108 protein-coding genes and 1 pseudogene (1 of these 109 running past the window's edge) are annotated in these 113,582 nt (G+C 69.4%); 56 read left to right on the forward strand and 53 right to left on the reverse strand.

Features of this window, described 5'->3' with window-relative positions; translation table 11 throughout:
- Nucleotides 1–239 precede the first annotated feature (239 nt).
- Nucleotides 240–728: a DUF5946 family protein gene (locus Q9G87_RS46105; RefSeq protein ID WP_305922994.1), complete on the forward strand. Its 489-nt coding sequence runs from the start codon at nt 240–242 to the stop codon at nt 726–728.
- 114 nt (nt 729–842) lie between these two features.
- Here Q9G87_RS46105 and Q9G87_RS46110 read toward each other — a convergent pair whose 3' ends face one another.
- From Q9G87_RS46110 to Q9G87_RS46120, 3 genes are all read right to left on the reverse strand, one after another.
- Nucleotides 843–1,340: a DUF402 domain-containing protein gene (locus tag Q9G87_RS46110; protein WP_305922995.1), complete on the reverse strand. Its 498-nt coding sequence runs from the start codon at nt 1,338–1,340 to the stop codon at nt 843–845.
- Nucleotides 1,341–1,422: 82 nt separating this feature from the next.
- Nucleotides 1,423–2,064: a response regulator gene (locus Q9G87_RS46115; protein WP_305922996.1), complete on the reverse strand. Its 642-nt coding sequence runs from the start codon at nt 2,062–2,064 to the stop codon at nt 1,423–1,425.
- Nucleotides 2,061–3,332 (reverse strand): sensor histidine kinase, encoded by a 1,272-nt coding sequence (locus tag Q9G87_RS46120; protein WP_305922997.1) that lies wholly within the window; start codon nt 3,330–3,332, stop codon nt 2,061–2,063. The genes Q9G87_RS46115 and Q9G87_RS46120 overlap by 4 nt, the downstream gene beginning before the upstream one ends.
- A 346-nt stretch (nt 3,333–3,678) precedes the next feature.
- Between Q9G87_RS46120 and Q9G87_RS46125 the strand changes: the two genes are divergently transcribed.
- From Q9G87_RS46125 to Q9G87_RS46140, 4 genes and pseudogenes are all read left to right on the forward strand, one after another.
- A complete protein-coding gene (locus Q9G87_RS46125) occupies nt 3,679–5,295 on the forward strand; it encodes a transposase (protein ID WP_305922998.1) in 1,617 nt (538 codons plus the stop codon).
- Between the two features lie 112 nt (nt 5,296–5,407).
- Nucleotides 5,408–6,124: pseudogene (locus Q9G87_RS46130) on the forward strand (ABC transporter ATP-binding protein); the annotation flags it as partial.
- A complete protein-coding gene (locus Q9G87_RS46135) occupies nt 6,124–6,888 on the forward strand; it encodes an ABC transporter permease (RefSeq protein WP_305923000.1) in 765 nt (254 codons plus the stop codon). The pseudogene Q9G87_RS46130 and the gene Q9G87_RS46135, both read left to right, overlap by 1 nt.
- A 142-nt stretch (nt 6,889–7,030) precedes the next feature.
- Nucleotides 7,031–7,804, forward strand: a complete 774-nt coding sequence (locus Q9G87_RS46140; protein ID WP_305923001.1) for an ABC transporter permease subunit — start codon at nt 7,031–7,033, stop codon at nt 7,802–7,804.
- Nucleotides 7,805–7,919: 115 nt separating this feature from the next.
- On the opposite strand, the gene Q9G87_RS46145 is transcribed toward Q9G87_RS46140, so the two are convergent.
- The 3 genes from Q9G87_RS46145 to Q9G87_RS46155 form a co-directional block, all read right to left on the reverse strand.
- Nucleotides 7,920–9,605 carry a ribonuclease J gene (locus Q9G87_RS46145; protein WP_305923002.1) on the reverse strand — a complete coding sequence of 562 codons (1,686 nt, stop codon included), beginning with the start codon at nt 9,603–9,605 and terminating at the stop codon, nt 7,920–7,922.
- 54 nt (nt 9,606–9,659) lie between these two features.
- On the reverse strand, nt 9,660–10,577 hold the full coding sequence (dapA, locus tag Q9G87_RS46150; protein ID WP_305923003.1) for a 4-hydroxy-tetrahydrodipicolinate synthase: 918 nt from the start codon (nt 10,575–10,577) through the stop codon (nt 9,660–9,662).
- A 113-nt stretch (nt 10,578–10,690) separates the two neighbouring features.
- Complete coding sequence (locus Q9G87_RS46155) at nt 10,691–11,137, reverse strand: GNAT family N-acetyltransferase (protein ID WP_305923004.1); 447 nt, start codon at nt 11,135–11,137, stop codon at nt 10,691–10,693.
- Nucleotides 11,138–11,523: 386 nt separating this feature from the next.
- Here Q9G87_RS46155 and Q9G87_RS46160 point away from each other — a divergent pair, with 386 nt between their 5' ends.
- From Q9G87_RS46160 to Q9G87_RS46175, 4 genes are all read left to right on the forward strand, one after another.
- Entirely contained in the window at nt 11,524–12,240 is a 717-nt protein-coding gene (locus Q9G87_RS46160) for a GntR family transcriptional regulator (protein WP_305923005.1), read from the forward strand.
- A gap of 359 nt (nt 12,241–12,599) precedes the next feature.
- Nucleotides 12,600–13,256: a JAB domain-containing protein gene (locus tag Q9G87_RS46165; RefSeq protein ID WP_305923006.1), complete on the forward strand. Its 657-nt coding sequence runs from the start codon at nt 12,600–12,602 to the stop codon at nt 13,254–13,256.
- Between the two features lie 1,121 nt (nt 13,257–14,377).
- Nucleotides 14,378–14,884 carry a GntR family transcriptional regulator gene (locus Q9G87_RS46170; RefSeq protein WP_305923007.1) on the forward strand — a complete coding sequence of 169 codons (507 nt, stop codon included), beginning with the start codon at nt 14,378–14,380 and terminating at the stop codon, nt 14,882–14,884.
- A 41-nt stretch (nt 14,885–14,925) separates the two neighbouring features.
- Entirely contained in the window at nt 14,926–15,405 is a 480-nt protein-coding gene (locus Q9G87_RS46175; protein ID WP_305923008.1) for a GntR family transcriptional regulator, read from the forward strand.
- A 70-nt stretch (nt 15,406–15,475) separates the two neighbouring features.
- Here the strand turns inward: Q9G87_RS46175 and Q9G87_RS46180 are convergent, their stop codons facing one another.
- Nucleotides 15,476–16,498, reverse strand: coding sequence for a hypothetical protein (locus tag Q9G87_RS46180; protein WP_305923009.1), 1,023 nt, complete (start codon nt 16,496–16,498; stop codon nt 15,476–15,478).
- A gap of 46 nt (nt 16,499–16,544) precedes the next feature.
- Nucleotides 16,545–17,444 carry a DMT family transporter gene (locus Q9G87_RS46185; protein WP_305923010.1) on the reverse strand — a complete coding sequence of 300 codons (900 nt, stop codon included), beginning with the start codon at nt 17,442–17,444 and terminating at the stop codon, nt 16,545–16,547.
- Nucleotides 17,445–17,535: 91 nt separating this feature from the next.
- Between Q9G87_RS46185 and Q9G87_RS46190 the strand changes: the two genes are divergently transcribed.
- The 9 genes from Q9G87_RS46190 to Q9G87_RS46230 all read left to right on the forward strand — a co-directional run bounded on the left by Q9G87_RS46190 (nt 17,536) and on the right by Q9G87_RS46230 (nt 28,300).
- Nucleotides 17,536–18,939: an aminotransferase-like domain-containing protein gene (locus tag Q9G87_RS46190; RefSeq protein WP_305923011.1), complete on the forward strand. Its 1,404-nt coding sequence runs from the start codon at nt 17,536–17,538 to the stop codon at nt 18,937–18,939.
- Between the two features lie 104 nt (nt 18,940–19,043).
- A complete protein-coding gene (locus tag Q9G87_RS46195) occupies nt 19,044–19,559 on the forward strand; it encodes a CGNR zinc finger domain-containing protein (protein WP_305923012.1) in 516 nt (171 codons plus the stop codon).
- 44 nt (nt 19,560–19,603) lie between these two features.
- Nucleotides 19,604–20,212: a GNAT family N-acetyltransferase gene (locus Q9G87_RS46200; protein ID WP_305923013.1), complete on the forward strand. Its 609-nt coding sequence runs from the start codon at nt 19,604–19,606 to the stop codon at nt 20,210–20,212.
- On the forward strand, nt 20,212–21,087 hold the full coding sequence (locus Q9G87_RS46205; protein WP_305923014.1) for a 1,4-dihydroxy-2-naphthoate polyprenyltransferase: 876 nt from the start codon (nt 20,212–20,214) through the stop codon (nt 21,085–21,087). The genes Q9G87_RS46200 and Q9G87_RS46205 overlap by 1 nt, the downstream gene beginning before the upstream one ends.
- A 190-nt stretch (nt 21,088–21,277) precedes the next feature.
- Complete coding sequence (locus Q9G87_RS46210) at nt 21,278–21,976, forward strand: GAF and ANTAR domain-containing protein (protein WP_305923015.1); 699 nt, start codon at nt 21,278–21,280, stop codon at nt 21,974–21,976.
- A 100-nt stretch (nt 21,977–22,076) separates the two neighbouring features.
- A complete protein-coding gene (locus tag Q9G87_RS46215) occupies nt 22,077–23,309 on the forward strand; it encodes a KAP family P-loop NTPase fold protein (RefSeq protein ID WP_305923150.1) in 1,233 nt (410 codons plus the stop codon).
- Between the two features lie 3 nt (nt 23,310–23,312).
- The gene (locus Q9G87_RS46220) at nt 23,313–24,284 is read left to right on the forward strand and encodes a hypothetical protein (RefSeq protein ID WP_305923016.1); all 972 of its coding nucleotides are present in this window, start codon (nt 23,313–23,315) and stop codon (nt 24,282–24,284) included.
- Nucleotides 24,277–26,997: a hypothetical protein gene (locus Q9G87_RS46225; RefSeq protein WP_305923017.1), complete on the forward strand. Its 2,721-nt coding sequence runs from the start codon at nt 24,277–24,279 to the stop codon at nt 26,995–26,997. Before Q9G87_RS46220 ends, Q9G87_RS46225 begins: the two co-directional genes overlap by 8 nt.
- Before the next feature lie 70 nt (nt 26,998–27,067).
- On the forward strand, nt 27,068–28,300 hold the full coding sequence (locus Q9G87_RS46230) for an FxsB family cyclophane-forming radical SAM/SPASM peptide maturase (RefSeq protein ID WP_305923018.1): 1,233 nt from the start codon (nt 27,068–27,070) through the stop codon (nt 28,298–28,300).
- 51 nt (nt 28,301–28,351) lie between these two features.
- Here Q9G87_RS46230 and fxsT read toward each other — a convergent pair whose 3' ends face one another.
- Complete coding sequence (gene fxsT, locus Q9G87_RS46235) at nt 28,352–30,865, reverse strand: FxSxx-COOH system tetratricopeptide repeat protein (protein ID WP_305923019.1); 2,514 nt, start codon at nt 30,863–30,865, stop codon at nt 28,352–28,354.
- A 165-nt stretch (nt 30,866–31,030) separates the two neighbouring features.
- On the opposite strand from fxsT, the gene Q9G87_RS46240 reads away from it, so the two are divergent.
- Complete coding sequence (locus Q9G87_RS46240) at nt 31,031–31,189, forward strand: hypothetical protein (RefSeq protein WP_305923020.1); 159 nt, start codon at nt 31,031–31,033, stop codon at nt 31,187–31,189.
- Nucleotides 31,190–31,344: 155 nt separating this feature from the next.
- On the forward strand, nt 31,345–33,378 hold the full coding sequence (locus Q9G87_RS46245; protein WP_305923021.1) for a tetratricopeptide repeat protein: 2,034 nt from the start codon (nt 31,345–31,347) through the stop codon (nt 33,376–33,378).
- Here Q9G87_RS46245 and Q9G87_RS46250 read toward each other — a convergent pair.
- The 7 genes from Q9G87_RS46250 to Q9G87_RS46280 form a co-directional block, all read right to left on the reverse strand.
- Nucleotides 33,358–34,749 carry an MFS transporter gene (locus Q9G87_RS46250; protein WP_305923022.1) on the reverse strand — a complete coding sequence of 464 codons (1,392 nt, stop codon included), beginning with the start codon at nt 34,747–34,749 and terminating at the stop codon, nt 33,358–33,360. The genes Q9G87_RS46245 and Q9G87_RS46250 overlap by 21 nt on opposite strands.
- A gap of 294 nt (nt 34,750–35,043) precedes the next feature.
- Nucleotides 35,044–35,529 (reverse strand): GNAT family N-acetyltransferase, encoded by a 486-nt coding sequence (locus tag Q9G87_RS46255; protein ID WP_305923023.1) that lies wholly within the window; start codon nt 35,527–35,529, stop codon nt 35,044–35,046.
- A 184-nt stretch (nt 35,530–35,713) separates the two neighbouring features.
- The gene (gene dapB / locus Q9G87_RS46260) at nt 35,714–36,451 is read right to left on the reverse strand and encodes a 4-hydroxy-tetrahydrodipicolinate reductase (RefSeq protein ID WP_305923024.1); all 738 of its coding nucleotides are present in this window, start codon (nt 36,449–36,451) and stop codon (nt 35,714–35,716) included.
- Nucleotides 36,452–37,036: 585 nt separating this feature from the next.
- A complete protein-coding gene (locus Q9G87_RS46265; RefSeq protein ID WP_305923025.1) occupies nt 37,037–38,347 on the reverse strand; it encodes a M16 family metallopeptidase in 1,311 nt (436 codons plus the stop codon).
- Nucleotides 38,344–40,683 carry a polyribonucleotide nucleotidyltransferase gene (locus Q9G87_RS46270; protein ID WP_305923026.1) on the reverse strand — a complete coding sequence of 780 codons (2,340 nt, stop codon included), beginning with the start codon at nt 40,681–40,683 and terminating at the stop codon, nt 38,344–38,346. The genes Q9G87_RS46265 and Q9G87_RS46270 overlap by 4 nt, the downstream gene beginning before the upstream one ends.
- A 318-nt stretch (nt 40,684–41,001) precedes the next feature.
- A complete protein-coding gene (rpsO, locus tag Q9G87_RS46275; RefSeq protein WP_127930725.1) occupies nt 41,002–41,271 on the reverse strand; it encodes a 30S ribosomal protein S15 in 270 nt (89 codons plus the stop codon).
- Between the two features lie 159 nt (nt 41,272–41,430).
- Complete coding sequence (locus tag Q9G87_RS46280; protein WP_305923027.1) at nt 41,431–42,357, reverse strand: bifunctional riboflavin kinase/FAD synthetase; 927 nt, start codon at nt 42,355–42,357, stop codon at nt 41,431–41,433.
- 82 nt (nt 42,358–42,439) lie between these two features.
- On the opposite strand from Q9G87_RS46280, the gene Q9G87_RS46285 reads away from it, so the two are divergent.
- On the forward strand, nt 42,440–43,459 hold the full coding sequence (locus Q9G87_RS46285; protein ID WP_305923028.1) for a TRM11 family SAM-dependent methyltransferase: 1,020 nt from the start codon (nt 42,440–42,442) through the stop codon (nt 43,457–43,459).
- 200 nt (nt 43,460–43,659) lie between these two features.
- Here Q9G87_RS46285 and truB read toward each other — a convergent pair whose 3' ends face one another.
- The 8 genes from truB to rimP all read right to left on the reverse strand — a co-directional run bounded on the left by truB (nt 43,660) and on the right by rimP (nt 51,639).
- Nucleotides 43,660–44,532, reverse strand: coding sequence for a tRNA pseudouridine(55) synthase TruB (gene truB / locus Q9G87_RS46290; RefSeq protein WP_305923029.1), 873 nt, complete (start codon nt 44,530–44,532; stop codon nt 43,660–43,662).
- A 52-nt stretch (nt 44,533–44,584) separates the two neighbouring features.
- Nucleotides 44,585–45,625 carry a DHH family phosphoesterase gene (locus tag Q9G87_RS46295; protein WP_305923030.1) on the reverse strand — a complete coding sequence of 347 codons (1,041 nt, stop codon included), beginning with the start codon at nt 45,623–45,625 and terminating at the stop codon, nt 44,585–44,587.
- A complete protein-coding gene (rbfA, locus tag Q9G87_RS46300; protein WP_305923031.1) occupies nt 45,622–46,068 on the reverse strand; it encodes a 30S ribosome-binding factor RbfA in 447 nt (148 codons plus the stop codon). Before rbfA ends, Q9G87_RS46295 begins: the two co-directional genes overlap by 4 nt.
- A gap of 39 nt (nt 46,069–46,107) precedes the next feature.
- On the reverse strand, nt 46,108–46,404 hold the full coding sequence (locus Q9G87_RS46305; protein ID WP_127930718.1) for a DUF503 domain-containing protein: 297 nt from the start codon (nt 46,402–46,404) through the stop codon (nt 46,108–46,110).
- 120 nt (nt 46,405–46,524) lie between these two features.
- Nucleotides 46,525–49,728: a translation initiation factor IF-2 gene (gene infB / locus Q9G87_RS46310; RefSeq protein WP_305923032.1), complete on the reverse strand. Its 3,204-nt coding sequence runs from the start codon at nt 49,726–49,728 to the stop codon at nt 46,525–46,527.
- Nucleotides 49,729–49,853: 125 nt separating this feature from the next.
- Nucleotides 49,854–50,153, reverse strand: a complete 300-nt coding sequence (locus Q9G87_RS46315; RefSeq protein ID WP_305923033.1) for a YlxR family protein — start codon at nt 50,151–50,153, stop codon at nt 49,854–49,856.
- Complete coding sequence (nusA, locus tag Q9G87_RS46320; RefSeq protein ID WP_305923034.1) at nt 50,137–51,141, reverse strand: transcription termination factor NusA; 1,005 nt, start codon at nt 51,139–51,141, stop codon at nt 50,137–50,139. Before nusA ends, Q9G87_RS46315 begins: the two co-directional genes overlap by 17 nt.
- A 12-nt stretch (nt 51,142–51,153) precedes the next feature.
- Nucleotides 51,154–51,639, reverse strand: a complete 486-nt coding sequence (gene rimP / locus Q9G87_RS46325; RefSeq protein ID WP_305923035.1) for a ribosome maturation factor RimP — start codon at nt 51,637–51,639, stop codon at nt 51,154–51,156.
- Between the two features lie 220 nt (nt 51,640–51,859).
- Here rimP and Q9G87_RS46330 point away from each other — a divergent pair, with 220 nt between their 5' ends.
- Together Q9G87_RS46330 and Q9G87_RS46335 are read left to right on the forward strand one after the other, a co-directional pair.
- Nucleotides 51,860–52,345 carry a hypothetical protein gene (locus Q9G87_RS46330; protein WP_305923036.1) on the forward strand — a complete coding sequence of 162 codons (486 nt, stop codon included), beginning with the start codon at nt 51,860–51,862 and terminating at the stop codon, nt 52,343–52,345.
- On the forward strand, nt 52,342–52,797 hold the full coding sequence (locus tag Q9G87_RS46335) for a ferritin-like domain-containing protein (protein ID WP_305923037.1): 456 nt from the start codon (nt 52,342–52,344) through the stop codon (nt 52,795–52,797). The genes Q9G87_RS46330 and Q9G87_RS46335 overlap by 4 nt, the downstream gene beginning before the upstream one ends.
- Nucleotides 52,798–52,938: 141 nt before the next feature.
- Here the strand turns inward: Q9G87_RS46335 and Q9G87_RS46340 are convergent, their stop codons facing one another.
- Nucleotides 52,939–54,681 (reverse strand): proline--tRNA ligase, encoded by a 1,743-nt coding sequence (locus tag Q9G87_RS46340; RefSeq protein WP_305923038.1) that lies wholly within the window; start codon nt 54,679–54,681, stop codon nt 52,939–52,941.
- Nucleotides 54,682–54,772: 91 nt separating this feature from the next.
- The gene (locus tag Q9G87_RS46345) at nt 54,773–55,444 is read right to left on the reverse strand and encodes a hypothetical protein (RefSeq protein WP_305923039.1); all 672 of its coding nucleotides are present in this window, start codon (nt 55,442–55,444) and stop codon (nt 54,773–54,775) included.
- Between the two features lie 133 nt (nt 55,445–55,577).
- Here Q9G87_RS46345 and Q9G87_RS46350 point away from each other — a divergent pair, with 133 nt between their 5' ends.
- The gene (locus tag Q9G87_RS46350) at nt 55,578–56,522 is read left to right on the forward strand and encodes an acyl-CoA dehydrogenase family protein (RefSeq protein ID WP_305923040.1); all 945 of its coding nucleotides are present in this window, start codon (nt 55,578–55,580) and stop codon (nt 56,520–56,522) included.
- 23 nt (nt 56,523–56,545) lie between these two features.
- On the opposite strand, the gene Q9G87_RS46355 is transcribed toward Q9G87_RS46350, so the two are convergent.
- Complete coding sequence (locus Q9G87_RS46355) at nt 56,546–57,031, reverse strand: hypothetical protein (protein ID WP_305923041.1); 486 nt, start codon at nt 57,029–57,031, stop codon at nt 56,546–56,548.
- A gap of 94 nt (nt 57,032–57,125) precedes the next feature.
- Between Q9G87_RS46355 and Q9G87_RS46360 the strand changes: the two genes are divergently transcribed.
- Genes Q9G87_RS46360 through Q9G87_RS46385 form a run of 6 tightly spaced genes read left to right on the forward strand, consistent with a single transcriptional unit; the run spans nt 57,126 to nt 64,486 of the window.
- The gene (locus Q9G87_RS46360; RefSeq protein WP_305923042.1) at nt 57,126–58,193 is read left to right on the forward strand and encodes an LLM class flavin-dependent oxidoreductase; all 1,068 of its coding nucleotides are present in this window, start codon (nt 57,126–57,128) and stop codon (nt 58,191–58,193) included.
- Nucleotides 58,193–59,254: a hypothetical protein gene (locus Q9G87_RS46365; RefSeq protein ID WP_305923043.1), complete on the forward strand. Its 1,062-nt coding sequence runs from the start codon at nt 58,193–58,195 to the stop codon at nt 59,252–59,254. The genes Q9G87_RS46360 and Q9G87_RS46365 overlap by 1 nt, the downstream gene beginning before the upstream one ends.
- 9 nt (nt 59,255–59,263) lie before the next feature.
- Nucleotides 59,264–60,808: an AMP-binding protein gene (locus Q9G87_RS46370; RefSeq protein WP_305923044.1), complete on the forward strand. Its 1,545-nt coding sequence runs from the start codon at nt 59,264–59,266 to the stop codon at nt 60,806–60,808.
- A 33-nt stretch (nt 60,809–60,841) separates the two neighbouring features.
- On the forward strand, nt 60,842–62,014 hold the full coding sequence (locus tag Q9G87_RS46375) for a class I adenylate-forming enzyme family protein (RefSeq protein ID WP_305923045.1): 1,173 nt from the start codon (nt 60,842–60,844) through the stop codon (nt 62,012–62,014).
- An 8-nt stretch (nt 62,015–62,022) separates the two neighbouring features.
- Nucleotides 62,023–63,327, forward strand: a complete 1,305-nt coding sequence (locus Q9G87_RS46380; RefSeq protein WP_305923046.1) for an FAD-dependent oxidoreductase — start codon at nt 62,023–62,025, stop codon at nt 63,325–63,327.
- Entirely contained in the window at nt 63,320–64,486 is a 1,167-nt protein-coding gene (locus Q9G87_RS46385; RefSeq protein ID WP_305923047.1) for a DUF6986 family protein, read from the forward strand. The genes Q9G87_RS46380 and Q9G87_RS46385 overlap by 8 nt, the downstream gene beginning before the upstream one ends.
- A 1-nt stretch (nt 64,487) precedes the next feature.
- On the opposite strand, the gene Q9G87_RS46390 is transcribed toward Q9G87_RS46385, so the two are convergent.
- From Q9G87_RS46390 to Q9G87_RS46410, 5 genes are all read right to left on the reverse strand, one after another.
- The gene (locus Q9G87_RS46390; RefSeq protein ID WP_305923048.1) at nt 64,488–65,168 is read right to left on the reverse strand and encodes a copper homeostasis protein CutC; all 681 of its coding nucleotides are present in this window, start codon (nt 65,166–65,168) and stop codon (nt 64,488–64,490) included.
- Between the two features lie 291 nt (nt 65,169–65,459).
- The gene (locus Q9G87_RS46395; protein ID WP_305923049.1) at nt 65,460–66,062 is read right to left on the reverse strand and encodes a GNAT family N-acetyltransferase; all 603 of its coding nucleotides are present in this window, start codon (nt 66,060–66,062) and stop codon (nt 65,460–65,462) included.
- Nucleotides 66,063–66,261: 199 nt separating this feature from the next.
- Nucleotides 66,262–66,999: a GntR family transcriptional regulator gene (locus tag Q9G87_RS46400; RefSeq protein ID WP_305923050.1), complete on the reverse strand. Its 738-nt coding sequence runs from the start codon at nt 66,997–66,999 to the stop codon at nt 66,262–66,264.
- Between the two features lie 857 nt (nt 67,000–67,856).
- Nucleotides 67,857–68,288 (reverse strand): Zn-ribbon domain-containing OB-fold protein, encoded by a 432-nt coding sequence (locus Q9G87_RS46405; protein WP_305923051.1) that lies wholly within the window; start codon nt 68,286–68,288, stop codon nt 67,857–67,859.
- Nucleotides 68,288–69,457, reverse strand: a complete 1,170-nt coding sequence (locus tag Q9G87_RS46410; RefSeq protein WP_305923052.1) for a thiolase C-terminal domain-containing protein — start codon at nt 69,455–69,457, stop codon at nt 68,288–68,290. The genes Q9G87_RS46405 and Q9G87_RS46410 overlap by 1 nt, the downstream gene beginning before the upstream one ends.
- Before the next feature lie 269 nt (nt 69,458–69,726).
- Here Q9G87_RS46410 and Q9G87_RS46415 point away from each other — a divergent pair, with 269 nt between their 5' ends.
- The 5 genes from Q9G87_RS46415 (at nt 69,727) to Q9G87_RS46435 (ending at nt 74,750) form a co-directional block, all read left to right on the forward strand.
- Entirely contained in the window at nt 69,727–70,248 is a 522-nt protein-coding gene (locus Q9G87_RS46415) for a flavin reductase family protein (RefSeq protein WP_305923151.1), read from the forward strand.
- Nucleotides 70,235–71,377: an acyl-CoA dehydrogenase family protein gene (locus tag Q9G87_RS46420; protein ID WP_305923053.1), complete on the forward strand. Its 1,143-nt coding sequence runs from the start codon at nt 70,235–70,237 to the stop codon at nt 71,375–71,377. The genes Q9G87_RS46415 and Q9G87_RS46420 overlap by 14 nt, the downstream gene beginning before the upstream one ends.
- Nucleotides 71,378–71,387: 10 nt before the next feature.
- Complete coding sequence (locus Q9G87_RS46425; RefSeq protein WP_305923054.1) at nt 71,388–72,161, forward strand: SDR family oxidoreductase; 774 nt, start codon at nt 71,388–71,390, stop codon at nt 72,159–72,161.
- A 63-nt stretch (nt 72,162–72,224) separates the two neighbouring features.
- Complete coding sequence (locus Q9G87_RS46430) at nt 72,225–73,520, forward strand: DUF2252 domain-containing protein (RefSeq protein ID WP_305923055.1); 1,296 nt, start codon at nt 72,225–72,227, stop codon at nt 73,518–73,520.
- Between the two features lie 27 nt (nt 73,521–73,547).
- Nucleotides 73,548–74,750, forward strand: coding sequence for an ATP-grasp domain-containing protein (locus tag Q9G87_RS46435; RefSeq protein WP_305923056.1), 1,203 nt, complete (start codon nt 73,548–73,550; stop codon nt 74,748–74,750).
- 63 nt (nt 74,751–74,813) lie between these two features.
- Here Q9G87_RS46435 and Q9G87_RS46440 read toward each other — a convergent pair whose 3' ends face one another.
- Nucleotides 74,814–75,074 (reverse strand): hypothetical protein, encoded by a 261-nt coding sequence (locus Q9G87_RS46440; protein ID WP_305923057.1) that lies wholly within the window; start codon nt 75,072–75,074, stop codon nt 74,814–74,816.
- Between the two features lie 16 nt (nt 75,075–75,090).
- Nucleotides 75,091–75,375: a hypothetical protein gene (locus Q9G87_RS46445; protein ID WP_305923058.1), complete on the reverse strand. Its 285-nt coding sequence runs from the start codon at nt 75,373–75,375 to the stop codon at nt 75,091–75,093.
- Nucleotides 75,376–75,542: 167 nt separating this feature from the next.
- Here Q9G87_RS46445 and Q9G87_RS46450 point away from each other — a divergent pair, with 167 nt between their 5' ends.
- From Q9G87_RS46450 to Q9G87_RS46465, 4 genes are all read left to right on the forward strand, one after another.
- Nucleotides 75,543–76,193, forward strand: a complete 651-nt coding sequence (locus Q9G87_RS46450) for an NIPSNAP family protein (RefSeq protein WP_305923059.1) — start codon at nt 75,543–75,545, stop codon at nt 76,191–76,193.
- A gap of 131 nt (nt 76,194–76,324) precedes the next feature.
- Complete coding sequence (locus tag Q9G87_RS46455) at nt 76,325–76,528, forward strand: hypothetical protein (RefSeq protein ID WP_305923060.1); 204 nt, start codon at nt 76,325–76,327, stop codon at nt 76,526–76,528.
- Nucleotides 76,529–76,572: 44 nt separating this feature from the next.
- Entirely contained in the window at nt 76,573–77,697 is a 1,125-nt protein-coding gene (locus Q9G87_RS46460; protein WP_305923061.1) for a chymotrypsin family serine protease, read from the forward strand.
- 46 nt (nt 77,698–77,743) lie between these two features.
- A complete protein-coding gene (locus Q9G87_RS46465) occupies nt 77,744–78,172 on the forward strand; it encodes a hypothetical protein (protein WP_305923062.1) in 429 nt (142 codons plus the stop codon).
- Here the strand turns inward: Q9G87_RS46465 and Q9G87_RS46470 are convergent.
- Nucleotides 78,162–78,896 carry an SDR family oxidoreductase gene (locus Q9G87_RS46470; RefSeq protein WP_305923063.1) on the reverse strand — a complete coding sequence of 245 codons (735 nt, stop codon included), beginning with the start codon at nt 78,894–78,896 and terminating at the stop codon, nt 78,162–78,164. The two genes, Q9G87_RS46465 and Q9G87_RS46470, sit on opposite strands and share 11 nt — an antisense overlap.
- A 45-nt stretch (nt 78,897–78,941) precedes the next feature.
- On the opposite strand from Q9G87_RS46470, the gene Q9G87_RS46475 reads away from it, so the two are divergent.
- Genes Q9G87_RS46475 through Q9G87_RS46490 form a run of 4 tightly spaced genes read left to right on the forward strand, consistent with a single transcriptional unit; the run spans nt 78,942 to nt 82,195 of the window.
- On the forward strand, nt 78,942–79,670 hold the full coding sequence (locus Q9G87_RS46475; protein WP_305923064.1) for an enoyl-CoA hydratase family protein: 729 nt from the start codon (nt 78,942–78,944) through the stop codon (nt 79,668–79,670).
- 23 nt (nt 79,671–79,693) lie between these two features.
- Nucleotides 79,694–80,461, forward strand: a complete 768-nt coding sequence (locus Q9G87_RS46480) for a CoA transferase subunit A (RefSeq protein ID WP_305923152.1) — start codon at nt 79,694–79,696, stop codon at nt 80,459–80,461.
- Nucleotides 80,445–81,167: a CoA-transferase subunit beta gene (locus Q9G87_RS46485; protein WP_305923065.1), complete on the forward strand. Its 723-nt coding sequence runs from the start codon at nt 80,445–80,447 to the stop codon at nt 81,165–81,167. Before Q9G87_RS46480 ends, Q9G87_RS46485 begins: the two co-directional genes overlap by 17 nt.
- Nucleotides 81,164–82,195, forward strand: coding sequence for an NAD(P)H-dependent flavin oxidoreductase (locus Q9G87_RS46490; RefSeq protein WP_305923066.1), 1,032 nt, complete (start codon nt 81,164–81,166; stop codon nt 82,193–82,195). Before Q9G87_RS46485 ends, Q9G87_RS46490 begins: the two co-directional genes overlap by 4 nt.
- A gap of 207 nt (nt 82,196–82,402) precedes the next feature.
- Here Q9G87_RS46490 and Q9G87_RS46495 read toward each other — a convergent pair whose 3' ends face one another.
- Genes Q9G87_RS46495 through Q9G87_RS46510 form a run of 4 tightly spaced genes read right to left on the reverse strand, consistent with a single transcriptional unit; the run spans nt 82,403 to nt 87,121 of the window.
- A complete protein-coding gene (locus Q9G87_RS46495) occupies nt 82,403–83,074 on the reverse strand; it encodes a pentapeptide repeat-containing protein (protein ID WP_305923067.1) in 672 nt (223 codons plus the stop codon).
- Between the two features lie 4 nt (nt 83,075–83,078).
- Complete coding sequence (locus tag Q9G87_RS46500) at nt 83,079–84,563, reverse strand: glycoside hydrolase family 3 protein (RefSeq protein WP_305923068.1); 1,485 nt, start codon at nt 84,561–84,563, stop codon at nt 83,079–83,081.
- Nucleotides 84,564–84,588: 25 nt separating this feature from the next.
- A complete protein-coding gene (locus Q9G87_RS46505) occupies nt 84,589–85,953 on the reverse strand; it encodes an alkaline phosphatase D family protein (RefSeq protein ID WP_305923069.1) in 1,365 nt (454 codons plus the stop codon).
- Nucleotides 85,954–85,957: 4 nt separating this feature from the next.
- A complete protein-coding gene (locus Q9G87_RS46510; protein WP_305923070.1) occupies nt 85,958–87,121 on the reverse strand; it encodes an acetyl-CoA C-acetyltransferase in 1,164 nt (387 codons plus the stop codon).
- Between the two features lie 97 nt (nt 87,122–87,218).
- On the opposite strand from Q9G87_RS46510, the gene Q9G87_RS46515 reads away from it, so the two are divergent.
- Nucleotides 87,219–87,887, forward strand: a complete 669-nt coding sequence (locus Q9G87_RS46515) for a TetR/AcrR family transcriptional regulator (RefSeq protein WP_305923071.1) — start codon at nt 87,219–87,221, stop codon at nt 87,885–87,887.
- Complete coding sequence (locus tag Q9G87_RS46520) at nt 87,884–88,564, forward strand: DNA alkylation repair protein (RefSeq protein WP_305923072.1); 681 nt, start codon at nt 87,884–87,886, stop codon at nt 88,562–88,564. The genes Q9G87_RS46515 and Q9G87_RS46520 overlap by 4 nt, the downstream gene beginning before the upstream one ends.
- Here the strand turns inward: Q9G87_RS46520 and Q9G87_RS46525 are convergent.
- Nucleotides 88,557–89,405: a LysR family transcriptional regulator gene (locus Q9G87_RS46525; RefSeq protein WP_305923073.1), complete on the reverse strand. Its 849-nt coding sequence runs from the start codon at nt 89,403–89,405 to the stop codon at nt 88,557–88,559. The two genes, Q9G87_RS46520 and Q9G87_RS46525, sit on opposite strands and share 8 nt — an antisense overlap.
- Nucleotides 89,406–89,484: 79 nt before the next feature.
- On the opposite strand from Q9G87_RS46525, the gene metE reads away from it, so the two are divergent.
- Entirely contained in the window at nt 89,485–91,632 is a 2,148-nt protein-coding gene (gene metE / locus Q9G87_RS46530; protein WP_305923074.1) for a 5-methyltetrahydropteroyltriglutamate--homocysteine S-methyltransferase, read from the forward strand.
- On the opposite strand, the gene Q9G87_RS46535 is transcribed toward metE, so the two are convergent.
- The 6 genes from Q9G87_RS46535 to Q9G87_RS46560 form a co-directional block, all read right to left on the reverse strand.
- Entirely contained in the window at nt 91,623–92,174 is a 552-nt protein-coding gene (locus Q9G87_RS46535) for a GNAT family N-acetyltransferase (RefSeq protein WP_305923075.1), read from the reverse strand. The two genes, metE and Q9G87_RS46535, sit on opposite strands and share 10 nt — an antisense overlap.
- Nucleotides 92,175–92,572: 398 nt before the next feature.
- Nucleotides 92,573–93,490 (reverse strand): carbohydrate ABC transporter permease, encoded by a 918-nt coding sequence (locus Q9G87_RS46540; RefSeq protein WP_305923076.1) that lies wholly within the window; start codon nt 93,488–93,490, stop codon nt 92,573–92,575.
- Entirely contained in the window at nt 93,490–94,401 is a 912-nt protein-coding gene (locus Q9G87_RS46545) for a carbohydrate ABC transporter permease (RefSeq protein ID WP_305923077.1), read from the reverse strand. Before Q9G87_RS46545 ends, Q9G87_RS46540 begins: the two co-directional genes overlap by 1 nt.
- On the reverse strand, nt 94,401–95,813 hold the full coding sequence (gene ngcE, locus Q9G87_RS46550) for an N-acetylglucosamine/diacetylchitobiose ABC transporter substrate-binding protein (protein WP_305923078.1): 1,413 nt from the start codon (nt 95,811–95,813) through the stop codon (nt 94,401–94,403). The genes Q9G87_RS46545 and ngcE overlap by 1 nt, the downstream gene beginning before the upstream one ends.
- A gap of 19 nt (nt 95,814–95,832) precedes the next feature.
- Nucleotides 95,833–96,567, reverse strand: a complete 735-nt coding sequence (locus tag Q9G87_RS46555) for an SIS domain-containing protein (RefSeq protein ID WP_305923079.1) — start codon at nt 96,565–96,567, stop codon at nt 95,833–95,835.
- Nucleotides 96,568–97,443: a MurR/RpiR family transcriptional regulator gene (locus tag Q9G87_RS46560; RefSeq protein WP_305923080.1), complete on the reverse strand. Its 876-nt coding sequence runs from the start codon at nt 97,441–97,443 to the stop codon at nt 96,568–96,570. It lies immediately after the preceding gene.
- Nucleotides 97,444–97,516: 73 nt separating this feature from the next.
- Between Q9G87_RS46560 and Q9G87_RS46565 the strand changes: the two genes are divergently transcribed.
- A complete protein-coding gene (locus Q9G87_RS46565; RefSeq protein WP_305923081.1) occupies nt 97,517–98,605 on the forward strand; it encodes an N-acetylglucosamine kinase in 1,089 nt (362 codons plus the stop codon).
- 242 nt (nt 98,606–98,847) lie between these two features.
- Here Q9G87_RS46565 and Q9G87_RS46570 read toward each other — a convergent pair whose 3' ends face one another.
- The 3 genes from Q9G87_RS46570 to Q9G87_RS46580 all read right to left on the reverse strand — a co-directional run bounded on the left by Q9G87_RS46570 (nt 98,848) and on the right by Q9G87_RS46580 (nt 101,895).
- Entirely contained in the window at nt 98,848–99,393 is a 546-nt protein-coding gene (locus Q9G87_RS46570) for a hypothetical protein (protein WP_305923082.1), read from the reverse strand.
- A 155-nt stretch (nt 99,394–99,548) separates the two neighbouring features.
- Nucleotides 99,549–100,667: an SGNH/GDSL hydrolase family protein gene (locus tag Q9G87_RS46575; RefSeq protein ID WP_305923083.1), complete on the reverse strand. Its 1,119-nt coding sequence runs from the start codon at nt 100,665–100,667 to the stop codon at nt 99,549–99,551.
- A gap of 154 nt (nt 100,668–100,821) precedes the next feature.
- Entirely contained in the window at nt 100,822–101,895 is a 1,074-nt protein-coding gene (locus Q9G87_RS46580; protein WP_305923084.1) for a thiolase C-terminal domain-containing protein, read from the reverse strand.
- A 138-nt stretch (nt 101,896–102,033) separates the two neighbouring features.
- Between Q9G87_RS46580 and Q9G87_RS46585 the strand changes: the two genes are divergently transcribed.
- Together Q9G87_RS46585 and Q9G87_RS46590 are read left to right on the forward strand one after the other, a co-directional pair.
- Nucleotides 102,034–102,882, forward strand: a complete 849-nt coding sequence (locus Q9G87_RS46585) for a LysR family transcriptional regulator (protein WP_305923085.1) — start codon at nt 102,034–102,036, stop codon at nt 102,880–102,882.
- 15 nt (nt 102,883–102,897) lie between these two features.
- The gene (locus tag Q9G87_RS46590; protein ID WP_305923086.1) at nt 102,898–103,515 is read left to right on the forward strand and encodes a MerR family transcriptional regulator; all 618 of its coding nucleotides are present in this window, start codon (nt 102,898–102,900) and stop codon (nt 103,513–103,515) included.
- Between the two features lies 1 nt (nt 103,516).
- Here the strand turns inward: Q9G87_RS46590 and Q9G87_RS46595 are convergent, their stop codons facing one another.
- Nucleotides 103,517–104,404: a hypothetical protein gene (locus Q9G87_RS46595; protein WP_305923087.1), complete on the reverse strand. Its 888-nt coding sequence runs from the start codon at nt 104,402–104,404 to the stop codon at nt 103,517–103,519.
- Between the two features lie 74 nt (nt 104,405–104,478).
- Between Q9G87_RS46595 and Q9G87_RS46600 the strand changes: the two genes are divergently transcribed.
- A complete protein-coding gene (locus Q9G87_RS46600; RefSeq protein ID WP_305923088.1) occupies nt 104,479–104,892 on the forward strand; it encodes a TIGR03668 family PPOX class F420-dependent oxidoreductase in 414 nt (137 codons plus the stop codon).
- On the opposite strand, the gene Q9G87_RS46605 is transcribed toward Q9G87_RS46600, so the two are convergent.
- Entirely contained in the window at nt 104,882–105,556 is a 675-nt protein-coding gene (locus Q9G87_RS46605) for a ThuA domain-containing protein (RefSeq protein WP_305923089.1), read from the reverse strand. The genes Q9G87_RS46600 and Q9G87_RS46605 overlap by 11 nt on opposite strands.
- 60 nt (nt 105,557–105,616) lie before the next feature.
- Here Q9G87_RS46605 and Q9G87_RS46610 point away from each other — a divergent pair, with 60 nt between their 5' ends.
- Nucleotides 105,617–106,474, forward strand: a complete 858-nt coding sequence (locus Q9G87_RS46610) for an RNA polymerase sigma-70 factor (protein WP_305923090.1) — start codon at nt 105,617–105,619, stop codon at nt 106,472–106,474.
- 25 nt (nt 106,475–106,499) lie between these two features.
- The gene (locus tag Q9G87_RS46615; protein ID WP_305923091.1) at nt 106,500–107,261 is read left to right on the forward strand and encodes an SDR family oxidoreductase; all 762 of its coding nucleotides are present in this window, start codon (nt 106,500–106,502) and stop codon (nt 107,259–107,261) included.
- Here the strand turns inward: Q9G87_RS46615 and Q9G87_RS46620 are convergent.
- The gene (locus tag Q9G87_RS46620; RefSeq protein WP_305923092.1) at nt 107,251–107,823 is read right to left on the reverse strand and encodes a TetR/AcrR family transcriptional regulator; all 573 of its coding nucleotides are present in this window, start codon (nt 107,821–107,823) and stop codon (nt 107,251–107,253) included. The genes Q9G87_RS46615 and Q9G87_RS46620 overlap by 11 nt on opposite strands.
- Before the next feature lie 84 nt (nt 107,824–107,907).
- Here Q9G87_RS46620 and Q9G87_RS46625 point away from each other — a divergent pair, with 84 nt between their 5' ends.
- From Q9G87_RS46625 to Q9G87_RS46635, 3 genes are all read left to right on the forward strand, one after another.
- A complete protein-coding gene (locus tag Q9G87_RS46625) occupies nt 107,908–109,557 on the forward strand; it encodes an FAD-dependent oxidoreductase (RefSeq protein ID WP_305923093.1) in 1,650 nt (549 codons plus the stop codon).
- Complete coding sequence (locus tag Q9G87_RS46630) at nt 109,554–110,987, forward strand: ATP-binding protein (RefSeq protein ID WP_305923094.1); 1,434 nt, start codon at nt 109,554–109,556, stop codon at nt 110,985–110,987. Before Q9G87_RS46625 ends, Q9G87_RS46630 begins: the two co-directional genes overlap by 4 nt.
- A 213-nt stretch (nt 110,988–111,200) precedes the next feature.
- Complete coding sequence (locus Q9G87_RS46635; RefSeq protein WP_305923153.1) at nt 111,201–112,295, forward strand: M20 family metallopeptidase; 1,095 nt, start codon at nt 111,201–111,203, stop codon at nt 112,293–112,295.
- A 27-nt stretch (nt 112,296–112,322) separates the two neighbouring features.
- Here the strand turns inward: Q9G87_RS46635 and Q9G87_RS46640 are convergent, their stop codons facing one another.
- Nucleotides 112,323–113,357 carry an ROK family transcriptional regulator gene (locus tag Q9G87_RS46640; RefSeq protein WP_305923095.1) on the reverse strand — a complete coding sequence of 345 codons (1,035 nt, stop codon included), beginning with the start codon at nt 113,355–113,357 and terminating at the stop codon, nt 112,323–112,325.
- A 73-nt stretch (nt 113,358–113,430) separates the two neighbouring features.
- On the opposite strand from Q9G87_RS46640, the gene Q9G87_RS46645 reads away from it, so the two are divergent.
- Nucleotides 113,431–113,582, forward strand: partial view of an MFS transporter gene (locus Q9G87_RS46645; protein WP_305923096.1) — the start only. 883 nt of this gene lie beyond the right edge of the window; only the first 152 of its 1,035 coding nucleotides appear in the window; its start codon is at nt 113,431–113,433; its stop codon lies beyond the right edge, outside the window.

Here is a 113,582-nt window from a genome sequence, read left to right on the forward strand (position 1 = left end):
CGGCCCAGGACGTCCACCCGGGATCCCCAATCGCCGGCCCGCACCCCGCTACGACGTTGGCAAGACCGTCAAACGCGGCCGCACTCTCGCAGCCCTACAACAATCCGGAGGATAAAGAACAAGCTAAGAGCTGCTGACAGCGGGATTTGGTGTCGGGTTTGAGTCAGGAGACCCCCGGGTCAACAGTCCGACAGAAATGCCGTCGACAAGGCTGTTGCCGACCACCTACGTTGCAGGCTATGACAGACAGCCCCAGCACGGGTCAGTGCGACTGCGGTGCGACTGCCGGTCCGCTGGGCGAGTGCGTGGACTACTACCACGCAATCCTGGCGGAAGAGCAGGCCGATCCTCAGATGTACAGGTGGCACGCGCCCGTCGTCTGCGCATATCTCCTGCAGCATCCTTCCAGAGCCCACGAGAAGTACCTCGACAGTCAGTTCCGCCTGCTACAGCTCTACGTGGACAAGGGCATTGACGCGCTGCTCCGCGTGGCGGCTCATCAGGTGGCGCGAAACAAGCACAGGGCACGGTCGAGCTACGACATGGCACCCTTGGCGGAGTATGCGCCGCTCCCGCAGAATGGATCCCCCGGACCCTTCCGCGCCACCTTCTGCGGGTTGCCGTTCAGGGACAGTAGCTTCGTGTCTGACGGGCATCCGGCATATGGCCGCCGCATAGAAATCATCGCCGAAGCGACTGTGGAATCCTGGAGAACCCTCCAGGCTTGATGCTCGACCCCGCATTTCTGCGATCGGAGGCCCGTTCCCGTTCACAGGCACATCACGCAAAGATGACTTGCCAGACCGTCCTTGGACCCCGGTCAAACCCTTTGCCAGCCGGCTCTAGGACGCCATCGCGAGCCACTCCAGATGAGCGCCCCCGAACGGCCCTTTCCGCTCCCCGACCGCATCGAGCAACCACCGCGCGCTCACCTCCGCCTGCGCGATCAACTCAGGCGGATAGCCCAGCGACACCTGATGCTCGGCGAACTCGTCCTCGTCATCGACGAACAGCCGCCCATCCTGCGTCCGAATGACATCGAGGTCGAGATCGAGCATGGTCACCTCGCCGTCCCTCCACTCCGGAACGGTGGTGACATCGACGTAGATCTCACTCCAATGCGGCTGCGAGTAGAACGCCGCCGTCCACCAGGCATCCCTGGGAAACAATATGACCGCGGCCACCTCCCAAGTGACCGGCGGAGCCTCCCCCTTGCGAGCCAAGGTCCCACTGGGCACAAGCGCCCAAACCCCGTGCTCGTCCTCGCCAAGAAGCCGACCTGGATGATTCCAGTGCAACGCCCCACCGTACTTCCGATACACGATCCGCACGTCACTCACAGAAGGAATTTATCCACCTCGAACGCCCCGCAAGCCCTCTAATGATCGACGACATCAGCACCGGGGATCCGCTCCAACCGCCTCAACCCGCAGTCGAAACCAGCCCACTCTCATAAGCGGCAATGACGAGTTGCGCCCGATCCCGCGCCTCCAGCTTGGCCAGCAACCGGGTGATATGCGTCTTCACCGTGGCCATGCCGACCTGAAGATGATCGGCGATCTCGTGATTCGACAACCCCCGCGCGATCAGCGTCAACACCTCCCGCTCCCGCTCGGTCACCCCCTCCAGTCCCTTGACCCGCGGCACGCCAGGAGTCCGCGCGAACTGCTCGATCAGCCTGCGCGTCACCGTGGGCGCCAGCAACGCCTCCCCACCCGCGACCACCCGAATGGCCGCCAGCAGATCGGCCGGCGGCGTGTCCTTCAGCAAGAACCCACTTGCCCCGGCCCGCAACGCATCGTAGACATAGGCATCCAGGTCGAACATGGTCACCACGAGAACGCGGGAGACGTCCTTGATCCGCCGAGTGGCCTCGATCCCATCCATCTCCGGCATGCGCACGTCCATGAGCACCACGTCGGGACGCTGCTCCATCGCCACGGACACGGCCTCCACCCCAGTAGCGGCCTCGCCCACGACAACCAGACCGGGCTCGGAGTCCACGAGCACCCTGAAACTCCCCCGGAGCAACGCCTGATCGTCGGCGATGACCACCCGGATCACGCGGCCTCCCGGTATGGCAGCCGGGCAAAGACCCGGAACCCACGCCCAGGAAGCCTCCCGGCCTCGAACGTCCCGCCGTACACCATGACCCGCTCCCGCATCCCGATCAGCCCATGCCCATCCCCGTCCGCCGCCGGCAACGTACGCCGCCCAGGCCCGTCATCGATCACCTCGATCCGCACATCCCTCCCGTCGGCGACAACGGACACCCGGCAACGAGCAGGCGAGGCATGCTTGACCACATTGGTGAGCGCCTCCTGCACAATCCGATAAACCGCCAGCTCCACCCCCTCAGGCAACCGCGCCCTCCCAGAAACCGCAGACCCCGGCGCCCTGCCACCGTCGCGCCCACCCACTCCTCTCCCATCCCCGGCCGGTCCGCTGCCATCGTCTTCCATCCGAAGCTCGAACTGCACTTCCACCCCCGCAGACCGAGTCCGCTGCACCAAGCCCTCCAGCCCTTCAACTCCCGGCGCGGGCCCCAGCTCGGGCACCTCAGCAGACCTGAGCACACCCAGCAGATGCCGCATTTCGACCAACGCGCTCCTGCTGGCGGTCTCGATCACCCGCAGAGCGTCGTGCGCCTCCTCCGGCCTGGTCGCCATCACGTGGTTGGCCACGCCGGCCTTGACCGCGATCAACCCGACGCTGTGGGTGACGACGTCGTGAAGCTCCCGGGCCATGCGTAACCGCTCCTCCGTCACCGCCTGCGCCGCCAGCCGCTCGGCGTCGCGCGCGGCGAACAGCCTCCGTTCGTGCACAGCCCGCCCGATTGTCCAAGCGCTGCCCAGCGCCGCGATTCCCATGAGCGGCTCGTCGAGGTGCAGCATCCACTCCGGTGCGTGCTGCCGCGGCGTGCCCGCCACGGCGAGTCCCACGATGGTGAGCAGGCTCAACGTCCCTATGGCGGATACAGGGAGCAACGTGCCGGAACGCTTGGTCAGAGCGACCACATAGAGGGCGTACGCAGGTGCGAAATAAGCCAACCCGACGGCGCCGACAAGGCCGGCGAAGATCGCGAGCACCAGCGTGAGGAGAAAGACGGACAGCGGCCACAGCCTCCGTGCAGCCAGCGGTAACCCCAGCGCGAAGGGGAGAGCGATCCTCATCCAGGGCGGCAGCGCCATCGCGTTGGCCGTCGACGTGAAGAGCACGAAGGCCGTCACCAGCCCCGCCACCAGATCGAGCAGGATCAGCTGGCTGCGGCTCAGGCGCCTGGCGAAGAAGGGGTAGGAGCTGCTGGGGTTTGAGTGTGCATAAGGGTGCATGAAGTGCCTTGAGTTGCGTTGACAGGATGGGGTGCAGACGTGACGGCATGCACGCGGGTATGGGTAGTCCTCATCGGTAAAGCGGTGGTGTATCAGAGCAGCCTGACGGTTCCGGCCTGCCCGTTCGGTCTGTGGATGAGTCTGCCGATGATATCGCGCGTATGTTCTACCCGACAGTGTCAACTCTCGGTATCCTTACAGTCACGCAATGTGAAAGTCCTGAGAGGCGGGTGCAGGTCATGCGGGCATGCCGGTTCGGCGGTGATCCGCAGGCGCTGACCGTGTGGTGCGCCCGCTGGTCGGCCGCCCACCGAGCGTGCCGGCGTCGAGCGGGAGGGTTCCGCGCATGACGGAAGTGCGCGCGATCGAGGCGCCGTTCGTCGCCGGCGGTCCGTCCGGGGTTGCCGTCCGCGACCGGCTCAAGAACCTCACGGCCGAGGACGAGCAGGTGCTGCGCCTGGTCGGCGCGCACCTGGGCGCGCTGGCCTCGGGCGATCTGAAGACGCGCTGCGCTGATGGGCTGGCGCACGACCACCAGACGTGGGCGGCGCGCAAACGCGAGCTGACCGCGCTGTCGTCGGCGCGCTGGGCCGGGGCCATCACCAAGGCCAGCCACGATCAGTGGGCGCTGGCCCGGCGTTGCCAGGCCGCGCACATCGCCGACCTGCAAGCCGCGATCGCCACCATCCGGCACCGGCTGTCGCTTCCCGTGGGTGAGAAGGGAACGCGGAAGGCTCCGGGCGGATACCGCTCGGCGCAGGAGTGGCACGCCAAGTCCCGCCGCCTGCGCGTGCTGACCGACCGGCTGCGGCGCGAGCGGGCCGACCAGCAGGCCGGGATCGTACACATCGTGCGGGGCGGCAAACGCCTGGCCCGCACCCGGCACCACCTGGACGCCGCCGGCCTGACCGAGACCGAATGGCTGCAGAAATGGCAGGCCGCACGCTGGTTCCTGGCCGCGGACGGCGAGTCCGGCAAGCGGTACGGCAACGAGACCATCCGCATCACCCCCGACGGCGAGGTGTCGATCCGGCTGCCCACCCCACTGGCACACCTGGCCAACGCCCCCCACGGCCGCTACACCCTGACCACCCGGGTGACCTTCGCGCACCGGGGCACCGAATGGCGGGACCGGATCGAAGCCAACCGGGCCGTGGCCTACCGCATCCACCTGGACCCCGATCGAGGACGCTGGTACATCACTGCCTCCTGGCAGACCCCACCGGCCCCTACTGTGCCGATGTCGGCCGCGCTCGTCCACGGCGTGATCGCCGTGGACACCAACGCCGACCACCTGGCCGCCTGGCGCCTCGATGTCCACGGCAATCCCATCGGCAACCCCCGCCACTTCCCCTACGACCTGACCGGGAACGCCGACTACCGCGACGCCCAGGTCCGCCACGCCCTGACCCGGCTGCTGCACTGGGCCCAAACCTGCGGCGTGAAAGCCATCGCCATCGAAGACCTCGACTTCGCCGCCGAGAAAACCCGGGAGAAACACGGCCGCCACAAACGCTTCCGCCAGCTCATCTCCGGCATGCCCACCGGCAAGCTCCGCGCCCGGCTCACCGCGATGGCCGACGCCAGCGGCATCGCCATCATCGCCACCGACCCGGCCTACACCTCCAAATGGGGCGCCCAGCACTGGCAGGCCCCACTGACCAGCAAAAAACGTGCGACCACCCGCCACGACGCAGCCGCCGTGGCAATCGGCAGACGCGCCCTCGGGCACCCGATCCGGCGACGGACGGCACCGCCCCCTGCTCACCAGAGCGATGAACAGGGGCATCGGACCGCCCAGGCCCGAACGGGCACCCGCGGGCGTGAGGAACCCCGCCCCCGCATCCCCGGACCACGGACACGATCCGCGCCGCCCGGATACGGCCAGAACGCGGGCGACCAGAACGCTCAACACCGTTCGGAGCGCTCGGCTGAGCATGTGCAACTCATGCTCAGTCCTTAGGAACGGTGGGTCTCGTCCACGCATGTCCTCCGCTCGTCAGCCCACGGTTTGACCTAGAAGTTCGAACCGTGGTCCGACGCGCGGACGGCCCTCCGCACCGCATCCTGACGACGTGATCGAACTCAAGAATGTCACCAAACGCTACGGCGACTCGCTCGCCGTGGACGACCTGTCGTTCAAGGTCGAGCCCGGCCACGTCACCGGCTTCCTCGGCCCCAACGGCGCGGGCAAGTCCACCACGATGCGTCTGATCCTCGGCCTCGACGCCCCGACGTCCGGCCAGGCACTGGTCAACGGTCGCCGCTACACATCGCTCAGCAGGCCGATGCACGAGGTCGGCGCGCTGCTGGACGCCGGCGCCGTCCACGGCGGCAGGAGTGCCTACAACCACCTGGCCTGCCTGGCCCGCACCAACGACATCAGCGCCACACGCGTGGCCGAAGTGCTCGAGCAGGTCGGCCTCTCAGGCGTGGCACGCAAGCGCATAGGCGGCTTTTCCCTGGGGATGAAGCAACGGCTCGGCATCGCCGCCGCATTACTCGGCGACCCCGGCGTGCTCATGTTCGACGAGCCCGTCAACGGCCTGGACCCTGACGGAGTGCGCTGGATCCGCGACCTCATGCGTTCCCTTGCCGCAGATGGCCGCACGATCCTCCTCTCCAGCCACTTGATGAGCGAGATGGCCCTCACCGCCGAACGCATCGTCATCATTGGCCGAGGCAAGCTGATCGCCGAGGCCACCGTCGCGGAGTTGACCGCCCGCTACCCGTCCCTGGAAGACGCCTACATGGCCCTCACCGCCGACAGCGTGCAATACGGAGTAAGCCGATGAAGGCGGTCCTTTCTTCCGAATGGCTGAAGCTGCGCTCCGTGACCTCCACCTACCAGGCAATGGGCACAGCAGCCCTCACGGTGGCCCTCGGCGTGGCGTGGACGTTCTATGTGAGCGGCCTCGCCGACGAGCGCGGTTCACTACGGGCGGCAGCGCCGGAAGAGGGTTTCCTCCCACTCGTCCAGATCAGCCTCGCGGTCCTGGGAGTGCTCGCGATCACGAACGAATACGCGAGCGGCATGATCCGCACCAGCCTCATCACCGTCCCGAAGCGGGGCACGTTACTCCTCGCCAAGGCCGGCATCGTGGGCCTGGCCACATTCGCGGCCGCGAACGCCATCCTTCTGGTCACCTACTCAGCGAGCCGGCTGATCGCGAACGGCCGCCACCTGGGCTTCAACGACACGCCTTTCGCCGACGACCTGCCCAAACTGCTCGCGTCGGGCTTGTCGGTGACCGCTCTGGCCCTGGTGGGCCTCGGCCTCGGCGCCGCCATCCGCTCGACGGCGGGGGCGATCGTGTCGGTCGTGGCGCTGCTGTTCGTCCTGCCTGGCGTCGTCAACTACCTCCCACCGCCGTGGAACACCCGCGTGGCGACGCTGCTCCTGCCCAACCTCGTGCCCCAGATAGCGGACGAACGCCTGTCCACCCGCCTCGGCGACGGATTCCTGCCTCCCTGGGCGGCACTCGCCGTCCTGGTCGCCTATCCGATCGTCGCTCTCGCCATCGGCTCCTACCTGCTTGCTCGGAGAGACGCTTGATCACGCCCGTCAACGGCAGCCCCCTCCCGCTTCCCCACCGCAAGGCCCACGAGGCGCCCCACCCCGTTGCAGTCGATAGGGCCGCAGCCGGCCAACCTGCGGCGGGACGCATGGCCTTTCCGTCCGCTGGAAGGACCCCTGCATGAGCGTCCTCACTGCGGAATGGCTGAAGGTACGCTCGGTCCGCTCAACATACTTGATCATCGGCCTCAGCCTCGGCGCCATCTTCCTCGGCCTTGCACTCGCGGTGATGGCCGCCGGCATGTACGACAGCGCTCCCCCGGACAAACGGCCCAGCGCCCGGATCGCCGATTTGGAAGAGGTCGTGGTGATCGTGCCCCAGTTGTGCATGGGCATCCTCGGCGCCCTCGCCATAACGTCGGAATACGTCACCGGCTTGATCAGGATGAGCCTGACCGTCGTCCCCCGCCGCTGGCCCCTGCTCGCCGCCAAGGCCGCGGTCGTGGGCACGCTGGGCGCCGTCGTCGGCCCAGCGGCGGTGTTCGGAACCTACCTCGCCTCCCGATGGGTGCTCGGCGACCGTTTCTCAGGCGCCTACGCCACCTCGTTCCTGGACAAGCTTCCGCTCCTGACCGCCACGAGCCTCACCGTGCCCGCATTCGCCCTGCTCGGCCTGGGGCTCGGCGTCATCCTGCGGTCCGCCGCAGGCGCGATTACGGTCATCGTCGGGCTCGTCTACGTCGTACCGATCATCGTCGGTAACCTCCCGGAGCCGTGGAGCGAGCGCCTCGGCTCGATCATGATCGGAGCGCTTCCCCGCCAGATCACCGGCGACGGCAACGCCTCGGTGTACGGCTCGCTCCTGTCGCCGGCTGCTTCCGCCGCGGTGCTGATCGCCTACGCGGCACTCCCCCTGTTGGCCGCCACCTGGCTGCTACGCCGGAGAGATGCCTGAAAGGCTGTGCTGGTTCAGGACATCCGAAACCCAGGGCGGCCATTCCATCGGTGGCGAGCCTTCCGTTGGTGCGGCAGACGGAAACGTCTGCCGCACCATCAGGAAGTCAGGAGCCTCAGACCTCGACCACCACGGGGATGATCATCGGCCGTCGCCGGTAGGTGTCGCTCACCCAGCGCCCGACCGTACGCCGGACCACCCGGCGGATCTCCTGAATGTCGATCACACCGTCCGCGGCCTTCTCCTCGAGGGCCCGCTGGATCTGCGGAATGAACTCCTCGAACTGCATGGGATCGATACCGGACCCGCGAGCATGGATCTCGGGCCCTGCAGTGAGCTTGCCCGTGTTCGAGTCGACCACGACCACGACGGAGATGAACCCCTCGTCGCCCAGGATCCTGCGATCCTTCAGCGAGGTGTCGGTGATCTCTCCCACGGAGGTGCCGTCTACGTAGACGTACCCCGCGTGCACCGCGCCGACGATCTTCGCCCTGCCGTCGACCAGGTCCACCACGACGCCGTCCTCGGCGATCACGATGTGATCGTCGGGGACGCCGGTGAGGGCGGCCAGCTTGGCGTGGGCGCGCAGGTGCCGCCACTCGCCGTGCACGGGCATGAAGTTCGACGGGCGGGTCAGGTTGAGGACGTAGAGGAGCTCGCCCGCGGCCGCGTGACCAGAGACGTGCACCTTGGCGTTGCCCTTGTGGACCACCCGGGCGCCCCACCTGGTCAGCCCGTTGATCACCTTGTTGACCGCGGTCTCGTTCCCCGGGACCAGGGACGAGGCCATCAGCACGGTGTCGCCCTGGGCGATGCGGATCGGATGATCGCGGTTGGCCATCCTGGACAGCGCCGCCATCGGCTCGCCCTGCGAGCCGGTGCAGATCAGCACCACGTCCTGCGGTGGCCATTCCTCGATGTCGCGGGAGTCGACGATCAGCTCCGGCGGCACCTTGAGATAGCCGAGGTCGCGGGCCACGCCCATGTTGCGCACCATGGATCGGCCGACCAGCGCGACCTTGCGGCGGTGCTTGGCGGCGGCGTCCATGACCTGCTGGATGCGGTGGACGTGCGAGGCGAAGCTGGCCACGATGACCCGCTGCTCGGAGGTGCGGATCACCTCGTCGATGACCGGCGCGATCTCCCGCTCGCTGGTGACGAACCCCGGCACCTCGGCGTTGGTGGAGTCGGACATCAGCAGGTCGACGCCCTCGGTGCCGAGCCTGGCGAAGCCGCCGAGGTCGGTGAGGCGTCCGTCGCTCGGGAGCTGATCCATGCGGAAGTCGCCGGTGTGCAGGACGATACCCGCCGGCGTTCTGATCGCCACGGCCAGCGCGTCGGGGATCGAGTGGTTGACCGCGAGGAACTCGCAGTCGAAAGGCCCGAAGGCGTGCCGTTCGCCCTCGACGACCTCGTGTTTGGTCGGCTGGATCCGGTGCTCGGTGAGCTTGGCCTCGATCAGGGCCAGCGTGAGCCTGGATCCGATGAGCGGGATGTCGCGCCGCAAGCGCAGCAGATACGGCACCGCCCCGATGTGGTCCTCGTGGGCGTGCGTCAGCACCACGGCCTCGACGTCGTCGAGCCGATCCCTGATGTATTCGAAGTCGGGCAGGATGAGGTCGACGCCCGGCTGTTCGGGGTCGGGGAACAACACCCCGCAGTCGACGATCAGCAAGCGGCCGTCGTATTCGAAGACGGCCATGTTTCTGCCGATCTCCCCCAATCCGCCGAGCGCGACGATGCGCAGGCCGCCATCAGGCAGCGGTGGCGGAGGGCCAAGCTCAGGATGCGGGTGGCTCATGCTTGGCCCCCATGGTCAAATCGTGTGCTCAAAACTCCCGGTTCCTCCCCGTTCCTATGCGTCTGTCAACTTCACCCCGCCGGCTACCAGGCAAGCACGCAGCTCGGCGATTTGCTTCTCTGTGGCGTCCACGAGCGGCAGCCGTACCGGACCGACCGGTACGCCGACCATGCTCAGCGCCGCCTTTGCCATGATCGCGCCCCCAGCGCGTAGCATGATCCCGTCGACCACCGGGGTCACCTGGCCGTGAATCGCGAGGGCCTGGGCGACGTCGCCGTTCTTGTGCAGGCGAATCATGCGTGCCAGCTCGGCTCCCACCACGTGCCCGACGACGCTGACGAACCCGGCCGCGCCGAGCGAGAGCCAGGCGAGGTTGAGCAGGTCATCACCGGAGTAGAAGGCGAGGTTTGTAGCCGTCATCACCTGGCTCCCGGCGAACAGGTCACCCTTGGCATCCTTCACGGCCACAATACGCTCATGCTGCGCGAGCCTGATCAGGGTCTCGGTCTTGATCGGTACGCCGCTCCGCCCCGGAATGTCGTACAGCATCACGGGAAGCTCGGTCGCGTCGGCGACAGCGGAGAAGTGCCGGTACAACCCCTCCTGTGGGGGCTTGTTGTAATACGGCGTCACCACCAGCAGCCCGTGTGCCCCGGCACGCGCCGCCTGCTTCGCAAGCTCGACGCTGTGGCGGGTGTCGTTGGTGCCCGCGCCGGCCACCACGGTCGCGCGATCGCCGACCGCGTCGAGGACGGCGCTGACGATGCGCTGCTTCTCCTCGTCGGAGGTGGTGGGCGACTCACCGGTCGTCCCGTTCACGATCAAACCGTCGTTATGCTGCTCATCCACCAGATAGATGGCAAGGCGGCGCACAGCGACGTAATCGACCTCGCCGTCGGGGGTGAACGGCGTGACCATCGCGGTCAGCATGCGGCCGAAGGGTGCGTCCGTGGTTCCAGTTGGCGATGCCATAGTGCGAACGCTACCTGGATTCGGAAATCCATTGGACGCCGCCACCCCGCTTTGCCTGCCTGGAGCCGCTCTTCGACCGCTTTCGCCCGGCATTTTCGCCGGCCGACGGCACCCTAGCCGGGCAGTTCGATCTGGTACCTGATGAAGCCCCGGTTCTCGCTCACTCTGTCGTACAGGCGGCGGGCCGTGCTGTTCGACTCATGCGTGTTCCAGTACACGCGTGAGCAGCCGCGCTCCCGCGCCCACCCGGTCACGGCTTCGATCAACGCCCGTCCCACACCCCTGCCGCGCACGTCCCGCGCGGTGAACAGATCCTGCAGGTAGCAGACGTCGGTGTCGGGGGCCGACGTATTGCCATGAGTGAGGAAATGCGCGATCCCGACAAGCCCCCCATCCAGCCTCGCCCCGAGGGCATGCAGCCGGGTGTCCGCCTGGAACTCCGCCCATGCCCGGTCGTACATCTTGTCCGGCTCGCTCCGCTCATAGAAGTCGATGTACGCGCGGAACAGGCGCTCCCAGGCATCCCGATCGGATGGAAGGAGTTTGCCGATAGTGATCATTAGGCCTCCCCAGGAAGGGCGTACGGCTGGAACAAGACGCCACAACCTAGGAGAGAACGGCCCTCCGCACTACGGCCACTCTGCGGCGATCCGGGCCGACCACTTGCCCGCCGCACCGCCGAACCAGCCCAAGCCACCGCCGGCCCTCGGGCACCGGCCGGTCAAGGGGCGGTCATTGGAAGAGGTCGCCGATATGTGCTCGGGGGTACACACATCGACGACCTCTACCGGAGAATCGGCGCCCCTTACATCTGCGTTACAGGGTTTCTCCGATAATTTTCCGCCATGGCAAAGTTGGGGCTCCAACAGTCATCGATGACGGTCGGTTACCTGCCGAATACGGCAACATGGGGCAACGCCTCACACGAACCCCCAGGGATGGACTAGTGGCCACCTCAGATCCCGTCTACCTGCGTGTCGTCGAAGACATCCGGCGACAGATAACCGACGGCAGCCTTCCCCCAGGCGCGCCCATTCCCTCGCGCGCTCAGCTGACCCGCAAGTATCAGGTCGGCGAGACCGCCGCCCGTCACGCGCTGCGCGTGCTGGCGGGCGAAGGCCTCATCATCGGCCGCGTCGGGTCGGGCCATTACGTCAGGGAACGCCCCGACCTGACATCACTGCGCCGATGGCGTTACCTCGATCACCCCGCCCCGTTCGCGGCCGACCTGCAGTCACAGGGCAGGCGCGTGACCTGGGACTGGCACAGCGAGCCGATCGACGCGGGCCCCGACATCGCCAGACGGCTCCGCCTCCAGGAGTCGACCCCGCTCACCAAAACCCGCTACGTCTTCCGCGCCGACGGCAGACCCCTCCAGCTCGCCACCTCCTACGAGCCGCTGGAGTTCGCCCCCCATTCGGACGAGGAACGGCGGAGCCTGGTCGCCAGGATGTACGCGCACGGCGTAAAGATCACCGAGATCGTCGAGAGCGTGCACACCCGCGTGCCCCGCCCGGGCGAGAGTGACGCGCTGGACCTGGCGGCGGGCGTTCACGTGCTGCACGTCGAACGCACCCACTGGGCGGGCGATCGCCCCGTGGAGACGAGCGACATCGTCATCCCGGGCGACCGTTTCCGGGTCACATACAGCATGCCCATTTAGAACGGAAGGCTCCGGGCAGGCCCGCCTCCCGCCCGGAGCCTCCGCTTGGCCTGCCTCGACCGACCGCCGACACCGCACCGGCGAAATCCATCCCCGTCCGTTTCGGGAATCGGCGCCCGGTCATCATCCACATCCCACCGAAGGCCAATCGTCACGTCAGCGGCGAAGGTACAATCCTCGCTCTCGAACATGGTCGCCCAGCACCTGGAGTCGCGCCCCGCCTCAGGCGGACTGGCCGCCGCCCTCATCTCCGAGGCCGGCAACTCTTCCTCCTGACTGGGCCGGCTACCCCATATACAACGAACGCGCAGGTCAGAGATTGTCGGTGCGCGTTGATACAACGGTCGCGGAGGTTGCCGATGCGACTCAAAGACCTGTCCAAACACGACCGGCCCCGCGAACGGCTCATGTCCAACGGCGCGACCGCCCTGGCCGACCGCGAGCTGCTGGCCGTGATTCTCGGCTCGGGATTCCGTGGTTCGAGCGCCCTGGACCTGGCCACCCAGGTGATCGACCACTGCGGAGACCTGGACGGGCTCGGCCGTTCCGACCCCCATCGGCTGCTGACCGTGCCAGGCGTCGGCCCGGCCAAGGCCGCGAGAGTGGCCGCGGCCTTCCATCTCGCGCGCCGTGCGAAGGACTGGCCCGAGCGAGAGCGCATCACCAGCACCACCGACCTGGCCAACCACTGCGCTCCGCTCCTGCACGGCCATACCCAGGAGCGCCTCGTCATGGTGGTGTGCGACACCGGCGGCCGCATACTGAAACGCTCGGTCGTCACCGAGGGTGGCGCCGACCACACGGCGCTGCCGATCCGAGAGATGATCACAGAGGTGCTCACCACGGGCGGCGCGATCTTCGGCCTCGCCCACAACCACCCGAGCGGCTCCCTCGACCCGAGCGCCGCCGACCTCGAGGCGACATCCCGCCTCATCGAGGCCGCGGAAACAGTCGGCCTGCGACTCCTCGACCACCTGATCATCACAGACGCCGCCTGGAGACGGATCCCCATCTAAACCCATTCCACCCACCCACCGACCATCAAAGGGAATGATCCCGTGCATAGCGCCGAACAACAGTTTTCCAAGCGCAGGCCATGAGAACCTAATGGCGCGGGTAGGCCGATACGGACGTCAGCCGGCCATTACTCGTCGTGGCGTGGTCCTGTGCCTCCTGGCAGGCGCGGGGCCAGGTCCACGCTTCCGCGCCAACCCCAGGCGGGGCGCATCTCGGTCGCGTCGGCGGTTCCCTTTGACCGGGGCGCTTCGCCTTGGGTTGCGCGAAAGTGCACAGCGCGTGAGGAACAGCGGCTTCACGCGCTTTGGCAGGGGTGCCCATATGCGGCAAATCTGCGCAGTTGCCCCAATCCGGGCCCCCTGCCACACCTCTTGTCTATGCCGCTTGCCCATAATTCGGATGAAATCCCCGGATAGCAGCAAATAACTTGGGCGATCAGTCATGTTTTGCCGCGCGGAACGCTCTTAGGATGTCAGGACACCGACGTTGACAGGATCCATGCGCGTTCTCGCCCGTGGCCGCATCTATAGGTCGTTACGCCGGCAGGCGCGGCGCTCCTGGATGACGCCTGCCGGGAACAGACAGGCCTGGCCCGAAGAACCTGTCCTCTTGAACGGGCACGGCATAAAGGCCATGGACCCGCGAATCATGACTTTGTGAAGCGCCCTTAGATCCCTTGATCACGAAAGCCATGCATCCCGGCTCGACGGCAGCAGGAGAGCCGGGAACTCGCGTCACCAGGCCAATCCCTCCATCAGCTTGGTCCACATGATCAATGCTTTGGCGTACCGAAATGGCTCGCTCTCGTTCACCAGCACCCTTGCGCCAAGCCGTTGCGTCCTACGGATGAAGAGCAGACCCCCTGCCTGGCACAGCTCGTAGAACGTGGGCTGACAGTCGCACGTGTACGCCCGGACACGTACGCGGTCGACAGTCGATTGAACAGGGGCCCACCTCAGCACCGTGTGGTTGGGGCGCGGCTCCGGCACGTGAACGCCGAGACAGGAGTCATCACTTGGCGGCGGAAGAAGTTCAGCCATGTAGGGAGCATACGTCTGCTTGTCTTCTTCTGTCTATCTAGCAAGAGGACTCTGTCTACACGGGCCGGAGGATATGAGGCATGTTGTACCTCTTGGCCTATGTTGCCTATGTGCTCGACTACGACGGTGACACCCACATCTACCTTCAGATCGCCGAAATCCTTCGGCGCCGAGTCTCTGGGCTGTCGTCCGGACACCCCGTGCCGAGCGAGGCGGACATCCAGCAGGAATTCGGGGTCGCCAGGACCACCGCCAGACGTGCGATTCACGTACTGCGCGAGGAAGGGCTCGTCTACACCGTTCAGGGCGAAGGCGCCTTCGTCGGCACACCCGACGAAGCCCCTCGCAAGAAGCGAAAAGTGCCGCTCTACCAGCAAATCGCGACAGACATCGCCGAGCAGATCAAGGTGGGAGAGTACCTACCACGACGACCTATACCGGGAGAGTCCGCGCTAGTGCAGCAGTACGACGTTGCGCGGGAAACAGTACGGCGCGCTATGTCACTCTTGCGCGAGCAAGGGTGGATCTACACCGTTGCACAGCGCGGCAGCTACGTCTCCCCCAAGGAGTCGTGGCCCCAGGCGTGACTTTACTCGCCTGCTTGTATCGAGACGTCTACGATATGAGCATGCTCGACCGCCACGGGCCCGTCCCGCTCTACATGCAGGTCGCCGAGATCATCGAGGAACAGATCGCCAGCGGGATGTTGCCCGCAGGAGAGGCCGTTCCAAGCGAGGCGGCTATGGAGGCCGAATACGGCATAGCAAGGACGACCGCGCGAAGGGTGGCACGAGAGCTCCGCCAGCGTCAGCTCGTCCATACCGTTCAAAGCGAGGGCACATTCGTCGGTCCTCTCGGCGTGCCCCGCATGAAGGAGACGAGAGCTGTGTACGTGGGCATCGCGAACGACATCGTTGCTCGGATCAAACGCGGTGAGCTCCGACCGAATCGGGCAATACCCAGCGAGAAGACGCTGATGCAGCGGCACGGCGTCGCCAAGGTCACGGCGCGGAAGGCTGTCGCGCACCTGCGGGAGCAGGGATGGGTCTTCACAGTGCCCTACCGCGGCACCTACGTATCCGATCCAGGGGACTGGCCCAGCGAATAGCCGAGCGCGCCGGGCGTGCCGGATTCGAGGACGCGGAGTCCGTCCATGCGAGGCCACAGGGCGCCCGATCCTAGAAGACCGGGATGATCTCTTCCGGATCGATGAACTCGACCGGCACGCCTTCCAGGTCCAGCTCAGGAATGGCGGGGAAGGCGATCCCCCAGCGTTCCACGATGGCGCGGATCTTGGCCATGGCGACGCGCCAGTTCTCGGCCTGTTCCTCATACGACAACACCCCCAGCCCAGCGTCTCTGGCGTGGTTCATGAGGACGCGGTGGTTGGGGAGGAAGTAGGGCGGGAGTTCCCAGAAGCCTTCCGGGGGCTCCCAGAGGATCATGCTGAGGAAGACGAAGCCGGCTCTGAGCTGGCGGGTGATGAGGGTGCGGATCTCGTCCGTGAGACCCGGCCATTCGTTTTCCAGAATGGTCATGCAGATCTGCAGGTGGCGGGACTCGTCGCGGCCGATGCGGTGGAACATCTCGCTGAAGACCGGGTGCTGGGTGCCTGACGCCATGCCCCTGAACAGCGTGGAGGCGGCCATCTCGCCCATCATGAAACTGGTGAAGAGCACCGGGAGCGAGTATTTGCCCACGGCCGCGGTATAGCCGTTCCAGTAGCGGCCGCCGTTGTGGTAGAGCCAGCCGATGTTGTTGTGGGCGGCTGATTCGAGATCGTCCGACGGGGTCCAGTCGAGCGGGCCGCCCGGCCAGAGTTTGGCGATGGTGCGCTGGCAGCACTCCTCGTGGTTCATCTCATCGCGGGTGATGGAGAAGAAGCACTTCCTGACCGGATCCTCTTCATGTTTCTCGAAGGCCTGGATCGTGGCGCGGGCGAAGACGGCCGGTCCCGAGGCGTCGAAGTTGGCCAGGACCGCGAACCAGTACATGATCCCGAGGCGCTGCTCCCGGGTGAAGTCCTCCGCGTTCAGGCCGTCCCAGGGAAGGTCGGCCGGATTCCAGACCATGCGCTTGGACTTCTCGTAGATGGCGGCGAGCTTCTCCGTCTCGACGCGCCATTCCATGGGATAGATGTTGGGCTGCGGGATTTCCGGCGCTGGCCAGAAGCCGCCCTCCGGGATCGTGAGGTCCGCCATGTTGTGACACCTCCTCCCCCAATCCTGCGGGGCAGCGTCACGGCTTTCAAGTACGGGCGCGCTGGGTGATGGCCACGCAGACGAGCACCGCCAGCGCCGCGGCCACGGTGACCAGGCCGAATCTCTCGCCCATGAGGAACCAGGCCCAGACGAGGGTCAGGAGGGGCTGGGTGAGCTGGGTCTGGCCGGCTCTGGCGATGCCGCCCTTGGCCAGGCCCGCGTACCAGGGGAAGAAGCCCAGGAACATGGAGATGGCCGCCACGTACGCGAAACCGGCGATGGCGTGGGGCGTGAAGGTGGTGGCGGTGGTCAGGGCCAGCACGATGGTGATCGGGGCCGTCAGGGGGAGGGAAAGGACGACGGCGTAGGAGATCACCTGCCAGCCCGGCTGCCGGCGGGACAGGCGGCCGCCTTCGGTGTAGCCGACCGCGGCCGAGATCAGGGCGCAGAGCAGCAGCAGGTCAGGCCAGGATGCGCTGCCCTGGTGCTGGGTGAAGGTGAACGTGGTGATGGCGATGGCGCCGGCCGAGCAGGCCGCCCAGAAGAGAGGGCGGGGGCGCTCGCCTGCTCTGAGCACGGCGCAGACGGCCGTGGCGGCGGGGAGGAGTGCTATGACCACGGCGGCGTGCGCGGTGCTCGCACCCAGCGCCAGGGCCAGGCCGCTGAAGACAGGGAAGCCGAACACCACCCCGAGCGAGATCAGGGCGTAGGACGGCCAGAGAGGCCTCGGGGGGAGGAGGGGCTTACCCATGACTTTCAGGCAGGCCAGAGCCAGCAGGCCGGCGATCGCGGCCCGGCCGATCGCGACCAGCCAGGGGTCGAAGCCTTCCATGGCGAAGACGGTCGCGGGGAAGGAGCCGGAGAAGGCAAGGACACCGAGGAAGGCCAGGGCCGTGCCTTGGCGGTGGCGGGGCTTGTGATGGCGGCGGATGTCGCCATACAGCACGTCCCCTTCGTGCTCAACATCATGACCGTTGTGAGAGCTATGGGGCGGGACCGCTACTCCCTCAGAGACAGTAGCGCTATTCTTATCTCTCATGAGCAACGATAGCAGTATCGCCCAGATCGCCGCGATACTGCGTGACGAGGCCGCCCGGCTCGGCCCCGGCGCACGACTCCCGTCCAGCCGGGAGATCATGCGCAGGCACAACGTCAGCCCCGTCACCGTCTCGCGCGCCATCGGCCAGCTGGCGGCCGAGGGCAGGGTCGTCACGAAGCCGGGCAGCGGCGCCTTCGTCGCGCAGCGGCACCAGGTCGGGAAGGGGCAGGACACCGCCGACCTGTCCTGGCAGACGGTCGCGCTCGGGGACCGGGTGGTCGACGACGGTCCGGTCGCGGAGTTGCTGGCGTCGGTCCCCGAGGGAGTGGTGCCGCTGACCGGTGGCTATCTGCATCCCGGACTGCGGCCCGACAAGCAGCTGGGGGCCGCGGCGGCGCGGGCGGTGCGGCGGCCGGACGCCTGGGCCAAGCCGCCCCTGACGGGACTCCCCGAGCTGCGGCGGTGGTTCGCGGCCCAGACGGGCGGCGACGTGACCGCGGCCGACGCGTTGATCGTCAGCGGCGGTCAGGCGGCGCTGACACACGCGTTCAGGGCCCTGGCGGCCCCCGGCACGCCGGTGCTGGTCGAGACCCCCACCTACCCCGGCGCGCTGGCGGCGGCCAAGGCGGCCGGGCTGCGCGCGACGGCCGTACCCATGGACAGGGATGGCGTACGGCCGGAGCTGCTGGCCGAGGCGTTCGCCGTCACCGGCGCGCGGGTGTTCTTCTGCCAGCCCACGCTGCACAACCCGACCGGCGCCACCCTGCCCCTCGAACGCAGGGAGCAAGTGCTGCAGGTGGCAAGGGCGGCCGGGGCGTTCGTGGTCGAGGACGACTATGCCCGCTACCTGACCGAGCACGCGCCTGCGTCGCTGGCGTCCATGGATCAGCACGGGACCGTCGTCAACGTGGGCTCGCTGACGAAGATCCTGTCGCCGAGCATGCGGGTGGCCGCGGTGATCGCTCGCGGACCGGCCGCGCGCCGGCTGCGGGCCAGCCAGCTCGTGGAGTCGTTCTTCGTGGCGCGGCCGCTGCAGGAGACGGCGCTGGAGTTCGTCGGGTCACCGGTCTGGCGGCGGCACCTGACGGCCGTGCACGCCGAGATCCGGACGCGGCGCGACGCGCTCGCGGCGGCGCTCGCCGCACGCATGCCCGAGGCGGAGCTCCACCTGCTGCCGATCGGCGGGATGCACCTGTGGGTACGCCTGCCGGCCGAGGTCGACGAGAACGCATTCGTCGAGGCCGCCCGGAGGAACGGTGTGCTGGTGAGCCCGGGCAGGATGTACTACCCGTCCGAGCCGCCGGGGCCGCGGATCAGGGTGACGCACATCGCGGCCACCCATCTGCCGGAGCTGCACGAAGGAGTACGCCGCCTCGCCCAGGCCCTGGCGCAGGTCCGATGACCGTCCTGGCGCAGGTCCGATGCCCTAGTGCCTGAGCCGGGCCGTGGACGACCCACCCGGGGCGCCGACCAGTTCTTGATCACAGTGCCAGTAGAGTGGCGGGCATGTCGTTCTCCGCGGAGCTCATCCGAGACTTCGTGAACACCTACGACGTCGAATCCGACACCGACGACCTCTCCTCCCCCGCCGATCTGGCCCTCTGGCTGCGCGAACGCGACCTCATAGCCCCCCGCGACCGCGCCACCGACGACGACCTCCACACCGCGCACACCCTCCGCGAGGCCCTCAGGGCGGCTCTCAGGCGGGAACGAGCCGACTTCCCCGACCTCCCGCTTCAGGTGAGCGCCCAGGCGAACGGCGCCCCGGAGCTGGTGCCGGCACGGAGCGGCGTACCCGGGGGTTTGGCCAGGATCGCGGCCGCCACAGTGGGGGCGGGGTGGGACCGGCTCAAGGTGTGCGCGGAGGGAACCTGTCAGTGGGCGTTCATCGACTCTTCGAAGAACCGTTCCCGCTCGTGGTGTTCTATGCGGGTATGCGGCAACCGCACCAAGACACGCGCTTACCGGGCGAGGAAGCGGGGTTCGCGTCGTCTCCCAGTGTCAAACACCGATACGGTGTAACTCGTGCCTTGTGGCACGTACGGCAGGCGAAGGAGCGGGCCGAGATGGCAGACGTAGGCGTTCGGGCGGCCCGGCGCGAGGATGTGCTCCAGGTGGCGAATTGCCAGATTCGCGCCTGGCGCTACGGCTATCGGGACTTCCTCCCCGAGGGGCCGCTTGAGCAGATGACCGGCCCGGCAGCGGAGAAGATGTGGCTGCGGCAGTGGGACGAGGCGATCGTCGCCCCTCCCACCCCCATGCATCGCGTGCTGGTGGCGGTGGAGACCATCCTCGACACCGAGGGTTTCCCGGCGCTCGGCGCGGGCGGCAGCGCCGCCCTGGTCACCCCTCGCGGCGGCGAGCGCGTGGTGGGCCTGGCCTCCCACGCCCCCGCCGAGGATCCCGACCTCGACCCCAGCGTGGTGGCCGAGATGCTGACGCTGCTGGTCGATCCCGACTTCGTCCGCAGGGGCCACGGCAGCCGCCTGCTCAACGCCACCGTCGACTACCTGCGCGACGACGGTTTCCGGCAGATCGTCACCTGGGTGTTCGCCGACAACCACCCGGTGCTCGGCTTCCTCGAGTCGGCCGGCTGGGGCGAGGACATGGCCGAACGCGTCCTGGACATGGGCCGCCCGATCAGGATGGTCCGGCTCACGACGGATATCAGCTGATGGCCACTCCCGCACAGTGGATCGCCGGCGCACGCCCGCGCACGCTCCCCAACGCCATCGTCCCGGTCATGGTGGGCACCGGCGTGGCGATCGGCGAGGGCGGCTTCGTGTGGTGGCGGGCGCTCCTGGCGCTGTTCGTGGCCCTTTCGCTGCAGATCGGCGTCAACTACGCCAATGACTACAGCGATGGCATCCGCGGCACCGACGATCAGCGGGTCGGCCCGATGCGGCTGGTGGGCTCGCGCGCGGCCACGCCCCGGGAGGTGCTGATCGCGGCGCTGGGCTGCTTCGCTGTCGCGGCGGTGCTGGGGCTGGTCCTGGTGCTGGTCACGCAGGCCTGGTGGGTGCTGCTGGTGGGCGCGGCGGCGATCGCGGCCGCCTGGTTCTACACCGGCGGCAAACGCCCGTACGGCTACCGCGGCCTGGGCGAGCTGGCCGTGTTCGTGTTCTTCGGCATCGTGCCCGTGGTCGGGACCGCGTATGTCCAGACAGAGTCGCTGAGCTGGGCCGCGCTCCTCGCCTCGATCCCGGTGGGACTGCTGTCGTGCTCCATGCTCGTCGTGAACAACCTGCGTGACGTGGGGACCGACGGGCAGGCCGGCAAACGCACGCTGGCGGTCGTGCTGGGGGCCGAGCGCACCCGGGCGCTGTACGTGGTGTGCCAGGTGGTGCCGTTCGTGGTGGCGCTGGCGATGGTGCCGATCACGCCGTGGGCCGCGCTCGTGCTGCTGGCCGCGCCGCTGGCGATCACCCCGATCAGGACGGTGCTGAGCAAGGCCGTGGGTCCTGCGCTGATCGCGGTCCTGCAGCAGACGGGCAAGCTGCAGATGGCGTACGGCCTGCTGTTCGCCGTGGGACTCGCGATCATCTTCTGACGAGCGGCCCCCGATCTTCTGACGAGCGCCCCGATCTCCCGACGAACGCGTGCCTCCCGGCGAGCGCCGCGGAACGGCATGAGGCGTTAGCGTAGGAACCCCTTACTGGGGCAGTCTTTTAGTCCAGTGGTCCGGAGAAAGTGACCCGCCGTCGCACCTAGCGCGAGGGATCTAATTGAACCGGCCAAGCGTGCCCACGGACATCGAGGAATTCGAACGGGCACTCGCCGAGTGCGTCAGCATCGCCACCCGCGCGATGCCCGACTCCCCGATGGTCAGTATCGCGCTGCCCGCCGAGCAAGGCCTGCGTACCGTCGCCTGCTCGCACGAGCGTGCCGAGGTGCTCGATGAGCTGCAGTCGGCCGCCGGTCAGGGGCCCTGCCTCGACGCGCTGGACACCGGAGAGCCGGTGACGGCCACGGACCTGGGCGCGGACTCCCGCTGGCGCCGGTTCGCGGCCGAGTCCGGCCTGCTCAGCCTGCACTCGGAGCCGCTGAAATCGGAGGGCAGGCTGCTGGGCGTGCTCACCCTGTATTCCGGCCGGTGCGGCGGCTTCAGCGAGGAGACCTGGGTCGCCGTACGCGTGACCGCCGGCCATATCGGCGTGTTGTTCCGCGCGGCGGCCGACGTGGCCCGGTTGCGGGAGGTCGCCGCGCAGCTCAAGGAGGCGCTCATCACCCGCGCGATCATCGACCAGGCCCTCGGCATCGTCATGGCGCAGCGCCGGTGCACCTCCCACCAGGCGTTCGAGGTGCTCCGGCACGTCTCCCAGGACAAGAACGTCAAGCTGCACCAGGTCGCGGCCACGATCGTGGAGAAGGTGACCGGAGAGCCCCCGCAACACTCCCGTTTCGAGGACCCGCCACCGCGCAAGGCGGACCGGGCGTAATCAGCGCCGGCACGTGTTATCACAGTTCGATAACCGCAGGTTTTCTGGGCCCCGGAGGATGCATCCTCTTCCTCAAGGGGGGACGATGCCCGATATCGCAATGCTCTCTGACGCGCCGGTCAATTGGCACGGAGATCTGCTCCAGTTTCGCCGGTACGTCGACCCGCTCGTTTCGGTCATTACCAATCCCCGTACGCAGACGCCGTTTACCATCGGTGTTTACGGCGCCTGGGGCAGCGGGAAATCTACCTTGCTGAAAATGGTGGACGAGCGACTCCTGGACCGGCACGGCGACGAGTTCGTCCGCGTGCATTTCAACCCCTGGGTGCACCGCCGCGAGCCGCAGATGCTGCTCCCCCTCCTGAACGCCCTGCACACCGAGCTCAACGAGGACCCCAAGCGCCGCTTCGCCGACACTGCCAAGCGGATCGGCGCGATCATGCTCAATCTGGCCGCCGACGAGATGCTCAAGAAGATCAACCTGGGCTCGGCGAGCGTGGAGAAGATCGGCAAGCTGGCCCAGCAGTATGCCGAGATGCGCGGCCAGGTCGACAGCCAGACCGGCCGGCTGCGTACGCTCCTGCAAAAAGAGGCCGACCGCCTGGCCGAAAAAGGCAGAAAAATCATCTTCTTCATCGACGACCTCGACCGATGCGAGCCCGACCAGATCATCGACGTGCTGGAGTCGATCAAGCTCTTCCTGGACATCGAGCACGTCTTCGTGCTGATCGCCCTGGCCAAGGACGTGGTGGACCGGGGCGTGTCGATCAAGTATCAGCCGTTCGGCTTCACCGCCACGGACCGCCTGGGCGACGAATATCTGGACAAGATGATCCAGCTCCCCCTGCACCTTTACCCGCTCGGCCCCGCCGAGGTCGGCCGCTTCATCGTGGACTCCGAGCCTGGGGAGCTGGCCGGCGCGCACGTGAAGACGCTGGAGAAGATCCTCTCTGCCAACCCACGCAAGATCAAACGCGTGCTCAACCTGCTGCGCGTGACCGAGGCCATCATCGCGGGCACCCCCGGCCTGGCCGGCCTGGACAAGGGCCTGGTCATCCGCCTGGTGGTGCTGCGTGTGCAGACCCCGGAGCTGTTCGCGGACGTCGTGCGCACGCCCGCCCTGCTCGTGGCGCTCGAGTTGATCTACCAGAACAAGCTGGTGCACCGCCTGCCGGAGTTCAACGTGCGGTTCAAGCGGCAGGCCGATCGCATGATGCACCTGGTGGGCAGGCATTACAACGCTCAGGACTTCCTGGCGCCGCTGTTCTCCGACTCCGACTTCGAGGCGTTCGAGGACGAGCTGCCCGTCTACCTGACCATGATCGGCGGGTGAGCGATGCACGTCACCGACGCCCGCTACGAGCTGTACGGGCTGCCGTCGGGCAACCCCTACGCCAGCCGCCCCCTGGACCCCCTCGGCTGCGAGGACGACCGCCACCGCCTGCTCGACCTCGAGGGCTTCGTCAGGCTCGCCGCCATCGACGCGACCGTGGAACGCGCCGCCGCCACGGACACACCGGCCTTCTTCCTCATCACCGGCATGGGCAACAGCGGCCGCACCTCCCTGGCGAACCACGTCATGTACCGCTACCAGAGCGCCAGGACCGCCCATCTGCCCCTCTTCAGGCTGGTCAGGCACTACGCGGAGCGCGGCGAGATGACGCACGACGCCTACCGGACCCTGCGCTCCACCCTGCTCTCGCTACGCGCCAAGATGCGCGCCAACAAGATCGATGTTCCGCCCGCGCTGGCCGAGATGTTCGCGGACTTGAGCAAGCGGCCGCGTGCGCAGGCCATGGACGACTACGAGCTCCAGGAGATCGCCGACTACGCCGCCTCTGTCTTCGCCGCGCACGACATGGGCTTCGGCATCCGCTACGAGGGCGTGGCGACCAAGGAGCTCATCACCCAGGCCACCAGGGTGTTCGAGAACGCAGGCACGGTCGTCGTGTTCACCGTCGACAACTATCGGCACGCGACCGCCGTACAGCTCACGAGGGCGGACCGGCAGGAGTTCGCCAGGCGCGGGCACATCACCGATCTGAGCCCGCTGTCCCCCGCCCAAATCGCGGCGCTCGCCCACCACCGGTGGACCGGTCACCCGCCCTGCCCCTTCGACTCCGATGGCGTGTGCGAAGCCTTCCAGGAGCATTCCTGCACCATCGGCCAGGCCCTGCGCCACCTGCACAGACTGCTCGACACCCGGCTGCGCCAGTACGACGGCGACGTGCCGTGGCCGACCGACGGCCTGCGTATCCATGAGAGCTGGCTCCGGCTCAACCTGCGCAGAGGAGGCTTCCATGGCTGAACACCTCGCCCGCAATCCTTTCCCGGCCCGCGGCACGGTCAGCGCCGAGGAGACGGTCCTGCCGGACGTCCTGCGCGAGTGGGCGGATCGTACGCCGACCGCGCCGCTGCCCGGCGTACGCGAGGCCGAGCGCCTGGCCGAGGAGTACGTACAGGGCTTCCAGGACGAGGCCACCAGCCACGGCGGCCTCGGCTGCCTGTACGGCGCCCACGGCGCGGGCAAGACGCACGCGGCCCGCCGCATGATGGCCAGGATCGCCCTGCTGGAGCCGGAAGCGGTCCAGCTGTACGTGCGCTTCCAGGACGACGATTTGGTCGCCGCCTACCGCCGTCTGGTGCCCCAGCTGTCCCAAGGCCTGCTCACGGACCTGGTCGTGCGCTACCTCGGCACGCTCGCCGGCGACCAGGCCGCCAACGCGGGCGTGCCGGCCGATCGGGGCAGGCTCATGTCCGCGCTCGACACCGAGCCGACAAGGGTGTTCGACCTGTTCGACGCCCACCTGATCGAGGCGGGCCGGGTGCTGGAGGCACAGGCCAGGGAGATCGCCGCGGTGACCGGTGACGGGCGGCGATTCCAGCGGGCGCTGTCGTTCCTGATCCGCCCCGAGTTCTCCGACGCCGCCTACGACTGGTTGTGCGGCCGGCCGATCGACCTCGACGCCGCCAGGGCGCTCGGAGTCGGCGAGCAGATCGACGATCCCCAGACCTGCCGCTACGGCCTGCAACTGCTGGCCACGCTGGTGACCCGCGGCGGCCGGCCGTTCGTGCTGGTCTTCGACCAGTGCGAGAAGTTCCTGCTCGAGGACGGGGTCCCGGTGCCGGCGAACCTCGGGCTGCAGCAGAGCCTGGCCGAGGTGGTCCCACGGGCCGGCGGGCTGCTGCTCCTGGTGGCGAGCGAGGCCGGCTGGCAGGCCATGCCGCAGGACCTGCACCAGCGCATCGGCCCCGGCGCCGTCCACATGATGCCGCTCGTGCCCGACGACGCCCGGCTCGTGCTGCGGGTCTACCTCGACGCCGTACGCCGGACACCCCGCGAGGACATCAGGCCGATCACGGAAGCCGGCCTGCGCGAGCTGCTGCGCCACAGCGGCGGCAACGTCCGGCTGCTGCTCCAGCTGGCCTGGGCGAGCTTCGAGGCGGCGGCCGCGGGGGCGGAGATCAACGCGGACGTGGTCGGGACCGCCGCGCTCCGCTACCGGCGCGCCCCCGGGCTGCCGGAGCTGGCCATGCTCGTGGAGTCGAAGCTGCTGGCGGCCGGGCTCGACGCCGAGCGCGTCCCCGGCAAGGACGCCTCGACGACGTTCCGGCTGCCCGGGCCGCCCAAGCCGCAGGTCGTGATCAAGCTGAGCGAGGCGGTCTTCTTCGACGACGAGGTGTCCAACGCCGCCGACATGGTGGCGCCGGGCGGGGACATCACGTCCGCCTACACGGCCCTCCTGGTCACCGGGTACGTCAGCCCCCCGGTCCTGACCGCCCTGCGCCGCGTGGTGCACGCGGTGCTGGTCGCCGACGGCTCCCCGGCGTTCTCCCGCGAGCTGGACGAGCTCGTGGCCCGGGCCGCGTCCGTGCTGGCGGCCAAGGACCGGCCCGCGTCGGATCCGGCGTTGCTGAGCGAGACGTTGCGGGAGCTCAGGGCGTATCTGGAGGAGCTGGGGTCGCAGCGGCGCGGCGAGTCCGCGGCGCTCGGCCGCAACCTCGGCGACGTGGGCCGGCCGCCCGAGCCCAGGGCGTCGGGGTGGCCGTCCAGGCGCGCGGAGCTGATCCACCGTATCGCCGAGGTCAGGGCATCGCGGGCCGCGACGGACTGGGACGACTTCCGCAAGGCCCGCGCGCGCGTGGTGCGGGAGTGGAAGACGCGGGTCGTGCTGGTGATCTGCGCCGCCGTCGCGGCCGTGCTGCTGCTCATGCTGAGTGCTTCACTCGGCGGAACATCCCCATCCGCCCAGCTGGTCGCCGGCGCCGTTCTCGCGGTGCTGGCCGGTGGCGTCCCCGCGACGCTGCTGGCCAGGTCGTGGGTGTTCCGGCCAGGCGTGTCGCTCGACGCCCGTGCCGACCTCGACCAGCTCGGCCGCGACCTGCGCCCGCACGCCCGATCCCGCGCCGCCGACCCCGCGATCCGGTACGCCCACGCCTGCCAGGAGGACCCGGACGCCGGATACCGCGCGCTGGCGAACGCCATCCTGGTGGAGCCGCTGGCGCTCGTGCGGCAGGCCATCGGCCGCCGCCTGGCGATGACCGAGCGTTCCCCCTCCGAGTGCGTGGAGGAGGTGCTGCGGGGCCTTCGTGAGCGGATTCCCGAGGTGCAGCTGCTCCTCGCGCGCAGGCAGCAGCACACGGATCCAGAGAGACCACCGCGCACGCTCAGGGACCTGCGGCCGGAGCTGCGCATTCTCGTGGCGCTGGCCAACCCGGACCGGCTGGAGCTGGCCGCCGGCGCGCCGTCCAAACAGCCCGCCGAGCTGGTGCTGGCCGCGCTCGGCGTGCGGGGGCCGAATCATCCTCTGGCGCGGGCGTACCGGGGCGGGGTGGCGCAGCTCGCTCCGGGTGAGATCCCGCCGAACGAGCTCAGAGCGGCCGCCCGCCTGCTGTCCCCGCTCGAACCGGACGGGCTGGGCGCCAACGACTGGCTCCCCGTTGTTCCCGAAATCGACGAACTTTACCTACATTTCGAGGAATTGCTGTATTACCAAGAGGAAATTCGCTCTTATCGATAGAAATCTTGACTCACCGGCGAAATCGTGAGAAATAAAGACCGGGGGGTATCACGACGCTAAGAGGTAGCCGTTGTTACCAAGCTCTGAACCGAAGCCCCTGCGCACCGGGGGGTTCCCCGACTTTATCGACGTCGACGCGTTGCTGGCGGAGGGCTGGAGGCCGTTCGCCTTCCAGCAGTTCATCCTGAAGGTCCACAGCCGCTGCGACCTCGCCTGCCGCCATTGCTACGTCTACGAGATGGCGGACCAGAGCTGGCGCGAGCAGCCGCGCAGGATGTCCGACGCCATCGCCGACCGCGCGGTCGAGCGCATCGCCGAGCACGCCTCCAGCCACGACCTGGCCGAGATCGACGTCATCCTGCACGGCGGCGAGCCGCTGCTGGCGGGCCCTGAGCTCATCTCCCGCGTGGTCTGCGGTGTGCGCGGCGCGGTGGGTACGGGCACAAAGGTCAACGTCCACATCCAGACCAACGGCGTCCGGCTCGACGAGGCGTACCTGCAGCTGTTCGAGTCCTTGGAGATCCGCGTCGGCGTGAGCCTGGACGGGTACGCCGAGGCCCAGGACAGGCACCGTCTCTTCGCCGACGGACGCGGCAGCCACGCCCTGGTCAGCGAGTCCCTCCGGCGGTTGACCGCGGGGACGTACCACCACCTGTTCAGCGGCATTCTGTGCACGATCGACGTGCGCAACGATCCCGTGCGCACGTACCAGGCGCTGCTGGACTACGACCCACCGGCGATCGACTTCCTGCTGCCGCATGGCAATTGGGCCGCGCCGCCACCGTTCCGAGAGCCGGACTCCCTCGCGACGCCGTACGCCGACTGGCTGATCCAGATCTTCGACATCTGGTACGACAGTCCGGTCCTGCAGACCGAGGTCCGTCTGTTCAGGGAGATCATGCGGCTGCTGATGGGCAGTCACTCGCGCGCGGAAGCCGTCGGGCTGTCCCCCGTGCGCATGGTCGTGATCGAAACCGATGGCAGCATCGAGCAGTCCGACATCCTCAAGAGCACCTACCACGGCGCTCCCGAGACCCGGCTGCACGTGCTGCGCGACTCCCTGGACAGCGCGCTGCTGCACCCGGCGATCGTCGCCCGGCAGATAGGTGAGCTGGCTCTCTCCCCCACCTGCCGCCGCTGCGACCTCGTCTCCACCTGCGGCGGCGGCCAGTACGCCCATCGCTACAGCCCGGCCGCCGGCTTCGCCGAGCCGTCGATCTACTGTGCCGACCTGTACCGGCTGATCAGCTACATCAGCGCACGATGCGAGCGAGATGTGGCGCGGCTGCGAGGAACGAGATAAGGGATCCGCGCCACACACGATCGACGCCGCGTGTTGATCAGCGGCGGCACCTTAAATGGGCGGCGGGTCGAAGTCGCAGTTGAGCCGCTCGCCGGCGAGCAGTGCGAGGGCCTCGGGATGCTCGCGCCCCATGACCGCCTCGAAGCGCTGAGTCGTCTCTCCGAACAGACGCTTGGCCTCCTCCTCCGCCCCCGTCGCCTGCAGGTCCAGGCACAGGTTGGCCGCGCACACGAGGCCGAGGTAGTGGTCGGGGGTGAAGGACGTCCGGATCCGCCGGAGGGTCTCCTCGCCCAGGGCGCGGGCCTCATCGTGCCTGCCCAGCGCGGCCAGGTCGTTCTGCAGATTGATGGCGCAGCTCAGGACATAGTCGTGGTCGGGGCCGACTCGGTCGCTGAGCCGGGTCAGAATGCTCGCGTCCATGTCCTGTGCGAGCGCCGGGTCTCCGCTCAGCCGTAGAAGCAGTGCCAGGTCGATTCTGGCCGCGTAGGTGAACGGATGCTCGTCGCCGAACACATCGGGGTAGTGCTCGACCGCGGGCTTGGCCATGTCCAGCGCCTCTTCGAGATCGCCGTTCGCGCGCAGCGCATTGGCCAGGCCCAGTGCGGCCGCCATCGTGCTGGCGTGCCCGTCTCCGTAGAGCCGCTGCAGCCGGGTGTGGGTGTCTGTCATGAGCTGGAGAGCGTCCGCCAGCCGGCCGCTGCGGCGCAGGGAGATCGCGAAGTCCTTGGCGGCCAGGAGGGTGTTGGGGTGGTCGTCTCCCAGTTGCGCGACGCCGTAGGTGTAGGCCTCTTCGGCCATGTCGGTCGCCACCTGGAACTGGCCGCTCAGGCGCACGGCTCGGCTCATGTTGATCCACGTCAGCAACAAGGCGCGTCTGCCGATGCCCTCCGCGCTGCTCTGGTGCAGGAAGATGTCCCGGAGGATCTCGCGAGCCTGGTCGTATTTGCTCGTCACGGTGTAGTCGAGCGCCAGGTTGTAGCGGGCTCGCTGGGTCAGCTGGTGCGTGTCGCCGTGCAGGCGCTTGTAGATCTCCGCGGCTTCGGCGTCGAGTTGCCGCGCCGCGGAGAAGTCGCCCCGGGCGCGCAGTGCCGCGGCGTAGCCGGTCTGGGCCCACAACGTTTCCGAGTGCTCGGGACCGAGAGAGTCCCGCATCTGCTCGAAGGTCTCCGCGAAGAGTCGCTCGGCGTCGGCGTACGTGGCCAGCTCCAGGTAGGTGTTGCTCAGGTGGACCTGGGCGGCCAGCACGTCCTTGTGCTGGGCGCCACTTGCCTGCGACCACCTGTCGATGTACTCGTTGAGCAGCGTCTGCGCCTGCCGGTAGCTGCCGCGCACGTACATGTAGCGCACGAGGTCGAGGGCGAAACTGCGCACCTCCGACACCTTGCAGTCGACCAGGCCCGACGGCTCCAGGTGGGCGGCGAGTTCCTCGAAACGCGCCCAATTGGTCGTGTCGTCCGGGTCAGCCGGCGCGGTGCCCGACATCAGCAGGTGGACCTCGTGACGGAGCTCGGCGCGGTCCTTCTCGGGGGTCTCGTCGCGAAGCAGCGCCTGGTTGAGCCGGTGGACCTGGAGGGTGCGGGTGGTCGGCTCGACCTTGACCAGGGCCAGGCGTTCCAGGTGGCTGAGCGCGTTGGTGAGCTCGATCGGGTCGGACAGGATGGGCGCGAGCCGCGGGCCGACGACTCGGTTGCCGCGGCGGAAGACGTCACGCGGGATGGGCTCGGGGCCGAAGAAGGCGCAGCAGCGCAGCACCTCCACGGCCGCGGGGACGCGGTCCTGGAGCTGGGAGACCGACAGCTGCCATGCCGCGGTCATGGACTGGGGGTAGGTCGGGGCCTTCTCCAGGCTGAGCAACTTGCTCGTCTGCTCATCGAGCAATGAGAGGTATTCCTCCACCGACATCAGCGTCCTGGCCAGCAGAGCGGCGGCCTGCTCCAGCGCGAGCGGCAGGTCACCGAGCTTGTCGGCCAGCTGGTCGGCCTCCTCCGAGCTGATCGCGTCGCCCAGGCGCTTGCGGAGGAACGCCACGCTCTCCTCTCTCCTGAAGACGTCCACCTGGATCGTCGGCTCGTGGTCGCTCCAGCGCGAGTTGCGCGAGGTGATGAGGACGTGACCGGGGCCTCTCGGAATGAAGTCCTTGATGTACTCGGGATCCTCGGCGTTGTCGAAGATCACCAGCCAGCTCCGGTGGGGCGATCCGCTCTCCAGCGCACGCAGGACCGCCTGGGTGGCTTGCTCCACGCCGGTGCTGGTCGCGGGCGGCAGTCCGAGGATCGGCGCCATCCCCGCCAGCACCGACGGGACGAGCAGCGGCTGGTCCGCGGAGACCCACCAGACCAGGTCGTAGTGGGCGCGGTATTGCCAGGCGTACTCGATCGCCAGCTGGGTCTTGCCGACGCCACCCAGGCCTTGCAGCGCCTGGGGCTGCGCCACGACGGCGGTCACGGTGTTGATGCTCTTCCTGAGCGCCGTGAGAAGATCCTTGCGGCCGGTGAAGTTGGGATTGCGCTTGGGGACACGTTCCCAGATCTTCGGCCCCTGCGATGGCACGGTATTTTCAGCCACGTCGGTCCTCCGCTGCACGCCCGAAGAGGTAAGGCACCCGTAGGACCCCCATCCTAGAGGTTGATTAGTCGCCCTGTTTATCACAGAATGCTAAATAGAAACGTGTTCGAAAAAGCGCCTGCTTGTCGTCCGATATTCGGGTGACCGGAAATGGATGGAGTGCACATGCGTGACGGGCACCACGGGCCGAGCCCGCTGATCGACATCAGCGGTGTTCCCTTGCACGAGATGCGTACGATGGAGAGCGCCGCACTTCGAGCGGTGCTGGCTTCGTGCCTGGCCGACGACCACGAGCGGGTCGGAGGCTTCAGCAACTCCATCTGAGGGAGGCTTGTCACATACGCCGGCGAGCGGTGAGCTGAAGGCATGTCTCAAAAGCACCTTTTCTCCCCGGGTAGGTGTGCTGATCGCAGCGTGCATGGGAAAATGTCGCCCGGAGAATTGCGACTGCGGGTGGGATCAGCATGGCGACTTCCGGCATGAACGCACACCAAGCTTCCCAGGGGCCGTATCAATGCTTACGCCCCTTTCACCGGGAGGACCGCCACCGATTCTTCGGACGTGACGAGGAGTCCCGGGAATTACGCGACCTGTGGCGGTCGCAGCGGCTGACCGTGCTTTACGGCTCCTCCGGGGTCGGCAAGACCTCGCTGCTCCAGGCGGGCGTCATACCGATGCTCGGCGCGCACACGGCCGATGTGCTGCCCCTTGGCCAGGTCTCCTATGGCTCGGCCTTTCCCCGGGCCGCGCTCCCGCCACACAATCCGTACGTTCTCGCTCTGCTGATGTCGTGGTCTCCGCAGATGCCGCCCAATCGGCTGGCGGGCATGAGCATCCCCGCCTACCTCCGCGCCCGGCCGGCCAAACGCGACGCCTTCGGCGACCGTGTTCCCCGGCTGGTGGCCATCGACCAGGCCGAGGAGCTTTTCACCGGCGACCGGCAGCACCGGCTCTACCGGGACTGGTTCTTCGGCCAACTCGCCGAGGCGCTACGCGCGGACGACGACCTGCGGCTGCTGCTGTCCATCCGCGTCGATCGGCTCATGGACCTCCTCCCGTACGAATGGGAGCTCGCCGCAGCCGACCGGAGGAGTGCCTCGGACGAGCGGGACGACGAGGACATCGATGCGGAACGCTTCCCCCTGGAGGCGCTGAGCTTCGACGGCGCCCTGGAGGCCGTGCAGAAGCCGCTCCAGGGCACCGGCCGGGTGTTCGCCGCGGACACGGCCGAGCAGCTCGTGCGCGATCTCATCAAGGTCAGGGCACGCACGAGCAGCCGGAAGCAGGCGCAGGAAGTGGAGCCGGTCCAGCTGCAAGTGGTCTGCGAGGCCCTGTGGAGATCTCTACCGCCGGAAACCACCGAGATCACCAAGGCCCATGTGCACGATCACGTCGACACGGCGCTGTCCGAGCACTACGACAAGGAGATCAGGGAGATCGCCTCCGAGCGGTTCGACGGAGACGAGCGCAGGCTGCGGTCGTGGCTGCGGCTGACGTTCGCCGACCGGCAGCCCGTACGCCGGAGCGCGATCAGGACCAAGGGCATCGGCAATACCCTGGTCGCCCTGCTGGTGAAGCGGCATCTACTCAGGGCCGACCAGCGCATGGGCGAGGGGTCGTACGAGCTGGCCTACGACCGGCTGCTCCAGCCCGCCCCATTGGCCGACCGGCCGACCGGCCACTCTTCGGCCCGCCGGACGCCAGAGGACTTCCTCCATGGGGCCGAGATCGCTCTGCGCGAAGGTGACCTCCTCCTGGCGGCCACGCTCGGCGAGAAGGCACTGGGCCGGTCACAGGAGCGTGATCTGTCGCTACGCGCGCGGATCGAATCATTGCTCGGCAACGTGGCGCACGAGGGCGGCGATCTCGACAGAGCCATCGAGCACTACAGCTCGGCCGCCAAAGGTTTCGAGACGGCGGGCGCGGCCGCCGCCGTCGGCCCTCTGCTGACCGCCATCGGGAGGTTGCGGCTGGCCCAGGGCTCTCCCGCCACGGCGGTGCGCGAGCTGTACGCCGCGATGGTACGCGTTCCCGCGGACCTCACGATCCAGACGGAACTGGCCTTGGCGCTCTGGCACGGCGGTCATCCTGACGCGGCGATAGGCGTGCTCAACGGCGTGCTGGACAGGGAAGGCGACAACACCGACGCCCTGCTCATCCGCGGCCAGATCCTGGCCGGCATGGGAAAGGCCCAAGCCGCGCTACGCGATCTCGATCGCGCCAAACCGTTGCGGTGGCCGTTCGCCAAGGTCGCACACGCACTCGCGCTCGCTCAGAGCGACAGCGTGATGCAGGCGCAGCAGGAAATGATCGAGGCGCTGGCGGAGACGGCCGACAACGACCCAGCCGTGGCGCATGGCCCACTGTTGCTGTACGCGGCGCGGGTGGAGAAGCTCGCGGGCAAGACCACGTCGGCGGCGGATCTGGCCAGGCGCGCGATCTCGGCGAAGGCGCCCGCGTTGCCCGGCCACTTGGTCAACCACGCGAGGGAGCTAGCCGTCAGCGCCGGGTGACGTCGCCAGGTCCTGGAAGAAGCACAAGCCGCCGCTCAAGCCGCTCAGGCCGCTCAGCTTCTTCGGCAGATCGGGACTCGGCAGGCCGGGCGGCAGGAGCGGGGTCAGTCTCGCACGTGCCGGCTTCCAGCTGGTCAACGCCGCCGCGAGCAGCATGAGCAGGCACAGGGCCCAGGAGCCGCCCGTAACTCCGCCCCAGGTCACCATGAGGCCGCCCAAAGGCGCGGCCAGGCAGAGCGCACCGTAGGAGGACAGCCTCGAGACGCCGATGACACGGGCCAGCGTCCCCGGATCGATCGTGTGAATCTCCACGGACCTGATCGCCACATTGCTCAACGCCCCGCCGATCCCCGTGCAGAGAAGGGCAGCGGCGAAAAAGTATGACGGCAGCCCGAGCTCTGCGCCCACCGCCGCCAGGGTCAGCCCCACGACCCAGATCCACATGTGCAGCCGCAGCACCCGACGTACGGGGGGCAGGAGGAGGGCCAGAACCGAACCCACCACGCCACCGACGCCGCCGGCCGCGAGCACGATCCCGATCTTGAGCGAGGACATGCCCTCCGATCCGGCGACGAAGATCATGATCAGCGTGTTCACGATCAGGTTGGTGAAGGTGATCACCACAATGGAACTTCCGAGGAAGGGCTGCCGGGTGAGCTCGTGAAATCCCTTGGATAGATCCCGCAACCGCGAAGGCCGGGCCGAACGTTTCACGGTGTCGCGCCCCCACCCGAAGAACAGACCGCAGGAGAGGGCGAAGAGCACAGCATTGACTATGAAAGGGACGTAGCGCCCGACCCCGAAGAGGTAGCCGCCCAGCGGCCTGCCGGCGATGGAGGCGAGATGGCTCGCACCTTCGCTCTTGGCCAGCGCCTGGTGCATCATGACGGGCTGCACGATGGACGGCAGCAGAGCCGCCTCCGCCAAGGTGTAGAGGACCCACAACGTCCCCTCCGCCGCCGCCGCCAAGAGAAGATGCGTGAGGGACGGGCCTCCGGACGGCATGACCGCGAGCACGGAGACCACGCTCACCATGCGCCCGAACTCCGCGCAGAGAATGACGCGGCGGGGGGAGATCACGTCGACGAGAAGCCCGCCCGGAATGTAGAAGAGGAGAATGGGAATCGTCAGAGCGAACCCGGCCCAGCCCGCGGCTGTGGGCGAACCGGTCTGCACCAGGGCAAGGAGGGGATAGGCGACACCCAGTGTCCGTGTGCCGACCGTGGAAATAGCCGAACCCGCCCACACAAGGGCAAATCTGGCCCTTTTCGGCACGGACGGCGTCGAACCGCCGTGCACCCGATCAACCGGTTTGTCCACGCCCCCTACCTTTTCGGGCCCGACCTTTCGGTCAAGAGCGAGGTCGAGCATGATACAACCCGCCTCTTTGCTGGGGGGGATAGGACTGCTTACCAGATCTTTCCGGTCGCGACCCGTCGAAGTATAGGGGACCAGACCTGAGACTACCCACCTGGCGCCCGTTTAGGACCGCCGCTATCTGATGCGTAGGTGAAACTTAATACGCCGCATGATCAGCCGAATGAATAAAAACCGTAATCAGACAAAACAGACCTAGCAGATCACCACTGGCCATGGTCTGATCTCAATGCGACATCACGCGGCGATCGACCTCTAATGTCAGACTTTGCCCTACTAAGTCGTGATTTAGCGGCGCATGGCGCGGCTCATCACCACGCGCGGGGCGACCTCGATGCCCAGCTCCCGCTCGTGCTCCACCAGCGCCCGCAGCTCCGGCCCCCACTCCTCCTCGGGGAGCACGGTGAAGCCGTGGCGCGCGTACCAGGGCGCGTTCCACGGCACGTCCCGATACGTCGTCAACGTCACGTGCGGCGCGCCGGCCGCCCCCGCATGGTCGATCACCGCGGCCACCAGCCGCCCGCCGATGCCCTTGCGCATGTGGTCAGGATGGACCGCCAACTGGTCGAGATGCAGGTTGCCGTCCACCCAGCCGACCAGCGCGAACCCGGCCGGCGGCGCCCCCTCGACCAGGACCGTTCCGGGGTCGTCCACTTCCTCGATCATGGTGGTCCCGGGCGGAAACGTGATGCCCACCTGCTCGAACAGCCGATCCGCGGCCAGCTCGATCGTCACCAGCCCGGCCAGCTCGCCGGCCACCGCCCATCGCACCATGCCGACACGATCTCATGTTTCGGGCGGATCTCGCCGCTCGTATTAGTGTTGATGATCGTAGGCCCGGCTGTGCGGAGCCGGGGCCCTCTCCTCACGACGTGCCCACGACCCGCCAGGTGGTGGGCACGCCGTGCAGCCGGGTCAGAGCCACCACAGAGCCACCTCAGCGCAGCGCGGCGCCTCGTCAGAGGTCGAGCAGTGGTTCCAGGCCCACGGTGAGGCCGGGCAGCTCGCGCACCCTGCGCACGCCCAGCAGCACGCCGGGCGTGAACGCCGACCTGCTCATCGTGTCGTGCCTGATCGTGAGGATCTCGCCGTCGCCGCCCAGCAGCACCTCCTGGTGGGCGATGAGCCCGGACAGGCGTACCGAGTGCACATGCACCCCACCCACGTCGGCGCCGCGGGCGCCGTCCAGCGCGGTGCTGGTCGCGTCGGGCATCGGGGCCGAGCCGGCCTTGGCCCGCGCCTCGGCCACCAACTGCGCGGTGCGGGTGGCGGTGCCGGAGGGGGCGTCGGCCTTGTTGGGGTGGTGCAGCTCAATGATCTCGACGGATTCGAAGTGACGCGCCGCCTGCTGCGCGAAGTGCATCATGAGCACGGCCGCGATGCCGAAGTTGGGGGCGATCAGGCAGTTGGTGCCCGGGGAGTCCGCCAGCCACCCGCGTATGGTCGCCAGCCGGCCCTCGTCGAAACCGGTCGTGCCCACCACCGGATGCACGCCGTGCGCGATGGCCCATTCGAGGTTGCCCATGACCACGTCGGGGTGGGTGAAGTCGACCACCACCTCCGCGCCCTCCAGGCCCTCGATGGAGTCGTCCTTGTCGAGCGCGGCCACCAGCTCCATGTCGGTTGCCGCCTCGACTGCCTTGCACACCTCGGATCCCACGCGGCCGCGGGCGCCGAGCACACCTACCTTGATCACACGCCCAACCCTATCCCAAGCAGAAACGCGCCCATCAGACCACCGCCCTCGCGCGTGCTTCCCACCCGGGCCGCCACCGCCTTACGCACTACGTCGCGTTACGTTACTTCGCATTACGTCGCTCACGTCCCTCATGTCGCTCAGGTCGCGTTACGTCGCTCACGTCTACGTCGCTCAGGTCGCATGGCGTCGCATCGCGTCGCTCAGGGCGTCGCATCGCCTCGTGTCACGTCACGCCGCTCATGTCGCTCACGTCGCGTTACGTCGCTCACGTTACGTCGCTTACGTCGCTCACGTCCCTCATGTCGCTCAGGTCGCATCGCATCGCGCCACATCGCGTCGCATCGCGCCGCTCAGGTCGCATCGCATCGCATCGCATCGCATCGCATCGCATCGCGTCACGTCACGCCACGCCACGTCAGGCGCGCATGTTCACCTGAGGGCACTCCCGTCAGGGAGACCGCTGGTAAGGGCTGGACCCGCGCACCCTGCTCAGGGACGGAAGGCGGACCGCAGCACGCGGCCCGCCCGAGGTGGAGTGTGGCGGCGAGCCGCTGCCTGCGGCCCGCCGCGATGACGGCCGGGTCAGCGGACGGCGTCGGTGAAGTCCTTGTCGCCGTACGGGCCGATCACGGCGAGCGTGAGCGGCCGATTGAGCACGTCCCTGGCGATCTCGGAGATCTCGTCAGGAGTGACGGCCTCGATGCGGGACAGCACCTCGTCCACCGACATGAGCTCCTCGTAGACCAGCTCGTTCTTGCCGATGCGCGACATGCGCGAGCCCGTGTCCTCCAGGCCGAGCACGAGCCCGCCGCGCATCTGCCCCTTGCCACGCATGATCTCGTCGGCGCTGAGCCCTTGGTCCACCACCCTGATCAGCTCGTCCCGGCAGATCTTCAGCACGTCGTCGATCTTCGACGGCAGGCATCCGACGTAGATGCCGAACTGACCGGTGTCGGCGTACGCCGAGGTGTAGCTGTAGGCGGAGTAGGCCAGGCCGCGCTTCTCCCTGATCTCCTGGAAGAGCCTGGACGACATGCCGCCGCCCAGCGCCGCGTTCAGCACGCCCAGCGCGAACCTGCGATCGTCGGTACGGGACAGGCCGGTCGTGCCGAGCACGAGGTTGGCCTGCTCGGTGGGCCGGTCGAGCACCCTGACGCCGGAGCGCGAGCCGGCGCCCGGGCCGCTGGTGCGCGGCGCGGCGAACTCGGCGGGGCCGCTCAGCGCGCCCGCCCGCTCGTACGCCCTGGTGACGAGCTCGACGACCTCCTCGTGCCGTATGTTGCCCGCCACCGACACCACCGTCCGGCGGGGCCGGTAGTAGCGGTGGTAGTACTCGGCGATCCGGTCGCGCCCGAGCGCGTTGATCGACTCGACCGTGCCCAGGATGGGCCGGCCGATCGGCGAGTCACCGTAGAGCTCGGCGGCGAACTGCTCGTGCACCACGTCCGAGGGGTCGTCGTCGTGCATGGCGATCTCCTCGAGGATCACGCCACGCTCGGACTCGACGTCCTCGTCGGTCACCAGCGAGCTGGTCACCACGTCGGCGAGCACGTCGACCGCGATCGGCAGGTCCTCGTCGAGCACGCGAGCGTAGTAGCAGGTGTATTCCTTGGCGGTGAAGGCGTTGATCTCACCGCCGATGCCCTCGATGGAGGCGGAGATCTCCATGGCGTCGCGCGTCGGAGTGCCCTTGAACAGCAGGTGTTCGAGGAAGTGGGTGGCCCCCATGTGCTCGGGGGCCTCGTCACGCGAGCCGATGCCGACCCACATGCCGACCGCGACGCTGCGCACGGTCGGCATGGTCTCGGTCACCACGCGCAGCCCACCCGGAAGGACGGTGCGCCTTACCACCCCGGCTCCGTCCTTGCCGGGGTGCAGCGTGGTAGTGCTCACGTGTTCCGGTCGTCCCCCTCGCCGCCGCCGTTGCTACTGCGGGTGCGGACGCGCGTGCGGGTGCGGCGGGGCCGCTCGGACTTGTCCTCGGCCGGCGCGGCGGCCTCCTCGGGCTCCGTGGTCTCGTCATCGCCCGCGGGGGCCTTCGCCTCCTTCTCGGCGGCCTCCTTCTCGATGACCTCGACCGGCACCAGCGAGAGCTTGCCGCGACCGTCGATCTCGGCGATCTCGACCTGGATCTTCTCGCCGACGCTCATCACGTCCTCGACGTTCTCGATGCGCTTGCCGCCGTGCAGCTTGCGGATCTGCGAGACGTGCAGCAGGCCGTCCTTGCCCGGCATGAGCGAGATGAACGCGCCGAAGGCGGCGATCTTGACGACCGTGCCCAGGTAGCGCTCGCCGACCTCCGGCATGTGCGGGTTGGCGATGGCGTTGATCGCCGACCGCGCGGCCTCGGCGGACGGGCCGTCGGTGGCGCCGATGTAGATCGTGCCGTCGTCCTCGATGGTGATCTCGGCGCCCGTGTCGTCCTGGATCTGGTTGATCATCTTGCCCTTCGGGCCGATGACCTCGCCGATCTTGTCGACCGGGACCTTGATGGTGATGATGCGCGGCGCGGTCGGGTTCATCTCCGCCGGGGAGGCGATCGCCTCCTGCATCACGTCGAGAATCGCCAGGCGGGCGCCCTTGGCCTGCTTGAGCGCGGCGGCCAGCACGGAGGCCGGGATGCCGTCGAGCTTGGTGTCGAGCTGCAGGGCGGTGATGACGTCCTTGGTGCCGGCGACCTTGAAGTCCATGTCGCCCATGGCGTCCTCGGCGCCGAGGATGTCGGTCAGCGTGACGTACGTGTCGCCCTCGCCGATCAGGCCCATCGCGATGCCCGCGACCATCTCCTTGAGCGGCACGCCGGCGTCGAGCAGCGCCATCGTGGACGCGCACACCGAGCCCATCGAGGTGGAGCCGTTGGAGCCGAGCGCCTCGGAGACCTGGCGGATGGCGTACGGGAACTCCTCGCGCGTGGGCAGCACCGGGATCAGCGCCCGCTCGGCCAGCGCGCCGTGGCCGATCTCGCGCCGCTTGGGCGAGCCCACCCGGCCGGTCTCGCCGGTGGAGTAGGGCGGGAAGTTGTAGTTGTGCATGTAACGCTTGGTCCGCTCAGGGTTGAGCGTGTCGATGTTCTGCTCCATGCGCAGCATGTTGAGCGTCGTGATGCCCATGATCTGGGTCTCGCCACGCTCGAACAACGCCGAGCCGTGCACCCGCGGCACCACGTGGACCTCGGCCGACAACGCGCGGATGTCCTTGGTGCCGCGGCCGTCGATGCGCACGCCCTCCTTGACGACCCGCTCACGCATGAGCTTCTTCATCACGGAGCGGAACGCGGCGCTGATCTCCTTCTCGCGCCCCTCGAACTCGGGCAGGAGCTTCTCGGCGGCCAGCGCCTTGATCTTCTCCAGCTCGTTCTCGCGCTCCTGCTTGCCGGCGATGGTCAGCGCGGCGGCCAGCTCGTTCTTCACCGCGTACTCGACCGCGGCGTAGGCGTCCTCCTGGTATTCCAGGAAGACCGGGTATTCGGCCGTCTCCTTCGCGGCGACCTGCGCGATGCGCGACTGCGCCTCGCACAGCACCTTGATGAAGGGCTTGGAGGCCTCCAGACCCTGCGCGACGGTCTCCTCGGTGGGCGCGACCGCGCCCTCGGCGACCAGCTTGAGCGTGTCCCTGGTGGACTCGGCCTCGACCATCATGATCGCGACATCGCCGTCGTCGAGCACGCGGCCCGCCACGACCATGTCGAACGTGGCCGACTCCAGCTCGTGGTGCGTCGGGAACGCCACCCACTGGCCCTCGATCAGCGCCACCCGCACGCCGCCGATCGGGCCGGAGAACGGCAGGCCCGCCAGCTGCGTCGACAGGGACGCGGCATTGATGGCGACCACGTCGTAGAGGTGGTCGGGGTTGAGGGCCATGATGGTGGCCACAACCTGGATCTCGTTGCGCAGGCCCTTGACGAACGACGGGCGCAGCGGCCGGTCGATCAGGCGACAGGTGAGGATGGCGTCCTCGGAGGGACGACCCTCGCGGCGGAAGAACGAGCCGGGGATGCGCCCGGCGGCGTACATTCGCTCCTCGACGTCCACCGTCAGCGGGAAGAAGTCGAACTGATCCTTCGGAGTCTTCGACGCGGTGGTCGCCGAGAGCACCATCGTGTCGTTGTCGAGATAGGCGACGGCGGAACCCGCCGCCTGGCGCGCGAGCCGTCCGGTCTCGAACCGGATCGTGCGCGTGCCGAATGAGCCGTTGTCTATGACGGCTTCAGCAGTGTGGACACCCTCCACGGGGGACCTCCTTGTGGTCGGTCTCCCGCGCCCTTTTCTCACCGGCACCCTCGTTAGGTGCAGCGCCGGTCTTCGATCGAAGCGCCCGGTTGAATGTCACAGTCAGACCTGCTGTCACTGCTACCGGAAGCCACTACCGAGGACCGGCCCGCAGGCGTCGCGGGTCGCATGGTGCTGAGCGGACGCGGGGGCTGTGTGTCTCGGAATCTTCAGTTGTACGTCAGGCGGCGGGACCATTTCACGTCGCCACGCGCCCGAGCTCATATGAGCCTCTACCCATATGGAGAAGGGAGCGGCGCGGTGCCGCTCCCTTCCATGTTATCGGCGCAGGCCGAGCCGCTCGATGAGCGAACGGTAGCGCTGGATGTCGACCTTCTGCAGGTACTTCAGCAGGCGGCGCCGGCGACCGACGAGCAGAAGCAGGCCACGACGGCTGTGGTGGTCGTGCTTGTGCGTCTTCAGGTGCTCAGTGAGCTCGCTGATGCGCTTGCTCAGCAGAGCGATCTGCACCTCGGGCGACCCGGTGTCACCCTCAGTCGTGGCGTATTCGCCGATGATGGACTTCTTGGCAGCGGTGTCGAGGGACACGGCTCTCCTTCTATCTACGGGCACGCGCTAATGTCACGAATGCGCGAACGACCGTGCGTGCCTACAGTCGCCGCATGAAGGCCGTCATGGGCAGCGCGCAGCGCCGCCGTTACAGAGCCGACATGCAAGACTACCACCTAGGGCCGGGTGCTCGGGTGTTCAGCTTGTGAGGCGCCGAGTGGCGGCGACGTCGGCATGGATCTGCTCGATCAGCGCGTCGATCGACTCAAAGCGGGTGTTGCCGCGCAGGCGGGCGGCAAAGTCCACCGCCACGTGCACCCCGTAGAGCTCCAGGTCGTCCCGGTCCAGCGCGTACGCCTCCACCGTCCGCGGCACCCCCTCGAACGTCGGATTCGTGCCGACCGAAATCGCCGCCGGCCACCGCTCCCCCGCGTACAGGGCGGGCAGGTTGGCCACGGGCACGCACTCCAGCCAGCCCGCGTAAACCCCGTCGGCGGGAATCGCGGTGTGCTGCCGCGTCTCCACGTTCGCGGTCGGGAAGCCGAGCTGGCGCCCTCGCTGATAGCCGCGGACGACCACGCCTTCCACCCGGTGCGGCCGCCCGAGCGCCGCCGCCGCGCCCACGACGTCCCCGGCCACGATGAGCTCGCGAACGCCGGTGGACGAGACGCCGCCGAGCCTGGGCACGACCTCCACCTCGAAGTCGTACTTATCGCCCAGCGTCCGCAATGTCTCGACGTCGCCGCTCGCACCCTGGCCGAACACGAAATCCTCTCCCACCACCACGACCGCGGCCCGCTCCCGTTCGGCCAGCACCGATTGCGCGAAGTCGGCCGGACTGGTCCGCGACACCTCGAGCGTGAACTCCACCACGTCGATCTCGTCCACCCCCAGCCCGGCCAGCAGTTCGGCCCTGCGCCTGGGGCTCGTGAGCCGCTGCGGATGCGACCCGGGTCGCACGACCTCATCGGGATGCGGCTCGAACGTGACGGCGACCGCAGGCAGCCCCCGCTCCCCGGCGACGGCGACGGCCCGCTCGACAACCCGCTGGTGCCCGCGGTGGACCCCGTCGTACACACCGATGGTGACGACAGACCTTCCCGAACCCTGCACGCTAGGCCCCATTCGCTTGTGGCGGATCAATCCCCCACAAGCCTGCCACGCGCGTCACGGTTCCCCGCAACCGAGGGGGATAGGATCGAGCATCATGCCTCGATACGCGCTTCTGATTCTGCCTGCCTTCAACCGGGTCTACGGGGAGAGCTCCGTCCGGCTGACGAAGAGCGAGCTGGCGGTCTTCGGCGCGCGGGCCCTTCAGTGCGAGGTGCTGGACAGCGCGGAGACCGCCATCGGCGGCGTGCCGTACGTGACGTTCGAGACGGCTGAGCCGCTCACCCAGCCGGACATTTCGCTTTTGTCAAACCTTTCCTCGGTTTACGCAATTTTTGGCATCGAGGGCGAGCTGCTCAGACCGCTCCTGATGCAGTCGCTCGACCGGCTGAGCAGCGACCTGATCACGATCCAGAAGTACGCGGGCAAGACCAACGAGCACTTCACCAAACTGCTGCTCAACGTCACCGCGTTGGCCGGGGACAAGGGGCTGGGCGAGCGGCTGTCGGTGTTCGACCCGCTGTGCGGCCGGGGCACGACGCTCAACCAGGCCCTCATGTACGGCTACGACGCTTACGGCATCGACGTCGACGGCAAGGACTTCGAGGCCTACTCCGGCTTCATCAAGACCTGGCTCCGCAACAAGCGGCTCAAGCACACCGCCGAGACCGTGCCGGTGCGCCGCGAGCGGGCCCTGGTCGGGCGGCGGCTGAACGTCACGTTCGGGCTGTCGAAGGAGGCGGTCAAGGCGGGCGACGTGCAGCACCTGGCCATGGTCAACGCCGACACCCACAAGAGCCGCGAGTTCTTCAAGCCCCGCTCGTTCGACGTCCTGGTGACCGACGCCCCCTATGGGGTCCAGCACGGCAGCAAGGGCGGCTCCGGCCTGTCCCGCAGCCCTCTGGAGCTGTTGCGCCAGGCGGTGCCCGTGTGGGCCGAACTGCTGCGTCCTGGCGGCGCCATGGGCATCGCCTGGAACACCTACGGCGGCAAGAGCTCCGACCTGGCGGAGATCCTCACCGCGGCCGGTCTCCAGGTGATGGACTACCCCGACTTCGAGCATTGGGTGGACCAGGCGATCGTCCGCGACATCATCGTCGCCCGCAAACCCGCCTGAGCGCCGCAAACCCGCCTAAGCGCCGGCGGACTCGCCGACCGTCCGGCACCGCCGCCACACGGCACGGCACCATCGGCACGGCCACGTCAGCACGGACGCCCGCGCATGCGCGGCCGTCGAGCCGCCGCACGCACACGCCACCGACCGGCGGCGGTCGTCGCTCACGGCGCGACGCCGCGCGATCCGTCCGGCAAATCGGCTCAGCCGGCGAAGACGGCGAGGGGCTTGGCGGTTTTGCCCTGCTCCTCGACCAGCGCGAGCAACTCCCCCTCCGGCCCGAACACGCCGATCGGCCCTTTCCCGAGACCGGTCGCGGGCAGCCGCCCGCCGTGCGCGACGACGCGGGCCTCCTCGGCCGTCACGTCCCTGCGCGGGAACGCCGCCGCCACCGCCTCCGCGATCGGCAGGATCACGCATTCCTCGGCAAGCTGCTCGATGCTCCTGGCCAGCGACAGGTCATAGGGCCCCACGCGGGTACGCCGCAGCCGCGTCAGATGCCCCCCGACCCCGAGCGAAGCACCCAGGTCGCGGGCCAGCGAGCGGATGTAGGTGCCGCTGGAGCAGGTCACGACCGCGTCCACGTCCACCACGTCGTCGTGGACCCTGATGTCCAGCACGTCGAACCCCCGCACGGTGACGGGCCTGGCCGACAGCTCGACCGCCTCGCCTGCCCGGGCCATCTTGTAGGCCCGCTGCCCGTTCACCTTGATGGCGCTGACCTGGGGCGGGATCTGCATGATCTCCCCGGTCAGCGCGGCGACGCCCTTGTGGATCTCGGCCGCCGTCACGCCGGCCGCCGAGGCGATGGCGATCACCTCGCCCTCGGCGTCGTCGGTGTTCGTGCTGACGCCGAGCCTGATTGTGGTCTCGTAGACCTTCTCGGTCAGCATCAGGTGCCCGAGCAGCCTGGTCGCCTTCTCCACGCCGATCACGAGCACGCCCGTCGCCATCGGGTCGAGCGTGCCGGCGTGCCCCACGCGGCGGGTGCCGGCGATGCGCCGCATCTTGGCCACCACGTCGTGGGACGTCCAATCGGCCGGCTTGTCGACGATGATCAGACCGCTCTCGGCCATCAAGCCATCCCCTGCCCTCGTCCGAACGCCATTCCGCCTGGTCCGGCTGCCCTCACGCCATCCCCAGCTCGCGCTTGAAGGCGGCCATGGTCTCCTCCACGGTGGCGTGCGAGGTGTAGCCGGCCGCGTTGTGGTGCCCGCCGCCGCCCAGCGCCGCGCACGCGGCGGCCACGTCGGCGGTGCCCTTGGACCTGGTGGACACCTGCCAGGCGCCCTGGTCGTCCTCCTTGAGCACGACCGCCACCTCGGCCTCGTCGGTGCGCCGCACGATGTCGATGATGCCCTCGAGCTCGGCGTACGGCAGCCCGTACGCGGCCCGGTCCACCCGCGTCACGTACGTCCACACCAGCCCGCCCTCCAGCATCACCCGGTCCAGCGCGGCCGACAGCACCTTGAGATAGCCGAACGGCGAGCGGTCCCACAGCTCGCGAGCGATCTCGTCGGTACGCAGCCCCGTCGCCACGAGCCTGGCCGCCATCTGGTGCACGGCAGGCGTGGTCGAGGAGTGGCGGAAGGAGCCGGTGTCGGTCACGAGGCCCGCGTACAGGCACGTGGCGATGTCCCGGTCGAGTCGCCCGCCCAGCCGGTAGATGAGCTGTTCGGCCAGCATCGCGGTGGCGGCGGCCTTGGGGTCGATGAGCGCGAGCGTGCCGAATCCGGCGTTGGACGGGTGGTGGTCCACCACGATGACCTCGCGCGCCCTGGCGGTGTTGTCGCTGAGCGGCCCCAGCCGTTCGAACGTCGAGGAGTCGAACGAGATCACCAGCTCCGGCGCGGCGGGGAACTCCTCCGGCGGCACCAGCATCTCCTGCCCGGGCAGGAACCGCAGCAGCCGCGGCACCTCGAACGGCCGGTCGCCGAACGACGCCGCGACGCGCTTGCCCATCGACCGCAGCACGAAGGCCACGGCCAGCATCGAGCCGAGCGCGTCACCGTCGGGCGTCACGTGGCAGACCAGGGCGACCTCGTCGGCCTGGTCGATCAGGTGCAGCGCCCGGTTCCAGGCGCTCTCCGGTATCGTGCCGCCGCCGACGCCGTTGCGGGACTCAAGGCGTGCCGGCCGGTCGGCCCGGTCTCTGACGTCGGGCGTCACGCCGGCTCGTCCTCGGCCTCGCCCTCGTCGGGCTTCCGGTAAGGATCCGCGTCGCCCGCGTACGCCGCCTCCTTGGCCTGGCGCGCCACCTCGGCGTCCCGCGCCCGGGCGGCGTTGATGAGGTCGTCGAGGTGGCGGGCGCTGTCGGGCAGCGGGTCGTGCTTGAAGGTGAGCGTCGGGGCGAAGCGCACGCCGGTCTGGCGGCCGACTTCGGAGCGGAGGATCCCCTTGGCGCTCTCTAGGGCGGCCGCGCTGTCGGCGCGCTCGGCCTCGGAGCCGAACACCGTGTAGAAGACCGTCGCCTCCCGCAGGTCAGCGGTGACGCGCGTGTCGGTCACGGTGACGAAGCCCAGGCGCGGATCCTTGATCCGGCGCTCCAGCATCTCAGCGACGATCTGCTGGATGCGGTCGGCGAGCTTGCGCGCTCGTGCGGCATCCACCATGTTCGCTCCCCCTCACGCACGACCTGGCCGTGCTGTCGTTCAATCTTCGTCGGTGTAGAGCCGCTGCCTGGCCGACAGCAGCTCGATCTCAGGGCGGAAGGCCACCATCCGCTCGCAGGCGTCCATCACCTCTTTGCAGTTGCCCGCGGAGGCGGAGATCACCGCGACGCCGATCTCAGCCCTGCGATGCAGGTCGAGATGGCCGGTCTCGGCCACCGCGATGCTGGGATAACGTCGCTGCAGCTCGGCGATCAGAGGCCGGACGGCAGAGCGCTTCTGCTTCAGCGAACGCACGTCGCCGAGCAGGATGTCCAGGGTCAGAGCACCCACATACATCGTTGGCTACCACCGCTTGGCCTGGTGTGGTGAACGCACGGGCGGCCTGCTGCGGTGGGGACCAGGCCAGGACGTGCGAGAGGCGCCCGGCGGATGTCCCGCCGGGCGCCATGCCGCGTGTCAGTCTCGCGGCTTCTCCCGCATCTCGAAGGTTTCGATGGTGTCGCCTTCCTTGATGTCGTTGTAGCCGACACCGATGCCGCACTCGAAGCCCTCGCGGACCTCGGTGACATCGTCCTTCTCCCGCCGCAGCGAGGAGACGGTGAGGTTGTCGGACACGACGACGCCTTCGCGGATGAGGCGCGCCTTGCTGTTGCGCACGATCCTGCCCGAGCGGACCACCGAACCGGCGATGTTGCCGATCTTCGGCACCTTGAAGATCGCGCGGATCTCCGCAGTGCCCAGCTGGACCTCTTCGTACTCGGGCTTGAGCATGCCCTTGAGCGCCGCTTCGATTTCCTCGATCGCCTGGTAGATGACCGAGTAGTAGCGGATGTCGACGCCCTCGCGCTCGGCCAGGTCGCGCGCCCGAGGCTCGGGGCGGACGTTGAAGCCGATGATGACCGCGTTGTCGTCGGCGACGGCCAGGTTGACGTCGTACTCGGTGATCGCGCCGACCGCGCGGTGCAGGACACGGAGCCTGACCTCGTCGCCGACATCGATCTTGAGCAGGGCGTCTTCCAGGGCCTCCACCGAACCGGACACGTCACCCTTGATGATGAGCTTGAGCTCGTCGACGCGGCCCTTCTCGAGGTCGCTGAACAGCTCCTCGAGGGTGCGGCGGCGGCTCGACTTCGCCATGTCGGCGCTGCGCTTGCGCGCCGCGCGCTGCTGGGCGATCTGGCGGGCCATCCGGTCGTCGGTGACGACGATGAAGTTGTCACCGGCGCTCGGCACGGCCGTCAGACCCATCACCAGGACCGGACGCGACGGCGTGGCCTCTTCGACCGCGTCGCCGTTGTCGTCGAGCATCGCGCGGACGCGGCCGAAGGCCTCGCCACACACGATCGAGTCGCCGACCCGGAGCGTGCCGCGCTGGACCAGGACGGTCGCGACGGGGCCACGGCCCTTGTCGAGGTGCGCCTCGATCGCGATGCCCTGGGCGTCCATCGTCGGGTTGGCCCGCAGGTCAAGCTCGGCGTCGGCGGTGAGCAGGATGGACTCGAGGAGCGCCTCGATTCCGGTGCCGTTCTTCGCCGAGATGTCGGCGAACAGCGTGGAACCGCCGAATTCCTCGGCCACCAGACCGTATTCGGTGAGCTGGGCCCGCACCTTGTTGGGGTCCGCGCCCTCCTTGTCGATCTTGTTGACCGCGACCACGATCGGCACGTCGGCCGCCTGGGCGTGGTTGAGCGCCTCGATCGTCTGCGGCTTCACACCGTCGTCGGCCGCGACCACCAGCACCGCGATGTCGGTGGACTTGGCGCCTCGGGCACGCATGGCGGTGAACGCCTCGTGACCCGGGGTGTCGATGAAGGTGATCCTCCGGTCTTCGCCCTCGTGGTCGGCGGACACCTGGTAAGCGCCGATGTGCTGGGTGATGCCACCCGCCTCGCGCGCCACCACATTGGTCTTGCGGATGGCGTCGAGCAGCTTGGTCTTACCGTGGTCGACGTGACCCATGACGGTCACGACCGGCGGACGCGCGGCCAGGTCGGCCTCGTCGCCCTCGTCCTCGCCGAACTCGATGTCGAAGGCCTCGAGAAGCTCGCGGTCCTCCTCCTCCGGGCTGACGACCTGGATGTTGTAGTCCAGCTCGGCGCCGAGCAGCTGCAGCGTCTCCTCGTTGACCGACTGAGTCGCGGTCACCATCTCGCCGAGGTGCAGCATGATCTGCACGAGCGCGGCGGGGTTGGCGCCGATGCGGTCGGCGAAGTCGGACAGCGACGCACCGCGCGGCAGGCGGATCGTCGCGCCGTTGCCGCGAGCGACCTGCACGCCGCCGATCGCCGGCGCCGACATGTTGTCGAACTCCTGGCGCCTCTGGCGCTTGGACTTGCGGCCACGAGCGGGACGCCCGCCGGGACGCCCGAAGGCTCCCGCGGTGCCGCCGCCACGGCCACGACCGCCGGGGCCGGGACGGCCACCGAAGCCGCCACCGCCACCGGGACCGCCGGTGCCGGTGCGCGGACCGGCACCAGTGCCGGCGCCACCGGGACGACCGGCGAAGCCGCCGGGACGACCGCCACCGCCGCCGCCCCCACCGGGACGACCGCCGCCGCCGCCCCCACCGGGACGACCGCCGCCACCGCCGCCCCCACCGGGACGACCGCCGCCACCGCCGCCGCCACCCGGACCGCTGGGACGGCCCTGAGGCATCATCATCGGGTTAGGACGCGGACCACCGGGACGGGGACCCCCCGCACCGGGACCCGGACGCGGACCGCCGGCAGGCGGACCGGGACGCGGCCCAGGAGTGGGCCTGTCGCCGCCACGACCCTGCGGCGGACGCGGCATCGCGCCGTCACGACCGTCACGCGGCGGACCGTCGCGACGCTCGCGCTGGCCGGGGCCGCCGCCGTCGCGCTGACCACCGGGCCGCGGCGGCCGGGCCTGACCCATGCCGCTGGCCGTCGACGAGAACGGATTGTTGCCAGGACGCGGGCCACGCGGACCCGGCTTCGGCCCTGGACCAGGGCGCGGACCGCCGCCACCGGCGGGCGCGCCGGGACGCGGAGCGCCACCGTCGCGCTGACCACCGGGACGCGGAGCGCCGCCCTCGCGCTGACCACCGGGACGCGGCGCCTGCGCCGAGCCGCCGCCACCGGGACCACCCGGACGAGGGCTCGGGCCGGGCTTGGGACCCGGGCGAGCGCCCGGGACCGGACGCGGACCAGGAGTCGGCCGAGCGGGCGCACCGGAGCTCCCGCTCTCGAATCGCGCCTGCGGAGCCTGGGGCGTCTCACCACGCGCGGCTTCCGGCTGCTGCTGCGGCTGGTGCGGCATGGGCACCGGCGGGCGCGGCTCAGCGCCGCCCGCGGGACCCGGACGCGGGGCGGGACCAGGCCTGGGACCAGGACCCGGAGCCGGAGCCGGACGCGGAGGACTTGGAACCGGCGCCTGTGGGGCGCCGTTGCCGGCCTGGCTGTCCGCCGGCCGGGGAGCAGCCCTTGGCGGCTGCGGTTTGTTGGACGGCTGTCCGCCGCCCCTAGAGGGCCCACCCTTAGATGCGCCCAGAGCTTCGGTGAGCCTGCGGACCACCGGCGCTTCGATGGTCGAGGACGCCGAACGGACGAACTCTCCCATCTCTTGGAGCTTGGCCATGACGACCTTGCTCTCTACGCCGAACTCCTTAGCGAGCTCGTATACCCGGACCTTCGCCACTGCACTCCCTTACTCGGCCCGGGAGGCTGGCTGTGCCGTCCGGACCGTCGCTACCTTGACGTCTTCATCGCCGCGTGCTCATCAGGCGCTCATAGCAATCTGACTCCGCCCATCAACTCGGCGTCCTACATGACATTTCGTGGTTCTCCCTCCAGGTGTGCCCGCACACTCGAGACGTCGAGCGGTCCCGGCACGCGAAACGCGCGTGGAAACGCCCGGCGCCGCTCGGCGAGCTCCAGACAGCTCAAGGACGGATGCAGCGACGCACCCCGGCCAGGAAGCCGTCCTCGCAGGTCAGGGACCACATGGTCCTCGACCTTCACCAGGCGGAGCAGCTCGGACTTAGCCGTGCGAACCCTGCAGCCCACACAGGTGCGCTGTGGGCCCGCTTGGCCACCATATTCCAGCTTACCGTGTTGACGCATCTACGGAACCGGCGGCATCTTCCGCTTGGGTGTCGGGCCGGATGTCGATCCGCCATCCCGTGAGCCGTGCGGCAAGCCGGGCATTTTGCCCCTCTTTCCCGATGGCCAGCGACAGCTGGTAGTCGGGCACCGTCACTCTCGCGACACGCCCCTCCAAATCGAGAACCTCGACGTGAGAAACGCGTGCGGGCGACAGGGCATTCCCGACGAACTCCGCCGGATCCTCCGACCAGTCGATGATGTCGATCTTCTCGCCGTGAAGCTCCGTCATCACGTTGCGCACGCGCGAGCCCATCGGCCCGATGCACGCGCCCTTGGCGTTGACGCCGGGCTTGCGCGACCTGACGGCGATCTTCGTACGGTGCCCGGCCTCACGCGCCACCGCGGCGATCTCCACGGTGCCGTCGGCGATCTCCGGGACCTCCAGCGCGAACAGCTTCTTCACCAGCCCGGGATGCGTGCGCGACAAGGTGATCGAGGGGCCCTTGTGGCCCTTCTTCACCTGCACCACGTAGGCGCGGATGCGCTCGCCGTGCACGTATTCCTCGCCGGGGACCTGCTCGGCGTGCGGCAGCACGGCCTCGACCTTGCCCAGGTCGACCAGCACCACGCGGGGGTCCTTGCCCTGCTGGATGACGCCGGAGACCAGCTCGCCCTCCCGGCTGGCGAACTCACCGAAGTTGATCTCGTCTTCGGCGTCGCGCAGCTGCTGCAGGATGACCTGCTTGGCGGTGGTGGCGGCGATCCTGCTGAAGTTGTTGGGTGTGTCGTCGAACTCTCTGACGACGTCGCCCTCCTCGTCGAGCTCGGCCGCCCAGATGGTCACGTGACCGCTGCCCCTGTCGAGCTCGGCACGCGCCTTGGAGGCCGCGCCCTCGGTCCGGAAGTATGCGATCAGCAGCGCGTCCTCGATCGCCTTGACCACCAGGTCGAAGGAGATGTCCTTTTCACGTTCCAGGCTGCGCAGGACGCTCATGTCGATGTCCACGGCGGCTCCCCCTTAGCCTTCGTCGCCGTCGACGTCGTCGATCCGGCGGAACTCCACCTGCACCCGTCCCCGGGCCAGGTCTTCGTAATCAAGCCGGCGTGCGGCGCCCGCGATGTCGAGGTCGACGCCGCTCTCGTCCGTCGCCGTGATCCGGCCCTCCACCACGGTGCCGTCTCGCATCTCGGCCTTCACCAGGCGTTTGGCAGCACGCCGCCAGTGGCGCGGCTCGGTGAGAGGGCGGTCGACACCCGGCGAGGAGACCTCCAGCGTGTAAGCCGCCTGGCCCATCGCGTCGTCGTCGTCCAACGCCGCGGAGACGGCCTGGCTCACGTCGGCCACGTCGTCGAGGCTCACGCCGCCGTCGCGATCGACGATCACGCGCAGCAGCCGTCTCTTGCCTGCCTGGGTGACCGTGATGTCCTCCAGGTCGAGACCCTCCGCGCTGACCACGGGCTCCAGGAGCTTTATCAGGTGGTCGCGGGGTGATGCGCTGCCCATATCGACCTCCCCTATTGTCATGTCTCAGCCGGGCGGACCTCGCCTCTGGCTCTCCGCCGCCTGGCCGCACAGCCAGCGACGACAGTTGACACCCTATCTGTATGAGGGCACGAAAAGAGCGCCACTCGTCTCGGCCGAATGGCGAGCGTCACCGACAGCGATCGCGGGCAGGAGCCCGTACGATGCTATCCGGGTCCCGTAATACTGGAGGTTCCTGTCCGTGCGTCCGCGTCACCTCTCCCGGCGGGTCTTGCTGGCGGGCGGAGCGGCCGCTCTCACCGCCTGCAACGCCTCCGGCCCGCCGCAGCCACCCGCCCAGGCCCCGGACTCCCCCGAGACGCTCCTGCTGAAAGACCTAATCGCCGAGAAAGAGCGGACGATCGCCCTCTATTCCTCCCTGATCGCGGGAGGGGCGCAGAAGCTGGTTCCCTTCAGGGACCGCCACCAGGCCCATCTGGACGAGCTGCGCAAGCACGTCAAGGCCACCGCCTCGGCCCCTGCGAGGTTGTCCGCCTCGGGCTCCGCGACGCCGTCCGCCAGCGCCACGCCGAAGACGTCGCTGTCGCGGCTGCGCGACCTCGAGCGCAAGGCCGCGGCGCTGCGGGCCCGCCAGCTCGCGAGCGTCTCGCCCGGGATGGCCCAGCTCATCGCCAGCATCGGCGCCTGCGAGGCCGCCCACGCCGCCGCCCTGCCGAGGTCCCTGTGAGCGCCGCCGACGTCGAGAAGTTGCGCAAGGCGCTGGCCGCCGAGCACGCGGCGCTGTTCGCGTACGGGCTGCTGGGGGCGCGGACGTCCGGGTCGCTGCGGGACAGGATGAGCGCGGCGTTCGACGCCCACCGGGCGCGCCGCGACCAGCTGCGGGGGTTCATCACGACGCGCGGCGGCCGGCCCATCGAGCCCGACGCGTCCTATGCGCTGCCGTTCTTCCCCTCCAACGCCACGCTGGCGGCCAAGCTGGCCGCGCACCTGGAGAGCGGTGTCACGGCCGCCTATCTGGAGCTGGCGGCCGCGCAGGATGTGTCGCTGCGCCGCTACGCCGCGCTGGCCATGCAGGAGGCGGTCACCCGGGCCTACTCCTTCCGGCCCGCCCAGCCGTCCGCGTTCCCCGGCATGCCGATCGCAGCGGCCCCTTCGCCCACGCCGACCCCCTCCGGCTGAATGTCACCGCACCACACCTCGCCAACGCGGGGTGGGCGGCGCGGAAGGCACGACGGCCGGAGGACATGACGGCGCCGGGTCGGCGAGACGCCGTGCGGAGCGAGCCCGTGCCGCGGCAAGGGCTCGCTCAGGGCAGGGGTGTCAGGCGATGGCGGCGGTGACGCGGTCGGCGGCCTCGGCCAGTGGGATCTCCGACCTCTCGCCCGAAACCCGGTCGCGCAGCTCGACCAGGCCCTGCGACAGCCCGCGCCCGACCACCACGATGGTCGGCATGCCCAGGAGCTCGGCGTCCTTGAACTTGACGCCAGGCGACACCTGCGGCCGGTCGTCCACCAGGACGCGGACACCGCGCGAGGCCAGCTCGCCGGCCAGCTCGAGCGCCGCCTCCACCTGGTTTTCCTTGCCGGTGCCGACGATGTGCACGTCGGCGGGCGCGACCTCACGGGGCCACACCAGGCCAAGCGGGTCGTGGGCCTGCTCGGCGATGACCGCCACGGCACGCGAGACGCCGATGCCGTAGGAGCCCATCGTGATGCGGATGGGCTTGCCGTCGGGGCCGAGCGCGTCGAGGCCGGCGGCGTCGGCGTATTTGCGGCCGAGTTGGAAGATGTGGCCGATCTCGATGCCCCGGTCGATGGACAGCTCCGCGCCGCAGCGAGGGCAGGGGTCGCCGGCGCGCACCTCGGCGGCCTCGATCGTGCCGTCTGGGGTGAAGTCGCGGCCTGCGACCACGTTGGCGGCGTGCTTGCCCGGCTCGTTGGCGCCGGTCACCCACGAGCTGCCGGTGACCACGCGCGGGTCGACGAGATAACGGATGCCCAGCTCACGCAGGACCTGCGGCCCGATGTAGCCGCGGACGAGCCCGGGGTGCTTGGCGAAGTCGGCGGCCTCGAAGATGGCGGGCTCGCCGGGCGCCAGCACCGCCTCCAGGCGCTTGAAGTCCACCTCGCGGTCGCCGGGCACGCCGATGATCAGTGTCTCGATCTTGTCCGAGCCCGGCGTCGTGACCTTGACGACGACGTTCTTCAAGGTTTCGGCGGCGCTGATGGACAGGCCGTGGTGCTCGTTGACGTAGGAGACGAGGGTCTCGATGGTCGGGGTGTCCGGAGTGTCCATGACCCGCAGGGCCGGCGTGTCCTCGTAGGAGCGGGCGGCCGGGGCGGGCGTGGTGACGGCCTCGGCGTTGGCCGCGTATCCACAGGAATGGCAGGCCACGAACGTGTCCTCGCCGGTCGGCGTGGGCGCGAGGAACTCCTCCGAGGCCGACCCGCCCATGGCGCCCGACTGCGCGAACACGATCTTGTAGCGGATGCCGAGCCGGTCGAAGGTCCGGATGTAGGCCTCGCGGTGCTGCTCGTAGGAGCGCTTGAGCCCGTCGTCGTCGAGGTCGAAGGAGTAGGAGTCCTTCATGAGGAACTCGCGGCCCCGCAGGATGCCGGCCCGCGGCCGCGCCTCGTCGCGGTATTTCGTCTGGATCTGGTAAAGGGTGACCGGATAGTCCTTGTAGGAGGAGTATTCGCCCTTGACCATGTCGGTGAAGAGCTCCTCGTGCGTGGGCCCGAGGAGGTAGTCGGCGCCCTTGCGGTCCTGGAGCCTGAACAGCGTGTCGCCGTATTCGGTCCAGCGGCCGGTGGCCTCGTAGTATTCGCGGGGCAGCAGGGCGGGGAAGAGCACCTCCTGGGCGCCCATCCGGTTCATCTCCTCGCGGACGATCCTGGTGACGTTTTCCAGCACCAGCTTGCCGAGGGGCAGCCAGGAGTAGATGCCGGGCGCCACGCGGCGGACGTAGCCGGCGCGGACCAGGAGCTTGTGGCTCGGCACTTCCGCGTCTGCCGGGTCGTCCCGCAGGGTGCGAAGAAACAACGACGACATGCGCAGCAACACGGCTACTCCTTGTTCGAACCTCGATGGAGGCTTACAGGCTATCGAGTCGGGGCAGCCGCTCGCTCGGTGTTAAACCTCCGCCCCAGCGTCGTCAGATCGCCAAGGGTATCCAGCCGGCGACGAAGGCGGCCAAGCAGACCGTGAACACGGCGGCGAAGACCGCCGACAGGGCGAGCGCGCGGACCCGGGCGCGGGCGTTCCTGCGCAAGACGAACACCAGCGCGACCGACAGCAGCCCGATGACCAGCGCGGGCAGCGGCCAGAACGACTGCCCGCCGTCGATGAAGCCGGGCGTCGCCCGGTCCACCACGTCCGCGATCAGCACCGCGCCGACCGCGCCTGCCGCCAGGTCGCCCCAGACGTCGTCCCTGCGGGTGACGTACGCCAGCAGGCCCAGGCCGACCAGGAGGGCGAGCATCCAGTTGAGCCCGGCGGCGCTGCCGCCGATGACGTCGAAGGCCACAACGCCGCCGAGCGCCCCGGCTCCCAAGGCGGCGACCAGCGTGGACACGGCCGCCAGGAACGTGGTCAGCAACGCCCATCCGAACCCCGACGCGGTGACCCCGACGACCAAGGACAGGGCGAGGTACGCGTACGGCTCGTAGACGTGGCCGAGCCATTCGGGTCCGCGGCCGGAGATGAGCATGCCGATGAGGCCGATCAGCAACCCTCCCGAGAAGGCCGCGACCAGATGACGTTCGATGCAGCGCAGCCGACGGTCGTATTCGGCGAAGTCGGCGTACTCGATGGCGGTGTTGTTCATCTCCATTCCCTGGTCAAACCCTCCCCTGGCGACTTATAGGGATGACCGGGCTCAGATTATGCGACCGTACAGAAAAGGCAAATTTCGGTCATTACTTTACCAGGACAAGCAATCGCTTGGTTAGCATGTGTCCGTGTCGCTTCCCGATGAGCTCCGCGCCGTTGTCCGCGACTACCTCGCCGGCCGTCCCGGCGCGTCCTGGCCGGAGTTCGCGCGGGATGTGGGCGTAGCGGGGCTGATCGTGGCCGAGGAGCACGGGGGCGCGGGATGCGGGCCGGCCGAAATGGCCGCCGTGGCGGAGGAGCTGGGCCGGGTCCTGTCGCCGCATCCGTTCCTGCAGTCGGCGGTGATGGCCGTCGCGGCGGCCGCCGGGTGCGGGGCGTCCGACCTGCTGGAGGCGCTGGCCGAAGGGGCCGCGACCGCGACCGTGGTGCTGCCGGGTGACGGCGAGCTGCGGCTGGAGGGGGAGCTGCTCACGGGGACGGTGCCGTACGCGCTGGAGGGTGAGCTGGTGCTGCTCTACGTCGACGGGCTGCTGGTCGAGGCCGTGCCCACGCGGCGGGAGCCGTACCCGACGATGGACGAGAGCCGGCCGTTGGCGCGGCTGGTCTTCGACGGCGTGCCGGTACGGCGGCTCGGCGACGGCTCGGCGTGGACCCGCGTGCGGGACCTGGGCATCGCGGCGCTGGCCGCCGAACAGGTGGGCGGGGCGCAACGCTGCCTGGAGATGGCGGTCGAGCACGCCAAGCGGCGGCACCAGTTCGGGCGGCCGATCGGGTCGTTTCAGGCGATCAAGCACAAGCTCGCCGACGTGCTGCTGCTCGTGGAGTCGGCCAGGTCGGCGGCCTCGGCGGCGGCGCGGGACGGGGTGTTCGCGGCGATCGCGGGGTCGTACTGCACGGAGGCCTACCTGACGGCGGCGGGCGAGAACATCCAGGTCCACGGCGGGATCGGGATCACGTGGGAGCATCCGGCGCACCGCTACCTCAAGCGGGCCACGTCCGACGCGCAGCTCTTCTGCCCGCCCCAGGCCCACCGCGCCCGGCTGGCGGCGCACGTCTTCGGGCCACCCGCCTGATCCCGGCCACCGGCCTGAGCGGGTCAGCCGCCCAGGAGTTCCTCCCAAGGGTGGCGGGTGTTGGTGCGGCGGGTCGTGTCGAGGGCCTCGGCCAGGCGCCAGAAGCCCGGCCGGGAGCGTACGGTGGCCCGGCCCATCGGGTCGATCGCGCGCAACTCGAACAGCACGCCCATCACGTCGAGCACGGCCGAGCCGCCGCTGCCCGGACCCACCTCGGTGACGAGCGAGCCCTCGTAGTCGGGGTACCGCACCTGCTCGGCCAGGAGTAAGGCCACCTCCGACGCGTACGGCCCGTCGCGCCACTCGATGTGCCAGCTGTGATCGGACCCCCGCCACCAGGTCAGGTCGCGGCACGACTCGATAAAGTCCGCCTCGCTCGCCAGAGCGGCCATCACCCGGCCGAACGCCTCGTACCGGCGGGCACTCGTGAGCGAGAGGCCGTCGTCGCCGTGATCGAGGACCGCCGCGTCCTTCGGCCGCCTCAGCGCGTGCTTTCGCTTCACAGGCATCCACTCTGATCGCGCCCGCGCCCTTCCCGCAAGTGTTCGCTGCTGATACGCTCTACCAAGCGAGCGCTTGGTTTCCTACTGTGCCGGAGGCGCGATGACGTCCCTACGGATCAGCCTGGGGTACGAACTGGAGGTCCGCGGGCGCACCCGCGAAGTCGAGCAACAGGCGTTCCACAACGTGGTCGACCAGGTCGTTCTGGGCGACCGCCTGGGCTTCGACACCGCCTGGTTCGTCGAGCATCACTTCACCAGGGGCTTCTCCCACTCCTCCGCCCCCGACCTGGTCCTGGCCGCCATCTCCCAGCGGACCGAGCGCATTCACCTCGGGCTCGGGGTGGTGCTGCTGCCGTTCCAGTCCCCGATCCGCACGGCCGAGCGCGTCGCCACGCTGGATGTGCTGAGCGGCGGCCGGGTGGAGTTCGGGACCGGGCGCGGGGCCTCGCCGCTGGAGTACCAGGCGTTCCAGCGGCCGTTCGAGAAGTCCCGTCAGATCTGGGAGGACACGCTGGAGGCCACGCTGGCCATCTGGCGGGCCGACGGCGAGCCGATCAGCCGGTCGAACGAGTTCTTCGAGATCCCCGACGTGGCCGTCTACCCGCGGCCGGTCCAGGAGCCCCATCCGCCGGTGTGGGTGGCGTCCACCTCGCTGGAGGGGTATCTGGCGGCGGCCAAGCACGGATACAACCTGCTCGGCATGACGATGCTCAAGGGCATCGACGACGTCGCCGCCGACATCGCGAAATATCGGGAATGTCTTGCCGAGCATGGCTTCGACCCGTCGAGCCGCCGCGTCGCCCTCATGATCCCCTGGTTCGTCGCGCCCACGCGGGACGAGGCCAACGCCACGGCCGCCGACGCCGTCCTGTGGTACATCCGCCGCCAGGTCAACCTCGTCACCCCGCCCGACTACTACGACGCCCGCCACGCCACGCACCGCGTGCTCGGCCAGCTCGCGGCCGGGCTGCCGCCCGATGAGGCCATGGCCACGCTGCGGGAGCACCTGATGGTGGTGGTCGACGACGTGGAGGGCTCGCGCAAGGCCCTGGCCAGGATCGCCGAGGCCGGCGCCACGGATCTCATCATCCAGGCCCAGGTCGGCGGGCTGGCGCACGAGCGGGTGTGCGAGTCGATGACGCTGTTCATGACCGAGGTGGTGCGCTGATGGCCCGCTGGCTGACCCGCGACGATCTCGGGGCCGGCGCGCGTGCCGCCGAAGGGCTCCTGCTCGTCTCCCCCGACGCCTCGAGCGTCTTCCCGCTGAGCCAGGACGACCGCGCGGCCGCCGCCGGGCTGACCGCGGCGGCGCTGCGGGCGGCCGGGGTCGGTGAGCGGGACCGGGTCGCGGTGGCGCTCGCCGAACCCGCGGGCGCGCTGTGGAGCGCCGCCGCGGCCGACGTGGCGCAGGCCGCCGCCGACGTGGGGCCGCGCGGGCGGATGCGGCTGCACCACGCGCTGTCCGCGCTGCGCGCCACCACGCTGGTGGCCACCCCGACGGGCGCGATGGACTTGCTGGCCCGCCTGCACCTGGAGTTCCTCCTGGACCCGCTGGACCTCGGGCTCAGGAACATCGTGCTGACCGGCGAGATCGCCTCCAAACGGACGATCGGCCACCTGGCGGGCGAGTTCGGGGCGAGGGTCACCGAGGTGTACGCCAGCCCCTTCGGCGGCACGCCCCTGGCCTGGCGGGAGGCCGAGGAGGACCCGCTCACGCCGCTCGCGGACGGCATGCTCGACCTGGCCGCCCTGGCCAAGGACGAGGCCCCCGCCCCTGGGACCGCGCTGGCCGAGCTGGTCGTCACCCCGCACGGGCACTCCACGCTCGGCGACGCGGTGCTCCGCACCGGGCAGGTGGCCAGCCCCGGCGGCGCGGGCATCCCCGCGCCGGCCCACACCGTGGGCGAGCACGTGCTGGTCAGGGGCGTGTGGCTGGCGCTGCCCCGGATCGAGAAGGCCCTGTCGAAGATCGATGGCGTGGCCGGCTGGGACCTCGCGATCAGCCGGCAGGGGACGCTGGACGCGGCCGTCCTCACCGTGACGTTCAACCGGGAGAGCCTGGTCGGCAACCCCATGTGGCGCTCGCGGATCCAGCAGGCCGTTCAGGCGCTGACCCCCGTGTCGATCAGCGTGGAGATCGCCCAGGAGGTCTCCGACACACCCCGCCCCGGCACGGTGAACGACCTGCGCGGCCACCACCTCGGCCGGGATCGCGCTCTCATCACCTGAGGGGGACCGATGACGCCGGACTGGGGGACGCTCCCCCGCATGCTGCGCGATCAGGCGGCGCACCACCCCGACGCCACGGTGATCGCCGAGGGCGGCACCCGGGTGACGCTGCCGGAGCTGCGGGCGAAGGCCACCGAGATCGCCCGCGGCCTCATCGCCCTCGGCGTCGAGCCCGGCGACCGGGTGGCGATGTGGGGGCTGAACTCGGCGTACTGGGTGGCGCACGCGTTCGGGATCTGGGACTCGGGAGCGGTCATCGTGCCGCTGTCGTCACGGTTCAAGGGCATCGAGGCTGCCCAGCTCATCGAGAAGACCGGCGCGAAGGTGCTGATCATCGGCGAGGGGCCCACGGCGGTCCCGCTCGCCGAATTGCTCCCGCCGCTGCCCGGCCTGCGCCACACGATCGTCCCCCCGGCGTCGGAGTTACGCGCCCTCGCCGCGCGGGTCTCCGCGCGGGAGGCCGAGGACCGGGCGCTCGCCGTCGGTCCCGGAGACCTGTGCGAGATCATGTCCACGTCGGGCACCACGGGCACGCCCAAAGGCGTCATGCTGGACCATGCCCAGGTCCTGCGCGGCTACTGGGACTGGTCGGAGATCGTCACCCTGAACGAGGACGACCGGTATCCGGTCATCGCCCCGTTCAGCCACGGCTTCGGGCTCAACGCCGGGCTCATCGCCTGTGTCATGCGGCGGGCCACGATGGTGCCGATCCCGATCTTCACCCCGGACGCTCTCATGTCACTCATCTCGGCCGAGCGCGTCACCATCCTGGCCGGGCCGCCCACGTTGTTCCACCGGATCCTCGACGAGCTGGACCGCGGCCCGTGGGACGTGTCGTCGCTGCGCGTGGCCATCTGCGGGGCCGCCGCCGTGCCGGCGACGCTGATCACCCGGCTGGTCGAACGGGTCGGCCTGGAGCGGATGATCAACGCGTACGGGCTGATGGAAGGCACGGTCGTCTCCATGACCAGGGCCGGCGACCCCATCGACGTCGTCGCCAACACCACGGGCAGGCCCGTGCCCGGCATCGAGGTCAAGATCGTCGATGACGACGGCAAGGAGGTCGCGACCGGCGAGCGCGGCGAGATCCTCCAGCGCGGGTACGGCGTGATGCGGGGCTACTGGAACGAGCCCGCGCGGACGGCCGAGGCCGTGGACGCCGGCGGCTGGCTGCACACGGGGGACGTCGGCGTGCTGGACGAGCAGGGCAACCTCGCGATCGTCGACCGCAAGAAGGAGCTCTACATCGTCAACGGCTTCAACGTCTCGCCCGCCGAGGTGGAGTCGCTCCTGCTGCGTGAGGGGTCGCTCGCCCAGGCCGCGGTCGTCGGCGTGCCCGACCCGGCCTCCGGCGAGGCCGGTGTGGCGTACGTGGTCCCGCGGCCCGGCGCGAGCGTCGACCCCGGTGGCCTGATCGCGTGGGCGCGGGCCAACATGTCCAACTACAAGGTCCCCAAGCGGGTCGTCGTGGTCGACGCCCTGCCGGTCAACGTCAACGGCAAGATCGATAAGCTGGCTCTCCGTGATCGGGCGAAGCAGGCGCCGGGCGAGTAGGTTGGAAGTGCGCCCACTGCCCCAGGAGCTGCCATGTTGCGCCTGCTGGCCGGGGCGGCCGCACGTACGTTCGGGGCGCGCGCGGCCGTCGTCACCGGCGCCACGACGCTGACCTTCGCCGACCTCGACCGGTTCTCCGATCAGGTGGCCGCCGGCCTCGCCCATCGCGGCGCCCGCGTCGGCGACGTCGTGGCCCTGGCGCTCCCCGACGGGCCCGAGTTCGTGATCTGCTACGTCGCCGCCGCGAAGATCGGGGCGGTGACCGCGGGCATCGGGACCGATCGTGTGGAGCTGCTGACCATGCTGGATCCGGCCATCGTCATCACCGTTCCGCGGGTGCCGCCGCCGCTTGCCGGGCTCGACGTGGTGACGCTGCCCGCCGAGCGCGGCGAGCGCGGACGGGACCCCTACGACCCGGCTCGGCTCGGCGGGCTGTGCCGGGCGGAGCCGCCCCCGCCGCCGTTGCCGCCCGACCCCGGCCGTCCGGTGGTGATCACGTTCACCTCGGGGCGGACCGGGCCGCCCAAGGCCGTGTTGTTCGGCAACCGCCAGCTCGAGGCGATCCGCGCCCACGGGGCCGGTGATCGATGGGCCACCGGTGAGGACGCCCGGCTGGTGCCGCATCCGCTCGGGCGGCTCGGGTTCGCCACCCGGCTGCCGATATTCCTCCAGACCGGGCGGACCTGCCACGTCCTGCCCGCGTGGAGCGAGGACGCCGCGATGCGGGTGCTGCGCGAGCACCGGATCGGCGTGTTGCAGGGCAGCCCGGTCCAGCTCTCGCGCATCCTGGCCTGCGGCGGGGATCTGCCCGACCTGACCCTCATCCTGTCCAGCGGCGCGCCCGCCCCGCCCGAACTGATCAGGGAGCTGCGCGACAGGTACGGCGTGCCGGTCTGCAACCGGTACATCTGCACCGAGGCCGGGCTCGGGCTCGGCACGCGGCCCGACGACCCGCCCGAGGACGCGGAGGTGAGCGTCGGCAGGCCGCGCGGCGGGGTGGACGTGTCCATCCGGGACGAGGACGGCCGTCTGCTGCCTCATGACGCGCACGGTGAGGTGCTTCTCCGCTCGGACGCGGTCATGAGCGGCTACGTTGGCAACAGCACCGGGCAAACGGTTTTCGCCAAGGACGGGTTCGTGCGCACGGGCGACCGGGGATACATCGATCGCACCGGCCGGTTGCATCTGGTAGGACGCGTGTCTTAGGAGGCGGCGTGGCGTTGCGTGTGGCGGTCATCGGGTCGGGCCCCGCCGGGATCTACACGGCCGAGGCACTGGTCAAGCAGTCCGCGGAGGCCGTGCGGGTCGACGTGCTCGAACGGCTGCCGACCCCGTACGGGCTGGTCCGGTATGGCGTCGCGCCCGACCACACGTCGATCAAGTCGATCGCCAACTACCTGCGGAAGGTGCTGGAGCTGCCGGAGGTCCGCTTCCTCGGCGGCGTCACGCTCGGCCCGCACGTGTCCGTGGAGGACCTGCTCGGCCGCTACGACGCGGTGGTCTACTGCACGGGGGCGATGGTCGACAGGAAGCTCGGCATCCCCGGCGAGGACCTGCCGGGGAGCGTGGCGGCGACCGACTTCGTCAACTGGTACTGCGGGCACCCCGACGTCGACCCCGGCATGTTCACGCTCGACACCTCCGAGATCGCGGTGATCGGGGTCGGGAACGTGGCCGTGGACGTCGTCCGCGTCCTGGCCAAGACCGCCGACGAGCTGCGCTCCACCGACGTGCCGCACGACGTGCTCCAGCGCCTGTCGGAAAGCCAGGTGAAGGCCATTCACATGGTGGGCCGGCGGGGCCCCGAGCACGCCAAGTTCACCCTCAAGGAGCTGCGCGAGCTGGGCGATCTGGCCAACGCCGACGTCTGCGTACGCCCGGACGAGGCCGTGGTGCTCGGCGGCGACTTCCCGCGCCAGGTCCAGGGCAACATCAAGGTTCTGCAGTCGTGGGCCGCGCGCGAGCCCGTCGGCCGGGCGCGCCGCCTCGACGTGCGGTTCTGGCTGCGGCCCGTGGAGATCCTCGGCACCGAGCGGGTGGAGGGGCTCAAGCTCGAACGCACCCGGCTGTCGGAGGAGGGCCGCGTGGTGGGCACGGGCGAGTTCGAGACACTGCCGGTCGGGATGGTGTTGCGGTCGGTCGGCTACCAGAGCGTGCCGCTGCCCGGGGTGCCGTTCTCCGAGCAGACCATGACCGTCCCGAACGAGGCCGGGCGGGTACGCGACCGCGAATACGTGGCAGGCTGGCTCAAACGCGGGCCCACAGGAGTGATCGGCACCAACAAGTCCGACGCCGCCGAGACGGTCCGTACACTGCTTGCCGATCTGGAAGGGCGCGAACGTGTTGATGACGGCGAGTCGATCGACGTGCTGCTGGCGGAGCGGGGGATACGACCGGTGACCTACCAGGAGTGGCTGGCGATCGAGGCGGCCGAAGCCGAGCTGGCCAGGTCGCTCGGCCGCGGCGAGCGGGTAAAGCTCGTCGGGCTGGAGGCCATGCTCCGGGCGTGCCGTGTCTGACGAGCGTACGAGTGCGGGTGCGGTGCCACCCGGATTCACGGAGGTCTACCGGGCTCAGCAGGCCCGGTTCCCGATGCCGGAGCCGGGGTGGCAGCCGGTCCACACGGTCTACGTGCCCGCCGACCGGTTCTCCGCCCGCACGGTAGCCGACTGGCGCGATCAGGCGTTGTCCCTGGTCAAGGCGCATCTGGGCGGCCCTGACGAGCTGGCGGAAGTGTTCGGCGTGCCCGGGCGGCTCGCCGCCTCTGTACAGGAGCTGGTCCTGCGTAAGCTCGCGCACGAGCCGATCGAGGACCTGCGCGTCGACTTCGAGGACGGCTACGGCGTGCGGCCCGACCCGGTCGAGGACGGGCACGTGGAGCAGGCCGCCGAGGCGGTGGCCGCGCTGCACGCCGCCGGGGCGTTGCCGCGGCGGTGGGGGCCGCGGGTGAAGTCGTTCGCGGACGGGGATCCCGGGCGGTCGGTGCGCACGCTCCGCGGGTTCGTCACGGGGGTGGTCGCGCGGGCCGGGGAGTTGCCCGCCGGGTTCACGGTGACGTTCCCGAAGGTGCTGATGGAGGAATACCTGTCGCAGTTCGCGGGCGTGCTGGAGCAGTTGGAGGCCGAGGCCGGCGGGCCGCTCCGGTTCGAGATGCAGGTGGAGGCTCCGCAAACGCTGCCGTTCCTGCGTGCCGAACTGGCCGAGTCGCTGGGCGGGCGGCTGGCGGCGGCGCATTTCGGCGTGTTCGACTACACGGCCGCGCTCGGGCTGCCGCCGCACGAGCAGCGGCTGGACCATCCGGCGTGCGACCACGCCCGGCACGTCATGCAGACCGCGTTCGCCGGCACGGGCGTGGAGTTGTCCGACGGCTCGCTCGCCGCCTCGCCCGCCTCCGACCGCGCGGCCGACGTGCACGCGTTGTGGCGACGGCACGCGGAGCTCGTACGGCACTCGCTGCGGCACGGCTTCTACCAGGGCTGGGACATGCACCCGTCGCACCTGGTGAGCCGGTTCGCCACCCTCTACGCCTTCCACCTGGCCAACTACGACTCCTACCGGGAGCGGGTGAGCGCGTGGGAGGAGCAGCGGGACGCGGGCGGCGGTGTCATGGACGAGCCCGCCACGATCCGCACCCTCGCCGCCGCCCTCCGGCGCGCCGATGCCGCCCTGCCCGAGTAGGTCAGTCGCGTTCGACCATCGCCCGCCATTGGCGTACCAGGCGCCACTCGACCGGGTCCGACCAACTGGCCCGGACCGCGGATCCCACGTGGAAGGCCCGGACGCCGTAGTCGAGCAGCACGGGCACGTGTGCCGGCCGCAGGCCGCCACCGGCCAGGATGATCGAGCCGTCACCCGCCTCGGCCCGGGCCTTTAACACCGGCAGGCCGTCACCGACGCCGGTGGGTGATCCGGACGTGAGCACGGTGGCGAGGTTGGGCAGCAGGCGCACGGCGCGCCAGGACGCCTGGACGTCTGCCGCGTGATCGACGGCTCGGTGGAAGGTCCACGGCAGGGGGGACACGGCGTGGATCAGCGCTTCGGTGGCCGCGAGATCGACGGCTCCCGCGCTGTCGAGAAATCCGAACACGAACCCTGCCGCCCCGGCCTGCGCCAGCGCCTTGGCGTCGCGACCCAGCCGCGTCAAGACGTCGGGGTCGGCGGCGAAGTTGGCGTCGCAGCGGAGCATCACCATCTGGGGAAGCGGGCATTCCGCGGCGATCGCGGCCACCGTCTCCGGGGAGGGGGTCAGCCCGTCGGCCGCCATGTCGGCGACGACCTCCAGCCGGTCGGCTCCGCCCTGTTCGGCGGCCACGGCGTCGCGCACGTTGAGCGCGATCACCTCGAGCAGGGATCCGGTCATGCAGGAGAGGCTATATGGTGCTCTGCACCTTTCCGCCGCGAAAACCCCAAAGGCGCCACCCCCCTCCGCGGGGCGTCGATAGGGAGAGCGCCTGGCGCGGGCTGAGGCCCTTCGAGCGGAGCGTCCGGCGACCGCAGGCGCCTGGCTATGGCCACCGACGAGCTCGCCTCTGGGACCGGCTGAGGGCGCTTGAGGGTGGGTGCGACCGAGCGGCGGACGGGCAGGCCAAGAAGCGGCGGGCAGGCAAAAGGGGGCCCGGCCTCCCGATGGAGGCCGGGCCCAGTTGGAGGGTTAGGCGGTGATCAGTTCCGCGATGGTCAGGTCGCGGAAGGCCGTCGTGGAAAGGTCCTCCGAGGGGCGCTGGAAGAGGGCGCCGGAGGAGCGATGGGGCAGGTCAACCGTGCGGACGTGGCGGAAGCCGCGGGCACGGTAGTACGACTGCAGGCGGGGGTTCGCCTTGGCGCAGTCGAGCCGGAGCCACGGCAACCCCGAGGCGAACGCCGAGGCGCCGGCCCAGTCGAGGAGCGCGTCGCCGAGGCCGCTGCCGGACCACGGCCGGGCCACGGCCAGCTTGTGGATGTAGAGCGCGGCACCGGGGTCGTCGCCCGGAGCCCAGAACTCCGGGTCGGCGTGGTCGTCGAGGGCTATGGTGGCGACCGGCGGCGCCGACTCGTCGGGGTCGAGGTATCGAAGCTCGTCGTCGAGTACGAACAGCACCCGCTCCTCAATGAGCGGCTCGATCCGCTCGGGGCCGAACCCGTTGCGGGGCCACTGGCGCACCCCTTGCGCATACAGCCACTCGGCGGTGTCCGCCAGCAGCGTGAGCACGCCGGGAAGGTCCGCAGGTTCCGCCCGGCGGAGCGCGAGCGGATGAAGCAGGGTGTTTGTGTGCATAAGACAACTCCCGTTGCGTTGGGTTCCTACACGAGCGCACAGCGTAATGGCGCGATGTCGCGTAGGGGCGAAATGGGGCCTTAACCCGATATACATGGATAAATGGCGATTTGGGGGAGTATGCACGACTCCCCCAGGCCAGCGAGGCGGCTATTTCTCGCTGCACCCGGCCGGCGGGATCACCCCTTCATCCGAGCCCTCAACGGCTATCGAGCTCGTATCTGATCAAATGTTTGTCGGCGGGCAGCACCGACACAGCGACACGCACGGGCATGTCGGCCCCGTCGAAACCAACTCGGACATACACCATGACTGGCGTGCCGAGCTCGAGCTGGAGGCGCTCGGCCTCCTCTTGGTTGGGCATGCGGGCCCAGATGTCGTCGACGACGCGCACCTGCGCATGACCCAATTCCTCCAGCACCCGGTTCGCCCCTCGCGCGATGTCTCCGGGCCTGGCGATCTCGGAATCGGCAACCAGATCACGTGGGAAGTAGGAATCGTTGGTGTTGTACGGCTGGCCGTCCACGAACCGCAGACGGCGTCTCACCACCGCCAATTCCCCATCCGCCAACTCCAGCCTGCTGGCGATCTCCTCGACCGGAGACACGGTCAGCACCTCGATGTACTGGCTTGGCGCACGGCCTTCCTGTGCCACGGCGTAGGCGAAAGCCTCGCGCAGCTCCCCACGGGGTTGCTTCTCCAGCTCACGTTGGGGATAGATGAGCAGCGGCCGCCGGTCTCTGACCACGGTCCCGCGCCGCGGCGTGCGCGTGACGAGCCCTTCATTGACGAGCTCTCCGAGGGCCAGCCGTACGGTGTTTCTGCTCACCCCATGGTCTTCCATGAGCTGCGCCTCGGTCGGCAGCTGTGCCCCGGGGCCGAGGACACCCGAGTAGATGGCGCGACGCAATTCCGCAGCCACCTGCTGATACAGCACCGACCTTGCCACTTTCACCCCTTTTGTTCCAACAATTTAGACGATCTGGTTCTAGCAGGCCACAACCCCTTGACCGAACCGCCTCCAGCGGCCCATCATCCATTCGTTGGTACAAATCCATCTAAAGGCCGGTGAGGGGGTGAAGGCCAGTGTTGCCGGTCCGCACGGGTACGCCGTACCTGCCCTGGCATAACCCTGGTGAAGCAACACGTTTACTGCGTTACGCGTTGACGCGCCAGGGGTTCACCCACACCTACCAGAGCAATCGGCATGGCACGCCCATGCAATCGGTGTCGACAGAGCTGACCGTGCGGTGCAATGACGGATCCTTTGTCTGGAACGAGGAGGGTGGCGCCCCCGTCACGCACCCCATTGATGACCCGGTTGGTGCAGCTCAACGCATCGCCGCACGTTACCGGCAGCAGGAGCTTTCACACTCCCCCATCGACTCCGTGTGCGATCACACGGCCTAGGACTCCATCCCTCGCCGGAGTCCTGGCGCCGCCGCTCACGGGGCAGGAAGCGCGTCCTGGCGGGTCCCCCACGCCCGCCAGGGCGCGCTTTCCTCCGAGGGACCAGCCGATGGATCTCTTCCTTCTTCCGCCCGCCCGGCGGCCCTCGCGGCCGCGGCCCGGCGAGCACGAACGTCTGGACGGCAGGCATGATCGTCAGCCATGGCCGCGTGGCCACGCCGGTCACCCAGTCCATTCCGCTCACGTCCGCCGCCAAGATCCAGCCGTCCGCGTTGACGTCTACTGCCTCATCATCAACCCTCGGAGCCCGAACTGGGGGCCGCTTCGCCATGGTGGGACTGATGGGGTTCGTGGGTACGAATCCATTTCCCGGACCAAGGTCGACTAGCGGAAGGATGTGCGCTGGTGTGGATGAGGATCCAGGCTCCCGGCCGGCGTCCAGTTCACCAGCGTCAGGGTCTCGTCGATCCGGTCGTAGGACGCCCGCACCCGCTCGCCCGGCTCGGGGGGCCGCTCCCCGTGCCAGTTCCCGTACACCAGGCATCCCGGCACCGCCGCCAGCCGCACCATTACGACCACGTAGGGCTGCCGCGCGCCTGGCACGAACGCCTGGTGGTTCACGATCCAGCTCTCGACCCGCCCCTCGGGCTCCACTTGCTGCCAGTGCCACGCCTCGCTCCGGCACGCCGGGCAGAACGCCCTGGCCGGGAAGCGCGTCGTCTCGCAGATGTCGCATCGCTGCACGGCGAACTCGTGCCTGGCGATCCGCTCCCACCACTCCCGCGAGTCCCGGTCGGGCTCGGGCCGATAAGCCATCACGACCTCCTGAGGATCAGCGCGGAGGTCGCCGGCAGGATGTAGCCGGGCTGGGCCGTGGACAGCGCCACCTCGGCGCCCGGCACCTGGCGGTCGCCCGCGTCGCCCCTGAGCTGGGACACCGCCTCCGCGATGTGGTTGACGCCGTGGACGTAGCCCTCCGACAGGAAACCCCCGTGGGTGTTGACCGGCAGCGGGCCGTCCAGGGCCGTGGCGCCCGAGGCCACGTACGGGCCGCCCTCGCCCTTGGCGCAGAACCCGTAGTCCTCCAGCTGGACGATCACCGAGTACGTGAAGCAGTCGTAGATCTCGGCCACGTCGACGTCCTCAGGGCCGAGCCCGGCCTGCGTGTACAGGCGCGGGGCCAGGGTGGCGGCCGCGGTCACGGTCGGGTCGGCGTCAGGAGCCGACAGGTGGGACGTGCCGCCGCCCCACGCCGCGGCCGAGATCAGCACCGGCGGGCGGCGCAGCGAGCGGGCGCGTTCCGCCGTGGTGACGACCACGGCGCAGGCCCCGTCGGTCTCCAGGCAGCAGTCCAGGAGGCGAAAGGGCTCGGCGATCCACCGGCTGGCCAGGTAGTCGTCCAGCGTGATCGGCGTACGCATGAGCGCCCGCGGGTTCTTGGCCGCGTTGGCGCGCTGGGTGACCGCCAGGTGCCCGAAGTGCTCGGCCTTGGTGCCGTACTTCAGCATGTGGGCGCGGGCGTACATCGCGTACTGCTGCGGCGGCGCGACGTACCCGTACGGCGCCTGGTACTGCGCCTCCGGGCTCGCCGGAACCCCCCGGCCGGTGCCGCCCATGCGGAACTCGGAGCGGGCGTTGATGGCCCGGTAGCAGACGACCGTCTCGGCCAGCCCGGCCGCGACCGCCAGCGCGGCCTGACCGACCACGGCGTGGGAGACGCTGCCGCCGCCGAACTGGTCCAGGTGCCAGGTCAGGTCCGCCAGCCCCAGCGCCGGGCCGACCAAGGTGGGCGGGGCGGAGTCGCCGACGCGATGCGTGGCCAGGCCGTGCACGTCGTCGGCCGTCAGTCCGGCGTCCTCCAGGGCGGCCAGCACGGCGCGGCAGGCCAGCGTCAGGGTGCTGACGCCGGAGTCCTTGGTGAAGGGGGTGTATCCGACGCCGGCGATCGCCGTCACGTCCCGAAAATCAAGCAAGCGCTTGGCCACACCGATAACGCTATGCCGGGCATTTCGCCCATGTCAACGCACGTGCGGCGGCACAGGTCCGCACCGTGTGCGACACCAACCTGTGCGGCATTCGACTTGACATGTTTCCCCGGCCCCCCTAGCGTCCAAGCAAGCGCTTGGTAAGATAGGGCGCAGCCGGTGGACTAGGAGGCGGACCCATGAGCACACACGCTGCCCGGCTCGTCGCGCCGGACGGCTGCCGCAGCCTTCCGGCGCCGCATCAGCGCAGGATTCGCAACGGAGCCGCCATGCCGACGGGCCCTTCCCCACAAAGCGCCAACGGCCATCTGGACAGCCGGCGCTTCCGGCAGGTGCTCGGCAGGTTCGCGACGGGCGTGGTGGCGATCACGGCGCTCGATCCGCTGAACGGCGAGCCCTGCGGCCTGGCCGCGAACTCCTTCACCTCGGTCTCGCTCGACCCGCCCCTCGTGGCGTTCTGCATGGCGCACACCAGCACCAGCTGGCCCAGGGTACGCGGCGCGAAGATCGTCACGGTGAACGTGCTGGCCGAGCACCAGCAGGCGGTGTGCGCACAAATGGCCACCAGAGGCGGCGACAAGTTCGCGGGCCTGGAGTGGACCGGCTCCCCCGGCGGCAACCCCGTGCTCGAAGGCGCGCTGGCCTGGATCGACTGCGCGGTCGAGGCTGAGCACGCGGCGGGCGACCACATGATCGTGGTGGCCCGGGTGCTGCAGCTCGACACGCACGCCGAGGGCGGGCCGCTGGTGTTCTTCCGCGGCGGCTACGGGGGGTTCGTTGACGCTTCCTGAGCTCGGCGAGACCCCCGGCTTCCGCGAGGAGGTGCGGGCCTGGCTGGAGGAGGCGCTCAGCGGCGAGTTCGCCCCGGCCAGGGGCCTCGGCGGCCCTGGGCGTGAGCACGAAGGGCACGAGCTGCGACTGGCCTGGGAGCGCCATCTCGGCAAGAACGGCTGGACCTGCCTCGGCTGGCCGGAGCGGTACGGCGGGCGCGCCGCCTCGCTGGAGGACCAGGTCGCCTTCTACGAGGAGTACGCCAGGGCCGATGCCCCCGCGCGGGCCGGCCACATCGGCGAGGGCCTGATCGGGCCCACCATTCTCGACTTCGGCACCGACGAGCAGAAGGCCCGGTTCCTGCCGCCGATCCAGCGGGGCGAGGAGCTGTGGTGCCAGGGGTACTCCGAGCCCGAGGCCGGCTCCGACCTGGCCGGCGTCCAGACCAAGGCACATCTGGAAGACGGCCGCTGGGTGATCACCGGCCAGAAGGTGTGGACCTCGCTGGCCCACGTGGCCGACTGGTGTTTCGTCTTGTGCCGCACCAAGCCGGGCTCGCAGCGGCACCGCGGGCTGTCGTACCTGCTGGTGCCCATGCGGCAGCCAGGTGTCACCGTGCGACCGATCGTGCAGCTGACCGGGACGTCGGAGTTCAACGAGGTGTTCTTCGACGGCGCGCGCACGGCGACGGACAACGTGCTGGGCGCGCCCGGCGACGGCTGGCGGGTCGCGATGGCCACGCTCGGCTACGAGCGCGGCGCCTCCACGCTCGGGCAGCAGATCGGCTTCCGGCGCGAACTGGCCAGGGTGATCGAGACGGCGAAGCGGACCGGCGCGGCCGATGACCCGGTGCTGCGTGACCGCCTCGTGCGGGCGTGGCTGGAGCTGGAGATCATGCGGCTCAACGCGCTCAGGATGGTGCGCCCCGACCCGGGGCCGGAGGTGTCGATCGCCAAGCTCTACTGGTCGGAGTGGCATCGCCGGCTCGGCGAGCTGGCGCAGGCCGTCCAGGGGAAAGCCGGGCTGGTAGGCGAGCTCAACGACCTGCAGCGGCTCTACCTGTTCAGCCGGGCCGACACGATCTATGCCGGTTCCAGCGAGATCCAGCGCAACATCATCGCCGAGCGCACCCTGGGACTGCCACGGTGAGGGAGAGGCGATGACCCCGGCGTACCCCAAGGCACACGGACTGCTCGACGGCAAGGTGACGCTGGTGACGGCGGCCGCCGGCGCCGGCATCGGCTACGCGACCGCCCGCCGGTGCGCCGAGGAAGGCGCCACGATCGTGGTCTCGGACCGGCACGAACGCCGCCTGGCCGCCGCCGCCGACACCCTGACCGAGCTCACCGGCGTCAAGCCGCTCGCCGTCCCGTGCGACGTGACGTCCGAGGCGCAGGTGCTGGCGCTCTTCGACGCGGTGGTCGAGGCGCACGGCCGGCTCGACGTAGTGATCAACAACGCCGGACTCGGCGGTACGGCGCCGCTGGCCGAGATGTCCGACGACCAGTGGCACGCGGTCATCGACGTCACCCTGAACGGCACCATGCGCTGCACCCGGGCCGCGCTCCGCCAGATGATCGGTCAGGGCTCCGGCGTCATCGTGAACAACGCCTCGGTGATCGGGTGGCGGGCGCAGCGCGGGCAGGCCCACTACGCTGCCGCCAAGGCGGGGGTGATGGCGCTGACCAGGTGCGTGGCGCTGGAGGCGGCCGAGCACGGCGTGCGGGTCAACGCGGTGGCGCCGTCGCTGGCGGTGCATCCGTTCCTGGCGAAGGTGACCAGCGAGGAGTTGCTGGCGGAGCTGGCGGCCAAGGAGGCGTTCGGGCGGTCGGCGGAGCCGTGGGAGGTGGCGAACGTGATCGTCTTCCTGGCCAGCGACTATTCCTCGTACATGACGGGCGAGGTGGTCTCGGTCTCCTCCCAGCACCCCTGACCGGCCCCTGTCAGGGAAAGATCAGGCTATGCGGCAAGAGGTTCCGGATCTACTGTCCGGATTATGGGCCCACGCTCCTCCTTCCTGCTCGATGTCCTCATGACGGAGTTCGGCGAGTCGATCAAGCAAGACCCCGCCGCATTTAGGCGGAAATTTCGGAAAATGGCGGCCTCCCCCTTCGCCTTCTACCGCGGCAGCGCGTCCCTCTTCTACGCGGATATGACCGGCGCGTACGCCGACGACGCCTACCTCGACGCCCCCACCAGCCGCGTCTGGATCCACGGCGACCTGCACGCGGAGAACTTCGGCACGTACATGAGCGCCTCCGGGGTGCTCGTCTTCAACGTCAACGACTTCGACGAGGCGTACGTGGGGCCCTACATCTGGGACCTCAAGCGCTTCGCCGCCAGCGTGGCGCTGCTCGGGTACGCCAAGGCGTTGTCGGACGACACGATCGGCGGGCTGGTGACCGACTTCGCCAGGGCGTACCTGGACGAGCTGGGCGGCATCGCGGCCGGCGGGGACGACGCGATCGGCTCGCTCACCCTGGACACCACCACGGGCGTACTGCACCACGTGCTGCAGACGGCGCGGCTCAACACACGGGTGGCGCTGCTCGACGTGGAGACCGTGATCGACGACTACGACCGGCGCTTCGCGCTCATGGAAGGGCGGACGGCGGTCGACGCGGCGACCAGGGACGCCGTGCTGGCCGCGTTCGAGGAGTACCTGACCACGCTGCCCACGCAGGCGAACCCGGTCGAGCACGTGATCAAGGACGTGGCGCTGCGCAAGGGCGTGGGCATCGGGTCGGCGGGGCTGCCGTCGTACAACCTGCTGCTCGAAGGGCGCTCGCAGGCGCTGGAGAACGACGTCATCCTCTACATGAAGCAGGCGGCGGTGCCGGCCGTGGCGCGGCACGTGACCGACGAGAAGGTGGTCTCCTACTTCCTGCACCAGGGGCATCGCACGGCGGAGTCGCAGCGGGCGCTACAGGCCTACGCCGATCCCTGGCTGGGGTACACGACGCTCGGCGGAGTCGGGCAGCTCGTGGCGGAGGTGTCGCCGTACTCCGCCGATCTGGACTGGGACGACGTGAACGAGCCGGACGAGCTGCGCTCGATCATGCGGGACCTCGGGCGGGCGGTGGCGCGCATGCACTCGGTGGCCGACGACGAGTCCAGCCACGACCTCGTCGACTTCTCGACGGAGGAGGCGATCATGGCGGTGATCGACGGCGACAGGTCCGGATTTATCGGGGTTTTGGTGGATTTTGCTCACCGTTATGGGGCACAGGCCCGGGAAGACCACCAACGGTTCGTCGATCTGTTCCGCAACGGCCGCCTCCCTGGCGTCTGACCCGCGGGCGGGAGCGGAGGGACCCCCGTGCGACATCTGATCGGGCTGCTGCTGGGGACCGAGGAGGACTGGCCGTCGGCGTTCGAGACCCTGTTACGGCGGCTCGGGCCGATCAAGGGGGTGGGCGAGTTCGACGTGGAACGGGTCACGATCGAGCCGTTCGACCTGCGCGCGAAACCGCGGCACGCGCTGGTGATCGATCGGCTGGCGTACTGGTATTACCACCCGCGCGAGTGGCTCAAGAAGATCTCCATGATGGACGACGTCTATCTGCTCAACAGCCCGTTCACGTTCCAGTCGATGGAGAAGCACGCCGCTTACTGCGCGATGATGCGGCTCGGGCTGAAGGTGCCGGAGACGGTGCTGGTGCCGTACAAGAACCCGCCGGACAACACCAGGTACGCCTACACCGCGGCCCGCTACAACCGGCCCTTCGACCTGGACGAGGTGGCCGAGCGGATCGGCTACCCGCTGTTCATGAAGCCGTACGACGGCGGCGCCTGGCGCGGCGTGTCCCTGGTGCGCGACCGGGACGAGCTGCACCGGGCCTACGACGCCAGCGGCGAGATGCTCATGCACCTCCAGCAGGCCGTCCAGGGGTACGACGCGTTCGCCAGGTCGCTGTCGATCGGGCCCGAGACGATGGTGATGCGCTTCAGGCCCGAGGAGCCGATGCACGCGCGGTACGCCGTCGACCACGAGTTCCTGTCACCGGCCGCCGGCGAGGAGGTCGTGACGATCGGGAAGCTCGTCAACGCGTTCTTCCGGTGGGAGTTCAACTCCTGCGAGACCCTGGTCAAGGGCTCGGACGTGCACCCCATCGACTACGCCAACGCCTGCCCCGACGTGGCGCTGACGAGCCTGCACTACTACTTCCCCTGGGCGATCAAGACGCTGGTGAAGTGGTGTGTGTTCTGCGTGGCCACCCGGCGCAGGCCGCGGATCGATCTGGAGACGCACGACTACTTCGCGGTCACCGGGACGTACGAGGAACGGCTGGCGGAGTATCGAAGGCTGGCGGACCGCTATTTCGACACCGAGCGTTACCACGAGTTCTGCCGGACCCATCTGGGGCACCTCGACGAGGTGGTGCTGGAGTGGGTGGCCGCGCCGGAGTTCGACCGGCTGCTGGTGGACACGGTGAAGGCCACGTATCCGGCACACGAGCACGACCGGTTCGTCGAGCACTTCAGGGGGCTGCTGCGGCTCTGGGTGAAGGACCAGGGCTAGCGCGGAGGGTGCGAGCCAGGCCGGGATCCCGGCCTGGCTCGCCGGAGGGGGCTCGAGGACCAATCAGTCGACGATGTCGTCGATGCTCGCGCGGCTGCCGTAGCTCGCCGTGACGGCGTTGCCGTTGACGTTGTTGACACTGCTCGCGCCGTGGCCGTTCACGTTGACGTTGACGACGTTGCCGAAGTTGTTTCCGGACTGGGACGAGGACCTGTTGGAGCTGGAGTTGCCCGCGTTGACGTCCGCGTACGCGACGGCGGGCAGGAGCCCGGCGCCGGCCGCGGCCGCGGCGATGAGGCCGGTCGCGCAGAGCTTCTTCACCATGTCGATGTCCTTTCGGTCAGCCGAAGATGTATGTCACCGTGATGCCGCCGTGCGTGGCGGTCGAGGCGATGCCGTTGACGTTGTTGACGTTGGTCGAGGCGCCCTCACCGCGGTTGGCGGCCGAGACGTCGCCGAAGTTGTTTCCCGACTGGGACGAGCCGCTGCTGCCGCTCCAGTTGTAGGACCAGGAACGGTCGCCACAACGGTCGGACCAGCCGTCAGCGCGCGCGGGGACAGCAGGGAGCGCGCCACTCGCGACCGCTGCCACCATGGCCGCGGCGGCGCACACTCTTCGGATCACTTCTGCTCCTTCGCCCTCAGGGCCTTGACCTTTCCTTGGCCCTTGGAGATCAAGGTCGATGCGAGCCTATAACTCTGCGTTGTCAATTGATAGCGCAAAGTAATCAGAATATTGTTCGGCACATACGCTGACGCAGGATGTCAGCGACCCGGGCCTATCGTCCCCGCATGATCTACGAGCTGCGGCAGTACACGTTGCGCCCGGGGCGGCGCGACACGCTCATCGAGCTGTTCGAGCGGGAGTTCGTCGAGACGCAGGAGGCGGCGGGCATGCGGGTCGCCGGGACCTTCCGCAACCCGGACGCGCCCGACACGTTCCCCTGGCTGCGTGCCTTCCCTGACATGCCGGCCAGGAAGGCGGCACTGGAGGCCTTCTACGGCGGGCCCGTGTGGCAGGCCAACCGCGACGCGGCGAATGCCACGATGATCGACTCCGACGACGTGCTGCTCCTGCGCGCCCTCGCGGAGCCGCCCGCATGGGAGCGGCCGCCGGTCGGCGCGGCCGAGCTCCCGCCGTCGATGTACGTGGCCACGATCTGCCACGTCGAGGACGGCTTCGCCGGCTTCTTCGACTCGGAGGTCGCTCCGGTGCTGGCCGAGGCCGGGGTGCCGGTGGTGGCCCGGTTCGAGACCGAGCACGCGGAGAACACCTTTCCGCGCCTGCCGGTCCGGACCGGGGAGACGGTGTTCGTGTGGTTCGCCCGCTTCGACACGCCGGAGGACGAGCGGGTGGTGGACCTGCCGATGCTGAAGACGCGCCTGACCGCGGCGCCGCAGCGGCTCCGCCTGCGTCCCACCGCCCGGTCCGCCATGCGCTGAGCACGCCCAGGGACCACCCCCTGACCAAGGGGCGGGCGAAAGCTGGGGTTTTCCCTAGGAGGCACCCTGAGTCTGCGGGTACGCCGGACATCTACGCTCCAAAGGCGGTAGATCTCAGCGGAGGGCCCTGGATGGACGTGCATGAGATCAGAAGACGGCACGAGGACGAGCTCCTCGCCATCCCCAACGTCACCGGCGTCTCCACCGGTAAGGGCGACGCGGACGAGGACGTGATCGTCGTCTACGTGACCCACATGGTCTCGTCAGGAATCCCGGCCGAGCTCGACGGCGTACCCGTCAAGGTCATGGAGATCGGGACCCCCACGGCTCAGTGAGCATCACCGCACCCGGAACTCCTTCCATGTAGGAGGTGGTTGGCGTGAGCCAGCCGGAACTGATGCGCGGATCCCAGGGCTATCGCCTGTCCGACGCCGCCAAGGAGCAGGCTGCCCACACACTGATGGATCCTGCGACGCGGCCGAGCAATGTCGTGGGGTTCGGCCAGGGCGTCAAGTGGACGCATGGGGAGCCGACCGGCGAGCCGGCACTGCTCGTCTTCGTGTCGCAGAAACTCCCGCCCACCATGCTCAGGGAGCAGGACCTGCTGCCCCGGCGCATGGACGACGGGACGACCGTCGACGTGGTCAGGGTGGGCCACGTCGTCGCCGAGCGGCTGATGGGCTCTCCCCAGGCGATGAGCGCCCCCGCCGCCCAGTTCATGGGCGCACCCGCCCCCGCGATCCCGCGCGGCGACGGCGCGCCGGCCGACACCGGCGTACAGGTGCTCACCCGGCGCATGCGGCCCTGCCCGTCCGGCTTCTCCATCGGCAACGTGCAGGTCACGGCGGGGACGATGGGCAGCGTCGTCTACGACTTCCTGCCCGGCGCCACCATCGACCCGCCCGCGCCCGGGCTGGGCATCCCCTCCCGGTTCTACGTGCTCAGCAACAACCACGTCCTGGCCGACTCCAACCGCGCCCCCGTGGGCAGCGCGATCGTGCAGCCGGGCCGCTTCGACGGCGGTGTCGATCCCCAGGACCGGATCGCCGTCCTGTCCAGGTTCATCCCGATCGACCTCACCCCGGCCATCCCGCTGACGAGCCACAACAACATCGTGGACGCCGCGATCGGCGAGGTGCAGTTCCAGGAGGCCACCAGGGAGACCTACTTCAACGGCGCGCCCAGAGGCTGGCGCCGCAAGGCCAACGTGTCCGTCGGCGACCTGGTGAAGAAGACGGGGCGGACGACGAACCTGACGCTGGGCCGCATCATCGCGGTGGACGCCACGATCGACGTGAGCTACGGGTTCGGCGTCGGCCGCTTCCGCGACCAGATCGTCACGACCGCGATGTCGGCGGGCGGCGACTCGGGCTCCCTCGTCACGAGCCTGGACAACGTGGCCATGGGCCTGCTTTTCGCCGGGTCGGTCCAGGTCACCATCGTCAACCACATCGAGCACGTCCGTAGCCTGCTCCGCGTCGAGATCGCCGAGACGCTGGCATAACCCGCTGAGACGCCGCAGCGGTGCGGCATCGGAGGAGAGAAGCACCATGCCTCAGTCAACCAAGGCGCCCGACCGGGCCTTTTACGACGCCACCGGAGGGCAGGCCAAGTCCTTCGCGGAGTCCGTCGCCGCGCAGAAGAGCGCCACCATCAACGCCTACGTGGAGCTGCGCAACGGGTCGGCGATCTTCGTCATCGACCTCGAGATCGACCCGAACACCTATCCGTTCCAGGTCGTCAGCGGCACCATCAAGTCGGGGATCTGCGGCGCACCGTGGGCCGTCACCAGCGGCCACCTGGGTGAGCAGCTCCTGCTGAACGCCACCAGGAAGGGCCAGGGCAGCTGCGCCGACACCATCACCGTGGTGGGCGAGCAGCAGGATCCGCTGTCGTGGCGGGGGACGTACGGGTTCGACGGCACCGCCTCGTCGTTCCGGCACACGACGATCTTCCACGCCTGGTCGCTCAGCCCGTGAGGTCACCGGCCAGGTGGCGCCAGTAGGGGATCTCGCCGCCGCCGTCCACCCGTACCTCCGCGCCCGTCACATAGGCGGGCGCGGACAGCCACAGGCACGCGCCGGCCACGTCCTCGGGCGTGGCCGGCCGACCTGCCGGGATCGCCTCGCCCATCCGGCCGTCCCCGTGCTCGCCGTAGTGGCCCGCCGCGCTCTCGGTGGCGGCCAGGCCCACGACGACCGTGTTGACTCGCACGTCGGGAGCCCACTCGGCGGCCAGGCAGCGGGCCAGGTGGTGCAGTCCGGCCTTGGCGGCGCCGTACGCGGAGGTGCCGGGCGAGGGACGCGCGCCGCTGGAGCTGCCGATCATCACGATGGCCCCGCGGGCGGCGGCGAGCAGCGGGTAGGCGTACTGCGCGACCAGCAGCGGGGCCGTCAGGTTGAGCTCGATGACGCGGGCGTGCAGGCGTGGCGAGGTGCCTTTCAGCGGCGCGTACGGCGAGCCGCCCGCGTTGTTGACCACCACGTCGAGCCGGTCGAACCCGGCCACGAGCCGCTCGACGTCCTCGGGGACCCGCACGTCCGCCCGCACGAACCGGAACTCCTTGCCCGGAGGCGGCGTGCGGGCACAGACGGTCACCTCGGCTCCCGCCTCATGGAAGGCCCGCGCGATGCCCGCGCCGATGCCCTTGGTCCCGCCCGTCACCAGGACCGACTTGCCCGAGTAGTCGTAAGTCAGGGTCACGGATGCTAACGTACCAAGCAAGCGTTAGGTGAACCAGGGAGCGAGATGGGGATCACGCTGCGGGCCGGGCCGATCGCCGAGGTCGTCGTCGACGTGCCGCCGGTGAACGCGTTGGCCGTGCGGGGCTGGGAGGAACTGGCCGAGGCCGTGCGGACGGCCGGGGACGACCCGGGGACCAGGGTGGTCGTGTTGCGGGCCGAGGGGCGCGGGTTCAACGCCGGAGTCGACATCAAGGAGCTGCGGGACTCCGTGGGACACGAGGCCCTGGTCGCGGTCAACCGGGCCTGCTACGCGGCGTTCGCGGCCGTCTACGAGTGCACGGTGCCGGTCGTGGCGGCGGTGCACGGGCACTGCCTGGGCGGCGGCGTCGGGCTGGCAGGGAACGCCGACATCGTGGTGGCCGCCGACGACGCCTACTTCGGGCTGCCCGAGGTGGACCGGGGCGCGCTGGGCGCGGCCACGCACCTGGCCAGGCTGGTGCCGCAGCACTTGATGCGGGCCATGGTCTACACCTGCAGAAATGTTTCCGCGGCCGAGTTGCACGCGTTCGGGTCGGTGCTGGAGGTCGCGCCGCGCGACAAGCTGCGGGACGTGGCGATGGAGGTGGCCGGGCAGATCGCGGCCAAGGACCCGTACGTCATCCGGCGGGCCAAGGAGTCGCTCAACGGCATCGACCCCGTGGACGTCAAGCGCAGCTACCGCTTCGAGCAGGGCTTCACCTTCGAGCTGAACCTCATGGGGGCAGGCGACCGGCACAGGGAGCGATTCACGTGACGGCGGTTCGCGACAACAAGGTGATGTCCGCCGAGCAGGTCGCGGGCGCGCTGGAGAGCGGGATGACGGTCGGGATCGGCGGCTGGGGCTCGCGGCGCAAGCCCATGGCCCTGGTGTCGGCGCTCCTCCGCTCCCCCGTCCGTGATCTCACGATCGTGTCCTACGGCGGCCCGGACGTCGGCATGTTGTGCGCGGCCGGGAAGGTGCGCAAGGTCGTGGCCCCGTTCGTCACGCTCGACACCATCCCGCTCGAGCCCCATTTCCGGCGGGCCAGGCAGGCGGGGGAAATCGAGTTCACCGAGTACGACGAGGGGATGTTCATGTTCGGGCTGCTGGCCGCGGCGCACCGGCTGCCGTTCCTGCCGACGCGGGCGGGCATGGGATCGGACGTGATGCGGGTCAACCCGGGGCTGCGGACGGTGCGGTCGCCGTACGAGGACGGGGAGGAGCTGGTCGCGGTCCCGGCGCTGACCATGGACGTGGCCTTGGTGCACCTGAACCGGGCCGACGCCCGGGGCAACGCCCAATACCTGGGGCCGGACCCGTACTTCGACGACCTCTACGCGAAGGCGGCGGCGCGCTGCTACGTCTCGTGCGAACGTTTCGTGGACACCGCCGACCTGCTGAAGGAAGGGCCGGTGCAGTCGCTGCTGATCAGCCGGTCGATGGTGACGGGCGTGGTGGAGGCGCCTGGCGGGGCCGGGTTCACCTCGTGCGAGCCGGACTACGGGCGCGATGAGGAGCGGCAGCGGCGTTACGTGGAGACGGGTGTCGATGAGCAGCAGGGCTGATGTCTGCGTGGTGGCGTGCGCGGAGGCGTTCAGGGGCGACGGGGAGATCCTGGCGGCCGGGATCGGCGGGGCGGTCACGGTGCTGGGGGCGCGGCTGGCGCGGCTGACGTTCGAGCCTGATCTGCTCACGAACGACGGCGTCTGCCTGCTCACGGGGGACGTGCCCGCGCTGGGCCGGGCGGCCGAGGTGGTCGAAGGCTGGCTGCCGTTCAGGGAGCACCTGTGGCTGGTGCTGAACGGGCGGCGGCACGTCATGCTCGGCGCGAGCCAGATCGACCGGTACGGCAACACGAACATCTCCTGCATCGGCGACTGGGCACGGCCCAAGACGCAGTTGCTGGGGGTACGGGGGGCGCCCGGGAACACGCGGTGCGACCCGACGAGCTACTGGATCCCCCGTCACAGCCCTCGGGTCTTCGTCCCGAAGGTGGACATGGTGAGCGGCCTCGGGACCGACCGCGGGGCCTTCGAGCTGCGCCGCGTCGTGACGAACCTGGCCGTGCTGGACTTCCGCACCCCTGACGGGTCGATGCGGCTCGCGTCCGTGCATCCCGGGGTGACGGTCGATGACGTGGTGGCCGCGACCGGCTTCGACCTCGTGATCGACGCGGATGTCCCCGTGACGCGGGAGCCGGAGCCCGAGGAGCTGCGGGTCCTGGACCTGCTCGACCCCTCCCGGAGCCGCGACCGCGAGGCGGCGGCGTGAGGACCGCGCTGACGTCCCTGGTCGGCTGCCGGTATCCGATCGTGCAGACCGGAATGGGGTACGTCGCGGGCGCGCGACTGGCAGCGGCCGCCTCGCAGGCCGGCGGTCTGGGGGTGATCGGCGCCGCCACCATGTCGGTCGCCGAGATGACCGAGGCCATCCGGCGGGTGAAGGAGCGCACGGACGCGCCGTTCGGGGTCAACATCCGCTCCGACGCCGACGACGCGGCCGAGCGGGTGGACGTGATGGTGCGGGAGGGCGTGCGGGTGGCGTCGTTCGCCCAGGCGCCCAGGCGGGACCTGATCGCCCGCCTCAAGGACGCCGGGGTGGTGACGATCCCCTCCGTGGGAGCTCGCCGGCATGCGGAGAAGGTGGCCGCATGGGGCGTGGACGCGGTCATCGTGCAGGGTGGCGAGGGCGGCGGCCACACCGGCCCGGTCGCCACCACCCTGCTCCTCCCCCAGGTCGTGGACGCGGTGGACATCCCGGTGATCGCGGCCGGCGGCTTCTTCGACGGGCGGGGGCTGGCGGCGGCGCTGGCGTACGGGGCCTGCGGGATCGCCATGGGCACCCGGTTCCTGCTGACCAGCGACTCGCCGGTGCCCGACGAGGTGAAGAAGGTCTACCTGGCGGCGCGCGAGACCGTGGTGACGACCAAGGTGGACGGGGTGCCGCATCGGGTGCTCAGCACCCCGTTCGTGGCCTCGCTCGAACGCTCCCGTCTGGCCAGGGCCGTGGTGAACGGGGCCAGGTTCAAGCGGCTGTCCGGGCTGTCATGGGCGGCGCTGATCCGCGAAGGCCGCCGGATGCGGCGCGGGCGGGAGCTGACCTGGGCCCAGGTGCTGCAGGCGGCGAACACGCCGGTGCTGCTGCGGGCGGCCATGGTGGAGGGGCGGGCGGATCTGGGCGTGATGGCGTCGGGCCAAGTAGTGGGCGTGATCGACGACCTGCCTTCATGCCGGGAGCTGATCGAGCGCATCATGGCGGAGGCCGACGCCACCCTGTCCCGCCTGACGCCGGACAGCTGAGCCAGCGAATTGCCGCCTCATCACCCGATCCAGCCGCTTGTGGAGAAAGGCCAGCTCAACGGACCTGCCTTTGAAACCGAGCCCTGCCACCTGGACAGCTCCTACGTAGATTGAATCTACGTAGATGAAATCTACATAGGCAGAGCGGCGGGTGGTGAACGGCTCGATCTCGATCGCGGCACGTCGGCGGGCGACGTACGCCGCGACTCAGAGCACGGTGATGCCGCGGGCGGCGAGGATGGCGTTGGCCTGGGTCTGGTTGATGATGGCGCCGGCGAAGGCCCGCAGCTTGGCGTCGTCCGGCTGCCCCAGGTCGGCGCCCCGCAAGTCCGCCTTGGCGAATTTCGTGTTCAGCAGACGCGTCCCGATGAAGCGGCAGTCGCTGAAGGCGGCCTCCGTGAAGTCGCACCCCGACAGGTCGGCGTCGTCGAAACGCACGCCCTCGATGGCCTCGCCGCGCAGCGAGCAACCGCCCAGATTGGCCAGGGTCAGGTTGGAGCGGGCGATCTTGAAGCCGGTGCCACGGGACGCCGTCAGGGAGGCGCCGATCATGCGGCACCCGGTGAACGAGACGTCCGTCAGCAGCGCCCCGCCGAACTGCGCCGACGACAGGTCCACGTCCGTGAACGTCACGTCGATGAGGTCGGCGTCGTTGAACCGGGTCCGCATCCCGCCGCCGCCCGTGAACGCCGCCCCGTCCAGGTCGGCCTTGCGGAAGTCGGTCTGCTCCAGGACACAGGACTCGAACCGGGCCCCCGCCAGCGAGGCGCCCCACAGGTCGGTCTCGGTGAGGTCGCAGTCGCGGAAGACGTGCGGCTCGTCGGGCGGGAGGCGGTCGGCCAGCGCTTTGTGTGAGAGGTCCTCGCCGTCGAAGTTCACGGTGTCACACACTACCGGTCAGCACCTCGGCCGCCGCCTGCCCGCAGACCCGCGCGGAGCCGTACGTGGCGATGTGGACGGCGCCCAGGTCCGACCGGGCGGGCAGGCCCATTTCGACCACGACCGCGTCCGGGCGGGCGCTGAGGAGGTGCCGCAGGGCCTCGGCCTGCCAGGCGTAGCGGTGCGCGTCGCGTACCACGATCACCAGAGGGCGGAAGACGGCCTCGCCGATCAGGCGCTCAAGCGCGGCGCCGGTCGCCTCGCCGGCCGCGAGGCGGGTGACCGTGGTGCCGGGCAGCAGGCGGGTGAGGGGCTCGCCGACGCCCCAGGGGGTGCCCTTGTCGATGGCCAGGTTCATCTCCGGGGCCAGTTCGACCACGTACGGGGCCGAGGACAGGGGCAGGATCGGGGCCGTGGAGCGGCGGGTGATGCGGATGGCGCGGCGGGCGGCTGTGAGGCCGAGGTAGCCGTTCTCGTGCCCTTGTGCCTGGCTGCCCGAGGAGGTGGCCCAGGCGGCCAGCTCGCGGACCCGGCGAGCGGCGTCGGCCAGCCGCTCCTCGGGCAGCAGTCCTTCGGTCACCGCGGCGGCGATGGCGTCGCGGACCTCGACGGCGACGGCCTCGTCGGCCCGCTCCCCGCCGATGCAGATCGCGTCGGCTCCGGCGGCGATGGCGCGGGCGGAGGCGCCCCCGATCCCGTACGCCCCCGACACCGCGGCCATCTCGATGCCATCCGTGATGATCATCCCGTCGTAGCCCAGCTCCTCACGGAGCAGCCCCGTGAGGACCTTGGGGCTGAGCGTGGCGGGCAACTCGGCGTCGTACGAGGGCACCAGGAGGTGGCCGGTCATGACGGCCTTGACGCCCTCCTTGATCGCCTCGCGAAAAGGGACCAGCGCGGCCTCGATCCCGTCGCCGGCCACCACGGGCACGCCGTGGTGGGAGTCGATGGAGGTGTCCCCGTGCCCGGGGAAGTGCTTGGCGCAGGCGGCGACGCCGGCCGACTGCAGGCCGCGGACGAACGCCCGGGTGTGCCGGGCGACCAGGACCGGGTCGGCGCCGAACGCCCGCAGGCCGATGACCGGGTTGTCCGGGTTGGAGTTCACATCCGCCGAGGGGGCGAAGTCGATTGTGATGCCGGCCCTGGCCAGGTCGCCGCCGAGGTCCCGGGCGACGGCCTCGGTCAGGCCCACGTCGTCCACGACGCCGAGCGCGTACCCGCCGGGGCGGCTGCTGCCGGTGGCCACCTCCAGTCTGGTGACCTCGCCGGACTCCTCGTCCGTGCCGACGAGCACCGAGGGGTTCTCGGCACGCAGCTCGGCGGTCAGCCGGACCACCTGGCCGGGGCCGGCGATGTTGCGGGAGAACAGCACCACGCCCGCCAGCCCGTCGCCGAGTCTGCGACGGAGCCAGTCGGGGGGCGTCCGTCCCGCGAAACCGGGGAAGAGGACGGCGTCGGCGAGGCGAAGCAGGTCACCGCTCTGGGGCATGCCCGCAATCTAATAGGAAAGTTTCCTATTTGCTAGAGGTATTTTCTGACGTCAACCCATCTCCCTTGGTGAGGAACTCCGCCACGGTCCGTATCGGTGCCCCTCTCCTGTCCACGAAGTCCACCGCACGCACCGCCACCCGCAGCTCGTCGGGGCCGGCCACGCAGGACAGATAGCCCCGGCGATCGTCGAAGAACTTCAGATGGGGGTTCGCGGCGAGCACTGCGGGACCGTCGGTCTGCGGCGGCCGGCTGCTGATCGAGCTGCCCACGAACTCCACCCCCACCGTGGCCGAGGCCGGATCGAGGAAGTCCGCCTTGAGCTCGCCCGCCCAGAAGTTGTGCACGTCCCCGCTGAAGACGACCAGCCCGGATGCGCTCGCGGCCAGGATGCGGGCGCGCTCGGCCTGGTGACCGTCCCAGGAGTCCGGGCGCAGGTTGGGCGGCGGGCCTGGGACGAAGCGGCGGGCGAAGAACAGCGGCTGCACCAGCACCCGCCACCTGACCGGACTGGTGAGCAGCCGGGACATCAGCCATTGCTCCTGTGCGGCGCCGAGCATGCTGCCGGCGTCGCGATGCTGGCGGACGTCCAGGACCATGAAGTCGGCGACCAGCCCGTACGTCCGCCGCCGGTACATCTGCAGGTGCCCGTCCTGGGGCCGCACCCTGAGCGGCTGGTTCTCGTAGTAGGCCTGGTAGGCGGCGCCCCTGCGGCGCAGGAACGGGGCCGACCCGTCGCCCCTGCCCCGGTAGTTGTCGAGCACCTCGTGATCGTCCCAGGTGGGCACCCAGGGCGCGGCGGCGTGCGCGGCCTGCAGGTCGGGGTCGGTCCGGTAGCGGGCGTAGCGCAGGCGATACTCGTGCAACCTGCTGATCTCACCAGGCACCGGCCCCAGCGGCCGCACGACGGTGGCGGCCTGGCGCGACTCGTAGATGTAGTCGCCGACGTGGAAGACGACGTCGGGCCGCTCCTCGGCCAGATGCCGGTACGCGGTGTAGAAGCCGTGCTCATACCGCTGGCAGTTGACGATCGCGAACCGCACGGGCCGCGCCGCGGCCGGGTCGTCCGCGGTCCTGGTGCGCCCGACGGGGCTCAGGTTGCCGCCCGCCCTGAACCGGTAGAAGTAGTCGGCGCCCGGCTTGAGCCCGGCCACCCTGACGTGCACGCTGTGCGCCCAGGTCGGCAGCGCCTGGAGCGTCCCCTGGCGCAGGCCCTGGGTGAACCGTTCGTCCTCGGCGAGTTGCCAGCGCACCTCGACGGCCCGCGGAGCCATGCCGCCGGGCCGCAGGGGGTCGGCGTTGAGTGGATCGACGGCTAAGCGGGTCCAGAGGACCACGCCGTCGGGCATCGGCTCCCCGGAGGCGACACCTAGGGTGAACGGGTTTGCCATACCGTCATGGTGACGCACCGAGCCGTTCGATGACGGTGACGTTCGCCTGACCGCCGCCCTCGCACATGGTCTGCAGACCGTATCGGCCGCCGGTCCGCTCCAGCTCGTGCAGCAGCTTGACGGCCAGCACGGCGCCGGTCGCGCCGAGCGGGTGGCCGAGGGCGATCGCGCCGCCGTTCGGGTTGACCCTGGCCGGGTCGGCGCCGGTCTCCTTCAGCCAGGCCAGCACCACAGAGGCGAAGGCCTCGTTGATCTCGATGGCGTCGAAGTCGTCGATCGACATGCCGGTCATGCCGAGTGCGTGGACGGTGGCGGGGATCGGGGCGTCGAGCATCGTGATCGGGTCGGCGCCGCGGGCCGACAGGTGGTGCACGCGGGCACGCGGAGTCAGGCCGTGCTCGCGTACGGCCCGGGGCGAGGCGATGAGCAGGGCGGCGGCGCCGTCGGAGATCTGCGAGGCCAGCGCGGCCGTCAGCCGGCCGTCCTCGACCAGGGGCTTGAGTGCGGCCATCTTGTCGAGCGTGGTGTCCCTGCGCGGGCCCTCGTCCACGGCGACGCCTTCGCAGGGAACGATCTCCCGCCGGAAATATCCGGCGTCGATGGCGTGCAGGGCACGCCGGTGCGACTCGTACGCGTACCGCTCCATCTCCTCCCGCGAGATGTCCCAATGCGCGGCGATCCGCTCGGCACCGGTGAACTGGGAGACCTCCTGCGTGCCGTACCGCTCGACCCAGCCCTTCGAGCCCACGAAGGGGGTCTCGTGCCCGAGCGCGTGCCCAGCCAGCATCGCGGACGAGATGGGGATCATGCTCATGTTCTGCAGGCCGCCCGCGACCACCAGGTCGCTGGTGCCCGACAACACGGCCTGGGCGGCGAAGTGCAGCGCCTGCTGGGAGGAGCCGCACTGGCGGTCGACCGTGACACCGGGCACCTCCTCGGGCAGCCCGGCGGCCAGCCAGCAGGTGCGGGCGACGTCGCCGGCCTGCGGCCCGATCGTGTCCACGCAGCCGAAGATCACATCCTCCACGGCCGACGGGTCGGCGCCCGTGCCGTCCATCAGCTCCCTGAGCACGTGCGCCCCGAGATCGGCGGGGTGGATCCTGGCCAGGCCGCCGTTCCTGCGCCCGACGGGGGTGCGGACGGCACCGACGATGTACGCCTCGCTCATCTACGCATGGTAGCAAGCGCTTGGTCTAACCTGGAATGCCCGATGAGCTGGGCCGGTTAGGTGAGCAAGCGATTGTCCGTGGGCTCATAATGGTGACGTGACCACGCGAAAGAACTCCGGCACCGCCGCACCGGCGAAGCGCCAGCGCGCGACCTCCACCGGGTCGGCGTCCGAGCGCCGCGACCACCTCGTCAAGCTCGCCGCGGAGCTCTTCGCGCGCAAGGGCTTCCAGGCGACGACAGTACGCGAGATCGCCGACGAGGCGGGCATCCTCTCCGGAAGTCTCTACCACCACTTCGACTCCAAGGAGACGATCGTCGACGAGGTGCTGTCCACCTTCCTCGACGACCTCATCGCCCGCTACCGCGCCGCGGTCGAGACCAGCTCCGACCCGCGCACCGTGTTGTCGGAGATGGTCCGCATCGGCTTCGGCACGCTGGAGCCGCACCGGGCCGCGATCACCGTCATGCAGAACGACTGGAACTACCTGCGGCAGTTCGAACGCTTCAACTACCTCGTCAAGGCCGAGGACGAGGTCGAGCAGATCTGGGTGGCGCAGATCAAGGCGGGCCAGCTCGCCGGGCAGTTCCGCTCCGACGTCGACCCCAAGCTGACCTACCGCATGATCCGCGACACGATCTGGGTGGCGGTCCGCTGGTTCCGCCCCGGCGGCAGGCTCAACACGGGCGGGCTGGCCGAGCACTACATCACCGTGCTGTTCGACGGACTCGCCACGGGCGAGCGCACGACGCAGCGCCGGGGATGAGCCTGGGCAAGGCGGTCCGGCTGGCCCTGCAGGCCGTGGCCGAACCGGACAAGGCGGAGGCGATGCGCGCCTACATGAAGTCCGCCATGCCGTTCCTGGGCGTCCAGGCGGTGCCCCGGCGGGCCGCGCTCAAGCGGGTGTTCGCCGACCACCGCCTCGAGAGCGCGCCGGATTGGCGGCGGGCCGTGTTATCGCTGTGGCGCGAGGCCGAATACCGCGAGGAGCGCTACGCCGCGATCGAACTGTCCGGATACCACCTCTACCGGAGCTTCCAGACCCTCTACACGGTGCCGATGTACGAGGAGATGATCGTCACCGGCGCCTGGTGGGATCTGGTGGATGAGCTGGCCACGCACCGGATGGGCGGGCTGTTGGCCGCCTACCCTGACTCGATGCGGCCGCTCATGCTGGAGTGGGCGCACGACGCGGACCTGTGGAAGCGGCGCACCGCGATCCTGTGCCAAAACCGGTTCAAGGGCCGCACGGACACGGCCCTGCTGTACGCATGCATCGAGCCCAGCCTGTCGGACAACGACTTCTTCGCCCGCAAGGCGATCGGGTGGGCGTTACGCGAATACGCCAAGACCAATCCGGGCGAGGTCGTCCGCTACGTGAAGGCCAAGGGCATCACGGGCCTGAGCCGCCGCGAAGCGCTGCGCAACCTGCCGGTCACCTAGTCCACAACGCGTCCTGGACCGCCTGGACCAGGGCCATCAGCTCGGGCGTGACCTGGTCCTTCGACCAGGCCAGCGCATACGTGATGCGCAGGTCGCCCGTGTCCAGCGGCACGAACCGCACGTCGTCCCGCCTGATGCTCCTGACCAGCAGCTGCGGGATGGGCAGCAGGCCCGCACCGGCGGCCACCAGGTCGAGTGCCGCCGCGAAGTCGTCGTCGGCCACCATGCGGGCGCGGCCGGGCAGGCCGGTCCACGGGCGGGTGCCGGGTGTGAGGAGCACCTGGCCGGCCAGGTCGGCCGCGCCCGCCTTCTGAGCGGAGGCCAGCCGGTGGCCGGCGGGGACGGCGAGGTGGTCGACGGTCACATGGAACCTGGCGGCCGTGACGAACTGGGCCGGTGCCGGGATGGCCAGAATGGCGGCCGAGACCTGGCCGTCCGTGAGCGCTTGGGCCGCCGCCCCCCGGCCCGCGACCGTGAGCTCCACGCCGATCGGCGGGTTGCGTCCCGCGAGACGTCTGACGATCCGCGCCGCCAGGGTGCCCACCAGTGGTGGATAAGCAAGGTGAATGGTCGGGCGGGCGAGCCTGGCCGCTTCGGCGGTGAACGCCCGGGCCGATTCGAGCATCTGCTCCGCGTACGGCAGCAGCGCCTTGCCCTCGGCGGTGAGCCGCACCTCGCGGGCGGTGCGGTCGAAGAGCTTGACGCCGGCGGCGCGCTCGAGGCGGGTGATGGCCTGGCTCATGGCCGGCTGCGACATGCCCAGGTCGGCGGCGGCCGCCGAGAAGCTGAGCCGGTCCGCCACCCGCGTGAAGCAGTGGATCTCCCTGAGCATAAGCAGCATCAATACATGGTGCACGACTCCGCGGGTACTCGGCACGATCGCAACGATCTGTCGTCCCACGTCACAGGGAGTTGAGAAGATGTCACCGTTCCCCAAGTCCACCGTGCTCGGATACCCGAGGATCGGGCCGCGGAGGGAGCTGAAGAGGGCGCTGGAGTCGTACTGGGACGGGCGCTCGAGCCGGGCGGAGCTCGACCGGGTGGGCGCCGGGATCCGGGAGCGCACCTGGCGCAGGCTGGCCGAGCTCGGTCTGGAGGGGCTGCCGTCGAACACGTTCTCGCTGTATGACCAGGTGCTGGACACGGCCGTGCTGCTCGGCGCGGTGCCCGAGCGGTATCGCGCGGCCGAGGACCCCTACTTCGCGATGGCCCGCGGCACCGAGGGGCTGGCGCCGCTGCGGATGACGAAATGGTTCGACACGAACTACCACTACATCGTCCCGGAGATCGGTCCTGACACTGTGTTCAAGCTGGACGCGGGCAAGCCGCTGGGCGAGGTGCGGGAGGCGCGCGCGCTCGGCTACGAGACGCGGCCCGTGGTGATCGGGCCGGTGACGTTCCTGCTGCTGGCCGGTGCGCTGGAGCGGCTGGACGACGTGCTGGACTGCTACGAGGAGCTGCTCGGCGCGCTGGCCGCCGAGGGCGTCGCGTGGGTCCAGCTGGACGAGCCGGCGCTGGTGGCGGACCGGACGGCGGACGAGCTGGCCGCGGTGCGGACCGCCTACGAGCGGTTGGGGGCGGTGGGCTCGCGCCCCGGGGTGTTCGTGGCGTCGTACTTCGGGGATCTCGGGGAGGCCCTGCCAGTGCTGGCCGGCACGCCGGTGGAGGCCATCGGGATCGACCTGGTGCGGGGCGGGGTCCCCGTCGTCGATCTGACCGGGAAGACCGTGGTCGCCGGTGTCGTGTCCGGGCGGGACGTGTGGCGGACCTCGCCTGAGCGGGCGCTGGCCGCGCTCGGCTCCGTGCGGGCCTCGCAGGTGACGGTGAGCACCTCGTGCTCACTCCTGCACGTGCCCTACGACGTGGAGGCCGAGCCGGAGCTGGATGCGGCGCTGAGGTCGCGCCTGGCGTTCGCCGAGCAGAAGGTGGCCGAGGTGGTGGCACTCGCGGCCGCCGGCTTCACCGGGCCGGCGCCGGCCGTGCCCTCGGTGCCGCTGGCGGAGCCGGTGGTCGCGGAGGGGCGCGGCCCGTACGCGGTGCGCGCCGCGGCGCAGGCCGCGCACCTGCGGTTGCCGCCGCTGCCGATCACCACGATTGGCTCGTTCCCGCAGACCGGCGAGCTGCGCGCGGCCCGGGCGGCGGTGACGGCGGGGACGCTGACGCAGGCGGAGTACGAGCGGCGGGTCGAGGCCGAGATCGAACACGCCATCCGGGTGCAGGAGCGGCTCGGCCTCGACGTCCTCGTGCACGGCGAGCCGGAGCGCAACGACATGGTGCAGTATTTCGCCGAGCACCTCGACGGCTTCGCGGTCACCAGGAACGGCTGGGTCCAGTCGTACGGCTCACGCTGCACCCGGCCCCCGATCCTGCACGGCGACGTCGCCCGGCCTGAGCCGATCACGGTGCGGTGGGCCACATACGCGCAGTCGCTTACCGACAAACCGGTCAAGGGCATGCTCACCGGGCCGGTCACGATCGTGGCCTGGTCGTTCGTCCGCGACGACCTGCCGCTGCGGGACGTGGTGTTCCAGGTGGCGGACGCGGTGCGGGAGGAGGTCCGCGACCTGGAGGCGGCCGGGGTCTCGATCGTCCAGGTGGACGAGCCGGCGCTGCGTGAGCTGCTGCCGCTGCGGCGGGCCGCCCAGGACGAATACCTGGAGTGGGCGGTGGCCGCGTACCGGCGGGCCACCTCGGGGGCCGGCGATCGTACACAGATCCACACCCACCTGTGCTACTCCGACGCCGACCAGATCCTGACCGCCATCGATGGGCTGGACGCGGACGTGACCACGATCGAGTCCGCCCGGTCGGGAGCGCGGATCCTGGGGGCGGTGGAGTCGTTCGGGCGCGGGCTCGGGCCGGGCGTGTACGACATCCACTCACCGCGGGTGCCGGGTGCCGAGGAGGTCGAGGACCTGCTGCGCCGGACGGTGCGGGCGCTGCCGCTCGAGCGGGTCTGGGTCAATCCGGACTGCGGGCTGAAGACCCGGACGTACGAGCAGGTGGAGGCGGCCCTGGCGAACGTGGTCACCGCCACCCGCAGGCTGCGTGCCGAGCTTCAGGCGTAACGCTCGGTGAACTCCTCGATCGTCATGCCGAACAGCACCTCGTCGTCATAGTGACCGGCGTGGTAGTGACTCCTGCGCCGGCGGCCTTCCTCGACGAAGCCCAGCCGCCGGTGCAGGGCCAGCGACGCGTCGTTGGAGGCGTAGACCCACGCCTCCGCCTTCTGGAAGCGGCGCTCGAAGAACATGTAGCGCAGCAGGATCACGATGGCGTCGCCGGCGTAGCCCTTGCGCTGGTGCGGGGTGCCGACGCTGATCCCGTAGGCGAATGTGCCGTGCTCGCGGGCGGCCTGGTGCGTGTTGAGCGTCCCGACCGGGACGTCGCCGTCCCTGGTGGCGATCACCAGTCTGAATTCGTCGAGATCCTTTTCCCGCTCGGCCTCCTCCGCTGCCCACTTCCTGGCGTAGGCGGCCGAGGTGGGCGGATGGAGCCGCCAGCCGTTCCTGACCGCGTCGGAGTCCTCGTTGAAGGCGTGGAACGCCTCCCAGTCCTCGGGCTCCATGGCGCGCAGGCGCACGCGCTCTCCCACCCATGCCGATCTCATGGGACGAAGGAAAGCAGATCACCGCCAGGGATCGCGACCCGTTTTCGCGCCGGCCCGCTCCTGGTGCCGGTGCCCTCCGGCCAGGTCGATCCACACCTTGGCGGCGCGGGCATAGCTTCCTCTGGCGGTCTCTTGGTAGCACCCATCATCAGTACGGCGCCGGACGAAGAATTCGGCGCCTTCTGAGCACAGGATGTATTCCTCGCAGCAGGATGCCTCGACCACCGCTGGGAGCCGGTTCCTTGGGACCTGCGTCCTCCAGTCGCACATGTCGGCCCGCCACGAAGAGAAGCTGTCCGGATGCCTGAGCACGATCAACGACCCACCTCCCGAAATGCGTCCATGACTATTCCGGCAGATGCGAGGTTGCCTCAAGGTAGCAGCCCGGTTGCGCTGCGTTATTTCAGGGCTCCAGATGTCAGGCCTGACTGGATCTGGCGCTGGAAGACCGTGTAGACGACCAGCATGGGGAGGATGGCCAGGGTCAGGGCGGCGAACAGGGCCGACCAGTCCTGGTCGTATCCGGCGGCGGTGGAGATGTCGGCGATGCCCTGGGTCAGCACCCACTTGTCCCGTTCCTGGAGCAGCACCAGCGGAAGCTGGTACTGGTTCCACTGGCCCAGGATGTTGAAGATCGTGATGCTGATGATGCCGGGCCGGGCCATCGGCAGCATGATCTGGAAGAACACCCGCGTGTGCGACGCGCCGTCCACCATCGCCGCCTCCCCCACCGCGGTCGGCAGCGTGCGGAAGAAGGCCGACAGGAAGAAGACGGTGAACGGCATCGAGTACGCGATGTAGACCAGGACCAGGCCCGCGTGCGTGTTCAGGCCGATGAACGGGCCGACGAGCGGCACGTTGCCCATGTTCTGCACGACGAAGAACAGCGGGGTCAGCGCCAGATAGACCGGGAACGCCAGGCCCGAGACGAACAGCACGTAGACCGCGCGGTTGCCGCGAAAGGGGTAGCGCGCCAGCACGTACGCGGCCATCGAGCCGATGAGCATGGTGCCGAACGTGCTGAACGACACCACAATGACGCTGTTGAGCATGTACTGGCCGATGTGCGCCTGCTCCCACGCCCTGGCGAAGTTGTCCCAGCGCAGCGCGGCGGGCAGCGACCAGGCGTCGCCGAAGATCTCATCCTCGCTCTTGACCGAGGCCAGGAACGTCCACAGGATCGGCACCACCGTCAGCAGCGTCCACACCAGCAGCGCCAGGTGCGTGAGCACGCCCAGCGGCCCGAGGCGCCGCCTGCGCTCCTGGCGGGCGAGCTTGCGGGAGTTCGCCACCGTCCACGAGATCATCGTTGTCATCAGTACTCGATTCGTTCGCGTCGGGACAGGCGCAGCGAGAGGATCGCGAAGCCGACGGTGAAGAAGAACATCACGACGCCGAGAGCCGAGGCGTAGCCGAACCGGAAATACTGGAACGCGTTGCGATAGATCTCGGCCGCCATGACCGTGGTCGAGAAGTCGGGGCCGCCGTGCTGGTCGGTCATCACCCAGACGATCGCGAACACGTCCAGGGCGAGGATGCCCAGATAGACCCAGGCCACCTGGACGGTGTCCCAGAGCAGCGGCAGCGTGATGCGGAAGAAGAGGCTGAGGCGGCCCGCGCCGTCGATCTGCGCGGCCTCGAACATGTCCCGGGGGATGGAGGCCAGGCCGGCGGAGAAGAGCACGACGTAGAAGCCGACCGCCTGCCACACCATGACGCTCAGCACCGACCAGAACGCCACGTCCGGGTCGGACAGGAAGCCGATCGGCGAGATGCCCAGCGCCATCAGCGGGCCGTTCAGCATGCCGCTGCCGTCCGGCCGGAACACCTGCTGGAACAGCACCGCCACCACTGCGACGGCCAGGACCTGCGGGAAGAAGAACACCACCCGGTAGAACTTCGACCCGCGGATCCCCGTCAGGCCCTGCGGTCCGCCCACGTTGAGCAGGAAGGCGAAGAACAGGGCGATGACGATCGTGATCAGCGGCAACAGGAGCAGCAGGGCGCCGTTGTGGCTGACGGCCTTCCAAAAGGTCCCGTCGCCGAACAGCCGCTCGAAGTTGTCCAGGCCGATGAAGCGCGGCGTGGCCGTCACGCCGCGCCAGTCGGTCATCGCGATGTAGAACGCCTGGATATACGGCGAGATGACGTAAACCAGGTAGAGAATCACCGGGGCTGCCAGGAACGAGGTGATGAACAGCCCACGGCGATACCTATTGAAGATCATTAGCGCTTGTACTTCTTGATCGAGGAGTCGTTCTTGATCTCGTCGGCCTTCTTCTGGATGCGCTCCAGATACTTGTCGGGCGTCAGGCCGCCGGACATGAGCTGGCCGGTGGCGGCGATGGCCTCGTCCTTGAGCGGGCCGTACCAGTTGAACCAGCGGTAATAGACGGTGTTGGCGCCCGCGTCGGTGACGGCCTTGGAGGCGCTGGTGACGCCCGGAGAGATGTCCTTGCCCTCGGTGGCGCCCTTGACCACGGTCAGGGTGCGCACCAGCCCGCTGAAGTCGCCGGCCGCCTTCTTCGACAGCATGCCCCGCAGGTATTCCATGCCCGCCTGCGGGTGCGGGCTCTTGGCGGAGACGATGAAGTTCTCGCCCGGCTGGGTGTGCAGGGTGCCATAGGGCATCTTGTCGGACCCGGTGACGTCGGGAATCGGGAACATGCCGTACTCGAAGTCGGGCGGTGTGGTGGTCTTCTGCTCGTTCTCCAGCCAGGAGCCGGAGGGAAGCATGGCGACCTTGTACTTGTTCTGCGCGGTCTGCGTCTGGACGTGGTCGAGGCCGGTGGTGCCCTCCATGAGGTACTTGGCGCCGACCTCGGCCCAGGCGGTGGCCGCGGACTTCATGGCCTCGGTGGTCCAGGCGCCGTCTTCGAGGTTGTCGATGTTGACCAGCACCTCTTTGCCGCCGATCTTGGCGGCCATGGTGAGCAGCGGCTCGTACAGGTATTGCGGGAACTTGCCGGCGTAGGTGAAGGGCGCCATCTTGCCGGACTTCTTGATCGTCTCGCAGAGCGCGATGAACTCGTCCCAGGTCTTCGGGATCTGCCAGCCGTTGTCCCTGAACACCTTCTGCGAGTACCAGATGCCGTGGATGTAGTTGACGTAGCCCAGCACGCTGAACTTGCCGTCGTAGGTGCCGATCTCGATGACCGACGGGTCGATGGTGTCCCTGACCTTGGTGTTCGGGTCGTCCCACGAGGGCGCGTCGAGCAGCGGGGTCAGGTCCTGGAGCTGACCGTCCTGGGAGAGGGCGCCGAAGTCGATGAAGTTGGCGCCCGAGTTGTCGATCACCTCGGGCGGGTTGCCGCCGGCGAAGCGCGGCTGCAGGACCTTGGTGATCTCCTTGGTCGCGTTGTGCTTGATCTCGACGTTCGGGTATTTGGTCTTGAACAGCGGCTGGTGGATGTTCTTGGCGTAGTCCTGGCCGAAGCCGCCGTCGAAGATCCACACCTCCAGCGGCTTGTCGGCCGCCACGCCGAACGGGTTGGCCGCGCTGGTCGCGGCCGGCGCCGATGAGGCCGTGGCGGTGGGCTGGGAGGCGGGTGTGGCACACGCGGCCAGCGCCCCTGCCACCGGCACGAGGGCGGCGCCGCGAAGAAGCTCGCGCCTGCTGATGTGGGGGGTGGTGGACATATCGACTACTCCTGACTTTTCATGATCCACGTCTGATTCGACCTGCGTAGCGGCTCTCGAGGGCCCTGTTGTGCTCGTCACCGCCCGTCACGTTCGCCGACAGGTAGATGGGGGGCGTCTCCCCCATCGCCACCAGCTCGTCCACCGCCTCGGTGACCACCATCTGCGCCAGCAACGCGGAGGTGATCGTGGATACGGCACCGTAACTGCCGCCGCCGGGCAGGTCGAGGATGGCGTCCCCGTACGGCGCGCCGTTGTCCAGCACGACGTCGGCCAGGTCGAGCAGCTTGCCGCCCGACGGGTGGCGCGAGGTCATCCGGCTGCTGTGCTTGACCGAGGTCAGCGCGATCAGCGGATGGCCGCGGTCCTTGACGATCGTGGCCAGCTCGACGACCGTGCCGTTCACACCGGAGCTGGAGATCAGCACGAAGACGTCCTGCGGCGCCACCGGCGCCAGGGCGTAGATCTCATGGGCGATGGCCGGGTCCCGCTCCAGCTCCGCGGTCAGCACGCTCGGCGGGCGGCCGCCGTACAGGACGAGGTCCCTGGGTGTGAGGCGGTTGCTGGGCACGAGGCCGCCGGCCCGTCCGGCGATCTCCATGGCGATGGCCTCGGAATGCCCGGAACCGAAAGCGTTTACAACGCCCCCGGCCCGGATCGAGGCCACGATCAGCCCGGCCGCATGCTTGACCGGCTCGGCCTGGCTCTCCGCGACCTGATGGGCCAGGTCGAGGACCTTGGATGCGTACGTCATTCAGCCTCTTTCCACCCTATGGCTCTCCACGGCGCTGATCGTGCGCTCGAACGCCTCGTTGGTGCGCTCGTAGGTGCGTTGCGCGACCGCCACGTAGACGGCGTCCAGCACGAACAGCTGCGAATGGACGGCGGCCAGCCCGCCGAGCCGGAACGTGGTCTCCCTGCTGGCGGTGGTCAGCACCAGGTCGGCCAGGTCGGCCAGCGGGGAGCGGGCGAAGGACGTGACCGCGACCGTCAGCGCGCCGTGGCTGCCCGCCTCGGCCAGCGCCTCCATGACCTCGCGGGTACGGCCCCGGTGGCTGATGCCGATGGCCACGTCGCCCTGCTTGAGCAGCGCCGCCTCCGACAAGGCCACGTGCGCGTCGCCCGCGCTCCAGCCGGGGATGCCGATGCGGCGTAACCTGCCTTCGAACATGGTGGCCACGTTCCCGCTGGTGGAGACGCCAACCAGGAGCACTCGAGGGGCCGCCACGATGGCGTCGGCCACCCGGGCCACCAGGTCGAGGTCGAGCCCCGCGGCGGTGTCCTGGATGAGCCGGGCATCGGCGGCGGCCATGACCTCCACGGCCTTGTCGAGCGGGTCCTCCGGACCGATCTCGTGGCCGACGCCCGCGCCCCAGCCCGCCTGGGCGGCCCGGCCCGTCTCGGTGGCGAGCGCTACGCGCAACTCGGCGTAGCCGGAGAAGCCGAACGCCCGGCAGAATCTGGTCACGGTGGCGGGCGAGCTGCCCGCCCGCTCGGCCAGCGCGATGATGGTCGACCGCGCGGCCTCGGCCGGGTCGTCGAGAATCACCTCACCGACCCTGCGCAACGCCTCCGGCAAACCGGGTAGTTCCGTTTCGACGCGCCCGAGCGCTCCTGAAGTCACGAACATTCCTTCCGAACACCCGGTCTTCTGGCGAAAATTATTCTTGCTTCTCGGTCACGTCAACCCCCAGACTCAGACCGTGACGCAATCGCTAGTGGTCGGCGTCGATGCCGGGGCCACGTCCACGCGGGTCTCCGTCCACGCGCTCGACGGGAGCCGGGTGGGATACGCGCGGGCCGGCGCGGGCAATCCCACTGCTCACGGGCTGGACAAGGCGGTGGCGGCGATCACGGACGCGCTGGGGGCGGCGCTCGGGCCGCACGACGGCGGCCGGGTGGTGGCCTCGCTGGCCGGGGTCGCCGGGCAGGTGGCCGAAATGGTGCCCGCACTGGCGAAGGTCTGGGCCGATCACGGGATCGCCGAGGGTCCGCGGTTCATGGGCGACGTGCCGATCGCCTACGCGGCGGGGTCCGCCGAGCCCGACGGCTCGCTGCTGCTCTCCGGCACGGGCGCGGTCGCGGCCAGGATCGAGGGCTACAAGCTGGGCGTGGTCGCGGACGGGCTGGGGTGGCTGCTGGGGGATGCGGGGTCCGGTTTCTGGATCGGCCGCGCGGCGGCCAAGGCGGTCGTGGACGCCTTCGACCGAGGGCTCCCCGTGGAAGCCATCGACACAGCCGGAACAGACGCCCAGGCCATCGACACCGCCAGGACAGACGCCCAGGCCGTCGACACAGCCGCGACGGAGGTGCCGCATGGACCTTCGGACGCGGCGGGGGCTCCCGGTCCCGTCGGCGGCCCGCTGACGGCCCTGGTCGCCCGGCACTTCCTCGGCGACGAGCGGCCGGCCACACCGCGCGCCGTCGCGGACCGCATCGTGCGGCTGGCACAGGCCGACCACATGCGCCTGGCCGCTTTGTCCTCACTCGTCAGCCAGGCCGCGGCGGCAGGCGACCCGATGGCGGCCGGGATCGTGCGCGAGGCCGCCGACCGCCTGGTCGCCACGCTCAGGCGGGTGCACGTGTCCGGCCCGGTGGTGCTCGCCGGGAGCGTGCTCACCAGCGAAGGCCCGGTGCGGCAGGCTGTGACGGAGCTGCTCGCCGGCGAGACGGTCACGACGGCACGCGACGCGGCGGGCGCGGCGGCCTGGCTGGCGGCCCGCGCCCTGATGCCGGAGGCCGACGCGAAGGCCCGGCACGCCGTCTTCACCGCCTCGCCGGTAGCCGCTTAGTCGTCCATGTCCGCGGGCTTGGGGCCGCCGTGGATTGAGGGGTCCGAACCCTGGGCTGTCGATGACAGCGTGAATGCCTGTCCCCAGCCGACGGCTGAATGTTGCCCCTCCGCTCTTTGGGTGGTCGCCAAGGTGAACGACTGGGAGGAGATCCGCCAGGGTTCAGTCCAAGCCGAGCCCGGAGACCCACGGCGACATCCCTAGAAGGAAGGGGCCTCCGAGCACGGCGGCTGCAGTCGCACCTACAGGACTGGCCGGAAGTGCGTCATGGCGCGGACCCGGTCTCTCGTGGCAGGCCACTCCTCCGACAAGGCGAATCTGGCATAGGTGAGCCCGTCGAAGAAGTACGCGCCTTCGTTGAGCGAACGCAAACTGTGGCGAATCGCGTTCGCCGCGAGCCAGCGGCGCCAGCCTGTCTCGTCCTCCTCCCGGACGGCGCAGAACGCCCCGGACCACTGCTGGCCGAGGTTTTCCCACTCTGCTCTCACCTCCTCCAGCAGACCGGCGTCGATGGGCAGCCCCTCGTGCGCCACTCGTATGGCGGGGGTGATGAAGGCCAGGTCGAGGTCGAAACGTTCGATCAGCACGTCTATTAGCCGGAGAAGAATTGCACGGCGATTCTCCTTCGGCGTGAGACGGAGCCGCGCGTCGAGTTCCGGTTCGTGATGCCACAGGCCGATGGGGGTGACCTCCTCACTGAACGGCAGATCGACCACGGCCACCTGACGGGGCTCGTCGAACCAGTCGCTTGACAGGCGTGCTCCGGTACGCGCCTCGATGGCCGCCATGACGGCTGCCGTGCGGCGCGGGCTGACTCCGCCTGACCGAGGCCGGCGAGATCCGGCGGGATCACGAACGGCCTGCACCTGCGGCGCGAACTCCGATGATCCGAAGGCTGGAACTCCGGCGGCGAACCGTACATTCAGTGACCCCTGAACATCGGTCACCACCGCAGCCGAAGAGTGTCGATGTAGGCGCTCAGCTGGTCGGCGATGAGCTGGTGGTCATGGAGGGACGGATGCCAGTGGCAGCCCCCGTAGTCCAAGTCGGTCTCGGGGTAGTACCAGAAGCGGACTCGGTCGTCGCCCCGGCTGTTGCGTTCCTGGACGACTTGCCGGGCCGTCTCGGCGAACACCGCGGTGTTGGACATGTACGTGGCACTGACCACGAGAATCGTGTCGCGGCCGTACTGACCCCGAAGCTTGTCGAGAAAGCCGTGGTAGGCGGTGCGGTAGGCGGTGACGAGGGTTTCCAGCGTCCACTGCTCCCCGGGATTGATGGCGGTCGAGAAATCGTTGATGCCGAGGCCGATCACGACGAGTTGCGGCCGCCACGTGCCCGGATTCCTCCAGATGTCACCCTCGACGTTCAGCAACGCCCGGTCATAGTACGTGCGGTAGTTCGTCTGGGGCTCAATACCGTTGTAGTTGCGCACCATTCCGCGGCCGGAAAAGGCGTTGATCTGGTAGTCGGCGTTCAGGCTGCGCGCGGCGATGGCGCCGAAGCTGAGGTCGGCGTTCGTGGTCCGGTTGACGTCGTCGCCGGTGCATTCGCGCGTGGTGGACATGTTGCCGTAGCCCGCGGTGAAGGAGTCGCCCACGAACTCGATCTGCCGATTCCGCACCACGCGCCCGGCGAGGATCGCGCCATGCGGGACGGCGACGAGCCCACCGAATTCACTCGTCGCCCACGGGCTCTCCGAGCGCTTGACAACCCGGACGCTGTGCACGCCCTGTCTCAGTCCGGTGACCCAGTGCGTGGTCTGCCCAGGGGTCACCAAAGTGGCGGCGGTCGTACCGTCTATTTGGACGTCATAGTCGGCGGCGGCGTCGTTCAGCACGATCCCGACTCCAGTGCCACGAAACTTGCCCTCGAAGTAGACGCCGGGCCAGCTGTATTTGACGGAGTCCCCGTCGACCACGACTCGACCGGCGGTATGCACGCGGGTCAGGACGCCGCCGTCACGGTTCGTAGAGGTCAGGGGTGCGGCAGCGGCGACCCCGGGCGTCACCACGGCCATCACCAGCCCAGACAGCGCCGCGATCAAACGTAAAGAGCGCACGATCTCTCCCTCTTGCCGGCCCGACATCATCTCAAATGCTGAGGCAGACTGTCCTGAAAGGCATCGCGATCCGTCTTTATGATCAACGACATCGGCGCATCACACAATACGGATCTCAGCCCCGATCCGATCAAGGGTGTGCCGGATCTCGCCGTCACCTTGTCAGCAGAGCCGCGCTTCCGTAGCTGCCGCCGAACCCCGTCACCAGGGCCACCTCGCCCTCCCCCGTCCGCAGCTCCCGCACGGCCTGGGCCACGTTGTTCAGGCCGTGCACGTAGCCCTCCGAGAGCAGGCCGCCGTGCGGGTTGACCCACGCGTGGCGGCGCTCCAGCAGGTACGCCCCCAGGTCCGCGCGCTCGACCAGCCCGAAGTCCTCCACCTGCCGGGGCACCAGCCAGGAGTAGGCGTCGTACGGCAACGCCACGTCCACGTCGGACGGCCGCATGCCGGACGCCTCCCAGAGCATGGGCGCCACGTACGTGGAGAAGATCGCGCTCACGTCGGGTGAGCGGTCCATGGAGGTGCAGCCGGGCCCTCCGGCCCGTACCACCGCCTGGACGCGCGGCCCGTCGAGCACGCCGCTGACGACGAGCGCGCAGGCCCCGTCGGTCTCCTGGCAGCAGTCGACGGTCCGCAGCGGGGTGCACACGTACGGCCGGGCGAGGTAGTCGGCGAGTTCCAGTGGCTCGCGGCGCAGCGCCCGCGGGTTGGTCTTGGCGTTGTCCCTGGACTGGGCGACGACGGCGTGCAGGTGTTCCTCGGTCAGCCCCGTGTCGTGCAGGTAGCGCGTCGCGGCCAGGGCGAACAGCGGGATCGGGCCCGCCAGGCCGTACGTGAAACGTTCCTGGGGGCCGGTGGAGACGGTGTTCATGCGTTTACCCGAGCGGCCGTTGAGCGCCCGGAATATCAAGATATTTCGGGCCAAGCCGGCGTGCACGAGCATCGCCGCGTCGCCCAGGATCGATGCCGCCTGCGTGCCGCCTCCGGCGATGTCGTTGTGCCAGCCAAGGCGCTCGATCCCCAGGGCCCTCGCGACCTGCACGACGGACGCGGAGTCGTTCATGTGGTAGCTGAGCATCGTGTCCACATCGCGCGGGCCGATGCCGGCGTCGGCGCAGGCCGCCCGGCATGCCTCGACCGCGAGCTCCAGCTCCGTGCGCCCGGATTGCCTGCTCAGCGCCGTCATCCCGATCCCGGCCACGGCCGCCCGGCCGGCGAAGGGCTGCATGCCCGCCACGCTAACAGAGCCAAGCGCTTGTTGGGTTAGCGGGCCGGGGTGACAATGTGTCTTCACGAGAACTGTCTGAGCTTGTAATACGGAGGTGCGATCTACCGATAGCCCATCATCATCACCCCGAGGTGAGCGATGGATCTACGCTACGTCAGATACGCCATGGCGATCGCACGGGCCGGCAGCCTGCGCCGGGCCGCCGCCGCGCTGCACATCGCCCAGCCCACGCTGTCCGAGCAGCTGAAGGCGCTGGAGAAGGAGATCGGGGTCGAGCTGTTCAGCCGCTCGTCCAGTGGCGTGCAGCTCACTGAGGCGGGCGAGGCGTTCCTGGCCCAGGCCACCGTCGCGGTCGACGCCTTCGAGCGGGCCGTGGCCGCGGCGAGGAGCAAGGGCGCCACCTCGCGCCTGGGCGTGGCGGACGGGCTGGCCGATGTGGCCGCCCGATTGCTCTCCCAGCTGCAGAACCTGCGGCTGCGCGTGGTCCCCATGGGTACGGCCGAGCAGATCGTCTCCATCGTGGACGGCACCCTGCAGGCTGGCCTGGGTTACGCGCCCGGCTCGCTGCCGAGGGGCGTGGCCAGGATGCTCATCCACCGGTTCCCCGTACGGGCACTGGTCCACCGCGATCATCCCTTGGCGGCCTCCGAGGCGGTCTCGCTGGCGGAGCTGACCACGGAGCCGCTGGTCATGCCGGAGTCCGACGCGGTGGCGGGCGCCCGCCGCTTCCTGGAGGGCTTCGTCCGCCACCGGCTCCACCCCCGGCTCGGTCCGGCGGCGGCCACGCACGACCTGGCGATCACCATGGTGGAGCGGGGCGCGGGCTACACGCTCAGCGTGCACGAGGGCACGCCGGTGCCGGAGACCCTGGCCTTCGTCCCGATCAAGGAGGACGTCCCTCCGCTGGAGGTAGTCTTCCTCTGGAACCGCCAGGCGGACGTGCCGGAGCTGGTCAGCGCCGCCCGCCATGTGGCGCGCTCTGGATAGCGCTATTATCTAACGATGCGCATCTCCGAACTAAGCGCCCGGTCCGGGGTGGCCCTCCCCACGATCAAGTACTACCTGCGCGAGAACCTGCTGCACCAGGGCGAGCAGATAGCCGCGACCCGGGCCGAGTACGACGAGTCGCATCTCCGCAGGCTCCGCCTGATCCGGGCGCTGCTGGAGGTGGGCAAGCTCCCGGTGGCCTCGATCAAGCAGATCATCGCCGCCGTCGATGACGAGTCGCTGCCCATGCACGAGATGCTCGGCACCGCGCACTACGCGCTCGGCCCCACCGTCGAGCCGGAGCCCGGCGAGGAATGGCAGGCCGCCCGCGCCCAGGTCGACCGCCTCGTCGCGGACCTGGGCTGGAGCGTGCATCCCGAGGCCCCGACCCGGGACGAGCTCTCCCAGACGCTGGTCAGGATGCGCCAGCTCGGCGTGCCCGTCGACCTGGGTCCGTATGTGGAGGCGGCACAGAAGCTGGTGTCCGAGGTGGAGATGGACACCGTCCCGTTCCAGGGGCCGCGCGACGCCGCCGTGGAGGCCATGGTGCTGGGCTCGGTCCTGTACGGCAAGGCGTTCGACGCGCTGCGCCGCATGGCCCAGGAGTCGGAGTCCGCCCGCCGCCTCACCTGACTTAAATGACGCCGTTCGCCCGTAGGACCTGGACGGCGTGCACGGTGATCGCCCCGCGCCAGTCGAGCGACCCGGCAGGCGAGATGCGCGCGTAGTCCACGGTCCATCCGCCGTCGTCCTGCTGTCCGCCGGCCAGCCGCATGAGGTCGGCCGCGATCACCTCGGCATCGAACAGATCGCGGACCGGCCGGCCGGGCAGCGGCGCGAAGTCCAGCGGCCGCAGCGCCTCGTCCGCGGTGCCGCCCTCGACCGGCACCCGCCCGTCGTCCGGGATGTAGGCGCCGAGCCGCTTGAGCAGGTCGGCGGCTCGCGGCTGGGTGTCGTACACGGCGTCGAGGAAATGTACGGCGAACGACAAGATGTACGCGTGCGGCCGCTCCCCCAGCTCCTGGATGGCGTCGAGGCAGTACCGCGTGGCCTTCTCCAGCCAGGGGTGCACGGCGACGGCGGGATCGAAGGCGGCGACGCGGTGGGCGGCGGCCGCGGACACGGCGGTGATCTGCAGCGACGAGGCCGCTGTGTTGGCGCCGGCCCACCAGGGGGCGGTGCCGTGGGAGACGGTGACCGGCAGGGCGAACGGCAGGCCGCCGTCGGGCAGCGAGATCGCGTCCAGATAGCCGCACAGCTCGGCGGCCCGGGGGGACGTCTCCGGCGCGATGTCCTGGAACACGCCGAAGGCGTGCAGGGCCGCGCCTGGCTGGCTCTCGGGGGAACGCAGGTCGGGCTCCAGGCCCCAGCCGTATCCCCCGTCGGGATTGCGGTAGGCCTCCAGGGCCGCCAGCACGCCTGCCGCGTCACCGTCGCCCATGATCAGGTCGTAGCGGCGGCGGTCGAGCACGCGGGCATGGGTGGCCAGGAAGCCGGGGATCGCCGAAAGGTTCACGTTCATGGAGCCATCGTGCCCGGGGCGCTCATATGCAGTCTTGTAGGTTCCGGACATCCTGGCCCGGACATACTGACGGGGTGGACGACGGCATGGCCCGCACGAGATTCGCCCACGCACGTGTGGCCCGGCTCGGCACCGCGGGCGGCGGCGGGGCGCCGCACCTGGCGCCGATCGTGTTCGCCGTGGTCGCCGAGACGGTGGTCACCGCTGTCGACCACAAGCCCAAGACCACCGCGAACCTCCGCAGGCTTCGCAACATCCGGGAGAATCCCCAGGTCAGCCTGCTGGTCGATCACTATGAGGACGATTGGGCGCAGTTGTGGTGGGTGCGGGCCGACGGCCTGGCCCGCATCGTGGAGGGCGGGACCGAGCGTGAGGCGGCACTCGACGCGCTGGCGGCCAAATACCCCCAGTATCGCGAGCGCCGCCCCACAGGCCCGGTGATCGTCGTGACCGTGACCCGCTGGACCGCGTGGTCGGCTATTCCCTGATCGTGACCGGCCGCTTCAGCAGCCAGAGCGCTGCGCGCTGGAGCAGCGTCCGGTGGACCTCGTTGTCGTACGACCTGGTGTCGTGGCCGAGCGCGTCGTAGAGCACCCGGCCCCGCCGGACCGGCCGGGCCCAGATCAGCGGCTGGCCGTTGGACGAGGCCAGCGGCTCCACGTCCGGCAGGATGTCGAGGTCGCTGTAGACCTCGTCCACCACGTCGAAGTCCCGCAGGCCGTCCACCACCGGGTGCTTGCCGTGCACGCGCACGCTCGTCCACCCCAGCGGCGGGTGGTGGGACTTGGGCCAGGTCCAGCAGCCGCCCAGCACCCGTGACCAACCCTGCCAATCGTCGAAGCAGATCGACGCCGAGTGCATGCACAACAGGCCGCCGCCTCGGTCCAGGTGGTCGAGGAGTGTCGTGCGGGCCTCGGCCGGTAAGCCGAAGCGCCACTCGGCACGCAGGTCGGCGAACCGGTCCTGGGTCATCTGCCAGCGCAGCGCGTTGACGGTGATGAGCTGGACCTCCGACGGTTCGCTGAGCGCGCCCGCGATGTCCTCGGTGATCTCGGACTCGACCCCCACTTCGGCGAGCACCTGCGCGAGTGCGTCCGATGTGGCGGCGAAGTCGTGGAACAGTCCTCCTGACAGGATCAGATTTCTCGCCACTTGCCCAGCTCATCATGGTTAACACGGCATTTCCAGCCGTGAGCCTGTCACAGAGGAGGCATGATTCCTGCCGTGGACTTCGAGGAGTACCGCCCGCTGTTGCTCGGGCTCGCCTACCGCCTGCTCGGCAGCATGTGGGACGCCGAAGACGTTGTTCAGGAGGCGTGGCTGCGCTGGCAGGGCACCGACCGGAGCGAGATCAGGGAGCCGCGGGCGTTCCTGGTGACGGTAGTTTCGCGGCTGGCGCTCGACCAGTTGCGCTCGGCCAGGGTGAAGCGGGAGGCGTACACCGGGCCCTGGTTGCCCGAGCCGGTGCTGACCGCGGAGGCGGGGCCGCTGGACACGGCCGAGCTCCGCGACACCGTCTCGTACGCGACCCTGCACCTGATGGAGCGGCTCGCGCCGCCGGAGCGGGCGGTGTTCGTGTTGCGGGAGGCGTTCGAGCTGCCGTACGAGCAGATCGCGGAGATCGTCGGCTCGTCGGTCGCCAACGCCAGGCAGATGCACCACCGGGCCGCCGTGCGGGTGACCGAGGGGCGCGACAAGTTCCAGCCGTCGTCGGAGGACCACGCCGAGCTGCTGAGGAAGTTCATGGACGCGGCGGCGGGCGGTGACCTGGACGCGCTCACCGAGCTGTTCCACGAGGACGTCGTGTCCTGGAACGACGGTGGCGGCAAGGTCAGGGCGGCGCTGCGGCCGATCGCCGGCAGGCAGAAGGTGCTGGCGTTCCTGGGCGGGCTGCTGTCGCGCTACGACTTCTCGGACACGCGGCTGCTGGACGTCAACGGCCAGCAGGCGATCTGGACGAATGTCGCGGGCGACCGGCAGCTCACCTTGATCGCTGTCCACGAGGGCCGGATCAAGGAGATCTACGTGGTGCGGAACCCGGACAAGCTCGGCCACGTGCACCTCGGCTGAGCGTGGTCGCTCTATAGTCGCCCCTATGGATCTCGGCATCTCGGGCAAGGTCGCCCTCGTCACCGGAGGCAGCGCGGGCATCGGACTGGCCGCGGCCAAGAGTCTGGCGCGGGAAGGGTGCGACGTGTGCGTCACCGCCCGCAACCCGGAGCGGCTCGCGGACGCGGTGGTGGAACTGCAGGAGTTCGGCAAGGTCGTGCACGCGATCCTGGCGGACGTGGAGGATCCGGCAGCCGCGCGGCGGGTCGTCGAGGAGACGCGTGGCGTGCTCGGCCCGGTGGACATCCTCGTCGCCAACGCGGGCGGCCCGCCGGCCGGGCGTTTCGACGAGACGACCCTGGCCGACTGGGACGTCGCCGTGCAGCGCAACCTGCTCGGCACCGTACGGCTGATCCACGCGGTGCTGCCCGAGATGCGCTCACGTGGCTGGGGCCGGATCGTGACGATCACCAGCCGGTCGGCCCGCGAGGCGCTGGACGGCCTGGCGCTGTCCAACGCCACCCGCTCGGCCGTGGCAGGGGTCGTGCGCACCCTGGCCAGGGAGGTCGCCGGCGACGGCGTGCTGGTCAACAACGTGATGCCGGGGCCCATCGACACCGAGCGGCTGCGTGAGCTGTCCGGGGGCGAGGAGGTGCTGGCCGAGCGGGGCAGGGCGGTGCCGGTCGGCCGCATCGGGCGCGCGGAGGAGGTGGGGGACGTGGTGGCGTTCCTGGCCAGCGAGCGCGCCTCCTATGTGAACGGGATCTCGATGCTGGTGGACGGCGGCGAGAGCCGCGTCATCGCCTGACGAGGACGGCGACGACGCCGGCCGCCCAGGTCCGGGTGTCGTCGGGCAGGTCCACGAAGTGGGACAGGTTCGCCCGGTGGAAGCAGGCGCCCATCAGCATGGCGGCGGCGGCCTGCGCGTCCATGTCCGCGTCGATCCTGCCGCCGCGCTGCTCGGCCTTGATGATCTCGGCCAGGGCCAGGACCGGCAGGTGCGGGCCCGCGCCGGTCTTGGCCAGCATGGCCCTGAAGCCCGCCATGAGCGGGGGGTCGGCCAGCGCGCCCGAGGCGATGCTCGCCGCCTTGGTGTAGAACTCCACGGCCGCGACCGCGAAGCCGGTGAGGCCGGCGGCCAGGTCGCCCTGGCCCACGCCGAGCCGCAGCCGGGTCAGGGCGTGGGCGAGCGAGGGCTGCCGCTCCAGCAGCACCGCGAGAAGCAACGCCTCCTTGCCGGGGAAGTGCTTGTAGAGGAGGGCCTCGGAGCAGCCGGCCTGGCGCGCGATCCGCTTGGTCGTGGCGCCCACGATGCCGTGCTCGCGCAGGGCCTGCTCGGCGGCGTCGAGGATACGGTCGCGGGTGCTCATCCGGTCATGATACGAGCGCGTACTCTCCCACTTGGCGACGCATGACATGCTTCCAAATAGGGACCACTGGGAGAAGGTAGGGGCATGGACAAGCCGGTCATCGTGACGGTGGACGACGACCCAGGCGTCTCGCGGGCGGTCGCCCGTGACCTGAGACGCCGCTATGGCCAGGAATACCGGATTGTTCGCGCTGAAACGGCCAGGGACGGCATCGAGGCGGTCAGGGAGATGCGGCTGCGCGGGGACGACGTGGCGGCCATCCTGGCCGACTACCGCATGCCGCAGATGAACGGGGTGCAGTTCCTCGAGGCCGCCATGGACATGTATCCGTACGCGCGACGCGTGCTGTTGACCGCCTACGCCGACACGGACGCGGCGATCCAGGCGATCAATGTGGTGGATTTGGACCATTATTTGCTGAAGCCGTGGGATCCGCCGGAGGAGAAGTTCTATCCGGTGATCGACGGACAGCTGGACGCGTGGCTGCGTACCGATCGGATCGAACGGTCGGAGCTGCGCGTGGTGGGCGACCGGTGGTCGGCGCGGTCCTACCAGGTGCGCGACTTCCTGGCGCGCAACCACGTGCCGTACCAGTGGATGCTGGCTGAGGACCCGGAGGGCGCGCAGCTGGTGAAGGCGGCGGGCGAAAACTGCCATCTGCCGCTGGTGGTGACGGCCGACGGCACCACGCTGGAGTCGCCGGACCAGGCCACGCTGGCCACGGCGGTGGGCCTGTCGACGACCCCGGCCACCGACTTCTACGACCTGATCGTGGTGGGCGGCGGCCCGGCCGGGCTCGGCGCGGCCGTCTACGGCGCCTCGGAGGGGCTCAACACCGTGCTGGTCGAGGCCTACTCGTCAGGCGGCCAGGCGGGCCAGAGCTCCAGGATCGAAAACTACCTGGGTTTCCCCGACGGGGTCTCCGGCCAGCAGCTGGCCGACCGGGCGCGCAGGCAGGCGCTGAAGTTCGGGGCCGAGCTGCTGACCGCGCGCAAGGTGACCAAGCTGGAGGCGCGCGGGCAGGCACGCGTGATCGGGTTCAAGGACGGCGGGGAGATCGCCGCGCATGCGGTGATCCTGGCGACCGGCGTCTCCTACCGCCGCCTGGAGGCGCCGGGGCTTGAGGAGTTCGTCGGGCGGGGCGTCTTCTACGGCGCGGCGCTGACCGAAGCGCCGGCGTGCAGGGACGCCGAGGTGCACATCGTCGGCGCGGCCAACTCGGCCGGGCAGGCGGCCGTCTACCTGGCGGGATTCGCGAGCAAGGTCCACTTGTTGGTGAGGAGTGATGGTTTGGAGAAGTCCATGTCTCACTACCTCATCGAGCAGATCGCCGCGCTCCCCAACGTCGAGGTGCACCTCCAGACGGAGGTCGTCGGTGGTGGCGGCACGGGTCATCTGGAGCGGCTGACGCTGTCGACCAAGGGCGAGGAGCGTACGGTCGACGCCCAGTGGCTGTTCGTGTTCATCGGCGCGGAGCCGTACACCTCGTGGCTGGGCGAGACGATCGAGCGGGACGCGAAGGGGTTCGTCCTGACCGGGCCCGACCTGGTGCAGGGCGGGCAGCGGCCGCGTAACTGGCCGTTGCGGCGCGAGCCGTACTACCTGGAGACCAACGTGCCGGGGGTGCTGGCCGCGGGCGACGTCCGCGCGGAATCGATCAAGAGGGTGGCCTCCGCCGTCGGAGAAGGCGCGATGGCCGTCGCGCTCGTGCACCGTTACCTGGAGAAGCAATGACCACGAGCACCATCGACATCGACGAACTGCGCAAACTCTTCCTGTTCGAGCGGCTGACCGACGAGCAGCTCACCAAGCTGGCCAACAGCGGGCAGGTGAAGACGTTCGCGGCCGGTGAGGACATCGTCTGCCAGGGCGAGCCGGCCGAGTGCTTCGCGGTGCTGATCGAGGGCGAGGTGCAGATGCTCAACGAGACGGTGAGCGCCGGCACCGTCGCGATGCCTCGCTCGTCCCAGCCCGGCGTCTACGGCGGCGCCACCTCCGCTTACCTGGGCGACCGGGCGCCGCAGACCTACCAGCACACGCTGCGCGCGACCGCCCCGTCGCGGATCTTCCTGCTGCCGGCCAAGAAGTTCGCCTACATCGTGGCCGAGTGGTTCCCGATGGCCATGCACCTGCTCGACGGCCTGCTGTCGGGCGGCCGCATGCAGCGGGAGATGATCGACCGGCGGCAGCGGCTGACCGCGCTCGGCACGATCACCGCGGGGCTCACCCACGAGCTGAACAACCCGGCCGCCGCCGCGGTGCGGGCGGTGGGCGAGCTGCGCACCCTGCTCAAGGACTCCCGTCTCCACCTCGCCCAGCTGGCCGAGGCCGGCATCCCGCCGGAGAAGCTGCGGGCCCTAATCGAGGCGCAGGAGGCGTGCACGAGCAAGCTGGGCAACCTGCCGCCGCGCTCGCCGCTGGAGATCTCCGACGCCGAGGACGAGTTGGGCGAGGCGCTGGACGAGCTGGGCGTGCAGGACGCATGGGACCTGGCGCCCGCCCTGGTCAATGCCGGCTTCTCCGACAAGGACCTGGAGAAGATCCGCACCAAGGTGGGCGAGCAGCATGCTCCGGGCGCGGTGCGCTGGCTGGCCGAGGCGATCGAGATCTCGCAGATGCTGAGCGAGGTGACCGAGGCGACCGAGCGCATCACCTCGCTGATCCGCTCGGCCAAGCAATACTCCCAGATGGACCGCGCCCCGTTCCAGGAACTGGACGTGCACGACCTGCTCGACAGCACGGTCGCGATCTTCCGTGGCAAGGTCCGGCCGGGCATCACCGTGGTCACCGACTACGACCGCACCTTGCCGCTCATCCCCTGCTACGGCGGCGAGCTCAACCAGGTCTGGACGAACCTCATCCACAACGCGCTCGACGCGATGGGTGAGTCGGGCACGCTGACCATCCGCACGGCGCACGACGAGGACGAGGCGATCATCGAGATCGGCGACACCGGCCCCGGCGTCCCGGACGCCATCAAGGACCGGATCTTCGAGCCGTTCTTCACCACGAAGAGCGTGGGCGAGGGCACGGGCCTCGGCCTCGACATCTCCTATCGGATCGTGGCGGGGCGGCACGGCGGCGAGATCAAGGTCCGCTCGGTGCCCGGCGACACCTGGTTCGAGGTACGCCTGCCGCTGAGGGAGGCTGTCCCGGCCGCCTGAGGCCCGATGGCGTTAAAAGCCGACTTGTCAGGAACGGTCACGAGCCCATGTAATGGATGACCATAATCCCGAAAGGAGGCGGGCCGGTGAGCACGTGGCAGCGGCTCGGCACGATCCTGGTCGTGCTCATCCCGCTCGGGGCGCCCGTTCCGTAGGTCCCTTGGAAGGATTCCCGTGCTGATCACCGACTGGACCCGGCGGGCCCTCCCGGCCATGCTCGACGACCTCAAGGCCGTGGTGGAGCTGGAAACCCACAGCTTCGACAAGGCCATGCTGGTCAAGGGGCTGCGCTCGATCCGCGCCCTGGCCGTCGATCTGCTCGGGATGCCGGATGAGGAGGTCCTGCACGACTGCGGCCAGTACGGCGACGTCCTGGAGCTGACCTATCAGGGCACCGCGCCGGGGACCGTGCTCGTGCTGAGCCACTACGACACGGTCTGGCCCACGGGAACGCTGGCGGGATGGCCGTTCGCGGTGGTGGACGACAAGATCACGGGGCCCGGCGTGTTCGACATGAAGGCGGGGCTGGTGCAGTCGATCTGGGCTCTGCGCGGGCTGCGCGAGCTGGGGCTGCCGCATCCGAGCGTGCGGTTCCTGTTCAACGGGGACGAGGAGATCGGCAGCCCGGCCTCGCGCGATCACATCGAGGCGGCCAGCGCGGATGTGCTGGCCAGCCTGGTGTTCGAGGCGTCGCTGGACGGGGCGCTCAAGACGGCCCGCAAAGGGGTGGGACTGTTCAACGTGCGGGTGACCGGGGTGGAGGCGCACGCGGGGCTGGACCCGTACGCGGGGGCGAGCGCCATTCACGCGCTCGCCGAGATCGTCACCACTCTGGCCGGGGCCGCCTCCCGGGCCCGCGGCACCACCGTGAACGTCGGCCTGATCAGCGGCGGCACCGGGCGGAACGTGGCGGCCGGGCACGCCAGCTGCGGTGTGGACGTGCGGGTGACCGAACCGTCGGAGATGGGACGGATCGACAACGTCTTCGCCGACCTGCGCGCCTCCGATCCGCGCGTCACGATCTCCGTGACCGGCGAATGGAACCGGCCGCCCATGATCCCGAATCCGGCCTCGCAGCGGCTGTTCAAGGAGGCGCAGGAGGTGGCGGCGGAGTTCGGATGGCTGCTGGACGAGGCGTCGGTGGGCGGGGCCAGCGACGGCAACTTCATCTCCGCACTGGGCCGGCCGGTGCTGGACGGAATGGGCGCGGTGGGCGACGGGGCACACGCCCGCCACGAACACGTCATGGTCGACCAGATCCCGGAACGCACAGCCCTGACGATCGGCCTCCTCACGGCCCTGGCGTAGCTCTCATCCTCATCCTCATCCTCAGCCTCAGCCGAAGACGCGGTCGCGGGTCAGGTCGAGGGCGGTCAGGACGGCGCCCTGGAGGACGGCGTTGCCCTCGACCGTGCTCGCGCGCACCTCCGTCGGCGCCGGCGCGAGCTCACGCAGCCGCTCGGACACCAGCGCCGCCAGCTCGTCGCCGCCTTCGTGCCCCGTCTTGCCACCGAGCACGACGAGCCCGGGGTCGAGGAGCGTGGCGAAGGCGAAGGCGCCCTTGGCGATCCGGTGGACCACCTCCGACCGCCCGAGCCCGCGCAGGACCCGCGCCTCCACCAAGTCGCAGTACGGCACTCCGCTGATGTCCAGGAACCCGATCTCCCCCGCACCGCCGGACGCCCCCCGGCGCAGCCGCCCGCCGAGCACCACGGCCGCCCCCACACCGTCGTCCAGCCAGAGCAGTACGAAGTCCTCGCTCCCCCGCGCCGCGCCCTTGCGGAGCTCGGCGATGGCGGCGAGGTTGACCTCGTTCTCCAGGACGACGGGCAGGCCGAGCCGCTGACGTACGGACCCCACCACGCCGCGCCGCCACCCCGGCACTTCGCCCTCCCCGGATATGAGCTCGCCATCACGCGGATCCACCAGCCCCGGCGCACCGATCACGACGGTTTCCAGCACCCGCTTCCCCGCTGCAGCCGTGACCGCGTCCACGATCAGAGCCGCCAACGTGCCGGGTGAGGCGGAGTCGTCGATCGCACGGGTCGCCTTGCCGACGACCTCCCCGGTGATGTCGGCGACCGTGACGTTGACGGCGGAGCGCCGCAGATCGACGCCCGCCACGTGGGCCCGATCCGCCACCAGCCCGTACAGCCGCGCGTTCGGCCCCCGCCGGTCCTCGCCGTACTCCCCCGTGACCTCAATGAGCCCGGCCACCATGAGCCGCTCGATCAGGTCGGACACGGTGGGCCTGGACAGCCCCGTCAGTGTGCGGAGTTGGGGGGCGGTCAGCGGGCCGCGCTCCAGCAGCAGGTCGAGGGCCAGGCGGTCGTTGATCGCACGGGCCATCGCCGGGGTCGCGGTCTTCACGGTCCCCATAATAATCAGGGAGCCTGCCTAAAACCTCTTTTCATCAGGAAGCCTACCTGTTAATTTTCTGGGCATGAGTCCTCATCGTGCGATCGCGGCGGTGTTCGCCGCGCACGGCGCCGTCGCCGGCAGCCTGTTCACCCGCATCCCCTGGATTCAGGACAGTCTGGACCTCAGCCCCGGCGCTCTCGGCCTGGCGCTCTTATGCCCGCCGATCGGCGCCTT

Origin of the sequence: Nonomuraea turcica (genome assembly GCF_030718205.1) — a bacterium.
Classification (GTDB): Bacteria; Actinomycetota; Actinomycetes; order Streptosporangiales; family Streptosporangiaceae; genus Nonomuraea.

Coding starts and splice junctions, on each gene's coding strand:
- Q9G87_RS46555 (WP_305923079.1), bottom strand. CDS start 96,567: ATGACGTACGCATCCAAGGTCCTCGACCTGGCCCATCAGGTCGCGGAG.
- Q9G87_RS46590 (WP_305923086.1), top strand. CDS start 102,898: ATGCGCATCTCCGAACTAAGCGCCCGGTCCGGGGTGGCCCTCCCCACG.
- Q9G87_RS46215 (WP_305923150.1), top strand. CDS start 22,077: ATGCTCTCTGACGCGCCGGTCAATTGGCACGGAGATCTGCTCCAGTTT.
- Q9G87_RS46425 (WP_305923054.1), top strand. CDS start 71,388: ATGACCCCGGCGTACCCCAAGGCACACGGACTGCTCGACGGCAAGGTG.
- Q9G87_RS46485 (WP_305923065.1), top strand. CDS start 80,445: ATGAGCAGCAGGGCTGATGTCTGCGTGGTGGCGTGCGCGGAGGCGTTC.
- Q9G87_RS46175 (WP_305923008.1), top strand. CDS start 14,926: ATGCTCGACCGCCACGGGCCCGTCCCGCTCTACATGCAGGTCGCCGAG.
- Q9G87_RS46625 (WP_305923093.1), top strand. CDS start 107,908: ATGGACAAGCCGGTCATCGTGACGGTGGACGACGACCCAGGCGTCTCG.
- Q9G87_RS46360 (WP_305923042.1), top strand. CDS start 57,126: ATGACGTCCCTACGGATCAGCCTGGGGTACGAACTGGAGGTCCGCGGG.
- Q9G87_RS46245 (WP_305923021.1), top strand. CDS start 31,345: ATGAACGCACACCAAGCTTCCCAGGGGCCGTATCAATGCTTACGCCCC.
- Q9G87_RS46635 (WP_305923153.1), top strand. CDS start 111,201: ATGCTCGACGACCTCAAGGCCGTGGTGGAGCTGGAAACCCACAGCTTC.
- Q9G87_RS46125 (WP_305922998.1), top strand. CDS start 3,679: ATGACGGAAGTGCGCGCGATCGAGGCGCCGTTCGTCGCCGGCGGTCCG.
- metE (WP_305923074.1), top strand. CDS start 89,485: ATGTCACCGTTCCCCAAGTCCACCGTGCTCGGATACCCGAGGATCGGG.
- Q9G87_RS46440 (WP_305923057.1), bottom strand. CDS start 75,074: ATGGTGAAGAAGCTCTGCGCGACCGGCCTCATCGCCGCGGCCGCGGCC.
- Q9G87_RS46345 (WP_305923039.1), bottom strand. CDS start 55,444: ATGAACAACACCGCCATCGAGTACGCCGACTTCGCCGAATACGACCGT.
- dapA (WP_305923003.1), bottom strand. CDS start 10,577: ATGGCATCGCCAACTGGAACCACGGACGCACCCTTCGGCCGCATGCTG.
- Q9G87_RS46200 (WP_305923013.1), top strand. CDS start 19,604: ATGGCAGACGTAGGCGTTCGGGCGGCCCGGCGCGAGGATGTGCTCCAG.
- Q9G87_RS46145 (WP_305923002.1), bottom strand. CDS start 9,605: ATGAGCCACCCGCATCCTGAGCTTGGCCCTCCGCCACCGCTGCCTGAT.
- Q9G87_RS46220 (WP_305923016.1), top strand. CDS start 23,313: ATGCACGTCACCGACGCCCGCTACGAGCTGTACGGGCTGCCGTCGGGC.
- Q9G87_RS46570 (WP_305923082.1), bottom strand. CDS start 99,393: ATGGCGGCCATCGAGGCGCGTACCGGAGCACGCCTGTCAAGCGACTGG.
- Q9G87_RS46630 (WP_305923094.1), top strand. CDS start 109,554: ATGACCACGAGCACCATCGACATCGACGAACTGCGCAAACTCTTCCTG.
- rbfA (WP_305923031.1), bottom strand. CDS start 46,068: ATGGTGGATGCCGCACGAGCGCGCAAGCTCGCCGACCGCATCCAGCAG.
- Q9G87_RS46225 (WP_305923017.1), top strand. CDS start 24,277: ATGGCTGAACACCTCGCCCGCAATCCTTTCCCGGCCCGCGGCACGGTC.
- Q9G87_RS46510 (WP_305923070.1), bottom strand. CDS start 87,121: ATGAGCGAGGCGTACATCGTCGGTGCCGTCCGCACCCCCGTCGGGCGC.
- Q9G87_RS46180 (WP_305923009.1), bottom strand. CDS start 16,498: ATGGCGGACCTCACGATCCCGGAGGGCGGCTTCTGGCCAGCGCCGGAA.
- Q9G87_RS46165 (WP_305923006.1), top strand. CDS start 12,600: ATGCGACTCAAAGACCTGTCCAAACACGACCGGCCCCGCGAACGGCTC.
- Q9G87_RS46525 (WP_305923073.1), bottom strand. CDS start 89,405: ATGCTGCTTATGCTCAGGGAGATCCACTGCTTCACGCGGGTGGCGGAC.
- Q9G87_RS46595 (WP_305923087.1), bottom strand. CDS start 104,404: ATGAACGTGAACCTTTCGGCGATCCCCGGCTTCCTGGCCACCCATGCC.
- Q9G87_RS46370 (WP_305923044.1), top strand. CDS start 59,264: ATGACGCCGGACTGGGGGACGCTCCCCCGCATGCTGCGCGATCAGGCG.
- Q9G87_RS46255 (WP_305923023.1), bottom strand. CDS start 35,529: ATGGTGCGATGGGCGGTGGCCGGCGAGCTGGCCGGGCTGGTGACGATC.
- Q9G87_RS46195 (WP_305923012.1), top strand. CDS start 19,044: ATGTCGTTCTCCGCGGAGCTCATCCGAGACTTCGTGAACACCTACGAC.
- Q9G87_RS46135 (WP_305923000.1), top strand. CDS start 6,124: ATGAAGGCGGTCCTTTCTTCCGAATGGCTGAAGCTGCGCTCCGTGACC.
- Q9G87_RS46365 (WP_305923043.1), top strand. CDS start 58,193: ATGGCCCGCTGGCTGACCCGCGACGATCTCGGGGCCGGCGCGCGTGCC.
- ngcE (WP_305923078.1), bottom strand. CDS start 95,813: ATGTCCACCACCCCCCACATCAGCAGGCGCGAGCTTCTTCGCGGCGCC.
- Q9G87_RS46240 (WP_305923020.1), top strand. CDS start 31,031: ATGCGTGACGGGCACCACGGGCCGAGCCCGCTGATCGACATCAGCGGT.
- Q9G87_RS46475 (WP_305923064.1), top strand. CDS start 78,942: ATGGGGATCACGCTGCGGGCCGGGCCGATCGCCGAGGTCGTCGTCGAC.
- Q9G87_RS46610 (WP_305923090.1), top strand. CDS start 105,617: ATGATTCCTGCCGTGGACTTCGAGGAGTACCGCCCGCTGTTGCTCGGG.
- Q9G87_RS46465 (WP_305923062.1), top strand. CDS start 77,744: ATGCCTCAGTCAACCAAGGCGCCCGACCGGGCCTTTTACGACGCCACC.
- Q9G87_RS46205 (WP_305923014.1), top strand. CDS start 20,212: ATGGCCACTCCCGCACAGTGGATCGCCGGCGCACGCCCGCGCACGCTC.
- Q9G87_RS46540 (WP_305923076.1), bottom strand. CDS start 93,490: ATGACAACGATGATCTCGTGGACGGTGGCGAACTCCCGCAAGCTCGCC.
- Q9G87_RS46390 (WP_305923048.1), bottom strand. CDS start 65,168: ATGACCGGATCCCTGCTCGAGGTGATCGCGCTCAACGTGCGCGACGCC.
- truB (WP_305923029.1), bottom strand. CDS start 44,532: ATGGCCGAGAGCGGTCTGATCATCGTCGACAAGCCGGCCGATTGGACG.
- Q9G87_RS46560 (WP_305923080.1), bottom strand. CDS start 97,443: ATGTTCGTGACTTCAGGAGCGCTCGGGCGCGTCGAAACGGAACTACCC.
- Q9G87_RS46140 (WP_305923001.1), top strand. CDS start 7,031: ATGAGCGTCCTCACTGCGGAATGGCTGAAGGTACGCTCGGTCCGCTCA.
- rimP (WP_305923035.1), bottom strand. CDS start 51,639: ATGGGCAGCGCATCACCCCGCGACCACCTGATAAAGCTCCTGGAGCCC.
- Q9G87_RS46285 (WP_305923028.1), top strand. CDS start 42,440: ATGCCTCGATACGCGCTTCTGATTCTGCCTGCCTTCAACCGGGTCTAC.
- Q9G87_RS46375 (WP_305923045.1), top strand. CDS start 60,842: ATGTTGCGCCTGCTGGCCGGGGCGGCCGCACGTACGTTCGGGGCGCGC.
- Q9G87_RS46415 (WP_305923151.1), top strand. CDS start 69,727: ATGCCGACGGGCCCTTCCCCACAAAGCGCCAACGGCCATCTGGACAGC.
- Q9G87_RS46450 (WP_305923059.1), top strand. CDS start 75,543: ATGATCTACGAGCTGCGGCAGTACACGTTGCGCCCGGGGCGGCGCGAC.
- Q9G87_RS46405 (WP_305923051.1), bottom strand. CDS start 68,288: ATGGCTTATCGGCCCGAGCCCGACCGGGACTCGCGGGAGTGGTGGGAG.
- Q9G87_RS46120 (WP_305922997.1), bottom strand. CDS start 3,332: ATGCACCCTTATGCACACTCAAACCCCAGCAGCTCCTACCCCTTCTTC.
- Q9G87_RS46355 (WP_305923041.1), bottom strand. CDS start 57,031: ATGCCTGTGAAGCGAAAGCACGCGCTGAGGCGGCCGAAGGACGCGGCG.
- Q9G87_RS46190 (WP_305923011.1), top strand. CDS start 17,536: ATGAGCAACGATAGCAGTATCGCCCAGATCGCCGCGATACTGCGTGAC.
- Q9G87_RS46250 (WP_305923022.1), bottom strand. CDS start 34,749: ATGCTCGACCTCGCTCTTGACCGAAAGGTCGGGCCCGAAAAGGTAGGG.
- Q9G87_RS46305 (WP_127930718.1), bottom strand. CDS start 46,404: ATGTATGTGGGTGCTCTGACCCTGGACATCCTGCTCGGCGACGTGCGT.
- Q9G87_RS46580 (WP_305923084.1), bottom strand. CDS start 101,895: ATGCAGCCCTTCGCCGGCCGGGCGGCCGTGGCCGGGATCGGGATGACG.
- Q9G87_RS46615 (WP_305923091.1), top strand. CDS start 106,500: ATGGATCTCGGCATCTCGGGCAAGGTCGCCCTCGTCACCGGAGGCAGC.
- Q9G87_RS46105 (WP_305922994.1), top strand. CDS start 240: ATGACAGACAGCCCCAGCACGGGTCAGTGCGACTGCGGTGCGACTGCC.
- Q9G87_RS46545 (WP_305923077.1), bottom strand. CDS start 94,401: ATGATCTTCAATAGGTATCGCCGTGGGCTGTTCATCACCTCGTTCCTG.
- Q9G87_RS46535 (WP_305923075.1), bottom strand. CDS start 92,174: ATGAGATCGGCATGGGTGGGAGAGCGCGTGCGCCTGCGCGCCATGGAG.
- Q9G87_RS46500 (WP_305923068.1), bottom strand. CDS start 84,563: ATGCCCCAGAGCGGTGACCTGCTTCGCCTCGCCGACGCCGTCCTCTTC.
- Q9G87_RS46585 (WP_305923085.1), top strand. CDS start 102,034: ATGGATCTACGCTACGTCAGATACGCCATGGCGATCGCACGGGCCGGC.
- Q9G87_RS46520 (WP_305923072.1), top strand. CDS start 87,884: ATGAGCCTGGGCAAGGCGGTCCGGCTGGCCCTGCAGGCCGTGGCCGAA.
- Q9G87_RS46280 (WP_305923027.1), bottom strand. CDS start 42,357: ATGGGGCCTAGCGTGCAGGGTTCGGGAAGGTCTGTCGTCACCATCGGT.
- Q9G87_RS46155 (WP_305923004.1), bottom strand. CDS start 11,137: ATGATCACTATCGGCAAACTCCTTCCATCCGATCGGGATGCCTGGGAG.
- Q9G87_RS46430 (WP_305923055.1), top strand. CDS start 72,225: ATGGGCCCACGCTCCTCCTTCCTGCTCGATGTCCTCATGACGGAGTTC.
- Q9G87_RS46505 (WP_305923069.1), bottom strand. CDS start 85,953: ATGGCAAACCCGTTCACCCTAGGTGTCGCCTCCGGGGAGCCGATGCCC.
- Q9G87_RS46620 (WP_305923092.1), bottom strand. CDS start 107,823: ATGAGCACCCGCGACCGTATCCTCGACGCCGCCGAGCAGGCCCTGCGC.
- Q9G87_RS46170 (WP_305923007.1), top strand. CDS start 14,378: ATGTTGTACCTCTTGGCCTATGTTGCCTATGTGCTCGACTACGACGGT.
- Q9G87_RS46480 (WP_305923152.1), top strand. CDS start 79,694: ATGTCCGCCGAGCAGGTCGCGGGCGCGCTGGAGAGCGGGATGACGGTC.
- Q9G87_RS46315 (WP_305923033.1), bottom strand. CDS start 50,153: ATGCGTCAACACGGTAAGCTGGAATATGGTGGCCAAGCGGGCCCACAG.
- Q9G87_RS46395 (WP_305923049.1), bottom strand. CDS start 66,062: ATGCACACAAACACCCTGCTTCATCCGCTCGCGCTCCGCCGGGCGGAA.
- Q9G87_RS46455 (WP_305923060.1), top strand. CDS start 76,325: ATGGACGTGCATGAGATCAGAAGACGGCACGAGGACGAGCTCCTCGCC.